99 protein-coding genes, 1 pseudogene and 3 riboswitches (1 of these 103 cut by a window edge) are annotated in these 114,412 nt (G+C 64.1%); of the genes and pseudogenes, 63 read left to right on the forward strand and 37 right to left on the reverse strand.

Annotation, left to right across the window (positions count from 1 at the left end; genetic code table 11):
* Positions 1-33 precede the first annotated feature (33 nt).
* The gene (locus AC3WOS_RS11245; protein ID WP_492716028.1) at positions 34-2,055 is read right to left on the reverse strand and encodes a TonB-dependent receptor plug domain-containing protein; all 2,022 of its coding nucleotides are present in this window, start codon (positions 2,053-2,055) and stop codon (positions 34-36) included.
* A 187-nt stretch (positions 2,056-2,242) separates the two neighbouring features.
* Positions 2,243-2,581 carry a hypothetical protein gene (locus AC3WOS_RS11250; RefSeq protein WP_492716029.1) on the reverse strand — a complete coding sequence of 113 codons (339 nt, stop codon included), beginning with the start codon at positions 2,579-2,581 and terminating at the stop codon, positions 2,243-2,245.
* Between the two features lie 196 nt (positions 2,582-2,777).
* On the opposite strand from AC3WOS_RS11250, the gene AC3WOS_RS11255 reads away from it, so the two are divergent.
* Positions 2,778-3,215: a cache domain-containing protein gene (locus AC3WOS_RS11255; protein ID WP_492716030.1), complete on the forward strand. Its 438-nt coding sequence runs from the start codon at positions 2,778-2,780 to the stop codon at positions 3,213-3,215.
* 108 nt (positions 3,216-3,323) lie between these two features.
* Positions 3,324-4,979: a methyl-accepting chemotaxis protein gene (locus AC3WOS_RS11260; protein WP_492716031.1), complete on the forward strand. Its 1,656-nt coding sequence runs from the start codon at positions 3,324-3,326 to the stop codon at positions 4,977-4,979.
* A gap of 39 nt (positions 4,980-5,018) precedes the next feature.
* Here AC3WOS_RS11260 and gcvP read toward each other — a convergent pair whose 3' ends face one another.
* The 3 genes from gcvP to gcvT all read right to left on the reverse strand — a co-directional run bounded on the left by gcvP (position 5,019) and on the right by gcvT (position 9,549).
* Positions 5,019-7,907 carry an aminomethyl-transferring glycine dehydrogenase gene (gene gcvP / locus AC3WOS_RS11265; RefSeq protein WP_492716032.1) on the reverse strand — a complete coding sequence of 963 codons (2,889 nt, stop codon included), beginning with the start codon at positions 7,905-7,907 and terminating at the stop codon, positions 5,019-5,021.
* A gap of 95 nt (positions 7,908-8,002) precedes the next feature.
* Positions 8,003-8,380, reverse strand: coding sequence for a glycine cleavage system protein GcvH (gcvH, locus tag AC3WOS_RS11270; RefSeq protein ID WP_492716033.1), 378 nt, complete (start codon positions 8,378-8,380; stop codon positions 8,003-8,005).
* Positions 8,381-8,427: 47 nt separating this feature from the next.
* Positions 8,428-9,549: a glycine cleavage system aminomethyltransferase GcvT gene (gcvT, locus tag AC3WOS_RS11275; RefSeq protein ID WP_492716034.1), complete on the reverse strand. Its 1,122-nt coding sequence runs from the start codon at positions 9,547-9,549 to the stop codon at positions 8,428-8,430.
* Positions 9,550-9,626: 77 nt separating this feature from the next.
* A riboswitch (glycine riboswitch) is annotated at positions 9,627-9,731 on the reverse strand.
* Between the two features lie 17 nt (positions 9,732-9,748).
* Positions 9,749-9,835: riboswitch (glycine riboswitch) on the reverse strand.
* Positions 9,836-9,974: 139 nt separating this feature from the next.
* Here gcvT and AC3WOS_RS11280 point away from each other — a divergent pair.
* On the forward strand, positions 9,975-10,535 hold the full coding sequence (locus AC3WOS_RS11280; protein ID WP_492716035.1) for an ATP-dependent Clp protease proteolytic subunit: 561 nt from the start codon (positions 9,975-9,977) through the stop codon (positions 10,533-10,535).
* On the opposite strand, the gene AC3WOS_RS11285 is transcribed toward AC3WOS_RS11280, so the two are convergent.
* Positions 10,430-12,118 carry a methyl-accepting chemotaxis protein gene (locus AC3WOS_RS11285; protein ID WP_492716036.1) on the reverse strand — a complete coding sequence of 563 codons (1,689 nt, stop codon included), beginning with the start codon at positions 12,116-12,118 and terminating at the stop codon, positions 10,430-10,432. The two genes, AC3WOS_RS11280 and AC3WOS_RS11285, sit on opposite strands and share 106 nt — an antisense overlap.
* 373 nt (positions 12,119-12,491) lie before the next feature.
* Between AC3WOS_RS11285 and AC3WOS_RS11290 the strand changes: the two genes are divergently transcribed.
* Positions 12,492-14,705, forward strand: a complete 2,214-nt coding sequence (locus AC3WOS_RS11290; protein ID WP_492716037.1) for a DUF1631 family protein — start codon at positions 12,492-12,494, stop codon at positions 14,703-14,705.
* 33 nt (positions 14,706-14,738) lie between these two features.
* Here the strand turns inward: AC3WOS_RS11290 and AC3WOS_RS11295 are convergent, their stop codons facing one another.
* From AC3WOS_RS11295 to hmpA, 4 genes are all read right to left on the reverse strand, one after another.
* Complete coding sequence (locus AC3WOS_RS11295) at positions 14,739-16,244, reverse strand: M48 family metallopeptidase (protein ID WP_492716038.1); 1,506 nt, start codon at positions 16,242-16,244, stop codon at positions 14,739-14,741.
* Positions 16,245-16,424: 180 nt separating this feature from the next.
* Entirely contained in the window at positions 16,425-16,667 is a 243-nt protein-coding gene (locus tag AC3WOS_RS11300; protein ID WP_492716039.1) for a type II toxin-antitoxin system RelE/ParE family toxin, read from the reverse strand.
* Between the two features lie 35 nt (positions 16,668-16,702).
* On the reverse strand, positions 16,703-16,993 hold the full coding sequence (locus AC3WOS_RS11305) for a CopG family ribbon-helix-helix protein (RefSeq protein WP_492716040.1): 291 nt from the start codon (positions 16,991-16,993) through the stop codon (positions 16,703-16,705).
* Positions 16,994-17,140: 147 nt separating this feature from the next.
* Positions 17,141-18,322: an NO-inducible flavohemoprotein gene (gene hmpA, locus AC3WOS_RS11310; protein ID WP_492716041.1), complete on the reverse strand. Its 1,182-nt coding sequence runs from the start codon at positions 18,320-18,322 to the stop codon at positions 17,141-17,143.
* 159 nt (positions 18,323-18,481) lie between these two features.
* Between hmpA and AC3WOS_RS11315 the strand changes: the two genes are divergently transcribed.
* The 9 genes from AC3WOS_RS11315 to AC3WOS_RS11355 all read left to right on the forward strand — a co-directional run bounded on the left by AC3WOS_RS11315 (position 18,482) and on the right by AC3WOS_RS11355 (position 29,475).
* The gene (locus AC3WOS_RS11315; protein WP_492716042.1) at positions 18,482-19,147 is read left to right on the forward strand and encodes a phosphatase PAP2 family protein; all 666 of its coding nucleotides are present in this window, start codon (positions 18,482-18,484) and stop codon (positions 19,145-19,147) included.
* A 178-nt stretch (positions 19,148-19,325) separates the two neighbouring features.
* Entirely contained in the window at positions 19,326-22,853 is a 3,528-nt protein-coding gene (gene smc, locus AC3WOS_RS11320; protein ID WP_492716043.1) for a chromosome segregation protein SMC, read from the forward strand.
* Positions 22,850-23,980, forward strand: coding sequence for a cell division protein ZipA C-terminal FtsZ-binding domain-containing protein (locus AC3WOS_RS11325; RefSeq protein WP_492716044.1), 1,131 nt, complete (start codon positions 22,850-22,852; stop codon positions 23,978-23,980). The genes smc and AC3WOS_RS11325 overlap by 4 nt, the downstream gene beginning before the upstream one ends.
* Positions 23,981-23,990: 10 nt before the next feature.
* Positions 23,991-26,432, forward strand: a complete 2,442-nt coding sequence (ligA, locus tag AC3WOS_RS11330; protein WP_492716045.1) for an NAD-dependent DNA ligase LigA — start codon at positions 23,991-23,993, stop codon at positions 26,430-26,432.
* On the forward strand, positions 26,429-27,343 hold the full coding sequence (gene galU, locus AC3WOS_RS11335) for a UTP--glucose-1-phosphate uridylyltransferase GalU (protein ID WP_492716046.1): 915 nt from the start codon (positions 26,429-26,431) through the stop codon (positions 27,341-27,343). The genes ligA and galU overlap by 4 nt, the downstream gene beginning before the upstream one ends.
* Positions 27,340-27,876 (forward strand): peptide deformylase, encoded by a 537-nt coding sequence (def, locus tag AC3WOS_RS11340; RefSeq protein WP_492716047.1) that lies wholly within the window; start codon positions 27,340-27,342, stop codon positions 27,874-27,876. The genes galU and def overlap by 4 nt, the downstream gene beginning before the upstream one ends.
* A 10-nt stretch (positions 27,877-27,886) precedes the next feature.
* A complete protein-coding gene (locus tag AC3WOS_RS11345) occupies positions 27,887-28,840 on the forward strand; it encodes an ion channel (RefSeq protein ID WP_492716048.1) in 954 nt (317 codons plus the stop codon).
* Positions 28,841-28,924: 84 nt separating this feature from the next.
* A complete protein-coding gene (locus AC3WOS_RS11350; protein ID WP_492716049.1) occupies positions 28,925-29,200 on the forward strand; it encodes a CopG family ribbon-helix-helix protein in 276 nt (91 codons plus the stop codon).
* Positions 29,200-29,475 (forward strand): type II toxin-antitoxin system RelE/ParE family toxin, encoded by a 276-nt coding sequence (locus tag AC3WOS_RS11355; protein WP_492716050.1) that lies wholly within the window; start codon positions 29,200-29,202, stop codon positions 29,473-29,475. Before AC3WOS_RS11350 ends, AC3WOS_RS11355 begins: the two co-directional genes overlap by 1 nt.
* Before the next feature lie 6 nt (positions 29,476-29,481).
* Here AC3WOS_RS11355 and AC3WOS_RS11360 read toward each other — a convergent pair whose 3' ends face one another.
* The 9 genes from AC3WOS_RS11360 to AC3WOS_RS11400 form a co-directional block, all read right to left on the reverse strand.
* Positions 29,482-31,695 carry a DUF3141 domain-containing protein gene (locus AC3WOS_RS11360; protein WP_492716051.1) on the reverse strand — a complete coding sequence of 738 codons (2,214 nt, stop codon included), beginning with the start codon at positions 31,693-31,695 and terminating at the stop codon, positions 29,482-29,484.
* Between the two features lie 51 nt (positions 31,696-31,746).
* Positions 31,747-32,088, reverse strand: a complete 342-nt coding sequence (locus tag AC3WOS_RS11365; RefSeq protein WP_492716052.1) for a phasin family protein — start codon at positions 32,086-32,088, stop codon at positions 31,747-31,749.
* Positions 32,089-32,187: 99 nt separating this feature from the next.
* On the reverse strand, positions 32,188-32,607 hold the full coding sequence (locus tag AC3WOS_RS11370) for a hypothetical protein (protein WP_492716053.1): 420 nt from the start codon (positions 32,605-32,607) through the stop codon (positions 32,188-32,190).
* A 103-nt stretch (positions 32,608-32,710) separates the two neighbouring features.
* The gene (locus tag AC3WOS_RS11375) at positions 32,711-33,280 is read right to left on the reverse strand and encodes a PEP-CTERM sorting domain-containing protein (protein ID WP_492716054.1); all 570 of its coding nucleotides are present in this window, start codon (positions 33,278-33,280) and stop codon (positions 32,711-32,713) included.
* A 245-nt stretch (positions 33,281-33,525) separates the two neighbouring features.
* Positions 33,526-34,197 (reverse strand): flagellar brake protein, encoded by a 672-nt coding sequence (locus AC3WOS_RS11380; protein WP_492716150.1) that lies wholly within the window; start codon positions 34,195-34,197, stop codon positions 33,526-33,528.
* Positions 34,198-34,446: 249 nt separating this feature from the next.
* Positions 34,447-35,196: a pseudouridine synthase gene (locus AC3WOS_RS11385; RefSeq protein ID WP_492716056.1), complete on the reverse strand. Its 750-nt coding sequence runs from the start codon at positions 35,194-35,196 to the stop codon at positions 34,447-34,449.
* A gap of 31 nt (positions 35,197-35,227) precedes the next feature.
* Entirely contained in the window at positions 35,228-37,795 is a 2,568-nt protein-coding gene (locus AC3WOS_RS11390; RefSeq protein ID WP_492716057.1) for a [protein-PII] uridylyltransferase, read from the reverse strand.
* Positions 37,796-37,815: 20 nt separating this feature from the next.
* Positions 37,816-38,634, reverse strand: coding sequence for a type I methionyl aminopeptidase (gene map / locus AC3WOS_RS11395; RefSeq protein ID WP_492716058.1), 819 nt, complete (start codon positions 38,632-38,634; stop codon positions 37,816-37,818).
* A gap of 177 nt (positions 38,635-38,811) precedes the next feature.
* Positions 38,812-39,543, reverse strand: a complete 732-nt coding sequence (locus tag AC3WOS_RS11400; RefSeq protein WP_492716059.1) for an MHFG family PEP-CTERM protein — start codon at positions 39,541-39,543, stop codon at positions 38,812-38,814.
* Positions 39,544-39,930: 387 nt separating this feature from the next.
* On the opposite strand from AC3WOS_RS11400, the gene rpsB reads away from it, so the two are divergent.
* From rpsB to AC3WOS_RS11485, 17 genes are all read left to right on the forward strand, one after another.
* Entirely contained in the window at positions 39,931-40,683 is a 753-nt protein-coding gene (rpsB, locus tag AC3WOS_RS11405) for a 30S ribosomal protein S2 (protein ID WP_492716151.1), read from the forward strand.
* Between the two features lie 134 nt (positions 40,684-40,817).
* On the forward strand, positions 40,818-41,732 hold the full coding sequence (gene tsf, locus AC3WOS_RS11410) for a translation elongation factor Ts (protein WP_492716060.1): 915 nt from the start codon (positions 40,818-40,820) through the stop codon (positions 41,730-41,732).
* A gap of 162 nt (positions 41,733-41,894) precedes the next feature.
* The gene (gene pyrH / locus AC3WOS_RS11415) at positions 41,895-42,611 is read left to right on the forward strand and encodes a UMP kinase (RefSeq protein ID WP_492716061.1); all 717 of its coding nucleotides are present in this window, start codon (positions 41,895-41,897) and stop codon (positions 42,609-42,611) included.
* A 45-nt stretch (positions 42,612-42,656) separates the two neighbouring features.
* Positions 42,657-43,217: a ribosome recycling factor gene (gene frr, locus AC3WOS_RS11420; protein ID WP_492716062.1), complete on the forward strand. Its 561-nt coding sequence runs from the start codon at positions 42,657-42,659 to the stop codon at positions 43,215-43,217.
* Between the two features lie 138 nt (positions 43,218-43,355).
* Positions 43,356-44,108: a polyprenyl diphosphate synthase gene (gene uppS / locus AC3WOS_RS11425; protein WP_492716063.1), complete on the forward strand. Its 753-nt coding sequence runs from the start codon at positions 43,356-43,358 to the stop codon at positions 44,106-44,108.
* Complete coding sequence (locus tag AC3WOS_RS11430) at positions 44,108-44,938, forward strand: phosphatidate cytidylyltransferase (protein ID WP_492716064.1); 831 nt, start codon at positions 44,108-44,110, stop codon at positions 44,936-44,938. The genes uppS and AC3WOS_RS11430 overlap by 1 nt, the downstream gene beginning before the upstream one ends.
* An 11-nt stretch (positions 44,939-44,949) precedes the next feature.
* Positions 44,950-46,131: a 1-deoxy-D-xylulose-5-phosphate reductoisomerase gene (gene ispC, locus AC3WOS_RS11435; protein ID WP_492716065.1), complete on the forward strand. Its 1,182-nt coding sequence runs from the start codon at positions 44,950-44,952 to the stop codon at positions 46,129-46,131.
* Positions 46,128-47,480: an RIP metalloprotease RseP gene (gene rseP, locus AC3WOS_RS11440; protein WP_492716066.1), complete on the forward strand. Its 1,353-nt coding sequence runs from the start codon at positions 46,128-46,130 to the stop codon at positions 47,478-47,480. The genes ispC and rseP overlap by 4 nt, the downstream gene beginning before the upstream one ends.
* Positions 47,481-47,600: 120 nt before the next feature.
* Positions 47,601-49,937, forward strand: coding sequence for an outer membrane protein assembly factor BamA (gene bamA, locus AC3WOS_RS11445; RefSeq protein ID WP_492716067.1), 2,337 nt, complete (start codon positions 47,601-47,603; stop codon positions 49,935-49,937).
* A 37-nt stretch (positions 49,938-49,974) separates the two neighbouring features.
* Positions 49,975-50,514, forward strand: a complete 540-nt coding sequence (locus tag AC3WOS_RS11450) for an OmpH/Skp family outer membrane protein (RefSeq protein WP_492716068.1) — start codon at positions 49,975-49,977, stop codon at positions 50,512-50,514.
* A gap of 28 nt (positions 50,515-50,542) precedes the next feature.
* The gene (gene lpxD / locus AC3WOS_RS11455) at positions 50,543-51,598 is read left to right on the forward strand and encodes a UDP-3-O-(3-hydroxymyristoyl)glucosamine N-acyltransferase (protein ID WP_492716069.1); all 1,056 of its coding nucleotides are present in this window, start codon (positions 50,543-50,545) and stop codon (positions 51,596-51,598) included.
* Positions 51,595-52,107 carry a 3-hydroxyacyl-ACP dehydratase FabZ gene (gene fabZ / locus AC3WOS_RS11460; RefSeq protein WP_492716070.1) on the forward strand — a complete coding sequence of 171 codons (513 nt, stop codon included), beginning with the start codon at positions 51,595-51,597 and terminating at the stop codon, positions 52,105-52,107. The genes lpxD and fabZ overlap by 4 nt, the downstream gene beginning before the upstream one ends.
* 2 nt (positions 52,108-52,109) lie before the next feature.
* Positions 52,110-52,898 (forward strand): acyl-ACP--UDP-N-acetylglucosamine O-acyltransferase, encoded by a 789-nt coding sequence (lpxA, locus tag AC3WOS_RS11465; RefSeq protein WP_492716071.1) that lies wholly within the window; start codon positions 52,110-52,112, stop codon positions 52,896-52,898.
* Positions 52,882-54,039, forward strand: a complete 1,158-nt coding sequence (gene lpxB, locus AC3WOS_RS11470; protein WP_492716072.1) for a lipid-A-disaccharide synthase — start codon at positions 52,882-52,884, stop codon at positions 54,037-54,039. The genes lpxA and lpxB overlap by 17 nt, the downstream gene beginning before the upstream one ends.
* 9 nt (positions 54,040-54,048) lie before the next feature.
* Positions 54,049-54,687, forward strand: coding sequence for a ribonuclease HII (gene rnhB, locus AC3WOS_RS11475; protein WP_492716073.1), 639 nt, complete (start codon positions 54,049-54,051; stop codon positions 54,685-54,687).
* A gap of 10 nt (positions 54,688-54,697) precedes the next feature.
* Positions 54,698-55,492, forward strand: a complete 795-nt coding sequence (locus AC3WOS_RS11480) for a TrmH family RNA methyltransferase (RefSeq protein WP_492716074.1) — start codon at positions 54,698-54,700, stop codon at positions 55,490-55,492.
* Positions 55,493-55,515: 23 nt separating this feature from the next.
* Positions 55,516-56,715: an EAL domain-containing protein gene (locus AC3WOS_RS11485; protein ID WP_492716075.1), complete on the forward strand. Its 1,200-nt coding sequence runs from the start codon at positions 55,516-55,518 to the stop codon at positions 56,713-56,715.
* Between the two features lie 25 nt (positions 56,716-56,740).
* Here the strand turns inward: AC3WOS_RS11485 and ppsR are convergent, their stop codons facing one another.
* Positions 56,741-57,592 (reverse strand): posphoenolpyruvate synthetase regulatory kinase/phosphorylase PpsR, encoded by an 852-nt coding sequence (gene ppsR / locus AC3WOS_RS11490; protein ID WP_492716076.1) that lies wholly within the window; start codon positions 57,590-57,592, stop codon positions 56,741-56,743.
* A 165-nt stretch (positions 57,593-57,757) separates the two neighbouring features.
* On the opposite strand from ppsR, the gene ppsA reads away from it, so the two are divergent.
* The 6 genes from ppsA (at position 57,758) to AC3WOS_RS11520 (ending at position 64,124) form a co-directional block, all read left to right on the forward strand.
* Positions 57,758-60,205: a phosphoenolpyruvate synthase gene (ppsA, locus tag AC3WOS_RS11495; RefSeq protein WP_492716077.1), complete on the forward strand. Its 2,448-nt coding sequence runs from the start codon at positions 57,758-57,760 to the stop codon at positions 60,203-60,205.
* A 184-nt stretch (positions 60,206-60,389) separates the two neighbouring features.
* Positions 60,390-60,809, forward strand: a complete 420-nt coding sequence (locus AC3WOS_RS11500) for an NfeD family protein (RefSeq protein WP_492716078.1) — start codon at positions 60,390-60,392, stop codon at positions 60,807-60,809.
* Between the two features lie 76 nt (positions 60,810-60,885).
* Complete coding sequence (locus AC3WOS_RS11505) at positions 60,886-61,812, forward strand: SPFH domain-containing protein (RefSeq protein WP_492716079.1); 927 nt, start codon at positions 60,886-60,888, stop codon at positions 61,810-61,812.
* A gap of 27 nt (positions 61,813-61,839) precedes the next feature.
* On the forward strand, positions 61,840-62,250 hold the full coding sequence (locus AC3WOS_RS11510) for a DUF4259 domain-containing protein (protein WP_492716080.1): 411 nt from the start codon (positions 61,840-61,842) through the stop codon (positions 62,248-62,250).
* Between the two features lie 101 nt (positions 62,251-62,351).
* On the forward strand, positions 62,352-63,230 hold the full coding sequence (locus AC3WOS_RS11515; protein WP_492716081.1) for an EamA family transporter: 879 nt from the start codon (positions 62,352-62,354) through the stop codon (positions 63,228-63,230).
* Between the two features lie 42 nt (positions 63,231-63,272).
* The gene (locus AC3WOS_RS11520; RefSeq protein WP_492716082.1) at positions 63,273-64,124 is read left to right on the forward strand and encodes an NAD-dependent protein deacetylase; all 852 of its coding nucleotides are present in this window, start codon (positions 63,273-63,275) and stop codon (positions 64,122-64,124) included.
* Here AC3WOS_RS11520 and AC3WOS_RS11525 read toward each other — a convergent pair.
* Positions 64,121-64,672, reverse strand: coding sequence for a FlgO family outer membrane protein (locus tag AC3WOS_RS11525; RefSeq protein WP_492716083.1), 552 nt, complete (start codon positions 64,670-64,672; stop codon positions 64,121-64,123). The two genes, AC3WOS_RS11520 and AC3WOS_RS11525, sit on opposite strands and share 4 nt — an antisense overlap.
* Positions 64,673-65,365: a hypothetical protein gene (locus tag AC3WOS_RS11530; RefSeq protein ID WP_492716084.1), complete on the reverse strand. Its 693-nt coding sequence runs from the start codon at positions 65,363-65,365 to the stop codon at positions 64,673-64,675.
* 355 nt (positions 65,366-65,720) lie between these two features.
* On the opposite strand from AC3WOS_RS11530, the gene AC3WOS_RS11535 reads away from it, so the two are divergent.
* The gene (locus tag AC3WOS_RS11535) at positions 65,721-66,899 is read left to right on the forward strand and encodes an acyltransferase family protein (RefSeq protein WP_492716086.1); all 1,179 of its coding nucleotides are present in this window, start codon (positions 65,721-65,723) and stop codon (positions 66,897-66,899) included.
* Positions 66,900-66,978: 79 nt separating this feature from the next.
* On the opposite strand, the gene AC3WOS_RS11540 is transcribed toward AC3WOS_RS11535, so the two are convergent.
* Positions 66,979-69,348, reverse strand: a complete 2,370-nt coding sequence (locus tag AC3WOS_RS11540) for a peptidase S53 (RefSeq protein ID WP_492716087.1) — start codon at positions 69,346-69,348, stop codon at positions 66,979-66,981.
* Positions 69,349-69,424: 76 nt separating this feature from the next.
* Positions 69,425-69,511, reverse strand: a riboswitch (cyclic di-GMP riboswitch).
* A 90-nt stretch (positions 69,512-69,601) separates the two neighbouring features.
* Positions 69,602-71,140 carry a cytochrome P450 gene (locus AC3WOS_RS11545; RefSeq protein WP_492716088.1) on the reverse strand — a complete coding sequence of 513 codons (1,539 nt, stop codon included), beginning with the start codon at positions 71,138-71,140 and terminating at the stop codon, positions 69,602-69,604.
* 136 nt (positions 71,141-71,276) lie between these two features.
* Between AC3WOS_RS11545 and AC3WOS_RS11550 the strand changes: the two genes are divergently transcribed.
* Complete coding sequence (locus AC3WOS_RS11550) at positions 71,277-72,152, forward strand: helix-turn-helix domain-containing protein (RefSeq protein WP_492716089.1); 876 nt, start codon at positions 71,277-71,279, stop codon at positions 72,150-72,152.
* A 56-nt stretch (positions 72,153-72,208) separates the two neighbouring features.
* Here the strand turns inward: AC3WOS_RS11550 and smpB are convergent, their stop codons facing one another.
* Positions 72,209-72,658: an SsrA-binding protein SmpB gene (smpB, locus tag AC3WOS_RS11555; RefSeq protein WP_492716090.1), complete on the reverse strand. Its 450-nt coding sequence runs from the start codon at positions 72,656-72,658 to the stop codon at positions 72,209-72,211.
* A 96-nt stretch (positions 72,659-72,754) separates the two neighbouring features.
* On the opposite strand from smpB, the gene AC3WOS_RS11560 reads away from it, so the two are divergent.
* Complete coding sequence (locus AC3WOS_RS11560) at positions 72,755-73,186, forward strand: type II toxin-antitoxin system RatA family toxin (protein ID WP_492716091.1); 432 nt, start codon at positions 72,755-72,757, stop codon at positions 73,184-73,186.
* Positions 73,179-73,466, forward strand: coding sequence for an RnfH family protein (locus tag AC3WOS_RS11565; protein WP_492716092.1), 288 nt, complete (start codon positions 73,179-73,181; stop codon positions 73,464-73,466). The genes AC3WOS_RS11560 and AC3WOS_RS11565 overlap by 8 nt, the downstream gene beginning before the upstream one ends.
* Before the next feature lie 40 nt (positions 73,467-73,506).
* Here AC3WOS_RS11565 and AC3WOS_RS11570 read toward each other — a convergent pair whose 3' ends face one another.
* From AC3WOS_RS11570 to AC3WOS_RS11595, 6 genes are all read right to left on the reverse strand, one after another.
* Positions 73,507-75,744, reverse strand: a complete 2,238-nt coding sequence (locus AC3WOS_RS11570) for a beta-glucosidase family protein (protein ID WP_492716093.1) — start codon at positions 75,742-75,744, stop codon at positions 73,507-73,509.
* Positions 75,745-76,074: 330 nt separating this feature from the next.
* The gene (locus AC3WOS_RS11575; protein ID WP_492716094.1) at positions 76,075-77,136 is read right to left on the reverse strand and encodes a porin; all 1,062 of its coding nucleotides are present in this window, start codon (positions 77,134-77,136) and stop codon (positions 76,075-76,077) included.
* A gap of 124 nt (positions 77,137-77,260) precedes the next feature.
* Positions 77,261-78,592, reverse strand: a complete 1,332-nt coding sequence (locus AC3WOS_RS11580) for an MFS transporter (protein WP_492716095.1) — start codon at positions 78,590-78,592, stop codon at positions 77,261-77,263.
* 39 nt (positions 78,593-78,631) lie between these two features.
* Positions 78,632-79,153, reverse strand: a complete 522-nt coding sequence (locus AC3WOS_RS11585) for a gluconokinase (RefSeq protein ID WP_492716096.1) — start codon at positions 79,151-79,153, stop codon at positions 78,632-78,634.
* 279 nt (positions 79,154-79,432) lie between these two features.
* Positions 79,433-80,461: an HTH-type transcriptional regulator GntR gene (gene gntR, locus AC3WOS_RS11590; protein WP_492716097.1), complete on the reverse strand. Its 1,029-nt coding sequence runs from the start codon at positions 80,459-80,461 to the stop codon at positions 79,433-79,435.
* Between the two features lie 179 nt (positions 80,462-80,640).
* Positions 80,641-81,180: a DUF4124 domain-containing protein gene (locus AC3WOS_RS11595; protein WP_492716098.1), complete on the reverse strand. Its 540-nt coding sequence runs from the start codon at positions 81,178-81,180 to the stop codon at positions 80,641-80,643.
* A 165-nt stretch (positions 81,181-81,345) separates the two neighbouring features.
* On the opposite strand from AC3WOS_RS11595, the gene guaB reads away from it, so the two are divergent.
* The 11 genes and pseudogenes from guaB to AC3WOS_RS11650 all read left to right on the forward strand — a co-directional run bounded on the left by guaB (position 81,346) and on the right by AC3WOS_RS11650 (position 97,476).
* Positions 81,346-82,809 (forward strand): IMP dehydrogenase, encoded by a 1,464-nt coding sequence (gene guaB, locus AC3WOS_RS11600; RefSeq protein ID WP_492716099.1) that lies wholly within the window; start codon positions 81,346-81,348, stop codon positions 82,807-82,809.
* A gap of 269 nt (positions 82,810-83,078) precedes the next feature.
* Entirely contained in the window at positions 83,079-84,689 is a 1,611-nt protein-coding gene (guaA, locus tag AC3WOS_RS11605) for a glutamine-hydrolyzing GMP synthase (RefSeq protein WP_492716100.1), read from the forward strand.
* 302 nt (positions 84,690-84,991) lie between these two features.
* Positions 84,992-85,355 (forward strand): annotated as a pseudogene (locus AC3WOS_RS11610) (transposase); the annotation flags it as partial.
* A 498-nt stretch (positions 85,356-85,853) separates the two neighbouring features.
* Complete coding sequence (locus AC3WOS_RS11615) at positions 85,854-86,735, forward strand: helix-turn-helix domain-containing protein (RefSeq protein ID WP_492716101.1); 882 nt, start codon at positions 85,854-85,856, stop codon at positions 86,733-86,735.
* A 334-nt stretch (positions 86,736-87,069) separates the two neighbouring features.
* The gene (locus AC3WOS_RS11620) at positions 87,070-88,212 is read left to right on the forward strand and encodes a 3-ketosteroid-9-alpha-monooxygenase, oxygenase component (RefSeq protein ID WP_492716102.1); all 1,143 of its coding nucleotides are present in this window, start codon (positions 87,070-87,072) and stop codon (positions 88,210-88,212) included.
* Positions 88,209-90,287 (forward strand): 3-hydroxyacyl-CoA dehydrogenase NAD-binding domain-containing protein, encoded by a 2,079-nt coding sequence (locus AC3WOS_RS11625; RefSeq protein WP_492716103.1) that lies wholly within the window; start codon positions 88,209-88,211, stop codon positions 90,285-90,287. The genes AC3WOS_RS11620 and AC3WOS_RS11625 overlap by 4 nt, the downstream gene beginning before the upstream one ends.
* A 3-nt stretch (positions 90,288-90,290) precedes the next feature.
* On the forward strand, positions 90,291-91,070 hold the full coding sequence (locus AC3WOS_RS11630; RefSeq protein ID WP_492716104.1) for an SDR family oxidoreductase: 780 nt from the start codon (positions 90,291-90,293) through the stop codon (positions 91,068-91,070).
* Between the two features lie 10 nt (positions 91,071-91,080).
* On the forward strand, positions 91,081-92,850 hold the full coding sequence (locus AC3WOS_RS11635; protein ID WP_492716105.1) for an acyl-CoA dehydrogenase: 1,770 nt from the start codon (positions 91,081-91,083) through the stop codon (positions 92,848-92,850).
* 19 nt (positions 92,851-92,869) lie between these two features.
* Positions 92,870-94,054 (forward strand): beta-ketothiolase BktB, encoded by a 1,185-nt coding sequence (gene bktB, locus AC3WOS_RS11640; RefSeq protein ID WP_492716106.1) that lies wholly within the window; start codon positions 92,870-92,872, stop codon positions 94,052-94,054.
* A 28-nt stretch (positions 94,055-94,082) separates the two neighbouring features.
* A complete protein-coding gene (locus tag AC3WOS_RS11645) occupies positions 94,083-95,714 on the forward strand; it encodes a long-chain-fatty-acid--CoA ligase (RefSeq protein ID WP_492716107.1) in 1,632 nt (543 codons plus the stop codon).
* Positions 95,715-95,721: 7 nt separating this feature from the next.
* Positions 95,722-97,476, forward strand: coding sequence for an FAD-binding protein (locus tag AC3WOS_RS11650; RefSeq protein ID WP_492716108.1), 1,755 nt, complete (start codon positions 95,722-95,724; stop codon positions 97,474-97,476).
* A gap of 86 nt (positions 97,477-97,562) precedes the next feature.
* On the opposite strand, the gene AC3WOS_RS11655 is transcribed toward AC3WOS_RS11650, so the two are convergent.
* On the reverse strand, positions 97,563-98,408 hold the full coding sequence (locus AC3WOS_RS11655; protein ID WP_492716109.1) for an alpha/beta fold hydrolase: 846 nt from the start codon (positions 98,406-98,408) through the stop codon (positions 97,563-97,565).
* A 171-nt stretch (positions 98,409-98,579) separates the two neighbouring features.
* Between AC3WOS_RS11655 and AC3WOS_RS11660 the strand changes: the two genes are divergently transcribed.
* The 10 genes from AC3WOS_RS11660 (at position 98,580) to AC3WOS_RS11705 (ending at position 107,941) form a co-directional block, all read left to right on the forward strand.
* Complete coding sequence (locus tag AC3WOS_RS11660) at positions 98,580-99,215, forward strand: NADPH-dependent FMN reductase (RefSeq protein WP_492716110.1); 636 nt, start codon at positions 98,580-98,582, stop codon at positions 99,213-99,215.
* A gap of 282 nt (positions 99,216-99,497) precedes the next feature.
* On the forward strand, positions 99,498-100,385 hold the full coding sequence (locus tag AC3WOS_RS11665) for a VOC family protein (RefSeq protein ID WP_492716111.1): 888 nt from the start codon (positions 99,498-99,500) through the stop codon (positions 100,383-100,385).
* Between the two features lie 95 nt (positions 100,386-100,480).
* Positions 100,481-101,686, forward strand: coding sequence for an acyl-CoA dehydrogenase family protein (locus AC3WOS_RS11670; RefSeq protein WP_492716112.1), 1,206 nt, complete (start codon positions 100,481-100,483; stop codon positions 101,684-101,686).
* Positions 101,687-101,729: 43 nt separating this feature from the next.
* The gene (locus AC3WOS_RS11675) at positions 101,730-102,560 is read left to right on the forward strand and encodes a fumarylacetoacetate hydrolase family protein (RefSeq protein ID WP_492716113.1); all 831 of its coding nucleotides are present in this window, start codon (positions 101,730-101,732) and stop codon (positions 102,558-102,560) included.
* 58 nt (positions 102,561-102,618) lie between these two features.
* The gene (locus AC3WOS_RS11680) at positions 102,619-103,533 is read left to right on the forward strand and encodes an acetaldehyde dehydrogenase (acetylating) (protein WP_492716114.1); all 915 of its coding nucleotides are present in this window, start codon (positions 102,619-102,621) and stop codon (positions 103,531-103,533) included.
* Positions 103,534-103,542: 9 nt separating this feature from the next.
* Positions 103,543-104,592 carry a 4-hydroxy-2-oxovalerate aldolase gene (gene dmpG, locus AC3WOS_RS11685; protein ID WP_492716115.1) on the forward strand — a complete coding sequence of 350 codons (1,050 nt, stop codon included), beginning with the start codon at positions 103,543-103,545 and terminating at the stop codon, positions 104,590-104,592.
* Positions 104,585-105,613: a 2Fe-2S iron-sulfur cluster-binding protein gene (locus AC3WOS_RS11690; RefSeq protein WP_492716117.1), complete on the forward strand. Its 1,029-nt coding sequence runs from the start codon at positions 104,585-104,587 to the stop codon at positions 105,611-105,613. Before dmpG ends, AC3WOS_RS11690 begins: the two co-directional genes overlap by 8 nt.
* Before the next feature lie 233 nt (positions 105,614-105,846).
* Entirely contained in the window at positions 105,847-106,587 is a 741-nt protein-coding gene (locus tag AC3WOS_RS11695) for a beta-ketoacyl-ACP reductase (protein ID WP_492716119.1), read from the forward strand.
* A 49-nt stretch (positions 106,588-106,636) separates the two neighbouring features.
* On the forward strand, positions 106,637-106,867 hold the full coding sequence (locus tag AC3WOS_RS11700; RefSeq protein ID WP_492716120.1) for a hypothetical protein: 231 nt from the start codon (positions 106,637-106,639) through the stop codon (positions 106,865-106,867).
* 24 nt (positions 106,868-106,891) lie between these two features.
* The gene (locus AC3WOS_RS11705) at positions 106,892-107,941 is read left to right on the forward strand and encodes a helix-turn-helix transcriptional regulator (protein WP_492716121.1); all 1,050 of its coding nucleotides are present in this window, start codon (positions 106,892-106,894) and stop codon (positions 107,939-107,941) included.
* Positions 107,942-107,990: 49 nt separating this feature from the next.
* Here AC3WOS_RS11705 and AC3WOS_RS11710 read toward each other — a convergent pair whose 3' ends face one another.
* Together AC3WOS_RS11710 and AC3WOS_RS11715 are read right to left on the reverse strand one after the other, a co-directional pair.
* A complete protein-coding gene (locus AC3WOS_RS11710; RefSeq protein ID WP_492716122.1) occupies positions 107,991-108,503 on the reverse strand; it encodes a cupin domain-containing protein in 513 nt (170 codons plus the stop codon).
* 65 nt (positions 108,504-108,568) lie between these two features.
* Entirely contained in the window at positions 108,569-109,966 is a 1,398-nt protein-coding gene (locus AC3WOS_RS11715; RefSeq protein WP_492716123.1) for an LLM class flavin-dependent oxidoreductase, read from the reverse strand.
* Between the two features lie 313 nt (positions 109,967-110,279).
* Between AC3WOS_RS11715 and AC3WOS_RS11720 the strand changes: the two genes are divergently transcribed.
* On the forward strand, positions 110,280-110,897 hold the full coding sequence (locus AC3WOS_RS11720; RefSeq protein WP_492716124.1) for a nitroreductase family protein: 618 nt from the start codon (positions 110,280-110,282) through the stop codon (positions 110,895-110,897).
* Positions 110,898-110,961: 64 nt separating this feature from the next.
* Positions 110,962-112,065, forward strand: a complete 1,104-nt coding sequence (gene ribBA, locus AC3WOS_RS11725; protein ID WP_492716152.1) for a bifunctional 3,4-dihydroxy-2-butanone-4-phosphate synthase/GTP cyclohydrolase II — start codon at positions 110,962-110,964, stop codon at positions 112,063-112,065.
* 681 nt (positions 112,066-112,746) lie between these two features.
* Here the strand turns inward: ribBA and AC3WOS_RS11730 are convergent.
* The 3 genes from AC3WOS_RS11730 to AC3WOS_RS11740 all read right to left on the reverse strand — a co-directional run.
* Complete coding sequence (locus tag AC3WOS_RS11730; RefSeq protein ID WP_492716126.1) at positions 112,747-112,953, reverse strand: hypothetical protein; 207 nt, start codon at positions 112,951-112,953, stop codon at positions 112,747-112,749.
* Between the two features lie 382 nt (positions 112,954-113,335).
* A complete protein-coding gene (locus AC3WOS_RS11735) occupies positions 113,336-113,857 on the reverse strand; it encodes a LeuD/DmdB family oxidoreductase small subunit (protein ID WP_492716127.1) in 522 nt (173 codons plus the stop codon).
* A protein-coding gene (locus tag AC3WOS_RS11740) for a 3-isopropylmalate dehydratase large subunit (protein ID WP_492716128.1) crosses the window boundary here: on the reverse strand, positions 113,854-114,412 show its 3' portion. The gene runs 731 nt beyond the window's last position; the window shows 559 of its 1,290 coding nt (coding positions 732-1,290); the start codon falls outside the window, past its right edge; it ends in the stop codon at positions 113,854-113,856. The genes AC3WOS_RS11735 and AC3WOS_RS11740 overlap by 4 nt, the downstream gene beginning before the upstream one ends.

Raw genomic sequence — 114,412 nt, forward strand, 5'->3', positions numbered from 1 at the left:
GTGGGGAGCGGGGCGGCGCGCATGGTCATGGGATCAGTAGTCGACGGTGAGGCGGCCGGCCAGGCGGCGTCCGTCCTGGATCACCGTGTCCATCGCCAGTGTATCGGCGACCGGATCGGCGTAGCGCCGGTCGCCCAGGTTGTGGACGCTGAGGGCCAGGTCCGCGTGACGCGTCAGGCGCACGCTGAACAGGTTCAGGTTGGCCAGCAGGAAGCCGCCCGCATGGTTGCCGCGCACGGCGTCGCGCGGACCGACGTACTGCGCTTCCAGGCCGGCGCGCCAGGGGCCGCGCAAGGGCAGCGTGAGATTCAGCTTGGCCAGGTGGGCCGGTGAATTGACGGTGTCCGTGCCGTCCTGATGGACCCGTTGCCAGCTGTAGCTGGCGCGCAGCCGCGCGTCCGGACTCCAGCTGTGTTCGTATTCCGCCTCCAGCCCGCGGGCCGACGGCGAGCCGGTGTTGAGGAAGATGGGCAGGCCGCTGGCGCCGTCCGTCACCTGCGAGATCAGGCCCGACACGTCGTTGTGGAACAGGCTGACGGTCAGGCGGCGGTTGTCCTGCCACTGGTGGGCCAGCACCAGTTCCGTGCTGCGGATGCGTTCCCGTTGCAGGGCCGGATTGGCCAGCTGGCCGCCGTCGCCGATGAAGGCGTAATAGCGTTCGTAGATGTTGGGCGTGCGGTAGGCGCTGCCGTAGATAGCCTTGAGCGTGGTGTCCGCCGTGAGCTGGCCGATCAGGGCCACGCGCGGGTTGAACACGCCGCCCGTGCTGGTATGGTGGTCGTAGCGCAGGCCGGCGTTGAGCAGCAGCGGCGCGGCCAGGCGCAACTCGTCGGCCAGGAACAGGCCATAGCGCTGGCCGGCGTGGTTTTCATCCAGGTACAGCTGGTAGGGCGCCAGGTCGTAGTTGAGCAGGCGCAGGCGGTAGTCGTGCTGGTATTCGGCCCCCATCATCAGCTTGTGGCCGGCCAGGGCGGTCGACAGCAGGCGCGCCTCGCCGCCCCACCAGCGGCCGTTGCTCAGGTCGCGGTTGAGGGTGTGGGCGGCGTTGTCGGTGGCGTAGTCGCCCAGCGAATCGTAACTGCCCCAGTACAGCCGCGCGCTCAGTTCCGTGGCCGGCGTCAGCGGCGCACGGTAATCGAGGCTGGCGTAGTTCTGGGTGTCGATGGTGCGCGATTGCGGATCGTTGAACGACTGGCTGAACGAGGCCGTGGGCACGCCCTTGGGCCGGTCGCCGTGCAGCAGCGACAGCGTGAACGGGCCGCTGATGGCCTTGGCGTACAGGCGCTGCGAGGTTTCGTAATCGAGGCCGTGGGCCACGCCGTTGTTCTGTTGCGGGGTGTCGTAGACGGCGTAGTACTGGTCGCGGCCGTCGCTCTTGTAGCGGCTGGCCGCCAGCAGCAGTTCGTTGCCGTGGCCGTCGCGCCAGGCGTAGCTGGCGCCGCCGCGCCGGGTGCCTGCCTGGCCCCCGTCCAGCGCTCCCCGCACGCCTTCGAGCTCCTGGGGGCGGCGCGTGATGACGTTGATCACGCCGAAGAAGGCGTTGGCGCCGTACACGGAGGAGCCGGGGCCGGACGCGTATTCGATGCGTTCCACCAGGTCCAGGTCGAGCGGGAATTCCTCGCCCAGCGGGGCCTGGTCGTAGACGGCATCGTTGATGCGGTTGCCGTCGATCTGGAGCAGGAAGCGGCTGTTGTAGTCGCCCGGGCGCAGGAAGCCGCGCGCGCCCAGGTAGCTGTAGTTGCGGTCGTAGCTCACGTACAGGCCGCGCAGGCTGCGCAGCACGTCGGCCAGGGTACGCCAGCCGTAGGCGCGGATGTCGCCGGCGCTGATGACGGTCACGTTGGCCGGCGCTTCGCTGGTCTGCTGGCTGTAGCGCGAGGCGCTGTAGACGTCCATCGCCAGCAATTGCTCGAGCGGCAGCGTGGTCAGGTCCTGGCCGCCACCGGACGTGATGGCGCCGGCGGCCGGCACGCGCGCGCCCAGCAGCAGGAGCAGGGCGGCCGTCTGGCCGGCCCGGATCGAGGCGGCCCGTGCGGGCCGGATTGCTTTAGTCATGCAATGGTTCCAGGGAAGGAAACAGGCGAGCCGGAACCTTCAATGTGATGCGACTGATGGTTATGTTACTTTTCTCCAATATGGTGACAGTTCCCGGAGAGAAAGTACAGCCTGGCTTAGGAAGCAGCGCAACATAACGATTGCTCTTACAACGCTGGCGTGCGCGCCGTGCGCATGCCGGACCGCGCTATGGCGGCGGCGCCACGCCGGCCAGCACGGCGTCCGCCACGCTGCCCACCCAGCACAGGGTGCACACCAGCAGGGCCGCGCTGGCGCCGGGCCCGGCCAGGCCCGCCTCGGCCACGCGCTGGGCGATCAGTTCGGGATCGGGCGCCAGCGCGCCGTTGGCCAGCTGTTCGCTCAGGGTGTTCACCAGCGGCAACAGCTTGCCCAGCAGGTAGGCCAGGGCCAGGGCGGCCGGCACCAGGAAGGCGCAGCCGCGCAGCGGACGGCGCAGCACCAACAGGTGGCCCAGGCCGGGAAACACGAGCGCCGACCACAGCGCCGCTTTAATCGATGGTTTCATATAGCCTATTTAGCGCTGCGCGCGGCAGCGGACAGATTGAGCCAGCGCAAGATTGCGGCAGGCAGTACGGCGTAGATTACGACATGCGCCCAGGCAAGTACGCGCCCGGGCCTGTCGTGGCGGCGCCATGCCGCCTATCATACCTGCCCGGAGCCGCGGCGGCGACCCGGGCCATCCACATGCAAGGGGAGTGATCATGAAGAAGCTGCTGTGCGTGGCATCGCTGTTGTGCTGTCAGCTGGCGCTGGCGGCGCCGGGCGAGAAGGATGCGATGGCGCTGGCCGAGAAGGGCGCGCAGTTCGTCAAGCAGCACGGCAAGGCCGAGATGATCGCCAGGATCAACAACAAGGACCCGGAATTCAACCAGGGCGCGCTGTACCTGGCCATGCGCGACCTGGACGGCATCACCGTCGCCCATCCCACCAAGGCGCTGATCGGCAAGAACCTGCTCGACGTGCCCGACGCCGACGGCAAGCCGTTCCGCCAGGAGCTGCTGGCGCTGGCCAAGGGCAAGGGCCACGGCTGGGTCGACTACAAGTTCCGCAATCCGGAGACGGGCAAGGTGGAGGCCAAGTCCACCTACGTGCTGCGGGTGGGCGACGTGGCGCTGGAGGCGGGCATCTACAAGCATTGAGGTGGCGCGGGTACGGCGCTGATACAGCACGGACACGGGCGCCGACGGCCAGCGGCAGCGGGCGCCCCTGATCGCGGCTTCACGCCGCTTTTTCGGGTCGGGAACGATATGCTGAGCAAATTACGGATAGGTCCCAAACTGCTGCTGGCGCCGGCCGTGGTGCTGTTGCTGCTGGTGGTGCTGTCGGCCGGCGCCTATTATGGCCTGGTGCGCCAGAACGGCCTGCTGGAAAACCTGGTGCAGCAGCGGGCCGCGCGCACCAAGGCGGCGGCCGACCTGGTGGCGGGCGCCAACCGGGCCCACACGGAAGCTTACCAGCTGCTGACGTGGATTAACGCCAGCTTTTCCGCCCCCCGCGTGGACGCGCTGGTGCAGGACATCCGCAGCCGCCACGGGGCGCTCGAGCGCCAGTACGCGCAGCTGGAACTGGCCACCGGCGCCAGCGCCGACGCCGACGAGCATGCGCTGGTGGCCCAGTCGCACGCGGCGCACGCACTGTATGTGAAGGCCGTCAACGACGTGGTGGAAATGAGCATGGCCGATCCGTCCATGGCCACCAACGCCATGTCCAAGGCCGAACGGGCATTCGACGCGCTGGCCCAGCGCCTGCAGCAGCTGTCGGCGCTCGAGCAGACCCTGGGCGAGCGGGCCTACCAGGCGGCCGAGGCCGAGTTCCATACCCTGTCGACCCTGCTGCCGGTGGTGGTGGCGCTGTCGATCGCGCTGTCGCTGCTGGTGACCATGGCCGTGCGCAACGCGCTGCTGAAGGAAGTGCGCGAGATCGGGGCGGCGGCCATCGACCTGGCCGAGGGCAACCTGACCGTCAAGCACCGCATCTACGGCAAGGATGAAATCGCGGAAACGTCGCGCGCGCTCGACACCAGCATCCGCAATTTGAACGGCACACTGAAGACCATCCTGGCCTCGGCCCAGTCGATCGACAGCGCCTCGCGCGAGATCGCGGCCGGCAACGCCGACCTGTCGGTGCGCACGGAAGCCCAGGCCAGCTCGCTGGAGGAGACGGCCAGTTCGATGCAGGAACTGACGGCCACCGTCAGCGAGACGGCCAACAACGCCCAGCTGGCCAACCAGCTGGCCCGCAGCGCCACCGGCTTTGCCGTGCGCGGCGGCAGCGTGGTGCAGCGGCTGGAAGTGACGATGGCGTCGATCCGGGGCAGCTCGCGCAAGGTGGTGGAAATTGTCAGCGTGATCGACGGCATCGCGTTCCAGACCAACCTGCTGGCGCTGAACGCGGCCGTGGAGGCGGCCCGCGCCGGCGAACATGGCCGCGGTTTCGCCGTGGTGGCGAGCGAGGTGCGCACGCTGGCCCAGCGCTCGGCCACGGCCGCGCGCGAGATCAAGACGCTGATCGCGGCATCGGTGGCCGAGATCGAGGGCGGCAGCCGTTCGGTGGAGGAGGCCGGCACCAGCATGGCCGACATCGTCACCTCGGTGCAGCAGGTGGGTGACATCATCAGCCAGATCAGCCAGGCCAGCGCGGAACAGGCGGCCGGGCTGCAGGACGTCAACCATGCCATCGTCCAGATGGACCAGGTCACGCAGCAGAACCTGGCGCTGGTGGAGCAGGCGGCGGCCGCCGCCAGCAGCCTGCAGGAGCAGGCCCTGAGCCTGTCGCAGGCCGTCACCCTGTTCAAGCTGGACGACGTGGCCGCCCGGCCCGAGCTGGCGCTGGCGGCGGGGGCGAAAAAAAACGCAGGACCAGGCCGCGAAGCCCGCCTGCGTCTGGCGTCAAACCGGTGCTGACTTCGCACCGCTGACGCCGGTCCTCATGCAACGTCGTGCTTACTCGTAGTCGCTCATCGGCGCGCAGCCGCAGAACAGGTTACGGTCGCCGTACACGTTGTCGGCACGGCCCACCGGTGGCCAGTACTTCTGCTGGCGCAGCGACGGCACCGGATAGGCCGCCACTTCGCGGCTGTACTTGTGCTCCCAGCTGTCGGCCGTCAGCATTTCGGCCGTGTGCGGCGCGCCCTTGAGCGGGTTGTCGTTGCGGTCGAAGTCGCCCGACTCCACTTTCGCGATCTCCATGCGGATGGCGATCATGGCGTCGATGAAGCGGTCCATCTCGGCCTTCGATTCGCTTTCGGTGGGCTCGATCATCAGCGTGCCCGGCACCGGGAAGCTCATGGTCGGAGCGTGGAAGCCGAAGTCCATCAGGCGCTTGGCCACGTCTTCGTTGCTGATGCCGGTGGCGTCCGTCAGCGGACGCAGGTCCAGGATGCACTCGTGCGCCACCAGGCCGTCGTGGCCCGAGTACAGCACCGGGTAGTGCGGCGCCAGGCGGCGCGCGATGTAGTTGGCGGCCAGGATGGCCGTCTCGGTGGCGGCGGTCAGGCCTTCGGCGCCCATCATGGCGATGTACATCCACGAGATCGGCAGGATGCTGGCCGAGCCGAACGGCGCGGCGCTGACGGCGCCGATGCCGGCCGCGTCGCGCTGGTAGCCGGACGAACGCTGGTTAGGCAGGAACTTGGCCAGGTGCGCGCCCACGCCGATCGGGCCCACGCCGGGGCCGCCGCCGCCGTGCGGGATGCAGAAGGTCTTGTGCAGGTTCAGGTGCGACACGTCGCCGCCGAAGCTGCCCGGCGCGGCCACGCCCACCAGCGCGTTCATGTTGGCGCCGTCGATGTAGACCTGGCCGCCGTGGCTGTGGATGATCTGGCACAGTTCCTGGATGCCTTCCTCGAACACGCCGTGGGTGGACGGGTAGGTCACCATCACGCAGGCCAGGTTCCTGGAATGCAGTTCGGCCTTGGCCTTGAGGTCGGCCAGGTCGACGTTGCCGCTGGCGTCGCAGGCCGTCACCACCACCTGCATGCCGACCATGTTGGCCGATGCCGGGTTGGTGCCGTGCGCCGAGGACGGGATCAGGCAAATGTTGCGGTGGCCTTCGCCGCGCGACTCGTGGTAGGCCTTGATCACCAGCAGGCCGGCGTATTCGCCCTGCGAGCCGGCGTTGGGCTGCAGCGACACGGCGGCGTAGCCGGTCAGCGCGCACAGCATCTCTTCCAGCTGGGCGATCATTTCGCGGTAGCCCACGGTCTGCGCGTCGGGCGCGAACGGGTGGATGTTGGAGAACTCGGGCCAGGTCACGGGCACCATCTCGCTGGTGGCGTTGAGCTTCATGGTGCACGAGCCCAGCGGGATCATGGTGCGGTCCAGCGCCAGGTCCTTGTCGGCCAGCGAACGCAGGTAGCGCAGCATCTCGTGCTCGGAGTGGTAGCGGTTGAACACCGGGTGCGCCAGGTAGGCACTGGTGCGGCCCAGGGCGGCCGGGAAGGCGTCCTGCACCGCCGCTTCGATGGCGTCGAACGAGGGTTTGCCGCCGGTGGCGCCGTCGGCGAAGATGGTCCACAGCAGTTCGATGTCTTCGCGCGTGGTGGTCTCGTCCAGCGACAGGCCGACGTGGCTGGCGTCGACCTTGCGCAGGTTGACGCCGTTGGCCACGGCTACCGCGTGCAGCTGTTCGGCGCGCGCCGTCTGCACGGTCAGCGTGTCGAAGAAGGTGTCGTTGGCCAGGCTGTAGCCCTGTGCCTTCAGGCCGGCGGCCAGCACGCCGGTGTAGCGGTGCACGCGCTGGGCGATCTGGCGCAGGCCGGCGGGGCCGTGGTAGACGGCGTACATGGAGGCGATCACGGCCAGCAGCACCTGCGCGGTGCAGATGTTGGAGGTGGCTTTTTCGCGGCGGATGTGCTGTTCGCGCGTCTGCAGCGCCAGGCGGTAGGCCTTGTTGCCCTGCGAGTCGATGGTCACGCCCACCAGGCGGCCCGACATGCTGCGCTTGAATTCGTCGCGGGTCGACAGGTAGCCGGCGTGCGGGCCGCCGAAACCGAGCGGCACGCCAAAGCGCTGGCTGTTACCGACGACGACGTCGGCGCCCCATTCGCCCGGCGGGGTCAGCATGGTCAGGGCCAGCAGGTCGGCCGCCACCACTACCATCGCGCCGCGGGCCTTGACGTCGGCCACGGCTTGCTTGTAGTCGCGCACCACGCCGTTTACGCCAGGGTACTGCAGCAGCACGCCGAAGCAGTCCGGCAGGCCGGCCAGTTCGGCCGGCGCGAAGCTGCGCACTTCGATGCCCAGCGGCTGGGCGCGCGTTTCCACCACTTCGCGCGTTTGCGGCAGCACGTCGTCGGCCACGTAGAACACTTGCGACTTCGATTTGCCCACGCGCTGGATCAGCGTCATGGCTTCGGCGGCGGCCGTGCCTTCGTCAAGCATGGAGGCGTTGGCGATGCCCATGCCGGTCAGGTCGGTGATGACCTGCTGGAAGTTCAGGATCGCTTCCAGGCGGCCCTGCGAGATCTCGGGCTGGTACGGCGTGTAGGCCGTGTACCAGGCCGGGTTTTCGAAGATGTTGCGCAGGATGACGCCTGGCGTGTGGGTGTTGTAGTAGCCCTGGCCGATCAGCGACTTGAGCACCTGGTTCTTGGCCGCGATGGCCTTGAGCTTGCCCAGCGCTTCCTGCTCGGGCATGGGAGCGCTGTACTGGCCCAGCGGCAGCGCGCCCTGGTTGCGGATGTTGGCAGGGACGAGGGCGTCGATCAGGGCGGCGCGCGAGGCGTAGCCGAGCACGGACAGCATGGCTTGCTGTTCGGCGGCGTCGGGGCCGATGTGGCGGGCCAGGAAGGCGTCGCGGGCTTCAAGTTGGGTCAGGCTGGTGCGGGTCATGATGTGTCAGGGCCAAAAAAGAGAGGATATGCGGTGCCGGGGGAGGGCGGCCGGGAAGGAAAAAGGCCAGCGCGAAGGCTGGCCCGGTTCCGTTCTTAGGCGGTGGTCTTGCCGTAGGCGGCTGCGTCGAGCAGGCCGTTGATGGCGTTGGCGTCGGCCGGCTTGATCTTGAACATCCAGGCAGCGTAGGCGTCGGCGTTGATCGACTCGGGCGCGTTGACCACGTCTTCGTTGATGGCCACCACTTCGCCCGCGACCGGCGCGTAGATGTCGCTGGCGGCCTTGACCGATTCCACCACGGCCGCGTCGTCGCCGGCGCCGTAGGTGGCGCCTACTTTCGGCAGTTCGACGAAGACGATGTCGCCCAGCGCGTCCTGCGCGTACTCGGTGATGCCGACGGTGACGGTGCCGTCAGCTTCCAGGCGTACCCACTCGTGGGACTCGGTGTACTTCAGGTCTGCAGGGATGTTCATGTGTGGCTCCAGAGGTAAATGTTCAAAAATTATTTGTATCGGTTTGGTCAGGCAACGAGAATTTTACCGTTGCGCACGAACGGCAGCTTGACGACCGAGGCGGCCAGCTTCTTGTCGCGGATTTCCACCTGCACGGTATCGCCCACGGCCACGCCCATCGGCACGCGCGCCAGCGCGATGGCCTGCTGCATGGTGGGGCTGAAGGTGCCGCTGGTGATCTCGCCGGTGGCGTCGCTGCCGGCCACGATGACTTTCTGGTGGGCGCGCAGCACGCCGCCTTTTTCGCGCAGCACCAGGCCCACGAACTGGGCGTTCTGGCCCATCTTCTCCAGGGCGGCCTTACCGATGAAGTCGCGCGGCGACACCAGGTCGATGGTCCAGGCCAGGCCGGCGTCGAGCGGGTTGACGGTTTCGTCCATGTCCTGGCCGTACAGGTTCATGCCCGCTTCCAGGCGCAGCGTGTCGCGCGCACCGAGGCCGGCCGGCTTGACGCCGGCGGCGGCCAGCGCGTTCCACAGGGCCACGGCCTGGTCGGCGGCGACGCCAATCTCGAAGCCGTCTTCGCCCGTGTAGCCGGTGCGGGCCACCATCGCTTCGCCGAACACGGCGCTCTGGGCGAAGGCCACGTTGAACGGTTTCATCTCGGCCGTGGCGGCCTGCGCTTCAGGGATCACCTGCCACACCTTGGCGCGGGCGTTGGGGCCCTGCACGGCGATCAGGGCCATGGCGTTGGCGCCGTCGCGGCGCTGGGTGATGGTCAGGCCGCTGTTGGTGGCCGCGTTCTGGGCCTGCATCCAGGCCACGTCCTTCTCGGCCGTGCCGGCGTTGACCACCAGGCGGAACCAGCTCTCGTTGATGAAGTAGACGATCAGGTCGTCGATCACGAAGCCTTGCGGATTGAGCATGCACGAGTACAGGGCCTTGCCCGATACCTGCAGCTTGTCGACGTTGTTGGCCAGCAGGCCGCGCAGGAAGGCGCGCACATTGTCGCCCTTGATGTCGACCACGCACATGTGGGCCACGTCGAACATGCCGACGTCGGTGCGCACGGCGTGGTGCTCTTCGATCTGGGAACCGTAGTTGACCGGCATGTCCCAGCCGCCGAAATCGACCATGCGGGCGCCCGCGTCGCGGTGGGCTTGATTGAGCGGGGTGGCTTTGAGCGTCATGAATTCCTCGGTCCAAATGTAAAAGGGGTTAACGGAACATACAAGGATGAGCTAAAGCAGCCTCTCCACGTTTGATCGCAGACCCCTCTGTCCTTGGTACCTGAGAGATTACGGGAATGATCCCGTGCGCCCCTTCGGTGGGCCGCCGGCATGTGCCGCGGCCGCTCTCCAGAGTTGAGCCGGGCGCTTGCGCGCGCCGGTCCCTTGATCGGTCCTTTTGCCTGAGAGTTTTTGGGTAGTGCCCCTTCGGCGGCTGCGCAGGTCAGCCCTCTCCCGATCAAGACTGGGGAATATATGCCAGAAGGGCGTTGCTGTCAATAAAACCAGCTGCGGGCCGCTCTTGCCGGGCGCGCACGAATGGGGACGCCGGCGGGCCGGTTGGCCGCCATTTTGCTAGAATTGCCCAAACAACCTGCGGGGCGGCCATGAACGAACAGAGCGACCAATTTGAAGGACATGCCTGGTTCACCTTGTCCGGCGACGTCAACAGCGACATGGTGCGGCGCGTGTTCGACGCCGTGGCCGACATGACGGAAGACCGGGTCGGCACGGCCCATATCCTGCTCCAGTCCAACGGCGGCTACGTCAGCGACGGCATCTGCCTGTACAACTACCTGAGCAAGCTGCCGATCCGCTTCGTCACCTACAACGCCGGCGCCGTGGCCTCGATCGCCGTCATCGTGTTCCTGGCCGGGGAGCGGCGCTACGCCAGCGACACGGCACGCTTCATGGTGCATAAGTCGCACGCCAGCGCGCCGCACGGGGCGCGCCCGGATGCGCTGCGCATCATCGTGGAGGGCTTGCAGGCCGACGACGCGCGCACCGAGCAGATCATCCGCGAACACGTGCGGCTGACGGACGAACACTGGCAGATCCATGCCTATTCCGACCTGCACCTGACGGCCAGCGAGGCGCTGTCGGTGGGCCTGATCGACCAGGTGCTCGACTTTGCCCCGCCCAAGGGGCAGCGCGTGACCAATATCTGAGCGGGCGGGGCGGACTCGGGCTCGGGTGGCGCCGCCGCCGCGCCGGCGATGTGGAAGGCGCCCACCACCTCGCCCAGCCGTGCCGTCTCCGCCTTCATGGCCGCCGCCGCGCTGGCCGCCTGCTCGACCAGGGCCGCGTTCTGCTGCGTGGCCTGGTCCATGGCCGAGATGGCGTGGTGCACCTGGCCCAGTCCCGCCGTCTGTTCCGCGCTGGCGTTGGCGATCTCGCCGATGATGTCGTTCACGTGTTTGACGCTGGCCACCACTTGCTCCATGGTGCCGCGCGCCTTGTCGGCCAGCTGGGCGCCCAGGGCCACCTTGTCGACCGAATCGTCGATCAGCAGCTTGATTTCCTTGGCGGCGGCCGCGCTGCGCTGGGCCAGGCTGCGCACCTCGGCGGCGACGACGGCAAAGCCGCGGCCCTGTTCGCCGGCCCGGGCCGCCTCCACGGCCGCGTTCAGGGCCAGGATGTTGGTCTGGAAGGCGATGCCGTCGATCACGCCGATGATTTCCGCGATCTTGCCGGACGACGCGTTGATCGAGGCCATGGTCCCGGCCACCTGCTGCACGTCGGCGCCGCCGCGGCGCGCCACTTCCGAGGCCGAGACGGCCAGCCGGTTGGCCTGCACGGCGTGCTCGGCGTTCTGGCGCACGGTGGCCGTCAGCTGTTCCATCGACGAGGCGGTCTGTTCCAGGGCGGCCGCCTGCTGCTCGGTGCGGGCCGACAGGTCCTGGTTGCCGGCCGCGATGTCGGCGGCCGCGCCGTCGATGGCGTCGGCGCCGTCCTGCACCTGGACGATGATGGTCTGCAGGCTGTCGTTCATGTCCTGCATGGCTTGCAGCAGGCGGCCCGTGTCGTTGCGCGCGCCCGTTTCGATCGGGTGGCCCAGGGCGCCGTCGGCGATGCGGCGGGCCGCCTCGGTGGCGTGCCGCAGGGGGCGCGAGATGGCGCGCGACAGCCACAGGGCCAGCAGCACGCCGGCGGCCACGGCGCCGGCCAGCACGGCCAGGGTCAGCTGGCGGGCCGACCGGTAGGCGGCGTCGGCGTTGCGGGCCGCCTGCTGGCTGCCATCGATGTGCTGGGCCACCAACTTGTCGAGCTCGCCGTTGATGGCCTTGAATTGTTGCCCGGTGGCCCCGGTCAGCAGGGCGCGCGCGGCGTCGGCCTGGTCGTTGGCGGCCAGTTCGGCCAGCCGGGCCTGGTCCAGGGCGAAATTGCCCGTCAGGCGGCGCAGTTCGGCCGTCTGGGCCTGGGTGCCGTTATCGTCGAGCATGCGGGCCAGCTGATCGACGTTGTCGCGAAAATCGTGCATGGCGACCGTCAACTTTTTGTCGTCCTGGTCGATATCTTTCTTGTCGTCCAGTACTGCGCGTTGTAGTTTGCGTAATTCCTGCAAGTCCGCCTTGAGGGTCAGCATGGCGCTGGTCTGGGGCAGCCAGCGTCCGGACAGGGCGCCCGAGGCCTGGTCCAGCGTGCGCATGTGGGATAGCGAGGCCAGCCCTTGCAGCAGGTTCAGGCACAGCACGAGGGCGAAGGCTGCCAGCAGTTTGCTGGACGTTTCCAGGTTGTGCAGGAAGTTCATGGTCATCCTTGATGAGTGGAATGATTTCCGCGGGGTTACCGTGCTATGGTAGGGACTGCCGCTGGCCGACGTTTGACGGGTGTCAAGCGCCGGGTCCGTGGCGGGCCGTGGCCGGTTTGATACGATTGAGAAATAATTACGGCCGGTTGGGGCCGGGGTGGGCAGCAGGCATGAAAATGTGGGAAATATCTCCGATTATTTCAATTTGGCCATTGCCATGTGGCAATACTGTGCAAGAATATGGTAATGCGGCAAAATGTTCAGCCCGGCTGATGTCGCCGCACCAGTCAACCCGTCAGCAGGCGAGCAAATGATGGCTACTTCAACAACTTCTGTGGCGCCGAAAAAGACGGTATCGCCGCGGCATGCCTTGTTGGAAGAGTTGATCGGCATCGCCGTCAAGCATGTGGGCGACCAGTTGCCCGATTTCGCCAACCGCCTGGCTGCCGCCCTGATCGACGCCACCCAGGGCGACGCCAGCCAGATGCAGCAGCGCATCAAGGCCGGCAATCTGCTCCATAACGGCAATGCCGCGTTCCAGCACCTGGCCACGGCCACGCTGGAAAAATCGCTGCGCAAGGAAATTGCGCTGCTGTCGCCGGCCGTCAAGCCCAAGGCCCGCAAGGAAACGGAAGCGCTCAGCCTGGTGCCCTACGAGGAAATGGACACCAAGGTGGCGCTGGGCAGCGTCAGCAAGCCGTTCGAAGTGCTGTACGCCGATGCGCTGCAGACGCTCAATGTGCGGCTGGCCTTCCTGCTCGATCGCGACATTTTGCGCGGCAACCAGAATCCGTTCCGGCCCGAAGTGTTCCTGCTGGCCTTGCAGGACGCCTGGCTGGACTTCGACCCCACGCCCGAATCGGCCGGTCTGTTGCAGCCGCTGCTCAAGCCCGGCATGTTCATCGAGCTCGGTCCCATGCTGGAAGCGCTGAGCCTGACCTTGCAGCGCAAGGGTGTGCTGCCCGGCGCCGTGGACGGCTACAAGAGCCGCAAGGCCGACCGCGCCGCGCCGGTGACGCCGCCCCGGGTGCGGGCCAACCAGGCCGTGCTGGCCCAGCAGTTGCGCCAGTTTTTCGGCGCCGTCGATCCGCAGGAAGAAATCGACCTGTCCATCCCCGACCTGCCCAATGTGCCGCTGGCGCCCGACAGCGCCTGGGTGCAGGGTGCGGCCCAGGGTTTTCGCGGCCCCATGCACAATGAAAGCGCCCAGCGCCTGTCGCGGGTGGCGGCCAAGCGGCCATTGCTGAGCTACCTGGCCCAGCTGCAAAAGTCGGTGCCGGCCGGCCTGTCCGGTACGGAGATGGGCGGCATGTTGCACGGTTATGGCGAACCCGGCCCCGGCAATGTGTTCTACCTGCCCGCCATCAAGCAGACGCTGCCGCAGGGCAGCCTGTCGCGCACCGACGAGAGCACGATAGACCTGCTGTCGGCCATCTTCGACACGGTGTTCCGCGACCAGAATATTTCGCAGGAAATCCGCGACCTGATCCGCTTCCTCCAGATTCCCGTGCTGAAGGCGGCGCTGGTGGACAAGAACTTCTTCTTCCAGGAAGCGCACCCGGCGCGGCGCCTGATTGACCTGCTGTCGCGCATGGGCTGGGAACAGCGCAAGGGACCGGACGATCCCCTGTTCCAGGCCATGCAGCGCAGCGTGGACCGGGTCGGGCGCGATTACGACCATGAACTGTCCGTCTTCACGGAAGCGGTCAACGAACTGGAAGCGTCGATCAAGGCCGAGGAGGCCGCCGCCGCCACGGCCATCGCCGAACCGATCGCGGCCGCCCTCAGGCAGGAGCGCATGGCCGAAGCGAGCAAGTCGGCCAAGGACGCGGTGGCGCTGCGCATCGGCACGGGCGAAGTGATCGCCGTGGTGGAAGCGTTCCTGGAAAACAAATGGGTGTCCGTGCTGACCATCGCCTACAGCGTGGAGCAGGACAAGCCCGGTGCGGTGGACAACGCCACCCGCACCATGGACGACCTGATCTGGAGCGTCAAGCCCAAGCTCAACGCGGACGAGCGCAAGCAACTGATCGCCAGGCTGCCGAGCCTGCTGTCGACGTTGAACAAATGGCTCGATGTGATCAAGTGGCAGGATGCGGACCGCTTGCAGTTCTTCGCTGAACTGGCCGAGTGCCACGCCTCCATCGTGCGGGCGCCGCTGGAAATCAGCCCGGAGCGGCAAGTGGAAATCGCCATGGAGGCGGCCCAGCGGGCGGCCGAACGGCGGCTGGCGCTGCAGGCCAAGGCGGCCACCGCCCCGCCGGCGCCGGTGCCGGACGACGACGCCGTGATCGAAGTGGACAGCCTGGCGCGCGGCATGTGGCTGGGCTTCGCGCAGGCGGACGGCAGCCAGCGCAAGGTCAAGCTGGCCTGGATCAGTCCCTTGCGCACGCTGTACATCTTCTCCACGGCGGCGCGCCAGGAAGCGTTTTCCATGTCCGGCGAACAGCTGGCCCAGCATTTCCGCGACCAGACCGTGCAGCTGATCCGGGCCGACGGCGTGGTGTCGGTGGCGCTGTCGCAGGTGCTGGAGCAGGGCGCCGTCAACGACGAGGCGATGGCGGCGCAGGAGACGGCCGTCGCTTGACACCCGGCCGACGCCGATGCGGCCGCAGCATCTTCATTTCCCCGAGTGATCGAGCAAGCGCTGGTGCCAGGATTGCGCCTGGTCCGGCCGTTCCCGCCGCAGCGCATAGTCGCGCAAGGTCTGGCAGCAGGCGGCGGTGGCCTCGGCGTCCAATTCCATGCTGCGTTCCAGCAGCGCACAACCCGCGTCATCGTCGCGCGCCAGCAGGCGCAGCCCTGTGTGGAAGCAGATAACCGCGTTGTCTGGTTCCACTGCCAATAGCCGGCGGAATTGTTCCAGCGAATCGTCAGCATCCTTGCCCACCGATCCGGTCAGACGAGCCCGTTCACAGGCGTCGTCGATGGACAATTCCGTGCCGGCTGCGTGACGTTCGTTGAGCTCGTCCAGGCGCTGGCGCTCCAGCTGCACGGTGCGGTAGCGCTCCTCCCATGAAGGCTGGATGGTTTGCTGCCATTGCTGGTCGAAGGTACGGGCGATGTCGTCAAGGGCGCTGCCCAGCAAGGCGTCGGCCGCGTGGCCCGCCTGTGGTGGGGCAAGATGGGCGGTGGTGCCAAGCGCCCGCAGGCGATCCGCGAGGGCCGGGTGCGTGTCGTCGGAGGTGGTTTGCTCTGCCAGAGCGCGAGTCAGCCAGGCCTGAGATGACGTTTCATCCAGTTCGGTGGCAATGCCATGCGCCATCGTCGTGTAGGGCGTGAAGCCGGGCTGGGGCAAGTCATCGGCCTGGCGGTGAATTTGCGGCCAGTAGCGCTCGTTCAGGTATTGGCTAACGATGCTCACGCTGGTCAGCGCTTCGGCCGCATCGCGCGACGAGGTGAGCCGGGCCGATGTCGCGTCCGCTTCATATTCGTTGGCGCGGGCCAGTGGAAACGAATAGGCGCTGAAGTAGGGCGCATACCATTTGAGAAATGGCTTGAACAGGAAGCTGCCGGTGCTGTTGTTGGCGTCGAGCGCCCGCGCCAGGCGCATCCAGCGCAAGCGCTGGCGGTAGATGCCGTTCGATGCCCGGCCATGTCCCTTGGTCAGATGGCCGAATTCGTGGGCCAGCACGGCCTTGAATTGCGGTACCGTCAGCGCTTTCATCAACGGCAGTCCCAGCAGAAGGTAGTTGCGGTGCCAGCCGAATATGCCCAGACGGGGCACTTGGACCACGCCGGCATTAAATTCGTCAGTCATCAACACGTGGTTGAACGGCGGAGAATCCAGTTCGGTGCACAGTTGGTCGATCATGGCAAAAAGTGCGGGCGATTGTGCCCGGCGCACTTCAATGCCGTCCGGGGCGGCGATCTTGACCCACAGCGCTTTCAGTATCATCCACAGGAAGACGCAGATAGCCAGCGTGAGTTTTACGGCAATCACTTTCAACGTGGTGATCAGGGCGACCGATATGCCCAGCAGCACCAGGATCAGCAACAAGATCGTGGCAAGATAGGTGTTGCCCAACATGGACAGCAGGGTCAGACGCAGCCGGTAGCGGGCGGGCTGATCCCGGGCCTGCGTCTCCAGCTTTAAAACCAGTGCGTCGAATTCGTCGTTCGTCATCATGCCTTCCAGGTCGCACACCTGTTGCGCGCGTAATTGTAAAGCCGGCAATCATAGCGCTTTATTACTGAAGCAATAGTCACATAAAGTCACCACGTTCGCGATCCCCGATTCCAAGCCGCGGGCAAAGGAAACGCTGGAGACGGCTATCGCCAGGCAGTGGATGATGGGAGCGCGGGCTTAGCAGCCGGCTTCTCGTTGGTGGCGAATGGCGAGTATCGTGACAGAGTCACCGGCATAGTGGTAGCAGGCGATGCAGCCGCTGTCGCCAAAGGTTATCGGGAGTTCCCGAAGCGTCGGATCCGAGTCGTCGATGGGTCTTCCGATTTGCGGTTGCGTACCAAGCAACTGGATGGACTTGATGATGGTCGCTCCCGCACGCTTTGCCGCAAGCTGATTTTTCGTCCGCAGGAATTCGCGCAAACATTCCAAGTCACGCAATGCCGCAGGGGCAAATCTTACTTGTGGCATGCGGGGGCGGGAAGTTCATTGTCGTCGCCCCAGCTATCGAGCCAGGCGGTGACTTCCGCAGCGTCGGCATGCATGCCGGTGGTCTGATATTCCTTCCACGTGTTGAGCGCCTCTTGCCGGAATGCTTCGCGTTTTTCTTCCCGGTCGAGGTGCTGATGTATGGCTTCCTTCAGCACCCAGTGCGATGTGCGTTGACGGGCGTTCGCGAGACGCTTGACGCGATCCTGCGTCTCCTGGTCGATTTTGACCGCGACAGCACGGCTATTCGAGCTGGACATGGTGCGCTCCAAAACAGGTATAAACGAGTATTGCCAAATCATACTTGTTTCGCCAGCACGGCATTGCCCGGGCAGCCGCGGCAGTGCGCAGCCGTGCTTCCCTGGCCCACGCATGGGCCAGGGAAAAGGGGCGGGACTGGCCGGCGCTTAGTTCAGCGCCGCGGCCGGGCCGAAGAACTCATAGTGGGTTTGCGCTTCCGGCACGCCCAGCTCGCGCAGGGCTTGCTTGACCGTCTTCATGAACGGCGTGGGGCCGAGGAAGTAGGCGTCCACGTCGCGCGTTTCGGGCAGCCACTTGGCCAGCTGGGCACTGTCGATCAGGCCCACGGCGTCCGGCGCCGGATGGGCGTCGTGCGGCTCGGCGTACATGTAGTAGCGGCGCAGGTTGGCGTGCTGCTCCGCCAGCTGGTCCACCTGGTCGCGGAAGGCATGCACGGCGCTGTTGCGGGCGGCGTGGATGAAGTGGATGGGACGGCCCGACTTGACGGCCTTGCCCAGCATGGCCAGGGTGGGGGTGATGCCCACGCCACCGCTGATCAGCACGATGGGGCGCTCGCTGTCGGCCAGCGTGAAGGCGCCCGCCGGCGGGAACAGTTCCACCGTATCGCCTTCCTGCACTTGCTCATGCAGGTAGCCCGACACCTTGCCGCCCGGCTCGCGCTTGACGCTGATCTGGTAGTCGCGGCCATTGCTTTCGGCCGACAGCGAGTACTGGCGGCGCTGTTCGCTGCCATCGACCATGGCGCGGATGCCGATGTACTGGCCCGGCTGGAATTCCATCACGGGCTGGCCGTCGGCCGGCCGCAGCACGAAGGTGGTGATTTCCTTGCTTTCCACCCGCTTGTGCGCCACCACGAAGGCGCGCGCGCCTTCCCAGCCGCCCGGCGCGGCCGCCTGGGCCTGGTAGGCCTGGCCTTCGATGCCGATCAGGATCTCGGCCAGCTGGCCGTAGGCGGCGCCCCACGCTGCCAGCACGGCGTCGGTGGCCGTTTCGGCACCCAGCACTTCGCGGATCGCCTTCAGCAGGCTGGCGCCCACCATGGGGTAGTGTTCGGGCAGGATGCGCAGCGCCACGTGCTTGCTGACGATGGTGTTGACCAGCGGTCCCAGCGCTTCGAGCCGTTCGATGTTCTTGGCATACATGAGGATGCTCGTCGCCAGGGCCCGCTGCTGCTGGCCGCTGTGCTGGTGGGCCTGGTTGAAGTAGGGCAGCACTTCAGGATAGTCCTGGAACAGGGTGCGGTAGAAATGACGGGTCAGCGCTTCGCCCCCTTGTTCGAGGATGGGAACGGTGGCGGTGACGATGGCGCGGTGGGCTGGTGACAGCATGGTGACTCCTTGCAGTTAAACATGCATGTAGTATGCTTGTTTGCCTTGATCCCTGTCAAGAGAATCTGTATTTCATTTACTGCTATTTTTATGCAATATTGACGCACGGAAATGCTCCGCGCGATGGCGGCGATGTGGTTAAATGCATGTTGCGCTGCAATGCGCACGGAACAATTTTCTTGGGTGGTGTGGATGATCTGGTGGCAAAGCTTGAGCGTGTTGGGCAGTCTGGCCGTGACCGGTCCGATCGGCGTTGCCATCGCCGTCTGGCTGCTGGCCGGCAAGTCGTGGCGGCTGACGCTGTCCTGGTGTGTGCTGTTTGGCATCGGCATGGCCCTGGTGGTGCTGACCAAGGTCGCTTTCATCGGCTGGGGCCTGGGGGTGCCGTCGCTGGAGTTCGCCGGTTTCAGCGGCCATGCCATGCGGGCCGCGGCCGTGTTTCCCGTCGCGTTCTACCTGGCGTTCCGGCGCTGGGACGGGCCGCACCGGCAGCTGGCGCTGGCGGCCGGCATCCTGGTGGCGGTGCTGATCGCTGTCGCGCGCGTGTACGTGATGGCCCATTCCGTAGCCGAGGCCGTCACCGGTTGCCTGTTGGGCCTGGCCGTGGCGGCCGTCTTCATCTGGCATGCCAGCACGGAAAACCATATGGCCCTGAGCCGGGTGCTGATGGCCCTGTGCATCCCCGTGCTGCTGGTGGCGCCGCGCGTCGAACCCATGCCGACCGAGCAGTGGATGACGCAGCTGGCCTTGTTTCTGTCGGGCCACGACCGTCCCTACACCCGCAGTCTGTGGCACCGGCCCGGTCCGCGCAGCGTGCTGCGCTGAAGCGGGCCTCGCCCAAGGGCGCGGGGCGCGTGTTTTTGGCCAGTAAGGGTGGCTGAAATGGTATGATAGGCCACTTTTCATTGGGGTAATTCACACGGGCGGCACCTGCCGCCAGGACCCCGAACGGAACCATCGATTGCTTACTTAATGCCGCTGCCGGCGAAGAACAGTTCACAACGTGCGTTTATCTTCCATTAAATTGTCGGGATTTAAGTCTTTCGTCGATCCCACCAATTTCCAGGTCCCGGGTCAGCTGGTCGGTGTGGTCGGTCCCAACGGCTGCGGCAAGTCGAACATCATCGACGCCGTGCGCTGGGTGCTGGGCGAATCGAAGGCGTCGGAACTGCGCGGCGAGTCCATGCAGGACGTGATTTTCAACGGTTCCACCCACCGCAAGCCGGCCGGGCGGGCCTCGGTCGAGTTGGTATTCGACAACAACGACGGCAAGGCCTCGGGCCAGTGGGGCCAGTACGCGGAAATTGCCGTCAAGCGCACGCTCACGCGCGACGGCACCTCGACCTACTACATCAATGGCCAGCCCGTGCGGCGGCGCGACATCCAGGACATCTTCCTCGGTACGGGCCTGGGTCCGCGCGCCTACGCCATCATCGGCCAGGGCATGATTTCGCGCATCATCGAGTCGCGCCCGGAAGAGCTGCGGGTGTTCCTGGAGGAGGCGGCCGGCGTGTCCAAGTACAAGGAACGCCGGCGCGAAACGGAAAACCGGCTGCACGATACGCGCGAAAACCTGCTGCGGGTGGAAGACATCCTGCGCGAGCTGAACGCCAACCTGGAAAAGCTGGAAGCGCAGGCGGCCGTGGCCACCAAGTTCCACGCGCTGCAGGCGGACCAGGAAGAAAAGCAGAAATTGCTGTGGCTGCTGCGCAAGACGGAAGCGGAAAACGAGCAGAAGAAATATTTCCGTGACATGGAGCAGGCCCAGACCGACCTCGAAGAGCAGACGGCCAAGCTGCGCCATGTGGAACTGTCGCTGGAGCAGATGCGCCAGGCCCACTTCGCCGTGGGCGACCGGCTGCACACGGCCCAGGGCCACCTGTACCAGACCAACGCCGAGATCGGCAGCCTGGAAGCGCAGATCAAGTTCGTGCTCGAATCGCGCACCCGCCTGCAATCGCAGCTGGCCACCCTGACGGCCCAGCGCGACCAGTGGCAGAGCCAGGCCCAGGAATACATGGAGCAGATCGAGGAAGCGGAATTTAACCTGGAAGAGTTGTCGGCCAAGGTCGAACAGTCGCAGATGATGGCCGAGCAGAAGGCCGAAGCCTTGCCGGCGCTGGACCAGGCCTGGCGCGCAGCCCAGGTCAAGAGCACGGAATCGCGGGCCCGCATCATGCAGGCCCAGCAGCAGCTCGAATTGGAATCGGCCCACCAGCGCAATGCGTCCAACATCCTGTCCGGCCTGGCCACGCGGCGCGAGCGCTTGCAGCAGGAAAAGAACGGCCTGAGCCTGCCCGACGGCAGCCACCTGGCCAATTTGAAACTGCAGCTGGAGGAAAAGCAGCAGGCGCTGGAAGAGCTGGGCTACCAGCTGGAAGAGGCGCTGGAACAGCAGCCGAAACTGGAACAGGAACGCCAGGCCGCGCAAACCCAGGTCAATACGGAAACGGCCGCCAACGCCCAGCTCGAAGCGCGCCTGAACGCGCTGCGCCAGATGCAGGAGCGGGTGCAAACCCAGGGCAAGGTCCAGCCCTGGCTGCAAAAGCACGAGCTCGACACGCTGCCCCGCCTGTGGCAAAAACTCAACATCGAAGCGGGCTGGGAGACGGCGCTCGAGTCCGTGCTGCGCGAGCGCACCTCGGCCCTGCAGATGTCCAATATCGACTGGGCCAAGGCTTTCTTCAGCGATGCGCCGCCGGCCAAGCTGGCCCTGTACGCGCCGTCCACGGCGGTGCCGCCGGCCGCGCTGGAGATTGCCGGCCTGACCCCGTTCCTGAGCCTGCTCAAGCTCAACGATCCGGGCCTGCGCGCCGTGCTGCAGGACTGGCTGCACAACGTCTACCTGGCCGAGGACACGGCCAGCGCCTTCGCCGAGCGCAGCAAGCTGCCGGCCGGCGGCAGCTTCGTCACGCGCCAGGGCCATGTGATCACCCAGGGCAGCGTGCGCTTTTACGCGGCCGACGCCGAGCAGGACGGCATGCTGGGCCGCCAGCAGGAAATCGACAACATCAGCAAGCAATTGCGGGCCCAGCAGATGCTGGCCGACGAGGCGCGCGCGCGCGCCGTGCGGGCCGACGCGGCCGTGGCCAACCAGGGCCGCCAGCTGACCGAGTACCGGGCCCGCAACCAGAGCCTGACCCAGTCCGTGCATACGCTGCAGCTGGAAGTGGTCAAGCTGTCCGAGGTCGAGGCGCGCTTCAACCAGCGCAGCGGCCAGATCGAGACCGACCTGGCCGAGATCGCGGCCCAGGAAGCGGAGCAGATGCAGGTCAAGCTGGAGTCGGAAGAGAAATTCGAGCAGCTCGACATGGAACTGGGCAATCTGCAAGGCGAGCACGAGGACGGCCAGACGGCCTTCCTGCAGCAGGAACAGCGCCTGGCCGACGCCCGCGAGCAGTTGCGCGAGCTGGAACGGGCGGCGCAGGAAGCGCAGTTCGCCGAGAAATCGCAGCGCAGCAAGATCGAGGAATTGCGCCGCAATATCGCCACCGCCACCACCCAGGCGGCCCAGGTGGCGGCCAGCCTGTTGGCCGGCCAGCAGGAACTGGCCAGCCTGGAAGCGGGCGCGGCCAACGACGGCCTGCAGGACTTGCTGCAGCGGCGCACGGAACAGGAAAAAGCCCTGTCCGACGCCCGTCACGAACTGGACCAGATCACCCAGCAGCTGCGTTCGTCCGAAGAGCAGCGCATGCAGGCCGAACGCAGCCTGCAGCCGCAGCGCGACAAGATCATGGAAATGCAGCTCAAGGAACAGGCCGCGCGCCTGAACCAGGAGCAGTACGCGGCCCAGCTGGCCGAAGTGAACGCGGACGAGGCGGCCCTGTCGGAGAAGCTGCATCCGGACATGAAGCCGTCCTACCTGCAGGGCGAGGTGACGCGGCTGAGCAATGCCATCGCCGGCCTGGGCGCCGTCAACCTGGCCGCCCTCGACGAGCTGGCCCAGGCGTCCGAACGCAAGCAGTTCCTGGACGCCCAGAACGCGGACCTGACCGAGGCCATCAACACGCTGGAAGATGCGATCCAAAAGATCGACAAGGAAACGCGCGACCTGCTGCAAGACACTTTCGACCGCGTCAACGGCCACTTCTCCGAGCTGTTCCCCATCCTGTTCGGCGGCGGCCAGGCCAGGCTGATCATGACGGGCGATGAAATCCTCGACGCCGGCGTGCAGGTGATGGCGCAGCCGCCGGGCAAGAAGAACGCCACCATCCACCTGTTGTCGGGCGGCGAAAAAGCGCTGACGGCGACGGCCCTGGTGTTTTCCATGTTCCGCCTCAACCCGGCGCCGTTCTGCCTGCTCGACGAGGTCGACGCACCGCTGGACGACGCCAACACAGAACGTTTTTGCAGGATGGTCAAGCGCATGTCGGACCAGACCCAATTCCTCTTCATCTCGCACAACAAGATTGCGATGGAGATGGCCAATCAACTGATCGGTGTGACGATGCAAGAGCAGGGCGTATCGCGCATCGTGGCGGTGGACATGGAAGCTGCCGCCAATTTTGCTTCCGAGGCACAAGCAGCATGACAGATCTTCAATTGAGTTTAATCGGTGCCGGCGGCGTGTTCATCGTCGGCGTGTTCAGCTACAACAAGTGGCAGGAATACAAGGCCAAGAAAAGCGTGGAACGGGCCTTCGCCTCCGACCATGACGACGTGCTGATGCGGGCCGGCGACAGCCCCGTGGTGCGTCACGAACCGAGCTTCTCGCTCGACGGCGAAGCGCCCGGCGTGGCCGGCGGCGAGGCGACGGCCGCGGCCGCCGCCCTGGCCGCCGTGGCGGGCGCCATGCACGGCGACGGCGAGCCGGCCCAGGCGCGCGCGGGCACGCCCGAAGCGGCGGCCAGCGCGGCCGAGCAGGCCACCAGCCTGGTCGATCCGCTGATCGACTGCCTGCTGCCGCTGGCGCTGGAAGGCCCGGTGCGGGGCGAGAAAATCCTGCCCGCGCTGCAGACGCTGCGCCTGGTGGGCAACAAGCCGGTGCACTACATCGGCCTGGCCGTCAGCGGCGAATGGGAACCTATCGTGCACGGCGGGGTCTATACCAAGCTGCAGGGCGGCGTACAGCTGGCCAGCCGCACCACGGCCCTGAACGAACTGGAATACTCGGAACTGGTGACGCGCCTGCGCGCCATGGCCGACGAGATCGGCGCCGAGCCGGAAATCCCGGACATGATCGAGGTGATGGCCGAAGCCCGCAACCTGCACCGTTTCGTGGCCGGCCACGACGCACAGCTGGGCGTGAATTTGCAAAGCAACGGCGCCCCATGGGCCATCGCCACGCTGCTGGGGGCGCTGGAAAAGAAGGGCTTCGATGTGCGTCCCGACGGCCGCTACGTGATGCCGGACGGCGAGGGCGGTCACCTGTTCTCGCTGTCGACCAACGTCACGCTGGCCGAGGAAACCACCTCGCGCCTGACGCTGCTGCTGGACGTGCCTTGCGTGGCACCGGCCCGCGACGGCTTCGGCGCCATGGTGGCCTGCGCCAAGTCGCTGGTGGCGCGGCTGGACGCGACCATCGTGGACGACTACAACACGCCGCTCAGCGATGCGGCACTGGAAGAAATCAAAGGTCAGGTGCAGGAATTCTATGCCGAGATGGAGGCGTCCGACATTGCGGCCGGTTCCACCCGCGCGCTGCGCCTGTTCAGCTGAAAGTAGGGTAATGAGCAACACGGAACACAAGACTAACGATACGGCGGCGATCGCGGCGCGGATGGCCGCCCTCAGCGCTGAGCTGAACCGGCACCTGCACGCCTATCACGTGCTGGACGCGCCCACCATCCCGGACGCGGAATACGACAAGCTGTTCCTGGAGCTGCAGCAGCTGGAAGCGGCCCATCCCGCGCTGGCCCAGCCCGATTCGCCCACCCTGCGCGTGGGCGCGCCGCCGCTGCCCCAGTTCGAGCAGGTCACGCACGCCGTGCCCATGCTGTCGCTCAACAACGGTTTCAATGACGAGGACATCGTCAACTTCGACCGCCGCGTGCGCGAGGGGCTGGACGCGGTGCAGGTGGAATACGCGGCCGAGGTCAAGTACGACGGCCTGGCCATCAACCTGCGCTACGTGGACGGCGTGCTGGTGCAGGCGGCCACGCGCGGCGACGGCTACACGGGCGAGGACGTGACGGCCAACGTCAAGACCATCCGCAGCATCCCGCTGCGCCTGGCCACGGCCCAGCCCCCGGCCGTGCTGGACGTGCGCGGCGAAGTGCTGATGTTCAAGGCCGATTTCGAACGCATGAACGAGCGCCAGCGGGCGGCCGGCCACAAGGAATTCGTCAACCCCCGCAACGCGGCGGCCGGCACCCTGCGCCAGCTCGATTCGCGCATCACCAGCCAGCGCAAGCTGAGCTTTTTCGCCTACGGCATCGGCGCGCTGGAAGGGGCGGCCATGCCCGAATCCCATTCGGCCCTGCTGGACTGGTATCGCACGCTGGGCCTGCCCGTGGCGCGCGAGGCGTCCGTGGTGCGCGGCGTGGACGGCCTGCTCGGCTACTACCGCACCATCGGCGCGAGCCGCCCCACCATGCCGTACGAGATCGATGGCGTGGTGTACAAGGCCAACCGGCTGGCCGACCAGCGCCTGCTCGGCTTCGTGTCGCGCGCGCCGCGGTTCGCGCTGGCCCACAAGTTCCCCGCCGAGGAGGCGCTGACGACGGTGCAGGCGATCGAGGTGCAGGTGGGCCGCACGGGCGCCATCACGCCTGTGGCCCGGCTCGCGTCCGTGTTCGTGGGCGGCGTCAACGTCACCAACGCCACGCTGCACAACGAGGACGAAGTGCGGCGCAAGGACGTGCGGGTGGGCGACACGGTGATCGTGCGCCGCGCCGGCGACGTGATCCCCGAAGTGCTGGCCGTGGTGCTCGACAAGCGCCCGGAGCCGGCCCCGCCGCCCTATGAACTGCCGAAACACTGCCCCGTGTGCGGCTCGCACGTGGTGCGCGAGGAAGATGAAGCCATCGCCCGCTGCTCCGGCGGCCTGTTCTGCTCGGCCCAGCGCAAGGAGGCCATCCGCCACTTCGCGGGCCGGCGCATGATGGACATCGAAGGCCTGGGCGACCGCTACATCGACAACCTGGTGGAAGCGGGCCTGGTGCACGGCGTGTCGGACTTGTACCGCCTGACGCTGGACGATTTGCTCAAGATGAAGCGCCTGGCCGACGAACGGGACGGCACCACACCGGAGACGGTACAGCAGGGCAAGGTGGCCACCAAGTGGGCCGAGAACCTGCTGGAAGCGATCGCCGCCACCAAGCGCCCGCCGCTGGAGCGCCTGCTGTTCGGGCTGGGCATACGCCACGTGGGCGAATCGACGGCCAAGACCCTGGCCGAATGGCTGGGCCGCTTCGAGCTGGTGCGGCGCGCCCCGGTGGCGCTGCTGCGCGTGCTGCCCGACATCGGCGGCACGGTGGCGGTATCCATCGCCGACTTCTTCGCCGAAGCCAAGAACCAGCAAGCCATCGACGCCTTGCTGGCCGAGGGTGTGCAGCCGCAGGGCGAGCATGCGCCCAGCGCCAAGCTGCGCGAACGGCTCGATCCGGTCAAGCTGCTGGCCGCGCTGGCCATTCCCAAGCTGACGGAGCCGCGCAGCAAGCAGCTGGTGGAGCAGGGCGTCACGCTGGAAGCGCTGGCCTACCTGAAGATATTCGACGTGTTCGGCCTGCCGGCCGCCGTGGCCGAGGCGCTGCGCGACTGGATGGAACAGCCGGGCCACCGCGCGCAGCTGCTGGCGCTGGACGCCTTGCGCACGGACTTGCTGGCCCAGTTGCCGGAGGCGGCCGTCGTGACCGAGAGTGCGCTCAGCGGCAAGACCTTCGTGCTGACGGGCACCTTGCCCAACCTGAGCCGCGACGAGGCGGCGGCCCTGATCGAGGCGGCCGGCGGCCGCGTGGCCGGTTCCGTGTCGAAGAAGACCGGCTATGTGGTGGCCGGCGCCGACGCCGGCAGCAAACTGGCCAAGGCGCAGGAACTTGATCTGGCGATTCTCGACGAAGCCGGCTTGCTGGCATTATTGGCATCCTCGGCACCATCGGCACCATTGACACCATTAGCAACACCAGGGCAGCCCGCCGCGGCTGCCGCAACACACGGAAGCACGCAATGACGAAGAAAATTACCAAGGCAGTATTCCCGGTGGCAGGATTGGGCAGCCGTTTCCTGCCCGCGACCAAGGCCCAGCCCAAGGAGATGCTGCCCATCGTGGACAAGCCCCTGATCCAGTACGCGGTGGAAGAGGCGGTGGCGGCCGGCATCACGGAACTGATCTTCATCACGGGCCGCAACAAGCGCGCCATCGAGGACCACTTCGACAAGGCGTACGAACTGGAGTCGGAACTGGAGGCGGCCGGCAAGACCCAGCTGCTCGAATTCGTCCAGAACGTCATCCCCAAGCACGTCAACTGCATCTACATCCGCCAGAGCGCGCCGTTGGGGCTGGGCCATGCCGTGCTGTGCGCCCGCCCCGTGGTGGGCAGCGATCCGTTCGCCGTGCTGCTGGCCGACGACTTCATGGACACGCCCGACGGCGTCAAGCCGGTGCTGGCCCAGATGACGGACCTGTACGCCTACGAGCGCTGCAGCGTGCTGGCCGTGCAGAACGTGGCCCGCAACGAGACGCGGCAGTACGGCATCGTCAGCGCCTCGGCCTACCAGCCCAACCTGGAGCTGGTGCACGGCATCGTGGAAAAGCCGCAGCCGGAAGACGCGCCATCCACGCTGGCCGTGGTGGGGCGCTATGTGCTGTCGGCCCGCATCTTCGACTACCTGGAGCACCTCGGCACGGGCACGGGCGGCGAAATCCAGCTGACAGACGGCATCGCCGCCCTGATGAAGGATGAACGCGTGCTGGCCTACCGCTACCAGGGCCAGCGCTACGACTGTGGCTCCAAGCTGGGCTACCTCAAGGCCACCACCGCCATGGGCCTGAAGCACCCGGAGACGGGCGACGCCTATTGCGCCTTCCTGCGCCAGGTCCAGTGTGAACTCAAGAGTGAAAATCCGGGTGGCCAGCCATGACCGTGCGCGAGATCCTCAAGATGGGCGACCCGCGCCTGCTGCGGGTGGCCGAACCGGTGCGCGAGTTCGGCACGCCGGAGATGGAGCGGCTGATCGCCGACATGTTCGACACCATGCACGCGGCCAACGGCGCCGGCCTGGCCGCGCCCCAGATCGGCGTCAACCTGCAGCTGGTGATCTACGGTTTCAAGCAGAACACCCGCTATCCGGACGCGCCCCAGGTGCCCGAGACGGTGCTGATCAACCCCGTGCTCACGCCGCTGTCGGACGAGCAGGAAGAAGGCTTTGAAGGCTGTTTGTCCGTGCCCGGCCTGCGCGGCAGCGTGCCGCGCTGGACCCGGCTGCGCTACGTGGGCGTGGACCAGTGCAACCAGCCCATCGTGCGCGAGGTGGACGGCTTCCACGCGCGCGTGGTGCAGCACGAGGTGGACCACTTGCACGGCATCCTGTACCCGATGCGCATCAAGGACTTTTCCCGGTTCGGCTTTACCGAGGTGATGTTCCCCGACCTCGATCCGAATGACGACGAATGAGCGGGCCACGATGAGCGTCGCGCCAGTCAAGGGGCCGTTGCGGCCCAAGGTGGGGGCGGAACGGGGCACCTTCCGCATGGGGAACTCGCGCATCAAGCGCATCGGCCTGCCGCGCTGGTACTGGGCCGACATCTACCACTGGATGCTGACGCTCACGTGGGGCCGCTTCTTCCTGCTGTTCTCGACGCTGTACGTGCTGACCAACCTGCTGTTCGCCGGCGCCTTCTACCTGGTGCCGGGATCGGTGGCCAACGCGCGCCCCGGCTCCTTCCTCGACATGGTGTTCTTTTCGATCGAGACCCTGGCCACGGTAGGCTATGGCTACATGAATCCGGGGAACACCTACGGCCACGTGGTGGCGTCGGTCGAGATCATGCTGGGCATGGTGGAGGTGGCGACCGTGACGGGCCTGCTGTTCGCCCGCTTCTCCCGTCCCACCTCGCGCATCATGTTCTCCGACGCGGCCGTCATCACGCCCTTCAACGGCGTGCCCACGCTGATGCTGCGGGCCGGTAACGAGCGCTCCAACCTGATCCTGGAAGCGTCCGTGCGGGCCTCGCTGGTGCGCCGCGAGACCACCCAGGAGGGCCAGCTGTTTACCCGCTTCTACGACCTCAAGCTGGAACGCGAGCAGACCACCGTGTTCGCACTCACGTGGACCATCATGCACCGCATCGACGAGAGCAGCCCCCTGTGGGGCAAGACCCAGCGCGACCTGATCAACGAAGGCACGACGCTGACGGTGGGCGTGTCCGGCACCGACGACACGCTCAACGACTTCGTCCACGCACGCCAGAGCTATTCGGCCGAGCACATCTTCTTCAACCACCATTTCGCCGACATCCTGTCCGACAAGCTCGACGGCGACGTGCGCATCCTCGACTTCAGCAAGTTCCACGACATCCACCCGGACGGCAGCCTGGGCGGCACCATGCCCGGCGCCGCCGTGGCCCATCCGGGCTGATAGCGCTTGATGGGGTGCGGTTGACAGCCCTGGGGGACGATGCAAGAATGGTCCGGCGAAGTCACCGATTTGAAGGAATCAGCCATGGCACATACCGAGACTAAAGCGATTACCGCACATGTACCTGTGCCGTTGGCCGATAGGGTCGATCAACTGGCGGCGCGTCTTGAACGCTCGCGTGGCTGGATAGTCAAACAAGCCCTTAGCGCCTGGGTCGACCTCGAGGAGGAGCGGAGCCGCCTGACGCGCGAAGCGTTGGCTGACGTGGACGCGGGGCATGTCATCGATCACCAGTCGGTACAGGCGTGGGCTGACAGCCTTGGGACCGAACAGCCATTGCCTGCACCATTGGTGCCCTGATGGATTTGCGCTGGACTGGTAAGGCGCTCTCCGATTTGACGCGGTTGCACGAGTTTCTGGCGATGGTGAACCGGCCGGCAGCCGCCCGCACGGTGCAATCGTTGACGGCCGCCGCAGGCAGTCTGGCGGCGAATCCACGCATCGGGGAGCGGCTGGAGGAATTCGAACCGCGCGAAGTCCGCCGTATATTTGTTGGTCGCTACGAGCTGCGCTATGAAATCGCAGCGTCAACAATATTTATTTTGCGGCTGTGGCATACGCGCGAGGATCGTTAGCTGCCGCTACATCTCCGGCCCCGGCTCGCTGACGACGGGCGGGGCCGTCTCGTCCACCTGCAGGATGGCTGCCACGTGCTGCAGGCGCAGCCGCTTTTCTTCCTTGATCGGGCCGCTGCGCGCCAGCAGGCCGCGGGCCAGGTGCAAGGCCTCGCGCCGCTGGGCCAGCGTGGGCAGCAGCACGCGCAAGCCTTGCAGGGCGCGCTCCTCGTCGAGGCGCACCAGGTAGGCCTGCAGGTTGACGGCGTGCTTGAGCTGGTTGAGCGTGATGGTCTTGTCCAGGCCACGTTCGCGCATCAGCTGGCGGATGCCGTCATAGGGCCGCTTGTCGACCACGCCCACGCCGCTGGCCACGTAGATCACCAGCCGCAGGAAGCCCGATTCCTGGCTGCCCCGCTCGAACCACGTCTCGCGCTCGGCCCGCCGCAAGCGCAGCAGCTCGTCCTGCTCGCGGTTGCGCCCGCGCGGGCGGCGCAGATGGGGCGCGGACGGCGCCAGCCCCACCAGGGCCGCCGTCAGCGGCGATTCGTACACGGCCTTGAACAGGTTTTCGCAGGCGCTGTCGCGCAGGTCGCGGTAGCTGTCCCACATCTGGCCGATCGCCGCGCTGGCCTGCTGTTCGGCCAGCAGCAGGGGATTGTCGGGCGCCACCGGGCGGCGCTGGGCCCGCACGGCTTCGGCCAGCGGCGCCACGGCCTTGACGAAGGGATTGCTGTCCGAGATCAGGTGGCGCTCCAGGCGGGCCGAGTTGAGGTTGCGGTGCAGGGCGGCCGTGGTTTCGTTGGACAGGGCGCGCACGGCCGGCGACACGAAGCGGTCGTACATGGCCTGGTTGACCTGGGCCACGCGCCGCACCACCTCGAACGCGCGCTCGTCGTCGCGCCCTTCGCCCAGGGCCAGGATGTCGCTCACTTCGCGCGGCTCGAAGCGGATCACATAGCGGCCGCTGGCGAACTCCAGGCCCGGCATGTCGGGGTGGGTGTCGGTGATGATGGCTTCGTACAGGCCGGGCGGCAGCACGTCGATCAGGTCGAGCGCGTTGGCCAGTTCCGTGTGCTCGCGGTTGGCCACGCCGGCCGACACGAAGATGCCCAGGTGGCCCACGTGCTCGTGCAGGAAGTAGACGATGGTCTGCTCGTTGTCGCGGATCTCGCCCGCGTTGGCGTACAGGTCGGGGATCCAGTTCAGCGCCTGCTGGGGCGGCGTGATGTTGTCGCCCCAGGAGGCGAACACGATGATGGGCGAGCGGATGTGGCGCAGGTTGATCTGGCTGTGGCCGTCGTCATGGAAGATTTCGCCCGCGCTCAGGCGGTTACCGACGAACAGGTTCTGGGTGATCCACTCCATCTCTTCCTTGTTGAGCAGGAAGTGGCCGCCCCACCACCGCTCGAACTCGAGGAAGCGCTGGCGCTCCGTGTCGACCTTGGCGTACAGGCCGTAGGGCTTGTTCCAGTAGGTGTTGGCCGGGTCCAGCTGTTCGAAGTTGTTGACCAGGTGGGCGCCGTCGAACTTGCCGTTGCCCAGGTCGCCCGCCAGCGAGGCGGCCCAGGTACCGCCCAGCAGGCCGCCCGTGTAGCGCATCGGGTATTTGCCGTGCACCCCGGACCAGTAGGAAATGGGCGAGCCGGCCAGCAGGATGGGCCCCACCAGTTCCGGCTCCAGCGCGGCCAGCATCATGAGGGCCCAGCCGCCCTGGCAGTTGCCGATCACGAAGGGCTTGCCGGCGTCGCCCGGATGCAGTTCGTTGACCTTGGCCAGGAACACCCGTTCGGCCGCCGTCACGCATTCGATGGTCTGGTTCGGCACCGGCTGGGGGAAGAACATCACGAAGTAGCACGGGTGGCCCTGGCGCAGGGCGATGCCGATTTCGCTGTCGATCTTGGAGCCGCCGATGCCGGGGCCGTGGCCGGCGCGCGGGTCGATCACGACGAACGGGCGCTTGTGGGGATCGGTGGGCGGGCAACCGGGCGGCGGCTTGATGGCGGCCAGCGCGTAATTGGCCGGCCGCTCCAGCTTGCGGCCGTCGACGATGATGTCGTAGTCGAACACCAGCACGGGCGGCTTGCCCGACTGCTCATGTTCGGCGTAGATGTTGCCGCGCTCGCGCAGCACATCGAAGGTGAGGATGGCCCGCTGCCACGCATCGACCCAGTAGTCGAGGACGGACGAGGCGAGCGGGGGCAGGGCCGGCAAGCCGGCTGGCGGGTCGGACAGGGACATGGAACACTCCCGGGGGGATGAAATCGGTGGCCGGCTGCCCGGCCGCTCAGTCTACTGCTGGTGGCCACCGGCCTGCTGGGCCGCGCGGCCGATCGCCGTTTGCGTCTCCAGCGTCAGTTCGGCCAGCTGGCGGCTGTAGTCCATGGCCCGTTCCAGCGTGGGTGTGACCTGGGCGCTGGCCGCGGCCAGCCATTCCTGCGGGGTGGTCGCCGTCAGGCGCTGCTGTATCGCTTTGGGGTATTCATCCAGCACGGCGCGGATGGCCTGCATGTTGAGGGCCGCCAGTTTGGCCATGCTGTCGACCCCGGTCTGGGCCATGGACGTGACGAAATTGAGTTGCGCTTCCACCTGCGCCTGACCGGCGGCAGGTAACTGTTCGAGTGCTGAAACCATGGATGCCTCCTGGGCGGTTTGCTGACAGTGTGTCGGAATGGAGCGAGGTCATTGTGGCATGGCGCGCCGGTGGGGGCAAGCGCCACGCGCTATGCGCCGTCAAGCGCCGCCCAGCAGGTCGCGCGCGTTCAGCAGCGCGTACACGATGTCGGGATGGCGGTCCAGGCAGCGCCGGATGGCGGCCGGGATGGCCAGTCGCGTCTTGCGGCACAGGCCGGGACGGTCGGCCAGTTCGATGGCCAGGCCGCGCACCGTGCGCACGCCGCGCACGCTGGGCGTGATCTGCACGGTCATGCCCAGCAGCTGGTCCATGCGCGCCGTCATGTGCTGCAGTTCGTCGTAGCTGGCGATGGCTTCGATGCGGGCGATCAGGCGCTTTTCCTCTTCCCGCGTCAGGCGCAGGATGCGCACATCCGTTGCCGGCACGGCCGCCAGCGTCTCCAGCAGCGCGTCGCGCCCGCACACGCAGGCGCCGGGCGGGCATTCCTGGCGTATCGAAAAGGACAAGGCTGGCGGCATGGCGGCGCGGGCGAGGGCGGGACGGAATTCGATTCTACCGCGATCGCGGGCCAAAAAAACGCCCCTTGCGGGGCGTGAGATGCACTCTTGCGGCGGTTGCCGGTCAGGCAGCTTTGCGGCGGCGGGCCAGGAAGCCGACCAGGCCCAGGCCAGCCAGCAGCATGCCGTAGGTTTCTGGCTCAGGTACTGGCGAGGTGAAGGCGCGATAGTTGCTCAGCTTGTCGCTGTTGATGACGAATGGCACAGGCGCGCCGTCAGCCCAGTGGAACAGCAGTTCGCCGCTGGAGAAGTGCACGGCCAGGTAATCGTAGTGCTGGCCCAGCGAGATCGAGGCGCTGTTGAAGACGCTGTCGGCGCCGCCGACGTAGCTGATGTTCGCGCCTGGCAGGCCGAACAGGTTGCTGGCGTTGATCTTGCTCAGGATGTTGGCTGCGCCCTGGCCGCCGGGCAGGTTGCCGGCGTACCAGCCCACTTGCACTGGCGAAGCCGCGAAGTCGGTGAAGGTGGCCGTGTGGCCAGGCTCCAGCGTGAAGGAAGCCATGTCGCCGACGATGCTGCTGGTCACGAGGCTGGTGACGTCCACCCAGGCGGCGGAAGCGTGGGCCGAGGCGGCGAGAACCAGGCCAGCGGCGGCCAGGGACAGGCGAACGGCTTTGGTCTTGATGTTGTTCATGTTATATCCCGTGTTTATAGTGTGATAAATGACTGGCTAGGCTCGTCGTCTGGCTGCGTTTCTTTATGGCCAGTGGTATGAAATGGAAGCAGCGAAGTCAGGTTATCATAAGACTCACGGAATTTGCTATCTGCAAACAAAAATATTTGCAGTTTTTGTTGTGTTCGTGCCTGTTTAATGGATCTCGGAGCAATAAAGATGCCGCGCTAGAAATGTTGTGTACCCATGGGCGGGACGTCGGGCGTTCAGCGGTGCTTTTCGGCACTCAACTTTTGCAGCAGACGGGCCAGCTCTTCCTGCATCATCGGCGACAGGTTGATAAACTGGCAGCCGATCTGTACCTGTTCGCCCAGCAGGAAGGAGCGGAAGGTACGCGACAGGCGGATTTCCAGGTCGGCGATCATGACGGCGTCCGGCCCCAGCTCGAGCCGCACCCGTTGCAGGCGGCGTCCCACGTGCAGGCCGACGGCGTCGCGCGGGGCGGCGCGCATGCCCACGCCGCCGGCGGAAAAATCGTACAGCTGCAATTCATAGGGCTTGCCGTTGAGCACGAACGAGGCGAGGAAATACACGCCCAGCGGCGTCTCCAGGCGCTGCGTGGCGCGCCGGTTCAGCACCTGGCATTTTTCCGGGAAGTCGGCCGGTATCAGGGTGGGCTGGTTGGGCAGGCACGCCCAGTCGGGCGAAGTGAGCTTGAATTGCAACTTGGCGCTGCGCAGCCAGGCCACGAACACGGCTTCGCCGGGCGGCAGGTATTCCCCTTCGTTCAGTTCCAGCACGAAATGGGGATGGTCGGGGTCCACCGAGCGGATGCGCGCCATGACGACGTTGGTGCTGCTGTGAGGGTAGATGGAGACGGGATCGCCCGTCTCGGCCAGCATGGCCAGGGCGTCACCGATATCGTGCTCGCCCGTCATGTCGTGCGGCTTGCTGCCGGCGGCGATCGGTTCCTGTGCGTCTTTCAGGCTGGGCGGGCCGCGACGAAAGTCTTTGGGTAGCGGATTGTTCACGACGGCGTATCTCTTTGCAATTGGCTGGGGAAAAAGATGGACTGCAACGCTAGTTTATCCACTATTGTTCGCATTGGCTTGCAAAAGAGCAAGAATTTTTCATCTAATCGGCCGCCATGGGCATTTGTCTTGGACGCGCTGTGCGGGGCGCTGCGCTCAGAAGCGCTCGTCCGGGCGCAGGTAACGCCACTGGCCCACGGGCAGGTCGCCCAGCTTGACCTTGCCGATACGCACCCGCTTCAACCCCACCACCTTCAAGCCCACCATGTCGCACATGCGGCGGATCTGGCGCTTCTTGCCTTCGCGCAAGGTGAAGCTGAGCTGGTCGTCGTTCTGCCAGCGCACTTTGGCCGGCAGCAGCGGCTTGCCATCCATCCACAGGCCATGGTTGAGCTTTTTCAAGTCCGCCTCAGGCAGCTTGCCGGGGCGCGTGTATTCCACCCGCACCAGGTATTCCTTGTCGATGTCCGTGTCGTGGCCGATCAGCTGCTTGGCCACGCGCCCGTCCTGGGTCAGCACCAGCAGGCCGACGGAATCGATGTCGAGCCGGCCGGCCGGCACCAGGCTGCGCAACTGGGTCGGGTGGAACTGTTCCGTGGCCGGATCGTCGGCCCAGCGGTTCTCCGGCTTGATCAGGGTCACGGCCGGCTGGTAGCCGTCCTCGGCCTGGCCGCTCACATAGCCCATGGGCTTGTTGATCAGCACCGTCACCCGCTTGGATTGCTCGGCCGCCGCCTGGCGCTCGACGGTGACGCGCTGGCTGGGGTAGACCTTGCTGCCCAGTTCGGACACCACCTTGCCGTCCACCCGCACCCAGCCGCGGGCGATCCATTCGTCCGCTTCGCGCCGCGAGCACAGGCCCAGTTCGGACATGCGTTTGGACAGGCGTAATAATTCTTCACTCATGTTGCGTTATTTCTCAGGTAGGAAGGACGGCTCATACCTTGAGCGCGTCCAGTAAATCGGTTTCCAGCTGCAGCTGCAGGCGGGCGTTGCTGAGGGCGGCGCCGTCGACCAGGAACACATCCTCGACCCGCTCGCCCAGCGTCATCACCTTGGCCGTGTGCAGGTTGATCTTGTACTTGGTGAGCACGTTGGCGATCGCGTACAGCAGGCCGGTGCGGTCGTTGGCCGCGATCGACAGCAGGTAGTACTGGCCCCGCTCGTCGGGCCGCAAATCGACCGTGGGCTGGATCGGGAAGCTGCGCGACAGGCGCGACAGGCGGCCCTTGCCGGGCGCCGGCAGCGCCGTCTGGGTGGTCAGCAGCTCGCCCAGTTCGTGCTCGATCAGGCTGATGATGTCGCGGTAGCTCTTGGCGAAGCTCTGCTCCGTGACTAGGAAGGTGTCGAGCGCGTAGCCATGGCGCGTGGTGTGGATCTTGGCGTCCAGGATGCTGAAGTTCTTGCGGTCGAAATAGCCGCAGATGCGGGCGAACAGGTCGGCCTGGTCGCGCACATAGACGGCCACCTGCAAGCCTTCGCCGATGGGCGCCAGGCGGCACTTGACGACCGGCTGGGCGCTGTCCATGCGGTTGTACAGGGCGCGCGTCTGCCAGGCGATGTCGGAGGCGTCGTGGCGCAGGAAGTAGGCCACGTCGAGCTGCTGCCACAGCGCCTCGTGGGCGTCCGGCGGCAGGCCGTACAGGCGCAGCGTGGCCAGCGCTTCCTGCTGGCGGTTCTTCAGTTCGCGGTCGGCCGAGTGGGGCTCGCCGCCCAGCACGCGCAGCGTGATGCGGTACAGGTCTTCGAGCAGCTTGGCCTTCCACGCGTTCCACACCTTGGGGCTGGTGCCGCGGATGTCGGCCACCGTCAGCAGGTAGAGCGCCGTCAGGTGCCGCTCGTCGCGCACCAGGGCGGCGAAGGCGGCGATCACGTCCGGGTCCGACAGGTCCTGCTTCTGCGCCACCTGCGACATGGTCAGGTGGTTCTCGACCAGGAATACCACCAGTTGCGTGTCTTCCTCGCTCATGCCGTGGTCGTGGCAGAACTGGGCCGCGTCCACCGTGCCGAGCTTGGAATGGTCGCCGCCGCGGCCCTTGGCGATGTCGTGGAACAGGGCGCCCACGTACAGCAGCCACGGTTGCGCGAAGTTGGCCATCAGCTGGCTGCAGAACGGGTATTCGTGCGCGTGCTCGGTCATGGTGAAGCGGCGCATGTTGCGCACCACCATCAGGATGTGCTGGTCGACCGTGTAGACGTGGAACAGGTCGTGCTGCATCTGGCCCACGATCTTGCGGAAGTTGGGCAGGTAGCGCCCCAGCACCGACAGGTCGTTCATGCGCCGCAGCGTGTGGATGATGCCCACCGGCGCCTGCAGGATGCGCAGGAACAGCGCGCGGTTGACGGGGTCCTGGCGGAAGCCGGCGTCGATCTTGAAGCGCTCGTGCCACAGCGCGCGCATGGTGCGCGAGGTCATGCCCTTGAGCGCGGGGCGCTCCGTCATCAGCAGGAAGATCTCCAGCATGGCCGACGGGGTGCGCTCGAACGTGTCGTCGTCGTTCATGTCGATGAAGCCGTTCAACTCGTTAAAGCGCGCGTTGATGGGCACGGCCACGCCCGACTGCGGGAACAGCCGTTCCTCGATGTTCTGCAGCAGGATGGTGTTGAGCTGGGTGACGGTCTTGGCGGCCCAGTAGTAGCGCTGCATCAGGTACTCGCTGGCGCGGCGCATGTTGATGCCGCTGCCGGTGGCCTGGAAGCCCAGCGTCTCGGCGATGGCCGTCTGCACGTCGAACACCAGGCGGTCCTCGCGCCGGCCCGCGTGCAGGTGCAATCGCACCCGGATGTCCTTGAAGGCGCGCTCCTTCTCCATCAGCTGCTTGGCCTCGGTCTGGGTGATCAGGCCCGAGGTGGCCAGCGTGCGCCACGAGTTGGCCAGCCCGGCCGCCTTGACCATCCACAGGATCACCTGCAGGTCGCGCAGGCCGCCCGGGCTTTCCTTGCAGTTCGGCTCCAGGCTGTAGGCCGTGTCCTCGTACTTGGCGTGGCGCTGGCGCATCTCGAGCATCTTGGCGTGGAAGAACGCTTGCGGGTCCATGGCCGCGTCGTAGCGCCGCTGCAGCTGTTCGAACAGGGGCAGGTCGCCGCAGATCAGGCGCGCCTCGAGCAGGCTGGTTTGCACCGTGATGTCGGCCTGCGACTCGGTCATGCACTCGTCCACGGTGCGGATGCTGTGGCCAATCTCGAGCCCCAGGTCCCACAGCAGCTGCACCAGTTCCTCGAGCTTGCCGCGGGTGTCGTCGTCGGGCGCCTGCGCCAGCAGGATCAGCAGGTCGACGTCGGAGTGGGGGAACAGTTCGCCGCGCCCGTAGCCGCCCACGCCCACCAGGGCGGTGTCGGGCGGCAGCGCGGCCGCGTGCCAGGCCTGGGTCAGCACGGCGTCCACGCTCTGGCGCAGGTTGCGCAGCAGCTTTTCGGGCATGCCGTCGGCCTGGAAGCCGGCGATGACGAGCTGGCGGTCGGCCTTGAGCTGGCGCTTGAGCTGCTCCCTGAGGTCCTTCTTCATCGCGGCGGCCGGCATCTGGCTTACGCTGCCACGGCGGCGCCGGTGATGAAGGCTGGCGGCGGCGGGCTGCCGGCCGACAGGGTCAGCACCTCGTAGCCGGTGTCGGTCACCAGGATGGTGTGCTCCCACTGGGCCGACAGGCTGCGGTCCTTGGTCTTGATGGTCCAGCCGTCGCCCATCTCGCGAATTTCGCGCTTGCCGGCGTTGATCATCGGTTCGATGGTGAAGATCATGCCGGCCTTGAGTTCCTCCAGCGTGCCGGGACGGCCATAGTGCAGCACCTGCGGCTCGGTATGGAACACCTTGCCGATGCCGTGGCCGCAGAATTCGCGCACCACGCTGTAGCCGGCCTTTTCCGCGTGCTGCTGGATGGCGTGGCCGATGTCGCCCAGGTGGGCTCCCGGCTTGACCTTGGCGATGCCCAGCCACATGCATTCATAGGTGATGTCCGACAGCCGCTTGGCCAGGATGGACGGCTCGCCGATGAAGAACATGCGGCTGTTGTCGCCATGGTAGCCGTCCTTGATGACGGTGATGTCGAGGTTGACCACGTCGCCGTTCTTGAGCACCTTGTCGCCGGGGATGCCGTGGCAGATCACGTCGTTGACGGAGGTGCAGATCGCTTTCGGGAACGGCGTGTAGCCGGGCGGGCAGTAGTTGAGCGGGGCCGGGATGGTGCCCTGCACGTTGACCATGTATTCATGGCACAGGCGATCCAGCTCGCCGGTGGTGACGCCGGCCTTGATGAAGGGGGTGATATAGTCCAGCACCTCGGAGCCCAGGCGGCCGGCCACGCGCATGCCGGCGATGTCTTCGGCGGTGTTGATGGTAATAGACATAGTGGATCGCAATCTGCAAAGTAAACGGAAAAAACGCAGGCGGCGAGCATGCCGAACGTCAGGTTCGTGCTCGCGGCGTGCAATACTGCGTGATTATAAACGAGGCGGCGCGCCCCGTGCGGACCGGGGCAGCGCCTGTGCGGCGCGCCGGCGGCGCGCCCGTAGGGAGGGGCGGGATCAGGCGGCGCGGCGCTTGGCCAGCCAGCCCAGCACGCCCAGGCCGGCCAGCAGCATGGCCCAGCTGTCCGCTTCCGGCACCGGCGGTGGTGACGGCGGCAACGGTGGTGGCGGTGGCAGGCCGACATGCACTTCGAACGGCGGGGCGGAATTGACAAATGCCGGCGGTGCGGCCACCGGCACCGGCGGCGCCAGTGGCACTTCGCGCGGCGCGAACACCGCCAATGGCGCCTCGGCCGGCGCCAGCACTACCGGCGCCGCGGCGGCCACCAGGATGGGGGCGCGGCCGCCGGCGCCGTCTTCCGCGGCATGGGCCACGGGCGCGGACGGACGTGTGATGCGGCTGATGTTGCCGCAGATCTTGGGTACCAGGATGCAGTGGTTCTCGGCGCAATAGACGGCCGCGCTTTCGCTGCGGCTCCTGGCCCACTTGTTGCGGGTCACGCTGTGGCACACGGAGGCGGCGCCGAAGTGCATGTCGCGGATGGCCGGGTCGTAGGCGCCGGTGCTGTCGCTGGTGATGGCGTCACGGGTGATGTTGACCATGTCGTCAGGCTGCTTGCTGGCGACGCGTTTTTTCAGTTCCGCCCGCACCGCCGGCGGCAGGTCGGTGTAACGGTCAATGGCGGCGTTCGCATTGCCCGTGTAGGGATTCACGCCTGGCCGGTCCCAGGAGCAGCTGGGCTGCACGGTGGACAGGGCGGCAAGCGTTACAGCGAGAGCGATGGACATGATGAGGTCTTCCCATTGTTATGCTGGTTTATAGTGTTCTGCAACTCGGTATTGCCATTACAGAACTATAGTTTTCCTAATGATAATACGTTCCGGCATTCAATTGCTGCTTTTTAAACCACACTCGCTAGAAATATTTCATCAAAATGACAGGAATTTTTCTTGACATGGGTAACATTAAAAAAAAGGCAAGCGTCGCCATGCGGGCGCCTGACGTCGCGCTTGATTAAGGAGGGGGTTTTGCGGTAGAATCTCGGGTTGCTTGAATTCGGTTTTGAGCAATGTTGTAAAAAAGGTGAGAATTTTTTAACTACACACGCGAATCCGGTCGACAAGGGTGCCTTCATGGTGACTGATCGGATTCCAGACCCAACCCTGGAGTTTATTATGTCCGTAACTATGCGCGAAATGCTGGAAGCCGGTGTCCACTTCGGTCACCAAACCCGTTTCTGGAACCCAAAGATGGCACCGTTCATCTTCGGTCACCGCAATAAGATCCATATCATCAACTTGGAAAAGACGATGGCTATGTATCAGGAAGCGATGAAGCACGTGAAACAGGTCGCTTCGAACCGTGGCACCATCCTGATGGTCGGCACCAAGCGTCAAGCCCGCGACATCATCGCCGCTGAAGCTCAGCGCGCAGGCGTTCCTTTCGTCGACCAGCGTTGGCTGGGCGGCATGCTGACCAACTTCAAAACGATCAAGACCTCGATCAAGCGCCTGAAAGACATGGAAGCGTCGATCGAAGATGGTTCCGTCGAGAAGCTGTCGAAGAAAGAAGCGCTGATGTTCCAACGCGAAATGGTCAAGCTGCAGAAGTCGATCGGCGGCATCAAGGAGATGGGTGGCGTTCCTGACGCGATCTTCGTCGTTGACGTCGGCTACCACAAAGGTGCGATCACCGAAGCGGCAAAACTGGGCATCCCTGTCATCGGCGTGGTCGATACCAACCACTCGCCAGAAGGCGTGAGCTATGTGATCCCAGGTAACGATGACTCCTCGAAAGCCATCATGCTGTACGCCCGCGGTGTGGCTGATGCCATCCTCGAAGGCCGTGCCGCTGCCGGCAACGAAGTCGTTGAAATGATCAAGGCTGCTGCTGGCGACGAGTTCGTCGAAGTGAACGAACAGGCATAATTGTCGGTTCGTCAGTAGCAAGGAAAAAGGGGTGGCAGCAGCTCCCCCTTTTTTTTAATGTCGTGGTCCGGGCGCTGGGCGCCGTACTGTGCGCCGCCCCATACCACAACCCCCACAGAATACAGGAGAAACACATGGCAGCGATTACTGCAGCGATGGTAGGCGAACTGCGCGGCAAGACCGACGCACCAATGATGGAATGCAAAAAAGCCCTGACGGAGGCCGATGGCGACATGGCCCGCGCGGAAGAGATCCTGCGCGTCAAGCTGGGCGGCAAAGCGTCCAAGGCATCGGCCCGCATCACGGCTGAAGGCGTGGTGGTGACCCATATCGCCAACGGCGTGGGCGCCCTGGTCGAAGTGAACTCGGAAACGGACTTCGTGGCCAAGAACGATGACTTCATGAACCTGGCCAACACGGCCGCCAAGCTGGTCGCCGAGCACAACCCGGCCGACGTGGCTGCCCTGCTGGCCCTGCCGGCCGGCGACGGCAAGACCCTGGACGAAGTGCGCTCGGCCCTGATCGGCAAGATCGGCGAGAACATGTCGATCCGCCGCTTCCAGCGTTTCGAGACGACGGCCAAGCTGGCTTCCTACCTGCACGGCAGCCGCATCGGCGTGATGGTGGAATTCGACGGCGCCGACGAGCAAGTGGGCAAGGACGTGGCGATGCACATCGCCGCCATGAAGCCGGTGTCGCTGTCGGCTGACCAGGTGCCTGCCGAACTGATCGAAAAAGAGCGCTCGGTGGCCAAGCTGAAGGCCGAAGAAGACGCGGCCAAGGCCGTGGCCGAAGGCAAGCCGGTGCAGTCGCCGGAAATCCTGGCCAAGCGCCTGGAAGGCTCCGTGCAGAAGTTCCTGAAAGAAGTGTCGCTGCTGAACCAGGCCTTCGTCAAGAACGACAAGCAGTCGATCGAGCAGATGCTGAAAGAGAAGGCGACCACCGTGAAAGCGTTCACCATGTTTGTGGTGGGCGAGGGGATCGAGAAGAAGCAAGACGACTTCGCCGCTGAAGTGGCCGCGCAAATGGCCGCTTCCAAAGGAGCGTAATGTGAAAACGGGCCGCGAGGCCCGTTTTTTTAGCCCGCCGTCCCGGCCACCCCGGCCTGCGGGCTTGTAACACCCCGGCACGGCGCAACGCGGTATCATCGCGTGCGTACACCGTCCGCCGGCAGTCAGACCCGAATAACCCCAATTAAGGAGCCCCAGCTCATGTCAAAACCAGCCTACAAGCGCGTCCTCCTCAAATTGTCCGGCGAGGCCCTGATGGGTGACGACCCGTACGGCATCAACCGCGGCACGATCGAGCGGATGGTGGCCGACGTGGCCGAGGTGGCGAAGATGGGTGTGGAACTGGCGATCGTCATCGGTGGCGGCAACATCTTCCGTGGCGTCGCGCCCGGCGCCCAGGGCATGGACCGCGCCACGGCCGACTACATGGGCATGCTGGCCACCGTCATGAACGCGCTGGCCCTGGCCGACGCCATGCGCCACGTGGGCATCACGGCGCGCGTCATGTCGGCCATCGGCATCGAGCAGGTGGTCGAGCCCTACGTGCGCCCGAAGGCGCTGCAGTACCTGGAAGAGGGCAAGGTGGTCGTGTTCGCCGCCGGCACCGGCAATCCCTTCTTCACCACCGACACGGCCGCCGCGCTGCGCGGCTCGGAAGTGAGCGCCGAGATCGTGCTCAAGGCCACCAAGGTCGACGGCGTCTACACGGCCGATCCCAAGAAGGATCCGCACGCCACCCTGTTCCACTCGATCACCTTCGATGAAGCCATCGCCAAGCACCTGCAGGTGATGGACGCCACCGCCTTCGCGCTGTGCCGCGACCAGAAACTGCCGATCAAGGTGTTCTCCATCACCAAACCCGGCGCGCTGATGCGCGTGATCATGGGCGAGGATGAAGGTACACTGGTGCACGTTTAAGTTTCCATCTACAGATAGTCCTACCCAAGATACAGGAGAGCAGCAATGTCCTTAGCTGACGTTAAAAAGAATGCCCAAGACCGCATGGTCAAGTCCCTGGAAACCCTGCGCGCGGACCTGGCCAAGGTCCGCACCGGCCGGGCCCACACCGGCATCCTGGACCACGTGATGGTCGAGTACTACGGCAGCCCCACGGCCCTGAGCCAGGTCGCCAACGTCAACCTGATCGACGCCCGTACCATCGGCGTGCAGCCGTACGAAAAGAAGATGGCCGCCACCATCGAGAAAGCCATCCGTGACGCCGACCTGGGCCTGAACCCGTCGTCGCAGGGCGACGTGATCCGCGTGCCGACCCCGCCGCTGACCGAAGAGCGCCGCAAGGAAATGGTCAAGCTGTGCAAGGGCGAGGGCGAGGACGCCAAGATCGCCGTGCGCAACATCCGCCGCGACGCCAACGAATCGCTGAAAAAGCTGGTCAAGGACAAGGCCTGCTCGGAAGACGACGAGCGCCGTGCGTCGGAAGAAGTGCAGAAGCTGACCGACAAGTTCATCGCCGACATCGACAAGATGGTGGCGGAGAAGGAAAAGGAAGTGCTGACGGTGTAAGCGGCCGCTGGCCTCAGTGCCGGGGTCAGACCCTGTATGGCCGCGCCGGCGACACCGGGCGCGGCCAGCGCGGGTCTGGCCCCTGTTGTGTTTTAGCGGTACAGCTGTAATACTTTATACTTTGGCATTAGTATTTTCATGAAATATACGAGTTCGACCACTGCTGTACCGGATGCGCCCGCCGTACCGCGCCATGTGGCCATCATCATGGACGGCAATGGCCGCTGGGCCACCAAGCGCTTCTTGCCGCGCGTGGCTGGCCACGTCAAGGGCGTGGAAGCGGTGCGTACCGTGGTGGAAGCATGCGCCCGCCGCGGCGTGGAATACCTGACCGTGTTCGCCTTCAGTTCCGAGAACTGGCGCCGGCCGGAAGAGGAAGTGTCGCTGCTGATGCGCCTGTTCGTCACGGCCCTCGAGCGCGAGGTGTCCAAGCTGCACGCCAATAACATCCGCCTCAAGGTGGTGGGCGATCTGCGCCGCTTCGACGACAAGCTGCGCGCCATGATCGCCTCGGCCGAACGCAAGACGGCCGCCAACACCCGCATGACGCTGACCGTGTGCGCCAACTACGGCGGGCGCTGGGACATCATGCAAGCGGTGGGCAAGATGGTGGCCACCCACCCGGGCGCCACCGACTTCACGGAAGAGCAGCTGGCGCCGCACCTGGCCATGGCCTACGCGCCCGAGCCGGACCTGTTCATCCGCACCGGCGGCGAGCAGCGCATCTCCAATTTCCTGCTGTGGCAGCTGGCCTACACGGAACTGTTCTTCACCGACACCTACTGGCCCGATTTTTCCATCGACAGCCTGGACGCGGCCATCGCGTCTTACCAGAACCGGGAGCGGCGCTTCGGCCGCACCGGCGACCAATTGGCAGAAAAGACAAGCTGATGCTCAAAACCCGGATCCTGACCGCTCTGGTCCTGCTGGCGGTACTGCTGCCGGTGCTGTTCTTCCAGTATTTCCCCGCCTTCGTGGTGGTGGCCACGCTGTTCTTCGGCGCCGCCATGTGGGAGGCGGGACGCTTGTTCGGCCTCAAGCTGGCGCCCCTGTTTGCCGCCGTGTGCGCGGCCGCCTTCGTGTACGGCATGTATCACGCCAAGCCGGGCGCCGTCGGCTCCCTGTTCGGCGTGTGCGCGCTGCTGTGGGCGATCCGCTTCGCGCCGTCGCTGGGCCTGGGCCTGCCGCCGCTGCAGGGCGCGGGCAACTGGACGCTGGGCGTGACCTTCGCCTTTGCCCTGTTCGGCTGCTTCTACGCCATCGTGGCCCTGTTCCAGCATTCGCCGGCCTTCCTGCTGTCGGCCATGGCGCTGGTGTGGGTGGCCGACATCGGCGCCTACTTCTGCGGCAAGGCCTTCGGCCGCCGCAAGCTGGCGCCCACCATCTCGCCCGGCAAGTCGTGGGAGGGCGCCCTGGGCGGCGCCGCCATCGTGCTGGTGATGGCCGCCGTCACCATCGTGGCCGCGCCGGCCGCGCCGTGGCTGCAGGACACCTTCGCCGTGCGCCTGCAGGCCAGGATGGGCTGGCTGGCCACGCTGGCCATCCTGCTGCTGCTGGTCGCCGCCAGCATCGCCGGCGACCTGTTCGAATCCCAGCTCAAGCGCCGCGCCGGCATGAAGGACAGCAGCCAGCTGCTGCCCGGCCACGGCGGTGTGCTGGACCGTATTGACGCCCTGATCCCGGTGCTGCCCATGGCGGCGCTGATCGGTTCCTGGCTGTGAAGGAAGTCGCTATGCAACGCATCACCATACTCGGCGCCACCGGTTCGATCGGCGTCTCCACGCTGGACGTGCTGGCCCGCCATCCCGAGCGCTATTCCGTCTACGCGCTGTCGGCCCACAGCCGGGTCGACGAACTGGCCGCCCAGTGCGAACAGTTCCGTCCCGCGCGCGCCGTGGTCGGCAGCGCCGCCGCCGCCGACCGCCTGGGCGCGCTGCTGCGGGCCAAGGGCTTGCGCACGGAAGTGGCGTGGGGCGAGCAAGCCCTGTGCGCCATCGCCAGCGCGCCCGAAGTGGACGCCGTGATGGCGGCCATCGTCGGCGCGGCCGGCCTGGCGCCCACGCTGGCCGCCGCCCGCGCCGGCAAGAAGGTGCTGCTGGCCAACAAGGAAGCGCTGGTCATGTCCGGCCAGCTGTTCATGGACGCCGTGCAGGACAGCGGCGCCGTGCTGCTGCCGATCGACAGCGAACACAATGCCATCTTCCAGTGCCTGCCGCATGGCTACGGCCGCGTCCCGGCCGCGGCCGGCGTGGCCAAGGTGCTGCTGACGGCCTCCGGCGGCCCGTTCCTGGCGCGCGCCGTCGACACGCTCGACGCCGTCACGCCGGAGCAAGCCTGCAAGCACCCGAACTGGGTCATGGGCCGCAAGATCTCGGTCGACTCGGCCACCATGATGAACAAGGGCCTGGAAGTGATCGAGGCCCACTGGCTGTTCGGCGCCCCGGCCGACCAGATCGAGGTGGTGATCCATCCGCAAAGCGTGATCCACTCGATGGTGTCGTACGTGGACGGTTCCGTGCTGGCCCAGCTGGGCAACCCCGACATGCGCACCCCGATCGCGCACGCGCTGGCCTGGCCCGAGCGCATCGCCTCCGGCGTGGCGCAGCTGGACCTGACGCAGATGGGCGCGCTGCAGTTCGAGCGGCCCGACCTGGTGCGCTTCCCCTGCCTGGCGCTGGCGTTCGAGGCGCTGCGCGCGGGCGGCACGGCGCCGGCCCTGCTCAACGCGGCCAACGAGATCGCCGTGCAAGCGTTCCTCGAGCTGCGCATCGGCTTCCGCCAGATCGACCGCGTGATCGCGCACGTGATGCAAACCGTGCCCCATGAAGCGGCCAGCAGCATCGCCGCCGTGATGGAGCAGGACGCGCTGGCCCGCGCCGCGGCCCACGCCTACATCGGCAGCCACGCAAAATGAACGCGCTCACGACGCTGCTGGCTTTTGTCGTCGCGCTGGGTTCACTGATCCTGTTCCATGAGCTGGGCCACTACCTGGTGGCGCGCTGGTGCGGGGTCAAGGTGCTGCGCTTCTCGATCGGCATGGGCAAGGTGGTGTGGTCGCGCCGCTTCGGCGCCGACCAGACGGAATGGGCCATCTCGGCGCTGCCGCTGGGCGGCTACGTCAAGATGCTCGACAGCCGCGAGCAGGACCTGAGTGCCCTGGCGCCGCAGGACCTGCGGCGCGAATTCACCCGCCAGAACGTGTGGCGCCGGATCGCCATCGTGGCCGCCGGCCCGCTGGCCAACTTCCTGATCGCCATCGTGTTGTTTACCGGCCTGTATATGGCCGGCGTGGCCGAGCCGTCGAGCAAGCTGGGCGCGCCGGTGGCCGGCAGCGCGGCCGAACAGGCGGGCCTGCGCCGGGGCGACCTGGTGGCCGGCGTCAACGGCCACGCCGTGAGCGGCTGGTCCGAGTTGCGCTGGCAGGTGATCCAGGCCGCCATCGACAAGCGCCCGGCGCGGCTGGACGTGGAGCGCCCGGGCATGGGCCGCTATGCGCCGGAACTGCCGGCGTCGGCGCTGGTCGCGCTGGACCTGGAGGGTGACGTGCTGGGCCACCTGGGCCTGACGCTGGCCCGTCCCGCGCCCGTGATCGACCAGGTGCTGCCCGGCGGCGCGGCCGCGCAGGCCGGCCTGCAGGCGGGCGACCTGATACTGAGCGTGGACGGCGCGGCGGTGGCCGACGGTCCCGCCTTCATCGAACGCATCCGTCCGGCCGGCGGCAGGACGGTGCGCATCGGCCTGCGCCGCGCCGGCCAGACGCTGGAACTGGCCGTCACGCCGGTGGCCGAAAAGGAAGGTAAGGGAACTGTAACAGTCGGTAAGATCGGCGCGATGGTGGCGCAGATGCCGGATATGATCGTCGTGCGGGCCGGGCCCGTGGCGGCGCTGGGCAAGGCGCTCGACAAGGTGTGGGACACCAGCGCCATGACGCTCAAGATGATCGGCAAGATGATCATCGGCGAGGTGTCGTGGAAGAACGTGACCGGCCCGATCACGATCGCCGATTATGCCGGCCAGACCGCACGGATAGGCGCGGCCAGCTACCTGAGCTTCGTCGCCTTCATCAGCATCAGTCTGGGCGTGATGAATTTGCTCCCCATACCCGTTCTAGATGGGGGGCTTTTGCTGTATTATTCGCTGGAAGTTTTGACCGGGCGCCCCGTGCCGGAGCGTTTTGGCGAGATAGCGCAACGCCTTGGTATCGGCCTGCTGGTCGGCCTGATGATGCTGGCGGTATTCAACGACGTGGCGCGCCTGCTGTAGCAGTACCTATGCCGCCGATGGCGCGGCCGGCGCAGCGTTGTGCAGAAGTGGTCCGATAATAAAAATGGTCCAACGAGTAGTCCAATGAGTAGTTCAATGAATTAGCCATCGATTTAGCCAATGAAATTACATTCTGACCGTATCGCCTCGCCTTCCTTTCGCCGCAGTCTGATCGGCGCCGCCGTCCTGGCCATGTGTGCCGGCAGCGCGCTTGCCATCGAACCCTTCACCGTCAAAGATATCCGCGTCGAAGGGATCCAGCGCACGGAAGCCGGTACGGTGTTCAGCTACCTGCCGGTGCGGGTCGGCGAGACCTTCAACGACGAGAAGAGCGTGGCCGCCATCAAGGCGCTGTATGCCACCGGTTTCTTCAAGGACGTGCGGCTGGAAGCGGACGGCAACGTGCTGGTGGTGCTGGTCGAGGAACGGCCCGCCATCGCCAAGGTGGAATTCACCGGCACCAAGGAATTCGAGAAGGACACGCTGGTCAAGGCCCTGAAGGACATCGGCGTGGGCGAGGCCAAGATCTTCGACAAGGCCTCGGTCGACCGCGCCGAGCAGGAGCTCAAGCGCCAGTACCTGTCGCACGGCCTGTACGGCGTCAAGATCACCACCACCGTCACCCCGATCGAGCGTAACCGCGTCAACGTGACCTTCGCCGTGGACGAGGGCGAGGTGGCCAAGATCAAGCAGATCAACATCGTCGGCAACAAGGTGTTCTCCGACAGCGAGATCAAGGAACAGCTGGCCCTGAACACGGGCGGCTGGTTCAGCTGGTACACCAAGGCCAACCAGTATTCCAAGACCAAGCTGACCGGCGACATCGAGTCGCTCAAGTCGTTCTACCTGAACCGCGGCTACATCGAGATGCAGGTCGAGTCGACCCAGGTCTCGATCACGCCCGACAAGAAGGACATCTACATCACCATCAACATCACCGAGGGTGAGCAGTACAAGGTGTCGGACCTCAAGTTCGACGGCGAGACCTTCGGCCGCGAAGCCGAGCTGCGCTCGCTGGTGCTGCTCAAGAAGGGCGAGATCTACTCGGGCGAGCGCCTGACGGCCACCAACAAGCTGATCTCGGACCGGCTGGGCACCTTCGGCTACGCCTTCGCCAACGTCAACGCCAATCCCGAGATCGACCGCGCCAAGCGCGAGGTGGCGTTCACCTTCTTCATCGATCCGGGCAAGCGCGCCTACGTGCGCCACATGAACATCGCCGGCAACACCACCACCCGCGACGAGGTGATACGGCGCGAGTTCCGCCAGTTCGAGTCGTCCTGGTACGACGCCAACAAGATCAAGCTGTCGCGCGACCGGGTCGACCGCCTGGGCTACTTCAAGGACGTCACCATCGATACGCCCGAAGCGCAGGGCACCTCCGACCAGGTGGACGTGAACCTGACGGTGACGGAAAAGCCGACCGGTAACTTCCAGATCGGCGGCGCGTTCTCGCAGGCCGAAAAGTTCACCTTCCAGGCCGCCATCCAGCAAGCCAACTTCGCCGGCAGCGGCACCACCGTGGGCCTGGAACTGAACACGAGCAAGTACAGCCGCACCATCTCGTTCTCCGACACCGATCCGTACTACACGGACGACGGCGTGTCGCGCTCGTTCTCGGTCTACCTGCGCACGCAGCAGCCGCCGGCGCTCAACGTGGGCAGCTATACCATCCGCCAGCAGGGCGGCACCATCAACTACGGCGTGCCGTTCTCGGAAACGGATACCGTGTTCTTCGGCATCGGCGCCGAGCGCTCGCGCATCGACACCGACAGCACCAGCCCGGCCCGGTTCAAGAATTACGTCACCAGCCTGACCGGCGCCGCCGACGGCGTGGGCAGCGCCGTCACCAACGCGCTGCCGCTGACGGCGGCCTGGGCCCGCGACAGCCGCGACAGCGCCATCACCCCGACCATTGGCCGCTACCAGCGCGCCAACCTGGAACTGGACGTGGCCGGCCAGCAGAAATACTACCGCGCCGTCTACGAGCAGCAGTGGTACAAGCCGCTGCACCCCAAGGTCACGCTGGCGCTCAAGGGCGAGATCGACTTCGGCCACGGCATCGGCCACAATCCCTACCCGGTGTTCAAGACCTTCTACGCGGGCGGCATCGGTTCCGTGCGCGGCTACCTGAGCTCCTCGCTGGGCGCGGTGGACCCGGTCAACTTCGACGCGCTGGGCGGCGCCGAGCGCCTGATCGGCAACGCCGAGCTGCAGATGCCGTTCCCCGGTTCGGGCACCGACCGCAGCCTGCGCTGGTTCGGCTTCCTCGACACGGGCCAGGTCTACCAGGAAGGCCAGAAGATGCGCGCTTCGGAACTGCGCTATTCTACCGGTCTGGGTATCAGCTGGATTTCGCCGGTCGGTCCGCTCAAGTTGAGTTATGCTAAGCCCCTGAATGCCAAGCCGGGCGACCGCCTGGAACGCTTCCAGTTCCAGATGGGTACCGGCTTCTGACGCCGAACCAGACACATAATTGCCACGGAGAATTAAGTTGAAGACTGCATCCGCTACCTTGACCAAGTATCTTGCCGTGCTGGCGTTGGGCTGGTGCGCCGCCGGGGCGCAAGCCCAGGCGCAGGCACCGTCGGCGGTCCAGATGTCGCGCATCGCCTGGCTCAGCCCGGAACGCATCTATAACGAGTCCAAGCTGGCCAAGCTGGCCGGCGAGAAGCTGGCCGAGGAATTCAAGTCGCGCGACAAGGCCGTGCAGGAAATGGCGGCGCGCCTGAAGACGGCGTCCGAAAAGCTGGACAAGGACCTGCCCACGCTGGTCGAGCCGGAACGGGCCAAGCGCCAGCGCGAACTGTTTGAGCTGGACAAGGAATACCAGCGCCGCAACCGCGAGTTCCGCGAAGACCTGAACCAGCGCACCAACGAGGAACGGGCCGCCATCTCGGAGAAGGCGACCAGGATCATCAAGCAGCTGGCCCAGGTGGAAGGTTTCGACATCGTGCTGCAGGACGCCGTGTGGGCCAGCCCGCGCATCGACATCACCGACAAGGTGCTGGCCGCGCTGGACAAAGACAAATAAGCCTAACCATTAAGATTGGAACACCCCGATGGGCACTCGACTAGGAGCATTGGTCGAACGCTTGGGCGGCCAGCTGGTCGGCGATCCCAACCTGGAAGTGACGGGGATCGCACCGCTGACGGACGCCGGCGTTTCGCACATCAGCTTTCTGAGCAATAGCAAGCTGCGCGCGCAGGCCGCGCACAGCCAGGCGGCGGCCCTGATCGTCTCGGCCGCCGACGACGCCTACATCGCCGCCGGTTACGCCGGCGCGCGTATCGTCACCGCCAACCCCTATGTGTATTTCGCCCGCGCCGCCCAGTATTTCGCGTCGCTCGACGAAATCGTGCCGGCCGCCGGCATCCATCCCTCGGCCAGCGTGGACGGCTCCGCGCAGGTGGCCGCCAGCGCCCACATCGGCGCCCAGGTGACGGTGGAGGCGGGCGCCGTGATCGGCGAGGGCGCCGTGATCGACGCCGGCTGCTACATCGGGCGCGAGGCCGTGATCGGCGCCGCCACCCACCTGTTTGCCAACGTGACCTTCCACGCCCGCTGCCAGATCGGCGCGCGCGGCATCATCCATTCGGGCGCCGTGATCGGCACCGACGGCTTCGGCTTTGCCAACGAGGGCGGGGTCTACATCAAGATTCCGCAGACGGGCCGGGTGATGATAGGGGACGACGTCGACATCGGCGCCAACACCACCATCGACCGCGGCGCGCTGGCCGACACCGTGATCGAGGATGGCGTCAAGCTCGACAACCAGATCCAGATCGGCCATAACTGCCGCATCGGCGCCCACACGGCCATGGCCGGCTGCGTCGGCGTGGCCGGCAGCGCCATCATCGGCAAGTACTGCACCTTCGGCGGCGCGGCCATGGTGCTGGGGCATTTGACGATTGCCGACCGGGTCCACATTTCCTCGGGCAGCATGGTATCGCGCTCCATCCTCGAACCGGGCCAGTACACGGGTTTCTACCCGCTGGCCAAGAACGCCGAATGGGAAAAATCGGCCGCCATCGTGCGCAACCTGGCCACCATGCGCGACAAGATCCGCGCACTGGAAAAAACAATTAAAACACTGACGAACCAAGACGAATCATGACTACTACCGCTACCGTAACTTCCGAGTCCACCTGCACCAAGAAGTGCCTGGACATCCACGCCATCAAGCAATACCTGCCGCACCGCTATCCGATGCTGCTGGTGGACCGCGTGCTGGACTGGGAATCGGGCAAGACCATCACCGCCATCAAGAACGTGACGGCCAACGAGGAATTCTTCAACGGCCACTTCCCCCACAAGCCGGTCATGCCGGGCGTGCTGATGATCGAGGCGATGGCGCAGACCGCCGCCATCCTGTCGTTCCTGACCATGGACGTGAAGCCGGACGAGAACTCGGTGGTCTACTTCGTGGGCATCGACAACGCGCGCTTCAAGCGGCCGGTGGAGCCGGGCGACCAGCTGGTGATGAACGTCGAGATCGTGCGCGTCTCGCGCGGCATCTGGAAATACAAGGCCGTGGCCAGCGTGGACGGCCAGACCGCCGTCGAAGCTGAACTGATGTGCACCATCCGCAGCGCGGCCGACGCCAGCCAGCCAGCAGGGAAGTAACCATGTCGAAGATACACGCGACGGCCATCGTCGATCCGCGCGCGCAGCTCGACAGTTCGGTGCAGGTGGGACCGTATTCCATCGTCGGCCCCCACGTCGCTATCGGCGCCGGCACCGTGGTCGGTCCGCACGTGGTGATCGAGGGCCACACCACCATCGGGCGCGACAACAAGCTGTTCCAGTTCTCCTCCATCGGCGCCGCGCCGCAGGACAAGAAGTGGAACGGCGAACCGACCCGCCTGACCATCGGCGACCGCAACACGATCCGCGAGTTCTGCACCTTCAACACGGGCACCGTGCAGGACAAGGGCGTGACCAGCCTCGGTAACGACAACTGGATCTCGGCCTATGTGCACCTGGCGCACGACTGCCAGGTGGGCAGCAACACCATCTTCTCCAACAACGCCCAGATCGCGGGCCACGTGGAGATCGGCGACTGGGTCATCATGAGCGGCTTCGCCAACGTGCACCAGTTCTGCAAGATCGGCGCCCACGCCTTTGTCGGCATGAGCACCAGCCTGACCCAGGACGTGCCGCCGTTCGTGCTGTTGAACGGTAATCCGGCCCAGGCCCACGGCGTCAACATCGAAGGGCTGAAACGGCGCGGCTTTACGCGCGAGCAGATCAACGGCATCCGCACCGCCTACAAGCTGATCTATCGTTCCGGCCTGACGCTGGAAGAGGCCAAGGCGGCGCTGGAGGCCGAAGAACTGGCCACGCCGGCGGCGGCAGACCAGATCCGCGCCATGCGCGAATTCCTCGGCATGGCGACCCGTGGCATCGTCCGCTGACCTGAGCATCGCCATGGTCGCCGGCGAGCCGTCCGGCGACGTGCTGGCGGCGCGCCTGCTGTCGGGGCTGCGCCCGCAGCTGCCGCACGCCCGTTTCCACGGCATCGGCGGCGAGCAGATGATGGCCCAGGGCTTCGAGTCGCACTGGCCGATGGACAAGCTGACCGTGCGCGGCCTGCTGGCCGTGATCCCGCGCTACCGCGAGATCAAGGGCATCCAGAACGCGCTGCGCGACCAGTTGCTGGCCGAACGGCCGGCCGCCTTCATCGGCGCCGACTATCCCGGCTTTAACCTGGGACTGGAAATGCAGCTCAAGGCGGCCGGCATCCCCACCGTGCATTACATCGGACCGCAGATCTGGGCCTGGCGCGGCGGACGGATCAGGAAAATCATCAAGGCCGTCTCGCACATGCTGGTGATCTTCCCGTTCGAGGAGGAGATCTACCGCCAGGCCGGCGTGCCGGTGACCTATGTCGGCCACCCGCTGGCCGAGACGATCCCCGTGCAGCCGGACGAGGCGGCCGCACGGCGCGCGCTGGGGCTGGCGGAGGACGCCAACGTCGTCACCATCATGCCGGGCAGCCGCATGTCCGAGATCAAGTACAACACGGCCGCCTTCATGGGCGCGGCGCGCCTGCTGCTGCAGCGCGACCGCTCGCTGCGCTTCGTGGCGCCCATGGCGGGCGAACGCCAGCGCCAGTATTTCCTGGAACTGGTGGCCCAGGCCGGCCTGCAGGACGTGGAAATCCAGCTGCTCGACGGCCAGTCGCACACGGCCATCGCCGCCGCCGACGCGGTGCTGGTGGCCTCCGGTACGGCCTCGCTGGAGGTGGCGCTGTTCAAGAAGCCGATGGTGATCGCCTACAAGATGATGGCGGCCGAATGGCAGATCCTGCGCCACTTCGGCTACCAGCCCTGGATCGGCCTGCCCAACATCCTGGCGCGCGAGTTCCTGGTGCCCGAGCTGCTGCAGGACGCGGCCAGCCCGCAGGCGCTGGCCGACGCCATGTGGCAGCAGCTGAGCGACGCGCCGCACCGCCTGCGGCTGGCCCAGCGTTTCACCGACATGCATCACAGCCTGCTGCGCAACAGCGCGCAGGAGAGCGCGGCCGCCGTGCTCAAAGTCCTCAACGCCCAGTAAAGCCCCACCGTGAACCCCAACCAGCCCGGCCTGTTCGACGATTTGCCCGCGTCGCCCGATGAAATCATTTGCGGCGTCGATGAAGCCGGACGCGGGCCGCTGGCCGGTCCCGTGTTCGCGGCGGCCGTGATCCTCGATCCCGCGCGTCCGATCGGCGGCCTGCGCGACTCCAAGAAGCTGACCGAAGCCAAACGCGACCTGCTGGCGCCGTTGATCAAGGCGCAGGCGCTGGCGTGGGCCATCGCCGAGGCGTCGGAAGCGGAAATCGACAAGCTCAACATCCTGCACGCCTCCATGCTGGCCATGCAGCGCGCCGTGGAGGCGCTCGGCGTGCGGCCCACGCTGGCCCTGATCGACGGCAACCGCTGCCCCGTGATGAAGATCCAGGCCATCGCCGTGATCGGCGGCGACGACAAGGTGGACGCCATCTCGGCTGCCTCCATCCTGGCCAAGACGGCGCGCGACGCGGCGCTGGTGACGCTGCACGCGGCCTATCCGCAATACTGCTTCGACCAGCACAAGGGCTACGGTACGGCGCTGCACCTGGCGCGCCTGCGCGAATTCGGCGCCTCGCCCGTGCACCGGCGCTCGTTCGCGCCCGTGCGCGCGGCGCTGGCGGCCGGTCCGCTCACTCCAACCGAAGAATAAAAATACGAGTATGAAAACCATCACCTCGCGCGACAACGCGCAATACAAGGAACTCAAGCACCTGGCGGGCAGCTCGCAGGCGCGCCGCAAGGCCGGCCGCACGCTGCTCGACGGCGTGCACCTGTGCCAGACCTATCTGCAGCTGCGCGGCCAGCCGGTGCAGTGCATCGTCAGCGAGACGGCGCTGCAGAACCCGGAAGTGGCCGACATCGTGGGCCAGCTGGAGGCGCAGCACGCGCACGTGATGGGCTTGCCGGACGCGCTCTACAACGCCGTCAGCCAGGTCGAACACGGCGTGGGCGTGATGTTCCTGATCGATACGCCCGAGCGCCTGGTGACGGCGCCGCTGTCCGTGTCGGCCGTGCTGCTCGATAACGTGCAGGACCCCGGCAACGTCGGTTCCATCCTGCGCAGCGCAGCGGCGGCCGGCATCAGGGAAGTCTATTGCAGCGCCGGCACGGCGTTCTGCTGGTCGCCCAAGGTGCTGCGCGCGGCCATGGGCGCGCACTTCGTGCTCGACATCTACGAGAACGTGGACCTGGCGCCGCTGGTGTCCGGCTCCCCGATCGCCACGCTGGCCACCAGCGGCTACGCCACCCAGCGCCTGTACGACGTGGACCTGCGCCAGCCCGTGGCCTGGCTGTTCGGCCACGAGGGGCAGGGCGTGGCGGACGACCTGCTGTCCATGGCGCGCCACCAGGTGGTGATCCCGCACCTGGGCCAGGTCGAGTCGCTGAACGTGGCAGCCTGCGCGGCGGTATGCTTTTTCGAGCAAGTCAGGCAGAATCAAGTGGCTACTTTGTAAAAACAGAACGGAACGGAGCAGGCATGGAGAACCGGCAGTTGCACTTCCTGGTAGCCGAAGGCGAAATGGCGCAACGCCAGGCGCTGGCCGACATCCTGGTCCACCTGGGCGCGGGCCACATCACGCAGGCGCCGGACGGCCACACGGCGCTGCGCCACTTCGACGACGGCATCAATCCGCCGGTCGACGTGGGCGTCATCGACCTGGCGCTGCCGGGCATGGACGGACTGGAACTGATACGGCGCCTGTCCGAGGCGCGCTGCCGGGCCGGCATCGTCATCATCGGCGCGCAGAGCAATGCCGTGCTGTTCTCGGTCGAGACCATGGCGCTGGCCTACGGCATCAACCTGCTGGGCACGATACCCAAGCCCGTCACGGCCGGCCGCCTGGCCGAGCTGGTCGCCAACTACAGCGCCGTGCCCCTGGCGCCGCCCGAGGGCGTGGCGGGGCGCACTTTCACGTTTGCGGAAGTGGGGCGCGGCCTGCAGGCGCGCCAGTTCGACCCGTATTTCCAGCCCAAGATCGAACTGGAGACGGGCCAGGTCAAGGGCCTGGAGATGTTCGCCCGCTGGCGCCATCCCGAATATGGCGTACTGGGGCCGGAAGCGTTCATCAAGGCGCTGGAAGACAACCACCGGGTCGATTTCCTCGACTGGAGCATGATCGAGAAATCGGTGGCGGCCTGCCGCACGCTGCACGACCAGGGCATTCCGATCTCGTTTTCCGTCAACGTGGACCAGAGCACGCTGGCCCATCCCCAGTTCATGGCGCAGATCGGCGCCTGCCTGGAGCGGCACCGCATCCTGCCCGACTACATCACGTTCGAGATGACCGAATCGGCCGTGCTGACCACCGAACCCCATTTCCTGGAGCGGCTGCTGCGCCTGCGCATGCTGGGCTTTGGCCTGGCCATCGACGATTACGGCACCGGGCGCTCCAACCTGCAGCTGCTGGCGCGCATTCCGTTCTCGGAGCTGAAGATAGACCGCAGCTTCGTGGATGGCGCTTCCAGGCGGGCCGCCATCGGCGTGGTGCTGCGCTCCTGCCTGGGACTGGCGCGCAACCTGGACCGCCGCTCGGTGGCGGTGGGCGTGGAGACCAAGCAGGACTGGGACTTCCTGCAGGGGCTGGGCTGCACTTACGCCCAGGGCTATTACATCGCCAAGCCGATGCCGGTGGAGGACTTCCCGGCATGGCTTGACGACTGGCGCCACTTCTTCTGACCAAGAAGTGGCCTTCTAAGCCAGGTCAGTATTGACCGCGGTGATTAGGCTTGATCTCCTGCAGGATGGTGGTGGAGATCTCCTCGATCGACTTGGTGGTCGATGACAGCCACCGTATGCCTTCGCGCTTCATCATGTTTTCCGCCTCGTTGACTTCATAGCGGCAATTCTCGATGGAGGCGTACTTGCTGCCGGCGCGGCGCTCGTTGCGGATCTCGGCCAGCCGTTCCGGCGTGATGCTGAGGCCAAAGATCTTGCTCTTGTAGGCGTACAGCGAAGTTGGCAGCTTGCCGCGCTCGAAATCGTCCGGGATCAGCGGGTAGTTGGCGGCCTTGATCCCGTACTGCATGGCCAGATACAGGCTGGTGGGCGTCTTGCCCGAGCGCGACACGCCCACCAGGATCACGTCGGCCGAGGCCAGGTTCTTGTGCGACTGGCCGTCGTCGTGCGCCAGCGAGAAGTTGATGGCCTCGATGCGGTTCTTGTATTCTTCCGAATCGACGATGTTGTGCGAGCGGCCGATGGTGTGGGTCGATTTCACGCCCAGTTCCTGCTCCAGCGGCGCCACGAAGGTCTGGATCAGGTCCATGTGCATGCCCTTGCACTGCCGGATCACGTGCGACAGATCCGTCTTGACCAGTGTCGAAAAGATAATGGGGCGCTGGCCGTCCGTGACGAAGGCTTCGTTGATCTTGCGCGCCGCGTCGTGGGCCTTGTCCACCGTGTCGATGAAGGGCAGGCGCACCTGGCGGAAGCGCAGGTCGAACTGGGTCAGCACGGAGTGACCGAAAGTTTCGGCCGTGATGCCGGTGCCATCCGATACAAAAAATACCGTACGGGCCGCATTTGGCAGTGGCGGGCGTTGTTCTTGAGTCATTGAAGTGAGCTTGAAGTGAGCTTTAAGGGAATGTGAATCGTCAATTTGCGCCGCAGGCTGTAAAATGTCCGGCAACGGTAAGATTGTGCTGCACGACGCTAAGAATAACAAGATTGAATGTCGGCGCCTCGCGTGAAGATTTCTATCTCAAGTAAGGGTGTCATTATGACCAGTTTGTCCAACGTAGCATTGAAGGAGCAACAACAGGGTAATCCCGGCGAAGCGGTGTACGTCGCTTCATTCGAGCACTTGCGCATGACGGACGTGGAATCGGTCGGCGGCAAGAACGCCTCTTTGGGCGAGATGATCAGCCAGCTGGCCGAAGCCGGCGTGCGCGTGCCGGGCGGCTTTGCCACCACGGCCCAGGCATTCCGTGACTTCCTGTCGTACAGCGTGGACGGCGGCCAGCCCCTGGCCGACCGTATCGCCGATCGTCTCGAGCATCTGAACATCGACGACGTGCGCGCGCTGGCCCAGGCCGGCGCCGAGATCCGCCAATGGATCATCGACACGCCGTTCCAGCCCCGCCTGGCCAAGGAAATCGAGGAGTTCTACCACCGCCTGGTGGCCGACTCGTCGACCGAAATGTCGTTCGCCGTGCGTTCCTCCGCCACCGCGGAAGACTTGCCGGACGCCTCGTTCGCGGGCCAGCAGGAGACCTTCCTGAACGTGGTCGGCATCGAAAACGTGCTGGACGCGATGAAGCACGTGTTCGCGTCGCTGTACAACGACCGCGCCATCTCGTATCGCGTGCACAAGGGCTTCACCCACGCCGAAGTGGCATTGTCGGCCGGCGTGCAGCGCATGGTGCGTTCCGACCTGGGCGCGGCCGGCGTGATGTTTACCATCGATACCGAGTCCGGCTTCAAGGACGTGGTGTTCGTCACCTCCAGCTATGGCCTGGGCGAGACGGTGGTGCAGGGCGCCGTCAATCCGGACGAGTTCTACGTCCACAAGCCGATGCTGGAAAAGGGCAAGTCGCCCGTCATCCGCCGCAACATCGGCTCCAAGCTGATCAAGATGGAGTTCACGGAAGAAGCCAAGGCTGGCCGCTCCGTGCGCACCGTGGACGTGCCGGTCGAGCAGCGCAACCGCTATTCGCTGAACGACAGCGAAGTGGTGGAACTGGCCAAGTACGCCGTCATCATCGAGAACCACTATGGCCGCGCGATGGACATCGAGTGGGGCAAGGACGGCCGCGACGGCAAGCTGTACATCCTGCAGGCCCGTCCCGAGACGGTCAAGTCGCAGCACAAGGCGACCGACGCGCAGCAGCGCTTCAAGCTCAAATCGAGCGGCACCGTGCTGACCTCGGGCCGTGCCATCGGCCAGAAGATCGGCGCCGGTCCCGTGCGCGTCATTACCGATCCGTCGGAAATGGAACGCGTGCAGCCGGGCGACGTGCTGGTGGCCGACATGACCGACCCGAACTGGGAGCCGGTGATGAAGCGCGCTTCGGCCATCGTCACCAACCGTGGCGGCCGTACCTGCCACGCGGCCATCATCGCCCGTGAACTGGGCGTGCCGGCAGTCGTTGGTTGCGGCAACGCGACCGAAGTGCTGAAGGACGGCACCTTCGTCACCGTGTCCTGCGCCGAAGGCGACGAGGGCAAGATCTACGACGGCCTGCTGGAAACGGAAGTGACGGAAGTGCAGCGCGGCGAACTGCCCAAGCTGCCGACCAAGATCATGCTCAACGTGGGCAATCCGCAGCTGGCCTTCGACTTCCAGTCGGTGCCGAACGCCGGTGTGGGCCTGGCCCGCCTGGAGTTCATCATCAACAACAACATCGGCGTGCACCCGAAGGCGATCCTGGAATACCCGAACATCGACGCCGACCTGAAGAAAGCCGTGGAATCGGTGGCCCGTGGCCACGCGTCGCCCAAGGCCTTCTACATCGACAAGCTGGCCGAAGGTATCGCCACCATCGCCGCCGCGTTCTGGCCGAAACCGGTCATCGTGCGCCTGTCCGACTTCAAGTCGAACGAGTACAAGAAGCTGATCGGCGGTTCGCGCTACGAGCCGGACGAGGAAAACCCGATGCTGGGCTTCCGCGGCGCCGCGCGCTACCTGTCGCCGGACTTCGCCGAGTCGTTCGAGATGGAATGCCTGGCCATGAAGCGCGTGCGTAACGACATGGGCCTGACCAACGTCGAGATCATGGTGCCGTTCGTGCGTACCCTGGGCCAGGCCGAGAAGGTGGTGGACCTGCTGGGCAAGAATGGCCTCAAGCGCGGCGAAAACGGCCTGCGCCTGATCATGATGTGCGAAGTGCCATCGAACGCCATCCTGGCCGACCAGTTCCTGCAGCACTTCGACGGCTTCTCGATCGGTTCCAACGACCTGACCCAGCTGACGCTGGGCCTGGACCGCGATTCCGGCATGGCCCTGCTGGCGGCCGACTTCGACGAGCGCGATCCGGCCGTCAAGGCGCTGCTGTCGATGGCGATCAAGGCTTGCCGCGCACAAGGCAAGTACATCGGCATCTGCGGCCAGGGCCCTTCGGACCATCCGGACTTCGCCGTCTGGCTGATGAGCGAAGGCATCGAGTCGATGTCGCTCAATCCGGACTCGGTGGTCGAAACGTGGCAGCAGCTGGCCAGCCGGCTGTAAGCTTTGTCAGGGAATTAATGGTGAAAATCGAACAATAAAAAGTTGACGCTGGCCTGATTTGCGTTAGACTGGATATATCGAAACGTATGACCAACCACCATTAATACCGACCGCATCGCAGCAAAAACCCTCGTGGCCCAACCGGGCGGCGGGGGTTTTTGCATTTTTGAACGGAGAGCACATCATGGCTGACTGGAGTTTCTGGCTGGTGGCGGCCGGCGCCACGGCGATACTGGAACTGTTTACCGGCACCTTCTACCTGCTGATGATCGCCATCGGCCTGATGGCGGGCACGCTGGCCGCGCTGGCCGGGGCCGGCACGCCGGTGCAGACACTGGTGGCGGCCGCCGTCGGGCTGGTGGCCACGGGCGTGCTCCGGCGCAGCAAGTTCGGGCGGCCCACCCGTACCGACACGGCGCGCGACCCCAACGTCAACCTCGACATCGGCCAGACCATCAACGTGCCGCAGTGGCAGGACGGCACGGCGCGCGTGATGTACCGCGGCGCGCTGTGGGACGTGGAGCTGGCGCCGGGCGCCCCGGCGGCGCCGGGGCAGTACACGATACGCGAAGTGCGGGGCAGCCGCCTCATCGTCGCGGCCTGAGCGGCCTGAGCGGCTGAGCGCCGCCTGTTTCACCATCGTTCACCATCACTCAATCAATAATAACCGGAGAAATTATATGGAATTCGGCATCGGCAACGTCAGCCTTATCCTGTTCATCCTGGCGCTGGTCTTCGTGTTCAAGACCATCAACGTCGTCCCGCAGCAGCACGCCTGGGTCGTCGAGCGGCTGGGCAAGTTCCACGCCACGCTGGGGCCGGGCCTGAACATCGTGATCCCGTTTGTCGACCGCATCGCCTACAAGCATTCGCTCAAGGAGATCCCGCTCGACGTGCCGCCACAGGTTTGCATCACCAAGGACAATACGCAGCTGCAGGTGGACGGCATCCTGTACTTCCAGATTACCGACGCCATGCGCGCCTCCTACGGTTCGTCCAACTACATCGCCGCCATCACCCAGCTGGCGCAGACCACGCTGCGCTCCGTGATCGGCCGCATGGAACTGGACAAGACGTTCGAGGAGCGTGACCACATCAACACCGCCATCGTCAACGCGATCGACGAATCGGCCGCCAACTGGGGCGTCAAGGTGCTGCGCTACGAGATCAAGGACCTCACGCCACCGAAGGAAATCCTGCATTCGATGCAGGCCCAGATCACGGCCGAACGCGAGAAGCGGGCCCTGATCGCCGCCTCGGAAGGGCGCAAGCAGGAGCAGATCAACATCGCTACCGGCGAACGGGAGGCAGCCATCGCCCGCTCGGAAGGCGAGAAGCAGGCTGCCATCAACCGCGCACAGGGCCAGGCGGCCGCCATCGTGGCGCTGGCCGACGCCACCGCCAGCGCACTGCGCGAAGTGGGCGCCGCGATCCAGGCGCCGGGCGGCGCCGACGCCGTCAACCTCAAGGTGGCCGAGCAGTACGTGAACGCCTTCGCGCAGCTGGCCAAGACCAACAATTCCGTCATCATCCCCGCCAACATGGGCGATATGAGCGGCTTGATCGCCACCGCCATGCAGGTGGTGAAATCGCAGAAACCAAGCTGACAACAGCGCCGGCAACAGGAGAACACGATGGGAACATGGGCAACGCATGCTTTCGGCAACGACTACGCGCAGGACTGGGCGGAAGACTTGCAGGAGACGCGCAATATGGAGGCCGTCGAGAACACGCTCGACACGGCGCTCGACAACGGTGGCGATGTGCTGGAGGCACCGTTCGCGGCCGAGGCGCTGGTGGCCATCGAAGTTATCGCGCGCATGCAGGGCCACTGGGGCAAGCGCGACGAGGACAGCGAGCCGGTCGATCTGTGGATCGCCGAGCATCCGCAACGGGCGCGGCCCGACCTGGCCGAGAAGGCGCACCGCGTCATCGCGCGCATCCTGTCGGAGCAGTCGGAACTGCGCGAACTGTGGGCCGACAGCGAACACTACGACGAGTGGCGTGCCGCCGTCGAAGAACTGAAGGGCCGTGTCAGCCTGTAGCAAGCTGGCTGTGACAGGCTGCGCGGGCTGGTGACGCCGCCGCCGCGCGTGCGGGCACGGTTGAACGCCGGCGCCACCGATGAACTTCCAGAGAACCGCCCATGCCCGCTGCCCGCATCGTCCTCCTGACCGCCATTGCCATGCTCGCCTTCGCCGGCAATTCCCTGCTGTGCCGGGTGGCGCTCAAGCACACGGCCATCGACCCGGCCAGCTTTACCACCGTCCGTCTCGTGTCCGGCGCGCTGGCCCTGTGGCTGATCGCGCGCCTGCGCGCGCCGGCGGCGACAGGGCAGGGCAACTGGCTGTCGGCGCTGGCCCTGTATGCCTACGCGGCCGGTTTCTCGTTCGCCTACGTGAACCTGGCGGCTGCCAGCGGCGCGCTGCTGCTGTTCGGCGCCGTGCAGGCCACCATGATAGGGCGCGGCATCGCGGGCGGCGAACGGCTGGCGCCGCGCCAGCTGGCCGGGTTGCTGCTGGCCCTGGCCGGGCTGGTGGGCATGCTGCTGCCGGGCCTGACGGCGCCGCCGCTCGGTGGCGCGCTGCTGATGATGGGGGCCGGTGTGGCATGGGGCGTCTACTCATTGCGCGGCAAGGGCGCGGGCGACGCCACCCGTGTCACGGCCGGCAATTTCCTGCGCGCGGCGCCGATCGCCATCGCCGTGAGCGCGGCCCTGGCCGGTGGCGGCGTTGGCGGCACTGGCGGCACGGCCATTGATGGTCCCGGCCTGCTGTATGCGGTGGCGTCCGGCGCGCTCACCTCCGGCATCGGTTACGCCATCTGGTATGCGGCCCTGCCGGCGCTGCAAGCCACCAGCGCGGCCACCGTGCAGCTGAGCGTGCCCGTGATCGCCGCGCTGGGCGGCGTGGTCTTCCTGGGCGAGGCGCTCACGCTGCGGCTGGTGGCGGCGTCGGTTGCCATCCTGGGCGGCATCGCACTCGTCATTGTGCAAAAACGGACAGGCACGGCGCCGAAAAGATAACTACAATAAGCTCGTGTACCGACCAATACAGGAGCTGACGTCATGAGCCAGGGACGCGCACAGGCCGATGAGCAGGACCAGCTGGAGCGGCTGGCCGCGTTCCTGCGCGCGCATGCCAACGTGCTGGCGCTCACGGGCGCGGGCATGAGCACGGCCTCGGGCATCCCCGGCTACCGTGACGAGGAGGGCGTGCGGCGCGGGCGCCAGCCCGTGCAGGGGCCGGAGTTCCGGCGCTCCGATGCCGTGCGCCGCCGCTACTGGGCGCGCAGCCTGGTGGGCTGGCCCACGCTGGCGCAAGCCGCGCCCAACGCCGGGCACACGGCGCTGGCGGAGCTGGAGCAGGGCGGTTATCTCGGCGCACTGGTCACGCAGAACGTGGACGGCCTGCACCAGCGGGCCGGCAGCCGCAGGCTGATCGAACTGCATGGGAATATCCATGGCGTGGTGTGCCTGGACTGCGGCGCGCGCCACGGCCGGGCGCAGATCCAGCGCCGGCTGGTGCAGGACAACCCTGGCCTGGCTGGCGCCAGCGCCCGTCCGCTGCCCGACGGCGACGCGGAACTGGAACCGGCGGCGCTCGAGCACTTCCGCGTGCCGGACTGTCTGCAGTGCGGCGGCGTGCTGCAGCCGGATGTGGTCTTCTTCGGCGATAACATCCCGCCCCAGCGCAGCGCCGACGCGCTGCAGCTGATGCACGAAGCCGATGCCTTGCTGGTGGTGGGGTCGTCGCTGATGGTGTTTTCCGGCTACCGCTTCTGCCGGCTGGCGGCGGAATCGGGCAAGCCGGTGGTGGCGCTCAACATCGGCAAGACGCGGGCCGACGATCTGCTGCACTTCAAGGTGGAGGCAGGCGCGCAGTACCTGCTGCCGCGCCTGGCCGAACTGCTGTCCTAGTTCCGCAGCAGCATGGAGCGCACGATGCCTTCCTTGGCCAGCACGTAGTCCTGGCCGGCCAGCACGAAGTTGGTGTTGGGCTGGATGACCTTGAGGTTGATGAACACCATGTCGCTCGTCTCGGCATAGGAGCCGACTACGATCGCTTGCGCGTTGTGGGTCTGCGCCACTTCGCCGATCTCGCGCGTGAGCATCAATTCGCCCTGGTTGCGCTTGAGGTAGACGGAATTTCGCAGCTTCATTTCCACCATCGACAGGCCGCCCTGCGCCAGGCGGGTGGAAATCTGCTCCGACACCAGCCGGCCCAGCGTGGTGGTCTGTTCCAGCGCGTCGATGTTGACGATGGTGGCCATGATGAGCGGCTTGTCGGCGGCCAGCTTGCCGCTCAGCTGGTGCATCAGGGCGTCGGCCGCCTTGTAGTTCGATTCGATGAACTGGTTGGACGAGATGGTGGCGTAGTTGGCCTCGTCCTTGGGGGGCGTGGACGAGCAGCCCGCCAGCAGCAGCGGCATGGCGAGCAGGGTGGCGGTGGCCAGTTGTTTGAGCATTTACATATCCCCCCGCACCTTGAACATGCGGGTCAGTTTGGGCGCTTCCGGTTCCACGTCGACGATGCCGTACAGGTGGCGGTCGCTGTCGGCCACGTAATAGGCCGCGCTGTTGCGCGCCACGTAGCGGTACTGGTCGGTGACGGACACGGTGACGATGATTTCCGTGCGCGGCGTGGCGCCCGGTGCGAACTGGTCGTTGAACCAGTTATAGGAATCGTAGGCGCCCATGCCGGCGGCGACGATGGCCAGCGGCGGCAGGTCGATCTCGCTCAGCACCCACACGCCCGAGGCCAGCGCGGCCCGTTCGCCGTGGTAGCGATATTGCGGCCGGTTGGCGCTGAAGGTTACGGCCTGCATGTCCAGCTCCACCTTGAGCGCGCCGGGGGCCGTGCGCGACACGGTGTAGCCGTCGTTGACGAGCGAGGTAATGAGTTGGGCCGTCAGGGCGCGCTGGAACGGCGTGGCCTGCGGAGTGTCGGCGATGTAGAGCGGACGGCTGGGCTGCTTGGCCAGCGCCGTCTTCAGGTGCTGCTCGATATGGCCGGCGATGACGGCCCAGTGCTCGGCCGCCTGCAGCTTTTGCTGTTTCGATACCGGGAAATTGGTGGCCAGGGGCGTGGGCGAGTAGCGCGCCGCACATCCCGCCAGAATCAGGCCGGCTCCTATCGCCGCTGCGGTTTTCAGCACCATGTTGGCCTCGTCATCGTCTAGATTTGCTCAGTAGTGTATGCATTCCGGCGCGGCGCGTACGCCGGGCGGAACTATCCTGCCGCAGTGTAGCATGGATGTTGCTGCTTAGAAACTCGCGCTGTTACAAAAAGCGCGCCGTCGCCACGGCACGCGGCCGGACGCGCGCCCCGGCAAGCGCTAGCTTACGCGGGTTTGCGCCGTTTGTGTTGACGTGGGCAGAAGTTGCGTCGCTGTGGGGTGGGCGCCACAGGAACGTGCGGCCGGCGCTGGCCGCAGCAGCAATTCGTACTTGAGTATTTGGCAAGTTTGTGACAGCATGCGCGATCCGCAACCCACACCGTAGAAGCCTGACCCGATGAAACAGCACCCAGCAGCACGCCGTATCGACGGACTGGACACCTTGCGCGCCTGCGCCATCGTGCTGGTCCTGATGTCCCACTATGCGGTGGTGGTGAGCCATAAGTCCACCTTCGGCTTCCTGACGGACATGGGCTGGATGGGGGTGGACCTGTTCTTTGTGCTGAGCGGCTACCTGATCGGCAACCAGATCCTGGCGCCGCTGGCGCGCGGCGAGGCGTTCTCGCTCAAGACCTTCTTCGCCCGCCGCCTGCTGCGCACCGTGCCCAATTATTACGTGGTGCTGGCGCTCTACCTGCTGCTGCCGTCCCAGCTGGGCGGAGCGCAGACGGCGCCGCTGTGGCGCTTCCTGACCTTCACCCAGAACATCGGCCTGCATTTCGGCGAGACGTTTTCCCACTCCTGGTCGCTGTGTGTGGAAGAGCAGTTCTATGTGATCCTGCCGCTGGCGGTCCTGTTTATCGCGGCCCGCCGCAAGGCCCTGCTGTGGGGCTGGCTGGCCATTGCGGCGGCCATCGCCGGCGGCATGGCGGTGCGGGGCTGGGCCTGGATGGCGCATGGGCAGAACGCGATCGGCAACACCGATTTCGCCGTTCATGTCTACTACTCGAGCTTCGCCCGCTTCGACGAACTGCTGCCCGGCGTGGCCATCGCCATGCTCAAGAACTTCCACGGCGCGCTGTACGACGCCATCCTGCGGCGCGGCCAGGCGCTGCTGCTGGGCGGCCTGGCGGCGCTGGCCACGGTGGTGTACCTGTTCCTGAACTATTACCAGATCGACGACTACGGCTTCACCTTCTCCATGATGACGTTCGGCTATCCGCTGCTGGCGGCCAGCTTCGCCATCCTCACGCTGGCCGCGCTCAGTCCGCGCAGCCTGCTGCACCGGGTGCGGATACCGGGCGCGCAGCAGCTGGCCCTGTGGTCGTATGCGCTGTACCTGGCCCACAAACCCATCTTCAAGCTGGTGCTCGCGCCGCTGGCCGGCTGGCAGGTCGATACCGATGCGCCGGCCGGCATCGCGCTGGTGATGGCGGCCGCCTTGCTGGGCGGCTGGCTGCTGTACCGCTTGGTGGAGACACCGTTCATGCATCTGCGGGCGCGCTGGTTCCCCGTTGGCGCGGGCGCCGGCACGGCCGCTGCGTGGCAAGGACCGGACAGGCAACGGGCTGCCTGAGGCCGCAATTAAAGTGGAAAAGTGGAGGGCGGGGCCCGGACGCAGCGACAGCGGCCGGGCCCCGTTTGCTTAGCTGGCCTTAGCTGGCCTTGATGGTGACCGGCATGTTGGCTTGCACGGTATGGCCGGCGGAATCGGTGACGACGATTTTCAGGGTATAGCTGCCCGTCACGGGATAGGTCCAGTTGATGCCGATATTGAGTCCGCTCGGCGCGAACATCATGCCCAGCGGGGCGCCGGAAATGGAGATCGACACGTAGCTGCTGCCCGGCGCGCTGATGCCGATGGTGCCCGTCAGCGGCTTGCCGGCCACACCCGACAGGGCCGGTGCGCTGACCGTCAGGCTGCTGCTGACGGTGCTGGTGGCGATGCCGATCTTGTACACGCCCTGGCCGCTCAAGCCGGTCTTGCTGTCCCTGGCCGTCACGGTCACGCTGTAGCTGCCGGCCACGGGGGCGGCCCAGCTCACCACGCCGCTGCTGCTGATGGCCATGCCGGCCGGCGCGCCGCTGAGCGCATAGGTGACGGGATTGGCATTGCTGACGGCCACCGCGAACGACAGCGCCGTGCCGACCTTGCCGCTGATGCTGCCGCCGGTGACAACGGGTGCGCTCAGGGCCGCGATGGAGACGGTGTAGGTGCCCTGGCCCTTGAGACCGGTCTTGCTGTCGGTGGCCGTGACGACGACGGCGTAGGTGCCGGCAACGGGCGTGGTCCAGTTGACGATGCCGGTGCTGCTGATCGTCATGCCGGACGGCGCGCCGCTCAGCGCATAGATGAGGGGATTGCTGCCGGCGGCCGAGACGGTGAACGACAACGGCGTACCGACCTTGCCGCTGATGGCGGCCGACACCACCGTCGGCGCGGTGGCCACGGCGCTGGCGCCGGACAGAGCGCTCAGCAGGCTGGCCGCGTTGGGCGTGCCCAACCCGCTCAGCTGGTCGTAGCCGCTCTTGGCGCTGCAGGTGGTGCAGCTGCCGTCGCTGCCGGCGATGACGTCGGCGAAGGCGCTGGCGTAGTTGCCCGGCACGGCAGCGATCTGGCCGTACAGGACGGCATGCGGCGCACCCAGCGCCGGCTTGGCGTTCAGGGCCCGGCTGGCGTTGGCCAGGGCGATCAGGCCGGCCCACTGCGGCGTGGACAGGCTGGTGCCGCCGGCGCTGATCCAGCTCGGCGTGCTGCTGCCCGAGGCGATCACGGCCACGTACTGGCCCGTTTTCGGATCGGCGTTGAAGGAGACGTCGGCCACACCGCGGTGGGCCAGCGTGCCCAGGCCGGGCACGGCGCTGGTCTGGTAGCTGGGGGTGGCCGTGTAGGCGCTGATGCCGCCGCCGGTCAGGCTCCAACCGGTTTCGCTGCGGCTGCCGCTGCCGCTGTAGGTCAGCGACGTGCCGCCCACCGCCACCACGTTGGGCGACACGGCCGGCCATTGCACCGAGGCGCCCGAGTCGCCGGTGGCGGCCAGGTAGGTCATGTTGGCGGCCGTGAAGACAGCGTTGGCCGAGCCGGTCCAGCTGCCTTCCGGCGCGCCGAAGCTCATCGACACCACGCCCGGCCCCATGGCATTGGCCAGCTTGACGGCCCCTTGCAGGCTGTCCAGCGAGGCGCTGGCCGCTTCGATCAGGACGATGCGCGCCAGCGGCGCCGTGGCGTGCGCCCACTGCACGTCGAGCGCGATCTCCGTGGCCCAGCCGGCATCGTAGGCCGGCTGGGTGGCCGTCATGGTACCGCTGGCGGTATTGAAGACGACGGCCAGTTCGCAGCTGTTGGCCGACGTGGCCGCCAGCGGCAGGGCGGCGCCGGTGGCGATGGCTTTCTGGGTACAGGCCGGCAGGCCGAATTTCTGGTTGAAGGCGGCCAGTTCGGCGGCCGTGTTCGGGTTGTGCATGGCGTCGACGATGTAGATCGTCTGGCCCGCGCCCAGCTGGGCCGCCAGCGCCGCCGTCAGCGTAGTGCCCGAGGGCGGCAGGGCCGGCAGGCCGTAGGCGGCGCGGATCTGGGCCGGGGTGTAGGTCGACACCGTGCTGCCGGTGGCCATGGGCGCGAGCGTCGTGTCCTGCGCCTGGGCCGGTGCGTAGTCCAGCTGGCCCAGCGACAGGCGGCGCGTGGCCAGCCGGCGCGCGGATGGTGGCAGCAGCATGGTGCGCGGGTTGCGGCGGGCGGAGGCGGCATAGCCGTCCGCGTCGCTGTCGTCGGGCGCTTCGAGCAGCACGGGCGCCACGTGGTAGGCCGGCTGCGCGATCAGGTTGGCGGCCGCCGGCGGCAGGGAGGGGTTGTCCAGTTCCAGGGTGGTGGTGGCCGTCGCCATCATGGCCGCCACCTGCGGCGCGCTGGACGGGCTGTCCTGGCTGGCGCCGCCACCGCATGCGCTCAGCAGGGCCAGCAAGGATACGGGCAGCAGCTGGCCGAGGCGGGCGGTATGGGTGAACAATGGCTGGCGGTTCTTCATGGCGGCGGCGCTTCCCGGTGTGCGAAGGCCACGCTAGGACAACGTTGGCGCACATGCATGGCATGTGCTGCCAAACGTCGGCAACCCCGCTACCTTGGCGCCTGCGCGCTGTAGGCCGGTGGTTTTGCGTCCCCACCTTTCAGTGGGTTTGCCTTCGGCGATAAGACGGATGTGTATGCGTCTCGATTGTACCAGCAAGAAAGATTCAAATACTTGCAGTCCACAATAAAATTTCTCTATAGCATGAGCCCGGTCAGGGCTGGTCCGCGCCATGCCGGAGCGGGCGCAGGCGCATGCGCAGCCGTTCGGGCGCCATGACGAAACCCATCCGTTCGCGCGCCGCAGCGCCGCCGTCGGCCGTGTCGACGGCGGCCACGTCGAAGGTGGACAGCAGCATGGCCATGGCGAGCTTGATTTCCAGCAGGGCCAGGTAGCGCCCCGGGCAGGTGCGCGCGCCGGCGCCGAACGGCAGCGTGACGCGCTTGTCCGCGCCCTGGCCGTCCGCCTGCAGCCAGCGCGCGGGCAGGAAGGCCTGCGGCTGGGGGAAGTGATCCGGGCTGACGCTGTCGTGCCGCAGCACGCACCATACCAGCCCGCCCTTGGGCACGAGGACGTCTTCCACCACCGTGTCGCGCAGCGCCTCAAACGGCATGAAGGGTACCACGGGCCTGAGCCGCATGGCTTCCTGGGCGCAGGCGTCCAGGTAGTCCAGCGCGTCCATCTGTCCGATGGTGTAGCCGGCCGGGTCGGGCGCCAGCCGGCGCACCTCGTCCCGCGCCTGGCGCAGGGCCTCGGGATGGCGTTGCAGCAGGTACAGCAGCCAGGCCAGGCTGTTGGCCGTGGTGTCCTCGCCGGCCAGCAGCATGGTGGAGACGTTGCCGGCCACGGCGTCGTGGTCCACGCCGCTGTCGCCTTGCGCGGCGGCGGCCAGCATCGCCTCCAGCAGGTTGGGCGGACGCTCGCTGCGCCGGGGATCGGCGGCCATGCGCTGGCGGGCGGCCGCGATCAGGCCATCGACGGCGCCGCGCACGGCCGCCAGGCTGCGCTCCAGGCGACGGTCGGCCGGCAGCTTGAACCAGCGCCAGTAGGGGATCAACGCCACGCTGCGCCGCGCCACGGCGGGCATGATGAAGTCCAGGTGGCGCTGGATCACGTCCTCGCCGCCATCGATGGTGTTGACTTCGCTGCCGAAGGCCAGGCCGGCGATGATATCGACCGTGTAGCGTTTCAGGTCGTCCGCCAGTTCGATGGCCTGGCCGGCATCGGCCGCCCGCAGCCAGCGCTCCCTCAGCCGCAGGGCCACCGTCACCAGGGCAGGAAAATACGCCTTGACGGCATGGGGCGCGAAGCCGGCCATGACCATGCGGCGCTGGTCGCGCCAGGCCTGGCCTTCGGACAGGAACACGCCGGGCAGGCCGCCCATCTCCTCGGACACCTGGGCCGTGACGGCAGGGCGGCGGAAGCCGTCGGGCCGGTCGCGCAGGATGGCGTGGACGGTCTCGTGGCGGGCCACCACCAGCACCGGGCGGCGCCCGAACTGGATGCGGAACAGCGGCCCATGGCGGCGGCACCAGCCTTCCACGTCGGCGTGCATGCGCTCCGGACGCATCTGGGGCAGGTTGCCGAGCAGGGGCCAGGCGCGCGGGCCGGGCAGGGAGCCTACGGTGCGCAGGACGCGGGGCGCTGCTGCTGCTGTTGCTGCTGTTGCTGCTGCTGCTGCTGCTGCTGCGGCCGGGTCGGCATAGGGGCAAGTTGTGGCAGGTGAGGGTGGGGCGGTTGCGGACGATTCCATCGAATTTCCTCCTTGGCTGTGCCCACACTATGATCTCCGGGCATGGTGCCTGTCTTGAACGTTTGCGACAAAAACAAGGGAATGCCGCCGCGCTGGCGCCAGTATAATTTGTGCATCCTTTTTCGTGACCTCAGCCATGTCCGAGCCGATCTCCGCGCCCGCTCCCAATCCCGTTACTCGCCTGCTGGCGCCGCGCCTGTCGCTCGCTTCCTGCGTGCGCGCCTATATCGTGCGCAGCACGGTGCAGGCGCCGCTGGCCGATCCGGCCCAGCGCCTGAACCGTTTTCCCGCCACGCCGTTCTGCGCCATCGCCTGGTATGTGGCCGGCGAGGCGGAACTGGTGGCGCCGCCGCGCGGGCCGGATACCCCGCCATGGCAACCGGTGCTGCTGCTAGGCCCGCAGACGCAGCCCACCGTCACCTACAATCCGGGTCCGGTGCATCTGTTCATGGCGGTGCTGTTCCCGCAGGCGCTGCATGCGCTGTGCGGCCTTGAGCTGCCGGACTGGGTGGACCACTGGGCCGGACTGCCCGATGTGCTGGGGCCGCGCTGGGCCGCCATGTCCGATGCCGTGCTGGCCGCGCCGGACGACGAGGCCAGGGTGGCCGTGCTGGAATCGTTCCTGGAGCCGCTGTGGCAGCAGGCCCGCCTGAGCCATCCCGGTTCGACCGGGTCGGTGGCGGGCGACTGGGTGCGGCGGCTGGCCGTGCAGGCCGCGGCCGCCGGTTGGGGACGGGGCGTGCGCAATATCGAGCGCCGCATCAAGGCTTGGGCCGGCCAGCCCATGCGGCGGCTGCGGCGTTTGCGGCGGGCGGAGCAATCGTTCCTCGACGCGCGCGAGGCGGTATTTGCCGGCAAACTGTCGTGGACGGAGGTGGCGGACCGGGCCGGCTATGCCGACCAGGCCCATTTTTCACGCGAGACGCGCGAGGTGACGGGGGCCACGCCATCCGAGATCGCGCGCCTGGGGATGAGCGACGAAAGCTACTGGCTGTACCGGATCTGGGCTTGAACCGGGCTTGAACCGCGGTTGAGCCGGGCCTGGGCCCGGCGGGCGCGGACGTGGGGTCAGCGGCGGTGCTGCTTCATGACCGACGCCACTTCGCGCTTGCCGTCGCGATCCTTCTCGGCGGCGCGCTTGTCGTGCATCTTCTTACCCTTGGCCAGGCCGATTTCGCATTTCACGCGGCCGCCTTTGTAGTGCAGGTTGAGCGGCACCAGCGTGTAGCCGGCCCGTTCCACCTTGCCGATCAGCTTATCCATCTCCTGGCGGTGCAGCAGCAGCTTGCGGGTGCGCACCGCTTCCGGGTGGATGTGGGTGGAGGCGGTGGGCAGGGCGCTGATGTGGGCGCCGAACAGGAACAACTCGTCGCCCTTGATGGTGACGTAGGCTTCCTTGATCTGCACCCGCGCGTCGCGGATCGCTTTCACTTCCCAGCCTTCGAGCACGATGCCCGCTTCGTAGCGGTCCTCGATGAAGTAGTCGTGAAAGGCTTTTTTGTTATCGGCTATGGTCATGGAGTGGTAAATACAAAAAACGGGCGCGGGTCGGTTAAACTACGGGTACGCGCCAAAAGTCGCGAATAATTCAACATCATAGCAAACGGTTACGCAATGGCAGTAGTTCACAAAACAGTTTTCCTCGGCTACAGCGCCCAACAGATGTTCGAACTGGTGGCGGCGATCGAGGATTATCCCAAGTTTCTGCCATGGTGCGGCGGTGTTGAAGTCCGGGAGCGCAGCGAGGAAACGGTGGTGGCCAGCCTGGCCATCCATTACCACGGCGTGCGCCAGAGCTTTACCACCTCCAACGTCAACGTACCGCACAGTACCATCAAGATGCGGCTGGTGGACGGACCTTTCAAGGCCCTGGACGGCGTGTGGAACATCAAACCGCTGCGCGAGGACGCCTGCAAGGTGGAGCTGGACCTGCATTACGAGTTTTCCAGCGTGATCCTGGAACAGTTGATCGGCCCCGTGTTCGGCATGATCGCCAACAGCATGGTCGATTGCTTCTGCAAGCGGGCGGAGACGGTCTATGGCTGAACAGATCCACATCCAGGTGTGCTACGCCACGCCTGAACGGCAGTTCCTGCGCGCGCTGGACATGGACGCAGGCAGCACCGTGCAGCAGGCCATCGCGCTCAGCGGCTTGCAGCAGGCCATGCCCGGCATCGACCTGGCCGCGATGACGGTCGGGATCTATGGCAAGAAGAAGACGCTGGACACGGTGCTGCGCGAGCACGACCGGGTGGAAGTCTACCGCCCCCTGATCGCCGATCCCAAGCACGCGCGACGCCGCCGCAAGGCCAAGCCCCAGGCCTGAGAGGCCTCGCTCATCACCCGAACCAGTCCGGCGGCCTGGCTCAGTGCCCGCGTACGTCCAGCGTACATGCTTCCAGATGGATGCTCACGCTGGCCGCCGGCGCGGCCGACGAGTCTCCCACGGTAATCTCATAGTCGCCTGCCGCGATGCGCCACGTCTTGCTGGCGCTGTCGAACATGGCCAGCAGGCGCGGATCGACGCGGATGCGGGCCCGGCCGGCGGCGCCCGGCTCCAGCGCCAGCTTGTCCCAGCCGCCCAGCCGGCGCGGCGCTTCCCAGCCACCGGCCGTGGGCGATACATACACCTGCGGCACGGCCTTGCCGGCGCGCTGGCCCACGTTGCGCACGTTGACGGTGACGGCGAGGGCGCCGTCGGCCGCTTCCACTGCCAGCCCGTTGTAGTCGAAGCTGGTGTAGGACAGGCCGTGGCCGAAGGCGAACAAGGGCGCGATCCGTTTGCGTTCGAACCACTTGTAGCCGACGGCGGCGCCCTCGATGTTGTAGTCGGTGTCCACCGGCGCGCCCGTGCGCGTGGGATCGGCGTCGATCACGGGGCGCGGCAGTTGCGCCTCGGCGGCGGGGAAGGTGGCCGGCAGGTGGCCGGACGGATTGACGGCGCCGCTCAGCACGCGCGCGATGGCGGCCCCGCCCCGCGTGCCGGGATACCACGCCTCCAGTACCGCATCGACCGCGTCCAGCCAGGGCATGAGCACCGGCCCGCCCGTTTCCAGCACAACGACGGTACGCGGATTGGCGCCGGCCAGGGCGGCGATCAGCGCGTCCTGGTCGCCGGGCAGGCGTAACGAGGGCAGGTCCACGCTTTCCGCCGTCCACTGGGTGGCGAACACGATCACGGCGTCGCTGCGGGCGGCCAGCCGGACGGCGGCGTCCGGATCGCGGCCGTCCAGGTAGCGCAGCCGGGCCCCGGTCAGCCTGGCCAGCTCACGCAACGGCGAGGAGGGATGGTAGACCATCGGGCCGGGAAAGCCGGCCGGCCCCTCGTTGGGCACCGCCATGCCGCCGGCCGGGTACACCTGCGACGAGCCGCCGCCCGACAATACGCCCGCATCCGCATGGCCGCCCACGACGGCGATGGTGCGCAGCTGCGGCGACAGGGGCAGCAGACCGTTGCGGTTTTTCAGCAGAACGATGGCTTCCTCGGCATCGGCCTGGCTGGTGGCGGCGTTGGCGCGCAAGTCAAAGGCGCTGTCGTGCTCCACCCGCACCGGATGGTCCACCACGCCGTGGGCGAACATGGCGCCCACGATGCGGCCGGCCATCTCGTCCAGCCGGGCGGCCGGGACTTGGCCGTCGAGCACGGCCTGCTTCAGGGGGGCGTTGAAAAAGGGGGCTGCGTCGAAAGGGTGGCCCGATTGCTGATCGAGCCCGTTGCGGGCGGCGCTGACGGTGGAGTGGGTGGCGCCCCAGTCCGACATTACGTAACCGGTAAAGGCCCAGTCGCCCTTGAGCACCTGGTTCAGCAGGTAGTCGCTCTCGCATGCATAGTCACCGTTGACGCGGTTGTAGGAACACATGACGGCGCCCGGATTGCCCCGTTCCACCGCCAGTTGCGCGGCCAGCAGGTCCGACATGCGGGCCGCCGCATCGTCGATGCGCACATTGAGTGTGGCGCGGTCCGTTTCCTGGTCGTTGAAGGCGAAATGCTTGACGGTCGAGATGACATGGTTGGACTGCACGCCCCGTATCTGCTCGCCCACCATGACGCCGGCCAGCAGCGGGTCTTCGCCGGCATATTCGAAGTTGCGGCCATTGCGCGGTTCGCGCAGCAGGTTCACGGCGCCAGCCAGCAGCACGTTGTAGCCGGACTGGCGCGCCTCGCGCCCTATCATGGCGCCGGCCGCGTAGGCCAGTTGCGGGTTCCAGGTAGCCGCCGTGGCGAGGCCAGAAGGCAGGGCCGTCCGCGGATACGGTCGCCTGGCGCCGGCCTGGGAGGCGACGCCGATGCCGGCGTCCGTCTGCCACTGCGGCGGCAGGCCGAGGCGGGCGATGCCGGGCACGAAGCCGGCCGAATCGGGACGGCCCTCCGGCGGACGGCGATAGTGCTTGGGCGGGAAGTCCGCGGAAAAATAGCCGAATACGGTCTGGATCTTTTCGTCCAGCGTCATGGCGCCCACCAGCAGGGCGGCCCGCTGGTCGGGTGGCAGGGCAGGATCAAGCCAGGGCTGGGGCGGCCCGCCGGCACCGTTCGCGGCCGGGACAGCCAGAGCATACTGGAACGCCAGCGGCAGCGCGCACGACCAAAGCCGATATTGCTTCAAGGCTGACTCCTTTCCCTGGCTGGCCCCGTGGCCCCGCATCGTCTCCGACAAAAGCACCGGAAAACCGCGTGGCGCGCAAGCGGGGCGAAAAACGGGGACGTAATACAGTTTTCAAAAAACCGGGACGTAACACAATTATCACAAAATTGGCGCCGTCTCGGAGCCCGATCTGTTGCGAAAAAATGGGGACGTACCCCAATTTGTTGGAAATTGGTGTTACGTCCCCAATTTTTCAGCCCTTGTTTTGCTATTGTTTTGATAGCGCTACCTTTTGTGGCGGAGTTTATCCGGAAGGGCTAGCAGACCAATACATACCGGCTTCGCAACATCTCAGAAACGGTGGCGCAGGCCGACCGTGAATTGCCTGTTGCCCGTGCCCGGTTCCTCGCTGTTGCCTTCGGTGTAGGCTGCGCCGTTGCGGTTGCTGATCAGCGCGTACGAGGTGTACAGGTCAGTGCGCTTGGACAGCGCGTACATATAGGCCAGCGCATACTGCTGGGCGTCCTGGTTGCGGATGGTACGGTCGTCCTTGCGGATGTAGGTGGCCACCACGGTGCTCACGCCGAACGGCAGCGATACGCCCAGCAGCAGGTCGCGGCTGTCGGTGGACGCGGTAGGCGCCGCGCCGCCGAAAGTGGCTGCCGTGTTGTTGAGCGACGCGCTGTTGAGGCCCCGGTCCACGCCGTAGCCGAAATACAGCTTGGCCGGGCCGAAGTCGTAATTGGCGCCCAGCAGGGTGTTGCGGGCCGCGTCCTGGTTCTTCAGCAGCGCCGTATCGTTGTTGCGGTGATGGTAGGCCAGCCGCACAGTGAGCGGGCCGTTGCTGTAGCCGAAGGAGCCGCCCAGCGCGCGCCCGGCCGCGTTGTCGCCGGCCACTTCGCCGGCCGCATACATGGCGTCGCCGCTGAAGCCGTGCAGCTCCGGGCTGCGATACAGCACCGAGTTATTGGCGCGGAAGCCGGTCGAGGCCATCAGGTTGTTGGAGCGGGCGATGCCGTTGCGCAGCGGGTCGACGATGGTGTTGAGGGTGGTGAACAGGGGCGTGTCCTGCAGGCCGGCAGACACGGCGCCGAAATTGCCGCGCAAGCCGACGGCCGTGTTGCGGCCGAACAGGGTGTTGTTCTGGGTCGAGCTGCCCGTGTCGCCGTGGATGCCGCCTTCGATCACGAAGAAGGCGGACAGGCCGCCGCCCAGGTCTTCATTGCCGCGAAAGCCCCAGCGGCTTTGGGTGGCCATGCCGCTGGTGACGCGGGTCGAGGTGCCGGCGATGCCGCCCCGGTCTTGCGATACGCCCAGGTCCATCACGCCGTAGAAGGTGACGTTGCTGTCGGCCAGCGCGGCGCCGGACAGGCTAAGGGCGAGCGCGGTCAGCGCAGGAATGCGGATGTTCATATGGTGTCTCCAGAGTTGTTATGAATGCCGCGGACGCATCTGGTGCGAACGCGGACTGGTGGCTTGCTTCCCCCGGGGCGGGGGAAGCAGATCTGTTAGCAGCGGAAGCGTTTCCGTGCCGGTGTCAGTGGGCCGGGGCGGGCGCTGGCGTGGCCCCGGCAGGTTCAGGGTCGGGGATCGCTTCGATCTTGCCGAGCACGAAGACGAAGGACACGATCCCCACCAGCAGGATCACGCCGGCCACCATGAAGGCATTGGCGAACGAATTGGTGGCGCCGACGATGATGCCGGTGACGATGGGCGCGGCGGCGCCCATCAGGTTATTGGCGAAGTTCATGATGCCGCCGATGGTGCCGGCGCCGCCTTTGGGCGCGATCAGCGACGGCAGCGACCAGCCCACCGGCGCGGCCGAGGCCAGGCCGCCCAGCGCGATCGAGATCCACACGATGGCCCACACGGGATCGGTGGTCTGGGTGGCGCCGAACACGGCCAGGCCCAGCAGCATGCCGACGATCAGCACGCCCTTGCGCACCAGCGATTCATCCTTGCCGCGCGAGATCAGGTGGTCGATCAGCCAGCCGCCCACGAACAGGTCGGTCGCCGTGGCCACGGCCCAGGGGATGGCGGCAAAGCCGGCCGACTTCAGTATGCTCATGTGCATGGTCTGCACCAGGTAGCCGGGCAGCCAGGTGAGGAACAGGTAGAACGAGTAGCCGTAGGCGGCAAAGCCGATGGTCAGGCCCCACACCTTCGATTTGCCCAGCAGGTAGCCCAGCATATTGAGCGCGCCGGCGTTGGACGGACCTTCCGGCGCGGCGCCGCCTTGCTGGATGTAGTGCAGCTCTTCCCGGCTCAGCTTCTCGTCGGCGCTGGGGTCGCGGTACAGCAGGAAGAAGGCGATGAAGTAGGTGAAGCTGAGCAGGGCCGTCAAGCCGAAGCCCCAGCGCCAGCCGAAGGTGACGACGGTGACGGCGATCAGCGGCACGCCGATCACGTTGGAGAACTTGGCGGCGGCGTCGAAGATGGCGGTGGCCATGCCCCGCTCATGGCGCGGGAACCAGTAGCCGGTGGCCTTGGAGCTGACCGGGAAGGCCGGCGCTTCCGCGATGCCCAGCAGGATGCGGGCCACGAAGATGCCGGCAAAGCCGCTGGAGAAGGCCGTGATGGTGGACGCCACGCCCCACAGGAAAGCGCCCCAGCGGCCCACGCGGGTGGGGCCGAAGCGGTCCAGCACCATGCCGACGGGGATCTGCAGCAGCGAGTACGACCAGGCGAAGGCGCTGAACAGCAGGCCCAGTTCCACGGCCGACAGGTTGAACATGTCCTTGATCTGGGGCGCGGCCACGGACAGGCCGATGCGGTCGATGTAGTTGATCAGCACCCCCATGCCGAGCAGGGCGCCTATGCCCCAGCGGCGCTTGGGTATTTTCTGGTGCGGTTGGTGTGTGGCGTTCATTGTTTGTCTCCGGTGGTGTGGTAGTGATCGGCCCGGGCGCTATCTGCGCAGGCCCTGGGTGTGCAAAATGGTGTCGACCAGCTGCTGTGGCGACTGGCTCAGGTCCAGTAGCACGCCCGCTTCGTCCGGCTGCAGCGGTTCCAGGTCGCGCAGCTGGCTGTCGAGCAGGGAAGGGGGCATGTAGTGGCCGACCCGGGCCGCCATGCGTGCGGCGATCACGCTGCGCGGCCCGGACAGGTGGGCAAAGCGCAGCGCCGGATTGCCGGCGCGGAGCAGGTCGCGGTAGCGCCGCTTGAGCGAGGAGCACGACAGCACCAGGCCGTGGCCTTGTGCCGTGGCGTGGCGGATCTGCTCTTGCAGCGTGAGCAGCCAGCCGGCGCGGTCGTCGTCCGTCAGCGGAGTGCCGGCGGCCATCTTGGCGACGTTGGCGGCGGAGTGGAAGCTGTCGCCTTCGAGGAAGGGCAGGTCCAGCGCGTTGGCCAGCCGCTGCCCGATCTCGCTCTTGCCGCAGCCGCTGACGCCCATGACGACCCAGCATGCTTGTTGATTGGTATGGCTCATAAAAGTCGGTAGGTGCCTGGTTGGTCTCGTGTTGCTGTTCGGTTTGTTCAATTAAATGTTAGCGCTAACATTGGAATGGAAGTCTAATCCATGGGGCTGATTTGTAAAGCTGAATCGATGCTGCGGTGCAGCAAAACGGCGTTGGCGTGGTCCGCGCCGGCGAGGAGATGGACCGCTTCGCCAGAGGAGAATGCAGGGCGGGATGGGGTGGCGCGGTTTGTGGTACCTGAACAACGACAGCGCCTGCGAATCGGGGGGCGGCGCTGTCCCCGTCGTTCGTCAAGCGCTTTCGCGCGCCATCAGCGTGAAGCCCAGGTCGAGGTGGGGCGTGGGCGGGGTTTCGCCCCGGATCACGTTGCGCAGCAGGGTGGCCGCTTCGTAGCCGATGCGGTAGCGCGGCGTGCCGATGGTGGTCACGGACGGATTCATCCAGGCCGACGCGGGCAGGTCGTTGAAGCCGCAGATGGCCAACTGGCGTGGCACCGCGATGCCGCGCCGCTGGCATTGGTAGATGGCGCCGTGCGCCAGGTCGTCGTTGCAGCAGAAGATGGCGTCGCAGTCCGGCGCCTGCGCCAGCATGCGTCCCAGCAGCTCGGCGCCGAGCGCGATGGTGGACGGATCGGGCACCATCAGCTCCAGCCGCGGGTCGGCCAGGCCCGCCTCGCGCATGGCGTGGCGGTAGCCGTCGGCCCGCTTCAGCGTGCGCTCGTCGAGCTGGGCGCCGATGAAGCCGATGCGCCGGTGGCCCTTGTCGATCAGGTAGCGCGTCATCGCCTGGCCGGCCTGGAACTGGGAAAAGCCCACCGTCAGCTGGGCCGGGTCGGGCGACAGGTCCATCATCGAGACGATGGGTACGCGCGAGGCGGCCAGCATGCGTTGCACGCGCGGGCTGTGGGTGAGGCCGGACAGCAGGATGCCGTCCGGATTCGACTGCAGGTAGATGCCGAGCAGCTTTTCCTCCTCGGCGTCGGAGTAGCGCGTGTTGCCGATCAGGATCTGGTAATCGTCCGCGTCCAGCGCATCCTGGATGCCGGCCAGCACGGCCGTGAACACGGCGTTCGACAGCGACGGCACCAGCACCACGATCACCCGCGATTGCGACGAGGCCAGTGCCCGCGCGGCGCGGTTGGGCACGTAGCCCAGTTCTTCCACGGCCTGCTGGACCCGGTCGCGCAGCGCCTGCGACACCATGTCCGGCTGGCTGATGGCGCGCGAGGCTGTCATGGTGGCCACGCCGGCCCGCTCCGCCACGGCCGCGAGCGTGATGCGCCCGCTGGCGCGGCTCTTGTTGCTGACTGTCTTGCTCATCCTTGCCCGCTGATTAATGTTGTTAGCGTTATCTTACGGCAGGCGGGGCGCGACCGGGGAAATTTGCGGGATGCCGGCCCTCGCGCTGGCCATTCAAGGGCATCCAGTGGCGCGCTGGCATTCCTGGCATCCCTGACACGGCATGGCATGCCAGGTCATTCAAAGGGGCCGGATAACGTTCAATGGCAGTTGGCCAGCACCTGCTGATTCTTTTTCGACGCCTCGGCCCGTTCCGCATCGCCCATGATGACGCGCTGGCCATCCTTGTCGTAAGTGGACATGCGGATGCCTTCGTCGAGGGCGCGCTGGTGGTTGCGTGCCGCCGCGCAGTTGGCCGCTTCGGCCGCCTTGCGGCGCACCTCGTCGGCGCTCTTTTGCTCGGCCTGGGCCGCCTCCGTCTTGCGTTTGTTGAAGTCGGCGTTGCGTTCGCTCAGCGTGGGCGCGGCCTTGGCCTTGGATTCGGGTGCTTCAGCCGCATCGGCCGCGGCCGCCGGCGCCGGCGCGTTGGGATCGAACAGCGGCTTGCCGGGCGCCTTCAGGATGTGCTTTTCCGGGATGTTGGGCGGCGGCGGGCGGTCCGACAGCTGCTTGACGCCTTTTTCGTCTATCCACAGGTATTGCGCCAGCGCTTGGGCCGACACGGCCAGCAGGGCGGCGGCCAGCGCCAGGCGCAGCGCGCCGGCGGCGCGGCGGGAGGAGGGGAGCGTGTCGTGTTTCATGGTGATGCTTTCCGGGGCAGGGCGAAGGCGCCGCTGGGCAGATTTCGCCATGATTTGCGGCAACTGTCAATCGCGCGGCACGGGGCGTGACAGATTTTTTCCGAGGCGCAAGGACAGCGGCGCGGGAATTCTGTATAATCTGCTTTTGCGCCAATAGGAAATGCTATGCGTCTACTTCAAAAAGCACTCACGTTCGATGACGTGCTCCTCGTCCCAGCGTACTCGAATGTGCTGCCTGCGGATACGTCCCTCAAAACCCGTCTGACCCGTAACATCAGCCTGAATATCCCGCTGCTGTCCGCCGCGATGGATACCGTGACCGAAGCCCGTCTGGCCATCGCCATGGCACAAGAGGGCGGCATCGGCATCATCCACAAGAACCTGAAGCCGAAGGACCAGGCCCGTGAAGTGGCGCGCGTCAAGCGTTTCGAGGCCGGCGTGCTGCGCGACCCGATCACCATCCCGCCCGAGATGAAGATTCGCGACGTCATCAAGCTGACCGAGCAGTATGGCATTTCCGGCTTCCCTGTCGTGTCCGGCAAGGAAGTGGTGGGCATCATCACCAACCGCGACCTGCGTTTTGAACAGGAACTGGACGCCGAAGCGCGCGCCAAGATGACCCCGCGCGAAAAGCTGGTCTACGTCAAGGAAGGCGCCGACACGGCCGAAGCCAAGCGCCTGATGAACAAGCACCGCCTGGAGCGCGTGCTGGTGGTGAACGATGCCTTCGAACTGAAGGGCCTGATCACCGTCAAGGACATCCAGAAGTCGACCGAACACCCGCTGGCATCGAAGGATTCCCAGGGCAAGCTGCTGGTCGGCGCCGCCGTCGGCGTGGGCGCCAAGGATGAAGAGCGCATCGAGCTGCTGGTCGCGGCCGGCGTGGACGTGCTGGTGGTCGACACCGCCCACGGCCACTCGCAAGGCATCCTGGACCGCGTGAAGTGGATCAAGACCAAGTTCCCGCACGTGGACGTCATTGGCGGCAACATCGCCACCGCCGCTGCCGCCAAGGCGCTGGTGGAATACGGCGCGGACGCCGTCAAGGTCGGCATCGGCCCTGGCTCCATCTGCACCACCCGTATCGTGGCTGGCGTGGGCGTGCCCCAGATTACCGCCATCTCCAACGTGGCTGAAGCGCTGGAAGGCACGGGCGTACCGTGCATCGCCGACGGCGGCATCCGCTTCTCGGGCGACATCTCCAAGGCCCTGGCCGCTGGCGCGTCGACCGTGATGATGGGTTCCATGTTCGCCGGCACGGAAGAAGCGCCGGGCGAAGTGATCCTGTACCAGGGCCGCAGCTACAAGTCCTACCGTGGCATGGGTTCGCTGGGTGCGATGTCGGACGGCTCGGCCGACCGCTACTTCCAGGACGCCACCATGAAGGCCGACAAGTTCGTGCCCGAAGGGATCGAAGGCCGTGTGGCCTACAAGGGCTCCGTGCTGGCCATCATCTTCCAGCTGGTGGGCGGTGTGCGCCAGTCGATGGGTTACTGCGGTTGCGCCACCATCGACGAACTGCGCAACAAGGCCGAATTCGTCGAGATCACCTCGGCCGGCATGCGCGAATCGCACGTGCACGACGTGCAAATCACCAAGGAAGCGCCGAACTACCGTTCCGGCGACTGAGAGTCTGAGAGTTTTTCGTTCATGCCCGCTCATCACGCCAGAAAGCGCCCGCTCGTCGTTGCAAATGCTCGCCATAGCCCGCTATGGCTGTGCTTTGCGCCTCGATCGGCCGCCTTCTGGCGCGCTGCTCGGTCACGCCCGAAAAGCGCTCAGCCTCTAAACCTTACGACGCCGGCGGCCCATGGTCGCCGGCGTTTTCGTCTCACGGCCCGCCGTCCGCCGGCGGCCGCCTTGCTGCACCGATTTCATCATTTAGAAGCCCCTATCCCATGCATTCAAAAATCCTCATCCTCGATTTCGGCTCCCAGGTTACCCAGCTGATCGCGCGCCGCGTGCGCGATTCCGGCGTGTTCTCGGAAGTGTATCCGTTCGACGTCAGCGACGAATTCGTGCGCAACTACGGCGCTTCCGGCGTGATCCTGTCGGGCAGCCACAGCTCCACGCTGGAAGGCGACGCCCCGCGCGCGCCGCAGGCCGTGTTCGAACTGGGCGTGCCAGTGCTGGGCATCTGCTACGGCATGCAGACCATGGCGGCCCAGCTGGGCGGCAAGGTCGAGAACGGCCTGGTGCGCGAATTCGGCTACGCCGAAGTGCGCGCCCGCAGCCACACCAAGCTGCTCGACGGCATCAACGACTTCGTCACCGACGAAGGCCACGGCATGCTCAAGGTGTGGATGAGCCACGGCGACAAGGTGCTGGAAATGCCACCGGGCTTTGTCCTGATGGGCAATACCCCGAGCTGCCCGATCGCCGCCATGGCCAATGAAGAGAAGCATTTCTACGGCGTGCAGTGGCACCCGGAAGTGACGCACACGGTGCAGGGCAAGGCCATGCTGGGCCGCTTCGTGCACGAGATCTGCGGCTGCAAGTCGGACTGGAACATGCCCGACTACATCAGCGAAGCGGTCGAGAAGATCCGCGCCCAGGTGGGTACGGATGAAGTGATCCTGGGCCTGTCGGGCGGCGTCGATTCGTCCGTGGCCGCCGCGCTGATCCACCGCGCCATCGGCGACCAGCTGACCTGCGTGTTCGTCGACCACGGCCTGCTGCGCCTGGACGAAGGCAAGATGGTGATGGACATGTTCGCCAAGAACCTGGGCGTGAAAGTGATCCGCATCGACGCCGAAGACCAGTTCATGGGTCACCTGGCCGGCGTGACCGATCCCGAGCAGAAGCGCAAGATCATCGGCCGCGAGTTCGTGGAAGTGTTCCAGGTCGAGTCGGGCAAGCTGGTCAACGCCAAGTGGCTGGCGCAGGGCACCATCTACCCGGACGTGATCGAATCGGCCGGCAAGGGCAAGAAGGGCCAGACCATCAAGAGCCACCACAACGTGGGCGGCCTGCCGGACACCATGAAGCTCAAGCTGCTCGAGCCGCTGCGCGAATTGTTCAAGGACGAAGTGCGCAAGCTGGGCGTGGCCCTGGGCCTGCCGCATGACATGGTGTACCGTCATCCGTTCCCAGGCCCTGGCCTGGGTGTGCGCATCCTGGGCGAAGTGAAGAAGGATTACGCCGACCTGCTGCGTCGCGCCGACGCCATCTTCATCGAAGAGCTGCGCAACACGCCGTACGAATTCGTCACCGGCCAGGCCGTGGACGAAGAGCAGTTGCCGAAGAACTGGTACGAAGCGACCAGCCAGGCGTTCGCCGTATTCCTGCCCGTGAAGTCGGTGGGCGTGATGGGCGACGGCCGCACCTACGAATACGTGGTGGCGCTGCGCGCCGTGCAGACCCAGGACTTCATGACGGCGCACTGGGCGCACCTGCCGCACGCGCTGCTGGGCAAGGTGTCCAACCGGATCATCAATGAAGTGCGGGGCATCAACCGCGTGGTGTACGATATTTCGGGAAAACCACCGGCGACCATTGAATGGGAGTGATGAGCTCGCTATAAGTGACTGATTTTTAATGGAAAAATGAGGGTCGTTGATGATTCGTTTTTTATCATCAACGGCCTTTGTTGTTTGCGGACATACTTTGCCACTGACCATTGCTTAGCGGTTGTATTGACGCACTTGCTGCAGATAGTGGTTTCGCGGTAGCCGGCAGAGCGGTTTAGGCCGGTTCGATTCCGATCCTCCAGCAGTCAAGGGCTTGCTGCCGTGTGCGGCAAATCGAATCTAGTAAATGCGCCGCGTTGCCGGCGATTTTGCGCTTCTATTCAGGATTTTTCTCCTGAACCATCTTCAGCCGCTACGTGGTCGGCTGGATGGTGGCCGAGCACGAAACCGCCGAACTGGCCGAGCAGGTCATCGTCGACACCGCCGCCTAGGAAGGTATCGCGCCGGGCACGCTGACCTTGCATGCGAACCGCGGCAGCAGCAGGCAATCCAAGCCGGTGGCCACACTGCTGTCCGACTTGGGCATCGCTAAATCGCGCAGCCGGCCCTACGTGTCCGACGAAAATCCATACGCGGAAGCACAGTTCAAGACCTTGAGGTATCAGGCTTGCTTCCCGGCACGCTTTTGGCTCGCTGGCTGACGCCCGCACCCAGCGCGCCCAGTTCCTGACCTGGTACAACCGGCAGCATTGCCATTCTGGCATCGGCAACCGCGGAAATTGCCGACAGCTGCATGGATCAACCCGCCGATCACGAGAAAAAATCTGTCTGAAAGACCGAGACTTAGCCTCTTACCAATTCAACAAGGTGCTTCAAATTCATTGACGCGCTCCGGCCGGTCGCCCAGCGTGTTGTTTGAGCGGATTTCGAAAGTGAAGCGCAGTTTTTGTAAGCGAGCGAGCCTGTCGTCTCAGGACAGTCATGCGATCATACCGAGTCGTGCCGGTGACATGCGTGGTCGAACAGTCGTGATACTTGGAAGAAGACACGACCATGACCGGTGGGGCAGTTGTGAGCGCGACTATGCATCGAATTTGCAGCATATGAGCAACCTTACAGTTGAAAATATACTTTGTAGTCGTATTGCTAGACGAGTGTTCGCCTTCTAAAATGAAATTGCTAATGACGAAGGTTCTTGAAGCAGTTTGCTGTTAAAAGATGTATAAAATATGATAAATATAATTATTGTTGGAGACAATCGTTATGAATCTCACAGCTGGTGCAACGGCTAAGGTATGCACTACGGCTGAGACCCAAGTAGGCATCATTCAGGTTGTCGACTATCAATGGGATGCGGGCGCGGAATTTGTTGGACTCTCGACCGAACCGATCCTCCGATTGAGGTTGTGGCCGTCGCGCCTCGATGCGCGGGGCTGGGTGGACGCCGATGAGACGGGTTCTTTTGGGCCATTAATGCTTATGCCGCCCAACGTTGAGGTACATGTGCGCGGGGCGGGCAATCTTGAGGTGGCGCGCACGGTCGATTGTCGATTTAATCTTGATTGGCTGAGCGAACAGGCGGAATGCGATGCTGCCCAAGTGATGGCCGATCCGGCTTCTTGCCTAAGCCTTAGGAATCCCAATATCGAATATGGCCTTCGACGGGTTTCGGAGGAGGTGTTGGATCCAAAACGCTCCAGCGTCGAAATGATCGGTGCACTCGTCACCCTTATCGGGGTCGACTTCGCTAGATTGCTATCTGAGCAAAATCGCGGTGGTTGCATGACTGATTCAAAGGGAACTCTCAGCAAAGCGCGATTGCAATTCATCCAGAATTACATCAAGTCGTTTGAAGATGGTTCACCGAATCTCAGCAATGTTGCCGATGCGTGTGGCTTCAGTGTCGCCCACCTGCGGCGTATTTTCAAAAGCACGACTGGAAAGACCGTTTACGACTATATCGAAGAGGTTCGGATGGTGCGCGCGCAGACGCTGCTGCGGGACTCTTCTATGCAGTTGAAGGCGATCGCGTATCAATTGGGTTACGCCCACCCCAGTGCCTTCTCGTCGGCGTTCAAAAAAGCTACTGGCGAGGCGCCCGGCGACTACCGCGCCCGATTAAGTACCACAGCCGAAAACCGCTGATGCCGCTTTCAATCGCTGTGGGCTGCTGGCGGTTCGTCCGTGCCGAACCCGCTGGCCCGATTGTTGCTGGTGTATGCCTCGTTCCCTCATTGGCCTTCGATCTCACCTGCCGTACGCCCCTCTGTTCTTGCCGATCACCTGTTGAATTACGCCGCTGATACAACGTGTCATGGTGGCTGCGATTCCAGTCCAAATTCCCCTTTAACCCAGCAGTACTCGTTTTGGATAAGCGTTGACCTTTATGCGGTCGTGCTTTCCATGGCATTCAGTGTGTGTCTCCATAGAATATCGCTAAGGCCGGATACATCTCGGCAATCAACGGAGACCATCGAAAATGAATCATACGAACTGCGAGAGCGCACCAGTTGCTGCACCGCTTCACAGGGTTGAATCAACTACCCCACCCGAGCGTTTTGCACGTGGCTGGCATGTACTTGGTGTCGCTGAGAAATTCCGGGACGGCAAACCCCACGCGCTGGAAATCTTCAACACCAAGCTGGTCGTCTTTGCCGGCGAAGACGGAACCATCCGTATTCTCGACGGCTATTGCCCCCACATGGGTGGATCGCTCGGTCACGGAAAAATACGCGGCAACAGCGTCGAATGCCCGTTTCACGGCTGGCAGTGGGGTGGTGACGGCCGTTGCGCCGCCATTCCCTTCGCGCCACGTATCCCGCCACGAGCGAAAATCAAGTCCTGGCCCGTTTCTGAAGTAAGCGGCCAACTTTTCGTCTACCACGACCCGGAAGACAATCCGCCACCACCGGAAGTCGCGATTCCTCCCATCCTGCCATTTGACGCTGGCGAGTGCACCACATGGAACTGGGAAAGTCAGGTTATCAATACAAACTGCAGGGAATTGGTCGACAACGTTGCCGACAACACGCATTTCTACTATGTACATGGCTGGCTGCCCCGCAAATTCAAGAATGTCTTTGAAGGCCATACCGCCAGCCAGATAGCAGTGTACGAAACGCGCAAGGACCGCTCACTTGGTCAGGCAAATGAGGGCGAGAATGACGACCAGTTCGGCATGGACAGCGAAGCCACTTATTACGGCCCGGCGTACATGATCAATTTCCAGCAAGCGAATTACAAGGGCCAAAAAATCGACTGCTGGCTGATCAATGCGCACTATCCGATCACGCCAAACAGCTTCATGCTCCATGCCGGCGTCGTCGTTCGGAGAATGCCAGGCGTGCCGGCCGAAGTAGCGCAGGCCATCGCGGACGAATATACCGTGGCATTCCGTAACGCTTTCTACCAGGACGTGGATATCTGGAAGAACAAGGCGCGTGTCGACAATCCTATTCTGTGTCAGGTTGACGGGCCGGTGTACCAATTGCGCCGCTGGTATGAGCAGTTCTATGTCGATGCGAAGGATGTGCAGCCCGATATGGTTGCCCGGTTCGAGCTGGAGATGGACATGTCCAAGGCGCTGGCGTATTGGGAAACTGAACAGGCCGCGTTGCCATGAAAGTGAATGAAGCAATGAATGGTGAAATTGCCGTCGTCTATATCGATGACGCTCCCTTGAACACGCTGTCGATTGGCCGCGGCGTGGTGAGCGCGATCCTGTCAAACCTGAAATCGCAACTCGTACGGGATGACATTGGCGCAGTCGTTGTGCGGGGGCGTGGGAAATGTTTTTCCGCCGGGGCCGATATCGCGGACTTCGACAAATCTCCGGAAAAGATCGGCGAACTGCGAGAGTTGATTGAATTCATCGCGCGGGCGGACAAACCAGTTGTGATGGCGATCCATGGTTATGCGATGGGGGGCGGCCTCGAACTGGCGCTGGCCGGTCATGCACGCATCGCGACGGCTGACGCGACCTTCGCCTTTCCAGAGGTGACGCTCGGCCTGCTGCCGGGAGGTGGCGGAACGCAACGTTTGCCGCGGCTGGTGGGGATATCCAAGGCGCTTGAACTTATCCTCGGGGGCAAAAGGATTAACGCCCAGGAAGCGCTTGCGTGCGGCCTGATCGACGCAATCGTGGACGATATTGACAAGGTGGATCTGGCGCACACGATTCGCACCGTGCCTCTGCGTGTCGTCCATGCGCTGCCCGTGGGCGAAGACGCGGAGGCCATCGAGAAGGCGCGTGCGGACGCACCCCGGCAGCGCACGTTGAGCACCGCGCGGGACGACATCATCAAATGTATTGCGGCGACCAATTCTGGAAGCGCATTTGAGGAAGGGCTGGCGCTGGAAGCACGTTTTTTCGACGCCTTACTCGCCAGCGACGCTTCAGCGGGTTTGCGTCATTCCTTCTTCGCGGCGCGCCAGGCTGCGGTGATACCCGGTATGGAGATCGGTCTGCCTGCTCCGACTATTGAGCATTGCGCGGTTATCGGCGCCGGTACGATGGGCACCGGGATTGCCCTGACATTGCTCAATGCCGGGCTGGCGGTGGTATTGGTCGAGCAGCGCGAACAGACACTGACGGCTGCCGTAGACGGGATTGCCAAAATGTTGTGGCGCGACGTCGAGAAGGGCCGCTGCAGCGAACGTGATGCGGTTGACCGTCTGGGGCGCTTAACGCCAACCCAGGAGTTCCAGGACATCGCGGAGTCTGACCTTGTCATTGAAGCCGTGTTCGAGGACTTGGACGTCAAGCGTGAGGTATTCACCGCAATCGACCGAGTCGCGAAGCCGAGCGCAATATTGGCGAGCAATACTTCAACGCTGGACATCGATGCGATGGCGGTATTTTCACGATGGCCAGAGCGCGTCGTTGGTATGCACTTCTTTAGTCCGGCCAATGTGATGCGCCTGGTGGAAGTCGTGCGGGGCGCTCGTACCGCACCGGTCGTCCTGGCTGCGTCCATGGCATTCGCGAAACGCATCGGAAAGATTGGCGTGGTTGCCGGCGTCTGCGATGGCTTTATCGGGAACCGGATTTTTGAGGAGTATTTGCGCCAGGCGTACTTCCTGATTGAGGAGGGGGCGCTGCCGCAGCAGGTCGACCGCGCACTGGAAGAGTGGGGCATGGCGATGGGGCCGTTCCGTACCATGGACCTGGCCGGCCAGGATATTGGTTGGAGCATACGTAAAAGGCGGGCACTTAGCCAGCCAGACCGCCCATATTCGAAGCTGCCCGATTTGATTTGCGAAATGGGGCGTTATGGTCAAAAGACAGGGGCGGGATTCTATCTCTATCCCGACGGCCGCACCCCGAAAGTCGATCCAAGAATCGATGAGTTAGTGGTGGCTCACTCCGCGGCGATCAATGTTGAGCGAAGAACCATATCCGATACGGAAATCGTTGACCGCTGCGTGCTTGCCATGGTGAATGAAGGAGCACGCATCCTGGATGAACGGATTGCGTATCGGCCACTCGATATCGACGTCGTTTATCTGAATGGATATGGATTCCCGGCGGAGCGGGGTGGTCCCATGTTTTATGCCGAACGGCGAGGTTTGCGCGAAGTCTACCAGCGCATTAGTGAATGGTCGGCATCGCGGCATGGATGGGCGTGGCAACCGGCGCCAATGCTGGCGCAACTGGTAGGCCAAGGCCGCAGTTTCAGTACCCTCAATCCAGGATAATACATGGCCAATCTAAAAAGACTATTCAACCTGCAGGGCCGTGTCGCCTTGATTACCGGAGGCTCGCGAGGGCTTGGCTTGCAGATAGCCGAGGCGCTTGGGGAGTTTGGTGCCACCGTGGTGCTCGTGGCGCGAAAACAGGAGGAGCTCGATGAGGCGGTTGCGCATCTTGGTGCCTTGGGTATAACCGCGCGTTCCGTGGCTGCCGATATCGGCGGCCACGAATCGGTGGTGAAGCTGGTCGACCGCGTCATCGCTGAAGAAACAACAGTGGATATCCTCGTCAATAACGCCGGGACCACCTGGGGCGCTCCGGCCGAAACTTATCCGCTCGACGGCTGGAATAAAGTCATGAACCTCAACGTCACCGGCATGTTCCTGTTGACGCAGGAAGTGGCCAAGCGCTGCTTTTTGCCGCGTGCGCGTGGCGCTGTCGTCAACGTCGCATCCATTGAAGGTTTGCAGGGCCATCACGCCCGGCGTGGTGGAACGATCGCTTACAACGCGGCCAAGGGCGCCGTCGTGAACATGACCCGGGCCCTGGCGGCCGAGTGGGGCGGGAGAGGGATCCGGGTCAATGCGCTGGCTCCCGGTTTTTTCCCTTCGAAGCTGACCGAGGCGACGCTGGCGCGCTTCGGGGTGGAGCTTGTCGATGGGACTCCACTGGGCAAACTTGGCGGCGGCGATGACATCAAGGGCGCGGCGCTGCTTCTGGCCTCAGATGCCGGTGGGCATATCACCGGCCATGTCCTCGTCGTCGACGGTGGATCAACCATTATTTAAGGATAGCGACGTGTCACATCCCCTTATTCCCCGCCGGGATCTCGATTTCCTGTTGTATGAATGGCTTAAAGCCGACCTCAGCTATGGCCGTCCGCCGTACGAAGATCACTCTCGCGAAACGGTCGACGCGGTGCTGGATCTATCTGAACGTCTGGCCGTCGATTTGTTCCTGCCGCATTACAAGCAGGCGGACCAGTGCGAGCCCTTCCAGGACACTTCCGGGGCTGTCCAGGTGCCCCAGGCGATAGGCGACGCGCTCTGGCAGTATGCGCGAGCCGGCCTGTTCTCTGCGGGATTTCCGCCTGAACTCGGTGGCATGAACTTGCCTTACCTGGTGCACGCGGCGTCGTTTTCCTTGTTTGCCGCAGCAAATCTGGCGACATCGGCGTACGCGATGCTGACCATTGCGAACGCCCGCTTGATTGTCACATATGGCACGCAGGCGCAGGCCCAGCAGTTCGCCGCGCCGCAGATTGAGGGACGCTGGTTCGGAACGATGTGCCTGTCCGAACCGCAGGCCGGTTCCAGTCTCGCCGATATCCGCACTCGGGCAGTGGTCGATGGCGATGACGAGTTTGGCGTGCGCTATCGCCTGACGGGCAACAAGATGTGGATTTCCGGGGGCGACCAAAGTCTGTCCGAGAACATCATTCATTTAGTGCTCGCCAAAGTTCCCGGGGATGATGGAATCCTGATCGAGGGTACCAGGGGGATTTCGCTGTTTATCGTGCCGAAAGTCTTGCCAGATGGCCGCCGTAATGACGTCACCGTCGCCGGACTGAATCACAAAATGGGATACCGGGGAACCGCGAACTGCCTGTTGAACTTTGGCGAAACCTCTGGCGCGATCGGCTGGATGATAGGCGAGCCAGGTCAGGGGCTGCGCCAGATGTTTAGCATGATGAACGAAGCCCGGATCGGGGTCGCCATTGGTGCGGCGGCAGTAGGGTACCGAGGCTATCGCCATGCGCTCGCCTATTCTCAGGAGCGCCTCCAGGGGCGCAGGCCCGAGACCAAGGGCGGCCCGCCAGTGGCGATTATCGAGCATGCCGATGTCAAGCGCATGCTGATGTCGCAGAAAGCGTATGCGGAAGGGGCGCTGGCTTTGTGCCTGTACTGCGCCAAGCTGGTTGACGAGCATGACGACGAATTTGCTGCCGATTTGCTCAGCTTGCTAACTCCGATCGCCAAGACGTGGGCCTCGGAATACGGACTGGCGGCCAATGACCTCGCGATCCAGATCCACGGGGGCTATGGCTATACCCGCGATTTCGATGTTGAGCAGCTGTACCGGGACAATCGCCTGAATCCGATTCACGAAGGCACTACCGGGGTGCAGGCGATGGATCTGCTGGCCCGCAAATTGTTGCCGGAACCCGCGTCAGGAATGGTAGTTTTACGCCAGCGTGTGGCGGCGACCAGCCATATGGCATCCGGGTATCCAGCACTCGCTCCACACGCCGAGTCATTGATGAAAACGTGGAAGGAAATTGAATCCGCCATCGAGGTGCTGCGAGATATGCCGCGTGCGCGCGCAACGGACAATGCCGTGCCGTTTCTCCAGGCGTTTGGCCATGGCGTGGCTGCATGGTTGTGGCTGGAGCAGGCGGTGGTGGCCAACCGGGCACAGGACAAGGCCGGGGCGACCTCCTTTTATACCGGCAAGCTGCGGGCGTGCCGTTTCTTTTTCGATTTCGAATTGCCGCGCGTGCCTGGCTGGCTGGCTGCGGTCGTCGCGCGGAGCGATGCCGCATCCGGTGCAACACCGGACATTTTTTGAGTACACATCAGGGAACAATATGTTGAAAGAGGTTTTCATAGTAGGCGCAGCCCGCACGGCGATCGGATCGTTTGGCGGCGCGCTGCGCGACACGGCACCAGGTGAGCTGGCGAGCGCCGTGATAAGGGAAGTGTTAAAACGCAGCGGCGTGGCGGCCGAGCGCGTCGATCACGTGGTCTTTGGCCAAGTGATACCCACTGAGCCCAAAGATGCCTACCTGGGACGCGTGGCGGGTATAGGTGCGGGCATCCCGCATGGTACACCAGCCATGACCGTTAACCGCCTGTGCGGCTCGGGCCTGCAAGCCATTCTCTCGGCGGCGCATTACATCAGCATGGGCGATGCGCAAATCGTCGTTGGCGGCGGGGCTGAAGTAATGAGCCGTGCCCCCTTTCTCGCCACCGCCATGCGATGGGGCCACAGGATGGGCGATGCGGCGCTGGTCGATGCGTTGAATGGTGCCCTCACTGATCCATTTGGCAACGGACTGATGGGCGTCACCGCCGAGAACGTCGCGGACAAATATGGCATTTCCAGGCAGGAGCAAGACGCGCAGGCGTTGCAGAGCCAGCAGCGCGCGGCGGCGGCCATCGCGGCAGGCCACTTTAAGGCCCAGATTGTTCCCATCGAGGTGCGGCAGCGCGGCCGTGCCTATCTGTTCGAAGTCGACGAATACGTTCGTGAGGGGGTGACGCTGGCAGACCTCGAAAAACTGCGGCCTATCTTCCGCAAGGAGAACGGTAGCGTGACCGCCGGTAATGCGTCGGGCATCAATGATGGCGCGGCTGCACTCGTGCTGGCGAGTGCGGCTGCGGTGAGAGAGCATGGTTTGACGCCGCTCGCACGCCTGGTTGCGTATGGTCATGCCGGCGTCGATCCTGCGCACATGGGAATCGGCCCGGTGCCGGCCACACGGATCGCGCTGGAACGCGCGGGCCTCAACATCGCCGATCTCGATGTGATTGAATCCAACGAGGCATTCGCTTCGCAGGCGTGTGCCGTCGTGCGCGAGTTGGGACTCGATCGCAGCAAAGTGAATCCGAACGGTAGCGGCATCGCATTGGGCCATCCGGTTGGCGCCACCGGCGCCATCATTACCACCAAGCTGGTGCACGAACTCCATCGCACGGGCGGACGCTATGGCCTTGCGACCATGTGTATCGGCGGCGGACAAGGTATCGCCGCAATATTCGAACGCGTCTGAAACCAATGCTTGAGTGCGAGGAAATAATATGACATTCAAACCGGGGCTCATGCAGGAATTTAGCCTGACCACAGACCGATTACTGGATCACGCGGCGCGTTGGCACGGCGCGCGAAACGTTGTCACGCGCCTGCCCGATGGGAGCATCGGGCGCAAGAATTACACCAGTGTTCACCGCGACGCCAAGCGGCTTTCCAGTGCTTTGCTCGCGGCCGGTATTCAAGCCGGGGACTGCGTGGCGACGTTGGCCATGAACGGCGTGGAGCATCTTGAAGCCTGGTACGCCATCAGTGGCATCGGAGCCATCTGCCATACGCTCAATCCCCGCCTGTCTGACGAGCAGCTGGTGTACATTGTTAATCACGCCCAGGACCGTATCATTCTGGCCGATGCCGCGTTTGCCCCTATCCTTGAGCGCATCCTGCCGGCTTGCCCGTGCGTCGAGCGAATTGTGTTCTTCACGCCGCCGGCGGATGTCCCCGATTTCAACACGCCTCAATGCCTGCTGTCCGATTTTGTCGGGGGCGGGAGAGGCGAAGCAGAGTGGGGTGCCTTTGACGAACGCAGTGCGGCTGGCCTGTGCTATACCTCGGGCACTACTGGTAATCCTAAAGGGGTGTTGTATTCCCATCGTTCAAACTTCCTGCATGCGCTGACGACGTTGCAGTCGGATGTATTCGGGTTCCGCGCATGTGACGTCGTCATGCCGGTGGTGCCGATGTATCACGCCAACGCCTGGGCGGTTGTATTCTCCGCGCCGGCGGCGGGTTGTAAGCTGGTCATGCCTGGCGCACGTCTCGATGGCGCCTCCCTGTTCGAGTTGATTGAAGAAGAAGGCGTGACGATAAGCCTGGGCGTGCCAACAGTCTGGCTGGGCTTGCTACAGCACCTGGCGGAAACCGGTCGGCGTCCGGCTACGCTGAAACGCGTGATCATTGGCGGCGGCGCTTGTCCGGAGCGGGTCATACGAGGTCTCCGCGAGATTGGCGTTGAACCGCTGCATGCCTGGGGCATGACCGAGATGTCGCCGGTTGGCGGCGTGGGTGCGCTAACCCCGGAAATCGCTGCCCTGCCATTCGACAGGCAGATGCCGTGGCGCCTGAAGCAGGGCCGCTCGCCGGTCGGTATTGACCTCAAGCTGCTCGATGATGCCAATGGCCGCGTGCCACACGACGGCGTGAGTCCCGGGCGGCTGTTCGCGCGCGGCCCCGCAATTGCCTCCGCCTATTACCGCGACGAGCGCTCCATTCTTGATGAAGAAGGTTATCTCGATACGGGCGATATTGCCACCATCGATGAGCACGGCTTCATGCGGATCACTGACCGTGCCAAGGATGTAATCAAGTCAGGTGGTGAGTGGATTAGTTCGATCGATATCGAGAATGCGGCCATGATGCATCCCAAGGTCGCGCTGGCGGCGGTGGTCGGAAGAAGTGACGAAAAATGGGGAGAGCGCCCTGTCCTGTTTCTTGAACTTGTTTCCGGTGCGGTGGCGAACCCGGGAGAAATCACAAAGTTTCTTGAAGGGCGGATTCCCAAGTGGTGGATGCCGGACGAAGTGGTCTTTATGGACGCCATGTATATCGGCGCCACCGGGAAAATTGACAAAAAACGCGTGCGTCAGCAACTGGCCAGCGCTGCTGCGAACTCAAAGGAGTAGGATAGACATGGACAATAACGCAACTGGAAATTTTGATGTCGTCGTCGTCGGCTCCGGTGCCGGCGGTATGCTGGCCGCCATCAGGGCGCACGACCTTGGGCTGCGCGCCCTGGTTGTGGAAAAGTCGGACCGCTATGGCGGGACGTCGGCGGTATCCGGCGGTGCTATATGGATCCCGAACAACGACGCTCTGCAAGGTAAGGATTCATCTGCCAAGGCATTGGAGTACCTCAAGGCGTGCACGGAAAATGCGGTACCAGAGGCAAAGTTGCGCTATTACGTGGACATGGCGCCACGGCTTGTCGACTACCTGGCGGAGCTCGGCGTCAAATATTATGTGCATCCCGAACTGACGTACCCGGACTACTACCCGAAACTCCCTGGCGCTTTGGCCGGCGGACGGACAATGTTTGTCGCGCCGTTGGAGGATGGGTATGTGCTCGGCGACGAGTTTTATCGCTTGCGTGAATCGTACCCGGAATTCAAGCTGATGAACCGGATCTCACTCGATCTCGAAGAGGGCAGTGCGCTGCTTTACCGTAAGCCTGGTTGGGTGGGTGTGCTGGGACGTGCCATGCTGCGTTATTGGGGCGATATCAGTTGCCGGCGCCGTACCCGTCGTGACCGGCGCTTGACCATCGGCAATGCCCTGATTGGCGGATTGCGCAAGGCGATGCTGGAGCGGGGCATCCCCTTACTGCTCAACACCTGCATGAAGGAACTCGTTGTGACTGACGGCCGCGTTACCGGCGTCATCGTCCTATGTGAAGGCCGCCAGCAGATGCTGAGTGCGGATAGAGGTGTGATCCTGGCGAGCGGGGGCTTCGAGCAATCCACGGAAATGCGCGAACGGCATCTGGGGCACAAATCCAACGGCGAATGGAGCGCGACGCCGCGCGATAACAACGTCGGTGATGGCCTGCGCGCGGCGCAAGCGATCGGTGCCGACACGGCGTTTCTCGAACAGGCGTGGTGGGCGCCGACGATACGCATGCCTTCGCTGCAGGCGCCAAATACGAACCGGCATATGGCGCTGTTTTTTGAGCGCGGCCTGCCTCACAGCCTGTGCGTCAACCGCAACGGTGTGCGCTTTACGAATGAAATCTGTTCATACCACCAGTTCGGTCAGGCTATGCTGCGCGATCAGGCACTTACTGGCGCGAATTTGCCATGCTGGCTTGTGTTTGACAGCGAATTCCGGCGCAAGTATCCACTAGGTGGTTTGTTGCCGGGCAGTGTGGCGTCTGATGCGACGCTGCCGCCTGACTGGTTCGATAACTTCCTCTATCGGGCGGACTCGCTTCATCAGCTTGCTGGAAAGATTGGAATCCCCAAGGACGCGCTGGCCGAAACGGTCGCGAAGTTTAACCGCTACGCGAGAACCGGCGTGGACAAGGATTTTGGCCGTGGAGACGACTTCTACAGCAAATATTTCGGCGATCCGTCACATGGTCCGAGTCGCACGCTGGGAGAACTTGCCAAGGGGCCGTACTACGCTGTGCGCCTCGATTTGGGGGACCTTGGTACCAAGGGTGGGGCTAAGACCGACGAGGCGGCCAGAGTGTTGAATGTCAGCGGCACCCCGATTCCGGGACTCTATGCGGTCGGGAATGTAGCGGGTTCGGTAATGGGGGGGAGCTACCCAGGGGCAGGGGCTACGCTGGGATCTTCCATGACCTTCGCCATGGCGGCAGTCAATCATTTGATGATGCAGCAAGATCAAACGGACGAGCACTTTAAAGAACGGGCCTCCACTCCTTAACAATCAATCGAGGCCCCAAACCCCGGCACTACCTGTTCACCATGGCGGCCGCACCGTGCCGCCGTGGTGATGACAAGATCGAGTGTTCACTGCTCCCGAAGAAAGTCGAGGCAGATCCGGTTGAACATGTCCGGCTCCTCGATCATGAACCAGTGACCGGCGCGATTGGAAATCACCATGCGACAGTCGGGGATTTTCTCTTGCATGATCAATGCGTGCCGCACCGGAATGAACTGGTCGTGATAGCCCCAGAAACCGAGCACCGGCATGTTCAGGTCTGCGAGCGAGTCCCAGATCGGCGCATGCACGGCTTTGCTGTACACCTCGCGTGGCTGCGATTGTGCGATCGGCAAGCGCTCTGCAATCACTTGTTCGGTGATCACCGATTCGCTCTTGACGAGCAGCTTGAGCAGTGCGCGGAATGAATCCGTATCGAAGCCGCCTTGCGCAACTGCGGCCGCCATGGCCTGCAGTCCGGATGAAGCGGGCATCCATTTGGCAAGTTCCTCTATCCCGCCAGGCGCCATGCAGATCAGCTTAGGGACCATGTCTGGATACGTAAGCGCGAACTGAATGCCGTAATAGCCGCCCAGGGAGTTCCCGATCGGGACCACCTTTTTTACCTGCCGCTGCTGCAGAAACTCGTGCAGGATGGCGACTTGGTTGACGCCGCTGTATTCGAAGTCAACGGGCTTGTCGGAATAGCCAAAGCCAATGTAATCGACAATCAAGACGTGGTAGCCGGCGTCATGTAAGACGGGGAAATTTTGTCTGAAATTGCTGTACCCGCTGGCGCCCGGGCCGCTCCCATGCAGAAACAGCAGGGATGGTTTTTCTTCGTTGGGTGCCCCGTGCTCATGGAAATGGAAGCGCAAGCTCGAATTGAATACTTGTGTGAATTGGCCGATCGGCGGTGCAGATGTAGCGGACATGATGTCTCCGGTTGTGTGTCTGTTTGAAATGTATACGTTCGAAGTGGCGGCGTGCCCGGCGTACGCCGCTGGCGATATAAGTGTTCGTTTATCGCAAGTGTTCGTGCATGGCCTGGCCGATTGATGCGATTAAGATGAGATCACTGTCTGATCAATCTCTGAGGAATAATCTTGAAACCATTTATCGTTGGGCTTGGTGGTACCGCCACGCCGGGGGGCTCCACCGAACAGGCACTTGCATTGACATTGCGTGCCGCCGAAGCGCACGGAGCGCGGACTAAGCTGTTTGGCGGGGCGTTGCTGGCCAGCTTTCCTCATTACCTGGCGGAAGGCACGTGGGACTGCGTGGAGGCCAAGGAATTTGTTGCCGCCATTCGCCAGGCGAACGGCATCATCATTGCCAGTCCGGGCTATCACGGCACCATTTCCGGCCTGGTCAAGAACGCTATCGACTATATCGAAGAGACTTCGAAAGACAGTCGTGTCTATCTGGATGGCCTGCCGGTCGGCCTGATCGCAACAGCTTACGGGTGGCAGGCAACCGGCAGCACGATGACGACGCTGCGCGCCATCGTGCATGCGCTGCGTGGCTGGCCGACACCGATGGGCGCCGGCGTGCGTACGGTGCAGGGTTTGTTCAAGGACGGCCAATGTACCGATCCTGCCGTCAGCGGCCAGCTGGAAATTGTCGGCCGTCAGGTCGCCGAATTCGCGTCGCTGCAGATGCGCGACAAGCTGGCCACAGCGACCCATCTCGAGACGTGGCTCGGCTTGACCGACTGCGATGAACTGTATCAGTCAACCTGAACTGTGCAGCGCAATTCACCGTGATCACGATTTTCACGCGAGTCATGACTATCGCGTCCACCGTTGTTCCAGAACGGGCCGGAGTGATTACGCTGCGGCGCCATCCTTGCCCGTACGTTCTGACGACAGTCGTTTTGCTCAAGCCTTGAACGTTTTTGGTAAGCGTTTCAAGTTTTCTGGTGCCCAACGCGAGCCTACAATAGTTTTGTCATTCAAGTGGACGCATTGCGGCAAAGCGGTAGTTTGGCGGAAATCATATAAATAATAATTGGAGACGTTTTTATGAGAGTGCAGGAACTCGGTTATGTTGTGATCGGCGCTCAGCGCGTCGCCGATTGGCGTCCGTTTGCGGAGGACATTCTGGGTATGTCGACCGCCCCCGGTCCGGATGACTCGTTATATCTCAAAATGGACGAGCGGGATTTCAGGCTCGCCATTGTTCCGTCCGAGACGGACCGCCTCATTGCGTCGGGGTGGGCCGTTCCCAGCCAGGAGGCCTACGAACACTTAAAGAAATCCTTGTGTGAACGTGGTGTGCAGTTGACGGATGGTGTGGCTGAAGAACAGCGCCTGCGGCGCGTGCAGGAGTTTTTCTGGTTGCACGACCCGGATGGCAATCGGATTGAAGTGTTCTGGGGACCGGTTTGTGACTTCAAGCAGTTCGTTTCGCCGATCGGGGTGCCAGGTTTTGTTACGGGCGAACTCGGCCTGGGGCACATAGTATTGCCTGCTACCGACGTCGACGCTTGCTATCGCTTCTGGCACGAGACGCTGGGGTTCGGCTTGTCCGATATCTTGACAATGAATTTCGGCGGACAGGCAGTCAAGCTGCGCTTTTTGCACTGCGAAAACAAGCGACAGCATAGCCTTGCGCTTGCCGGCATGCCATCGCCGGCTGGCTTGATCCATATGTGCGTCGAAATGCCAAGCCTGAAGGATGTGGGCCTGGCGCTGGATCGGGTCATGAACAGCGACATGAAACTGGTCATGACGTTAGGCCAGCACGTCAATGATGACGCCATTTCTTTCTACTTTATGACCCCGGGCGGCGCATTCTTCTTCGAAATTGGCTGGCACGGTGTATTGAAAGACTGGGACCGCCACATGGTATTCGAGACCACGTTGCCGAGCTATTGGGGCCACAAGTTCGTGCTAAATGCACTTCAGTAACCTGCGACGATCTGATCCGGTCCCAAGGCGTGCGACCGTGATCAGTAACGCTCGCTTCAAACAAATTAGCAATGTCTATACACAGGAGCAATGAAATGAAATCCGCAACCGCAACTGCCGTCGCCAGTTCCGTAATCCCCACCCCCGCAGAGCTGTACCAGCGCGCGCGCAGTCTTGTGCCTATGCTGGCGGAACGAGCGTCTTCCTTCTCCGCCGAGACGCGCATCCCTGCCGATGTTGTCGATGCGATGAAGGCGTTGGGATTGTTCCGTATTCTGCAGCCAAAAAAATGGGGCGGCTATGAGTTAAGCCCCTCTGTATTCTACGAAGTGCAGACCATTCTTGCCGAGGGCGATATGTCGGCGGCCTGGGTGTTTGGCATTCTTGGCGTTCACAATTGGCACCTGGCGCTGTTTGATGCGCGCCTGGCCGCTGAAGTATGGGCAGACGACGAAGACGTGCTGGTCGCTTCGACTTACATGCCGGTAGGTAAAGTCGAAGAAGTGGAGGGGGGATTCAAACTGAGCGGACGCTGGAAGTTTTCCAGCGGTTGCGACAATGCCGACTGGATCTTGCTTGGCGCGATGCTGCCTGACGGTAAAGGTGGTGTTGAACCGGGCACGCTCGCTGTGCCACTGGCCGATCTGCGCATTGTCGAAGACTCCTGGCAGGTCAATGGCTTGCGCGGCACCGGCAGCAAGGACATTGTGGTGGAGGGGGCGTTTGTCCCTGCTTACCGCACGCACCGTCATCGCCAGGGCTTCCTGTGCGACAGCCCAGGCATGAAGGTATTTAGTGCGCCACTCTACAAGCTGCCATTCGGCCAGGTGTTTATCCGTGCGGTTAACAGCTCCTGTATTGGTGCACTGCAGGGCTTTGCCAGCGCCGTTGCTGATTACGCTGCCAAGCGAGTCTCACCGTTCGGCGGCAAGGCCGCCGAAAACCAGAGCGTGCAAGTATCGATCGCGGAAGCGCTGTCGGCCGTATCGGAAATGAAGGCGGTTCTGCACCGAAACTTCGCTGCCATGGAAGGCTACATTGAGCGCGGTGAAACACCGCCAACCAGCGAACGTGTCCTGTATAAATATCAGGCGGCGCATGTTGCCAGCCGTGCCGCCGATGCCGCGAACAAGCTGTATCGGGTAGTCGGCGGCATGGGCTTGTTTAGCGACACCCCGTTCCCTCGCATGCTCAACGACATCCTCGCAGCGCGTCAGCACGCTTTCAACCAGGACTATAGTTTCGCCTGCAATCTTGGCTCCATCGCCATTGGCCGCGAGAACAGCGACTTTTTCATCTGAATCACCTGAAACGCTGGTTCCGGCGATTTGCAAAGGAGAGATTGTGACAAGTTACGGAGCATTAGAAGTACGCGGCAAGAGCGGAGAACGGGCCACGCTGCACGAGCGCATTGGCGCGGAGCTGCACGCCGCGTTGCGTGAACGCCGCACGGTATCGCCTCTCAGCGGCCGCAGCGAGTCATTAAACATTGACGACGCCTATGCGATCTCGCTGGCAGCACTAAAGTTGCGTCGCGCGGAAGGTGAGCGCGTTGTGGGGAAGAAGATCGGTGTGACGTCGAGAGCCGTGCAAGACATGCTGGGCGTGCATCAGCCTGACTTTGGATTTCTCACCGATCGCATGAAAGTGCGTAACGGTACGCCGATTGACTTTCATCGTTACTCTCTGATCCAACCACGGGCGGAAGCGGAGATCGCCTTCATTCTCAACCGTGATCTCAACGGCCCTGGCGTGACGGAGGCGGATGTACTGGCGGCGACCGCCGCCATCGCGCCATGCTTCGAAATCGTCGACAGTCGCATCACGGACTGGAAAATCGGCATCGTTGACACTATCGCCGATAACGCGTCGTGCGGTGTGTTTGTGCTGGGCGATAACCACGTCAGTCCTCATGGTCTCGACCTGCCGAATCTCAAGGTGACGGTAACCAAAAATGGCGAGTTTCTCAGCGAAGGTTTCGGCTCCGCCGTGCAAGGTTCACCGCTCACGGCAGTCGCGTGGTTGGCCAATACGCTGGGCCAGTACGGCGTTTCTTTGAATGCAGGCGACGTGATCCTTTCCGGCAGCCTGGTTCCACTGGCCCCGGCGGTACCCGGTGACCGCTTTGAAATGGAGCTGCACGGCATCGGCCGGACGACAGCGATTTTCGTATAAGGCGAGCTGGGCCCTGCCCGGCTGATTTTCAACAGTTCTACATTCTATAGGCAATCCCATGTCCAAGATTCGCTGTGCATTGATCGGTCCAGGTAACATCGGCACCGATCTTCTATATAAACTTCAACGTAGTCCGATACTCGAGCCGGTTTGGATGGTGGGTATTGACCCGACGTCGGAAGGCCTGAAGCGCGCCGCGGAGATGGGGCTGAAGGTCACGGCCGATGGTGTCGATGGCTTGCTGCCCCATGTCACCGCGGACCACATTCAAATTGCATTTGATGCGACCAGTGCCTACGTCCATGCGGAGAATAGCCGCAAGCTCAATGAGCTTGGGGTGCTGATGATCGACCTCACGCCTGCGGCAATTGGCCCTTATTGTGTGCCACCTGTCAATCTGATGGAAAACATTGGCAAACGCGCGATGAACGTCAACATGGTCACGTGCGGCGGCCAGGCGACCATTCCTATGGTGGCCGCGGTGTCGCGCGTTCAACCGGTGGCGTATGGGGAGATCGTCGCGACGGTGTCATCCAGATCGGTAGGCCCGGGCACCCGCAAGAACATCGATGAATTCACCCGCACCACGGCTAGTGCGGTCGAACGCGTCGGTGGGGCCAAGAAGGGCAAGGCCATCATCGTTATCAATCCCGCAGAACCGCCCCTGATCATGCGCGACACCATCCACTGTCTGACCGAGACGCCGCCGCGCCAGGAAGAAATTCGGGAATCGGTCAACGCGATGATCAAGGAAGTGCAGAAATACGTACCCGGCTACAAGCTGGTTAACGGGCCCGTATTCGATGGAAACCGTGTCTCCATCTATATGGAAGTCGAGGGCCTGGGCGACTTCCTGCCCAAGTACGCCGGCAATCTGGACATCATGACGGCAGCGGCGGCAAGAACTGCGGAAATGTTTGCACAGGAAATGCTCGCTGGAAAAATCACACTCGAGGCCGCAGCGGCTGCATAAGGACTGACTATGAATCTCAAAGGAAAGAAGATCACGGTGCATGACATGACCTTGCGGGACGGCATGCATCCGAAACGCCACTTGATGACGCTGGCGGAAATGACCAGCATCGCGCAAGGACTGGACTCGGCGGGCGTTCCGCTGATCGAAGTGACGCATGGCGATGGACTGGGCGGATCGTCGGTCAATTACGGCTTCCCTGCGCATACGGACGAAGAATATCTGAGTGCGGTGATTCCATTGATGCAACAGGCGAAGGTTTCCGCACTGCTGCTGCCAGGCATCGGCACGGTCGACCACCTGCGGATGGCTAAGGACCTGGGTGTCAACACGATCCGTGTTGCTACCCATTGCACAGAGGCGGACGTTTCAGAGCAGCATATCTCCATGGCGAGACAGCTGGGAATGGATACGGTTGGCTTCCTCATGATGAGCCACATGAACAGCGCTAACGGGTTGGTGAGCCAGGCCAAGCTGATGGAAAGCTATGGCGCCAACTGTATTTACATCACGGATTCCGCTGGCCATATGTTGCCTGAAGACATCAGGGAAAAGCTAGGGGCGGTCAGGCAAGCACTTGATACGAAAACGGAACTGGGCTTCCACGGGCACCATAACTTGGCGATGGGCGTGGCCAACTCGATCGCCGCCATCGAAGCCGGTGCCACGCGCATCGATGCCGCGGCAGCCGGTCTGGGCGCCGGTGCTGGTAATACGCCCATGGAGGTGTTCATTGCGGTCTGCTCATTGATGGGGATCGAGACCGGGGTTGACGTAATGAAGATCCAGGACGTGGCGGAAGACCTGGTGTTTCCCATCATGGATCACCCGATCAGAATCGATCGTGACGCGCTGACTCTTGGTTATGCCGGCGTCTACTCCTCGTTCCTGCTGTTTGCCAAGCGCGCGGAGAAGAAATATGGAATCCCAGCGCGCGAGTTGCTGATTGAGCTTGGCCGGCGCGGCATGGTTGGCGGCCAGGAAGACATGATCGAAGACGCGGCGCTGACGATGGCCCGCCAGCGTGAAACGGCAAGCCATGGGAGTGGTCATGCGTAGCCATGAGTTTGCGCCACTGCGCGTGCTGGAGGTCGTACATGAGACCGACGCCGCAGTGTCGATTGTGCTGGACGTTCCTCAATCCGTACGGGACTATTTTGGCTATCAACCCGGGCAGTTTCTTACGATCCGCCGGGCGATAGGGGGCAAACTTGTCCGTCGCTGCTACTCGCTGTCGAGCTCCCCGGATGTCGATGCAAGGCCAGTCATTACGGTGAAGAGGGTTGCTGAGGGCAGGGTATCAAATGATTTGTGTTCCAACCTGCGTGCTGGCGATACGCTTGATTCAATGCCGCCTGGCGGGCTGTTCGTGCCGAAGTCTTTCGAGGGTGACTTCTTGCTGTTTGCCGGTGGCAGCGGCATCACGCCCATACTCTCGATCGCCAAATCGGCGCTCCGGCGCGGCCAGGGAAAGGTACTGATCATTTACGCGAACCGTGACGAGCAATCTGTCATTTTCAAGGACGTACTGAAGCAATTGGTGCAGGACCACGAGGGGCGCTTGACGGTGATTCACTGGCTCGAATCGCTGCAGGGCATTCCCACTGGTGCCAGGCTTAAGCCGCTGATTCGCGACTGGACGTCGGCAGAAGCGTTTATGTGCGGTCCGCAGCCGTTTATGGATGGCGTAACGGTAATGCTCGAGAAGCTGAACGTGCCGCGGTCACAGATTCATGCCGAGCGCTTTGTGTCGCTTCCAGACGAGGACGAAGTAGCGGTGCAATTCGAATCAGCGAATGACGTCGCGGTGCCGCTCACCATCAGTATCGATGGGGCTGTCCATAATCTGGACTGGCCCGCCGACGCGAAGCTGCTTGACGTCATGCTCGCCGCAGGGCTTGATGCGCCGTTTTCCTGCCGGGTGGGCGGATGCAGTACGTGCATGTGCCGCGTCATTGGCGGGCGGGTCGAAATGTTAAAAAATCTTGTGCTAGATTCGAGGGAAACCGCGGATGGCTGGGTGCTCGCGTGCCAGGCAATTCAGCAGGGTGAGGCCGTGTCGATAGAAATACCGTCGTAGCCCGATCGGCCGCAGCGCGCTGTCAGCATCTTCCCCCGCCGTTTCCCGGACGTGGAAACGCTCGCCGGCAGTCACCTCACAAACCGCATCATTCCAAAGCAGGCGCCGCGTCGGCCCGGCACTCTCTTTCAATAAGTGTTGTGCTGTATTGATGGCGTCTACACAGTTATGAAACCTGGTACGGCGCTTAGAATGTAGGCAGAGTCGTTCAGTGTAAAGTTGAAGGAAATTTTATGAAGCTGCAAGACAAGGTGTCCATCATCACTGGCGCCGGTAACGGTATAGGTTTGGCGACGGCCGGCAAGTTTGCCCAGGAAGGGGCGGTTGTCATACTGTGCGATGTGGACAGGGAAGGGCTGCTGGCGGCGACGACTGAAATTAGCCGGTGCGGCGGCCGTGCGGAGTCTTATGTCGTCGACGTATCGTCGCGCGCGCAAATTGATGAAATGGTGCGCGCCGTAATACGGGACCATGGTCATATCGACTCGCTGATTAATAATGCCGGCATCACCAGGGATGCGCGCCTGTTGAAAATGACTGAGGCTCAATTTGACGCTGTTATCGATGTGAACTTGAAAGGCGTTTTTAACTGTACACAGGCGGTGGCCGAGAGCATGGTCGCGCGCGGCAGCGGCGCCATTGTCAACGCATCCAGTGTCGTGGGACTGTACGGAAATTTTGGACAGACCAATTACGCGGCAGCGAAGTTTGCGGTCATCGGGATGACCAAGAGCTGGGCGCGTGAGCTGGGGCCAAAAGGGATCAGGGTCAATTCGGTATGTCCCGGATTCATTGCGACGGATATTCTCGATTCCATGCCAGAGAAGGTGCTGGAGCAGATGACATCGGCGACATGGATGAGGCGGCTGGGACGACCCGATGAAATAGCCAGCCTTTATGCGTTCCTCGCCAGCGATGAAGCCAGCTACATCAACGGCGCCGCGATTGAAGCGTCCGGCGGCATTTCGCTCTAATGGCGTTGCGCGAGTTTCGGGGACCGAAGCACTTATAAGTTGACATGAAATGATTAGTGAAATCGATTTACTAGATTGGTGCGAGTACCGCGAACAATTCGCCGGCTTAGGATCCAACGACGATGTCTCGCATACAACCTGCGGCCAGTTTCCGGGCGCATTGGAAACCGCGCAATGGGCGGCATGCTGGCATGCGCTGCTGTGTGGCGGATGGCCATGGTTCCTGATGGTGAATCGTCGCCAGGACCGTGGCGGAGTCCGCATTGAAGAGCTCGCTTGAACAGCGCTGAAAAGTGAAGTCGCCATGCGAAAGAGCACTTTTCATCAGGTCATGTTGCCGAATTTGAGTATTCGAATACTGCGGGACGTGCTGATTGAAGCGGGACTGAATGTGCGCCCGGCTTTTTCCCGGGCGGGCTTGGAAGAAGCGGTTGCGAATCAGCACGGCGCCATGGTGACCGCCAGGCAGGAACTGGATTTTCAGCGAGGCTTTGCCGAACTCACGGCCGGACGGCATGACTTGTGGGTGAAGGCGGCTAACCGCTACAATTTCCCCGCCCTAGGCGTACGCGGTTTGGCCTTGATGACTGCGCCGACATTGGCGCACTGGCCGGAGATTCTGAAGTACGTCGACCTGTACTACTCCTTCGCCGAGATCCACTCATTGAGCAACGCTGAAGGTGAGTTCAACGGTCTGTCGGTCTGTTATCAAGGCTCCCCCGCCGAGCTGGCCGAGTTTGCGATCTATCGGGATGTGTTGGTCACCATCAACTCCCTGAACTACCTGTGGCAGGGGCCGTTCCCACTGACCGAAGTGAACCTGGCCCTCAACGACATCTCCGCCGAGTTGCGTAGCGCGATACAGGCGCCGATCCGTCTACGTCAGCCGGTGACACAAATCGTGTGGTCACCCGCGCTGTCGTGCAAACCACTTTCGATGGGCAACGAGCTGCTCTACAAGGAATATGCGCGCCAGGCTTCGGCACAGCTCAGGGAACTGCGCATTGACGGCGGCCTCATCGAACAAATCGTTTCGCTGCTGCGCAAGCCCGGACAATCGCATCTCGACCTGAACGGAGTGGCGGCCCTGCTCAATACATCGGTACGCACCTTGCAACGCCGCCTCGATAAGCTGGACCTGCGGTTCCGGGATTTGCGCGACCAGGCACGCTTCGATGAGGCCAAGGCACTGCTGACCTGCACCGCACTGCCGATCTCTGAGATCGCATGGCGCTTGGGTTACACGGAGGCGACCAGTTTCAGCTCGGCGTTCAAGCGCTGGAGCAACGCAGCGCCATCCGAATATCGCGTGGCGGCCGTCGCAGATCGGACCAGGGGCGCGGTCGCCGCCTGATCACAGCTGCCGTTTGGCATAGCGACACGCCAGACGGCTTCAGCTGCTTTCACTTTGCCGGGTGCGCGCCGAGCACGATGGCAGCATAGATGCACGGCTCGTCATAATGGTTTTTCCACGCGTGCGGGACGCCACACATGACCAGCAGCGAGCCGCGTTGTAGCGTGCGCACCTGGCCACCCGGAAGTTCGATGTCCACTTTGCCGGAAAGAATAATTTCGTAGTCAACCGAATTGGTCTGGTGCATCGCGGCGTCGCCGCCGATGCCTGCTTCAACGCCATCATCGGTGGAATGACCTATGTCAAATTTGCCCGCTGAATGGGCCGGGAAGCATATGATTCCAAACTTGGAGCCGCCGGGGAGCGGGATGGTCGCAACGGTTTCCGGCGTACCGCCGATGTCACCGAACAACTGAGCGACACCCTTGGTTTCCCAGAAGAACGCGGCTTCCAGGGCGCCTGGGACGTGAAGGGTTTTGGGTGCGCCGGCCTCGATAAATGCTGGTTTGTTATCCGGGCCGATAGCGGCAACAACTACTTCGAACTGATCAATAATACTCATGGTTCGTTTTCTGACCAAAAAAGATGTTTATATGTATTCCTCCGGCAGGGCCGGAGGTTATTTTTTTACTTCCGGCGATACTGGCGCGCCGGATGGTGTTCGGGCAGATGCGGGCCTCGGCCGGGATACAGCTTCTCGCGTAGCGTTCCGGGCGCATACTCGCGTTGCATCAGGCCGCGCTGTTGCAGTACCGGCGACACATGCTCGATGAAGTCTTTGTACGTGCCGGGCAGCATCTGGTACATGATGTTGATACCATCAACGCCGACGGCGGCGTATTCCTCGATACGGTCGGCGATCGACTCCGGCGTGCCGACCACGCTGAAGCGCCGGCTTGATGCTTTCAGAAAATCGGCCACGGTCGCCGTCGTTCCCCTGGGCGCGGCGTTGATCACCAATGTCAGCGCGCCCTGCAAGCCGGGCGCCTTGTCGATCAGATCCTTCAGCGGGGTGTCCACGGCGTACTGCGCGAGGTCGAGTCCGGTCGCTCCGCTGGTCATGATCATCTGCGCCTCCTGGATCATGTAGCTCTCGTAGTCGGCCTGCTTGCGCAGTGCCTCGTCCATCGTCGAGCCGACGACAAACGACATCCCTTCGAGAAAAAGGATATCGCCGTCGTGCCGCCCGGCGGCCTTCGCTTGGGCGAGGACGCTGTTGATCTTCGCTCCCGCGATTTGGGGCGACCCTGAGATCAGGAAGGCCCCCTCCGTGTGGCGTGCCGAGAAGGCTTCACCGGCGGGGGATGCCCCGGCCTGGAACAGCACCGGTGTCCGCTGTGGCGATGGCTCCACCAAGTGAGGGCCCTCGACGCTGTAGCGTTTGCCGACGTGATTGATCTTGTGCACCTTGCGCGGATCGGCGTAGAGACCGCTCTTGACGTCGCGAATCACCGCACCATCTTCCCAGGAGCCTTCCCAAAGCTTGTATGCCACCTCGGAATACTCTTCCGCCCAGCGGTAGCGCTCGTCATGATCGGTGATCGTCTCGAGCCCCATGCTGCGCGAGCCATTCTTCGAGATGCTGGTGACGACGTTCCAGCCGACGCGCCCTTTGGTCAAGTGATCCAGGGTGGAGATGGCGCGGGCGAAAGCGAAGGGATGTTGCTGGAGTACGGAATTGGTGTAAATGAATCCCAGATCCTTCGTCGCGTGGCTCATCGCAGAGATCAGCATGCTCGGATCACTGATTGGAAACTGTACGGCGTTCTTGATGATGCCGTCGGTCGTCCCGCCGAAGCCTTCGTACATGCCGAAGACGTCGGCGAAGAAGATCGCATCCATCTTGCCGCGTTCAGCGAGCTGCGCGATCTCGACCCATAGATCGAGATTATTGTAGTCGAGCGAGCGCGACGCGGGATGGCGCCATGTCCCATGGAAGATGTGCGATGGCGTGTCCATGGCGAAGAGATTGAACACCAGGCGCTTGCGCGTGCCGGCAGTGCTGGATAGGCGTTGATTGCTCATTGGATTTTTGCCCTTCTCGGTAAATTCTTGGTGGAGTTACCTGCTTGTGCAGGTTCTGATTGACAAGGCCTTGCCAGCCCGATTGCCTAAGGCTACCGGGCATGGGACACACTGTAAGGGCGCTTGTGCAAGCCGACCATGAGACTTCGCGTCAATCGCGTGTGAGTTAACGACATCATGGTTTTTACGAAAAATGATGTGCTAAGGTGCGCTCAAATGGCCAGACAAACCAAAGCACGCGAGCGAATTGGCCGCCTTGGCTGGCGATCCAACGCGGGTCCATTTCAACGAAAAATGAAATTTGAAACCATCCATGTATGACACCATCAAGACCCTGATCGAATCGCGCGTTTCGACCAATTATTACGACACGAGCCGTCACTTGTCGGACGACGAGATCGTCGATCTGGTTCGCATGGCGACCTGCGCGCCCTCTGCGTACAACTTCCAGAACTGGAAATTCATTGCCGTGCGCACGCCCGAGGCCAAGGCGCGATTGAAGACAGTCGCCTACGGGCAGCAAAAAGTAGTCGATGCGGCCGTCACGGTCATAGTCTGCGGCACACTGACCCCGTACGCGCAGCTATCAAACGCACTCCAACCGTCGGTCGACGCCGGCCTCATGAATCAAACGGTGCGAGAGGCCATGGTGCGTCGTGCCCGCCTGTCATACCTCAACAAGCCGCAGCTACAGCGTGACGAGGCGGTCCGTTCCGCATCGCTGGCGGCGATGACACTGATGTTTGCCGCTCAGGGCAAGGGTTTGTCCACCGGACCGATGAGCGGCTTTGATCCTTCTGGCGTGGCGCGGGAGTTTGGTCTGAGCGAGAACGAAGTGCCGGTGATCTTGGTCACCGTAGGTTATCCCGCGCAAGGCAACTGGCGGCAGAAGCCACGCCGGCCGCTTGATGACGTGATCGAGCTTGCGTGATCGGCATCGTTTGAAGTGTCCTGGCGTGTTCGATGTTTCTTTCAATCATTTCTCTTATTCTTCTATGTCAGTTAATTCTACAAACGAAATCATTGCCGACATCCGTGCCGGCCGCATGGTCATCCTGGTCGATGACGAAGACCGCGAAAACGAGGGCGACCTGGTGCTGGCGGCTGATTATGTGACACCGGAAGCGATCAACTTCATGGCCAGGTTTGGCCGCGGACTGATTTGCCTGACGATGACGCAGGAGCGCTGCCGCCGGCTCAACCTGTCGCCGATGGTGAGCGACAACCGTTCGCCACATCGCACCGCGTTCACTGTGTCGATTGAAGCTGCCAAGGGCGTGACGACCGGGATCTCCGCGCATGACCGCGCACGCACGGTCCAGGCAGCCGTAGCGCGCGATGCGATGCCCGGCGATTTGGTGCAGCCGGGGCATATCTTCCCGTTGCAAGCACAGAATGGCGGCGTACTGGTGCGGGCTGGCCATACCGAAGCCGGTTGCGATCTGGCGCATTTGGCGGGCCTGCAGCCGGCTGCCGTGATCTGCGAAGTCCTCAAGGACGACGGCACCATGGCGCGCCTGCCCGACCTGATCGAATTCGCGCGCGAACATGGACTCAAGGTCGGCACCATCCGCGACCTGATCTACTTTCGCGCCAATCACGATAAGCTGGTCGAATGCGTGACGCAGCGGGAGGTCAGCACCGCTCATGGGAAGTTTCAACTGCACGTTTATGTCGACAAGACCAACGGCCAGGTGCATGTTGCTCTGTCGCAGGGCAAAATCAGCCCGAGTATCGAGACCCCGGTGCGAGTGCAGGAGAATTTCTCTGCCTTCGACATCGTCGATTGCTTCGGCCAGCATCCGAGTTTCAGCATCGATCGTGCGCTCAAGGCTATCGCTCAACGTGGACTGGGTGTGCTGGTGTTGCTGCACGGCCCGCAAATTGGACAGGAAGTGCTGGTGAAGATGGCTGCTGCGGCTCCGGGGCGGTCTCCCGCCGCTTCGTGGGACCCGTGCCACCACGGTATCGGCGCGCAGATTCTGCGCGACCTCGGTGTCGGCAAGATGTTGCTGATGTCGTCGCATCTTAAGCAGCCGTGCGTGAGCGGCTTTGGGCTCGAAGTGAATGGTTACCTCTCGCTCGACATGGCAGCGTGAGCGAGAAGCCAATAGTCTGTCCCCACTCGCGGGAATTGAATTTTCCCCTTCCAATTTTCAGGAATCGCTGAAATGGAAGGGAATATTGCAGCAATATCAGGTATCCCAATTGTCGCCAGCGGCCTCAACCTATCCGCCTCTGCCACTGACGCGGATGTGATCAACAAGAACCGTTGGAACAGATGAGCCGGATGGCTACGGCGGGCCAGTCGATTTCTGCGATCATGTGCGCATTGGGGATCGCAAGACGGTACGACGCTGGTTGCGCGAGCACCGGTGGGCCACGTACCGGCGCCAGCGCTGCTGGGGCCTTACCAGGCCAGGCTCAAGGAACGCGCGCCGTAAGTCAATTCGTCGGGCACGGCGATAACGCGCTCGTGTCGGGGCGCCCGGCGGCGGTAAGAGCAGTGATCGCCACCGCCAGCCTCGACTGGCTACCGCGCCATGCGGTAACGTTGAATATTCGAGCAACGCTTATCGTTTAAGGAAGAACTTAAAGCTGGCCTTGTCCGGGCGGAAGAGGCCAACGCGTGAACCATGGTGGAAAATATTCGATTCCCAACTAGGAAAAATTGGGCCCCATCGACAGGCGCCAGGCCGAGCATGCAAAGCAGAATGTGCCAGGAGTGCGAGCCGCCTGGCAGGCCGGTGCCTGCCAGGTGATCCTGCGCGGACGGGGGGCTATCGTGTCGAGAACATGCGCGCGAGGTCTACCGATTGCGCCAATGCTTTGGCCATTGCTTCCTGCTCCGCTTCATGTGAACCGGGAGTCGTCGCTGCAGCCAATTGATTCACGGGATAGGCATTGTTGACGTAATAGCCGCAAGCGGCAGAGATGGTTACGATTGTTATTGATATTGCGATATTCAACTTCCGGATTTTAGCCATGATGTCTGTCTCCATTTTTAACGGAATCTGGAACTGCGCCGTCGCGCAGTTCCTCATCGGTGGTGCTCGTGTTCGAAAAGCAAACCCGGCACGCATCTCTTGAGGAATCATTATCTCGGGACGGACGGTCTTGGCTCAATACATTCCACTTTAGTCAAGCGGGCAGTGCTTATTCAAAGGGAGCATGGATCGTAAAGCAAGCTCAGGAGCGCAATATCGCGGAATGGCTGAGGCTGATGTCGTTAGCGTGGCCGGGGACGCTGAGGTAGGGCATGACCATGCGTCCGACCGCACTTTTGATGCGGTCGGATTCTCTGTCCTGTGTGAATTTGATTTGGCTGGTGCCAACTTGGCGCCGTGCACACGGCGCCTGTCATCGCCTCTAAATGGCGTGTTCAGCGCCGACACGGCGTAGTGCCCAGTTGCGACTGCCGCCAGCACCCAGGATGTCAAGCACGATGTCGGAAACCGGATTGAATTGTTTGGTCTTGCCAGTGGTTAGATTCCGGGCGACTCCCGTTTGCAAGTTCAGCTCCAGGTTTTCGCCGCTATTGACGAGCGATGACAGTCCCTTGAAAGACCAGGCCGGAACGCCAGCGTCGATCGCCGCCCGAAGGAAGAGTCCGTTGAAGCTTTCTGCAAGCAGCGCCGCCAGGCCGGCTGCCGAACATCCCATAATCGCTGTCATGTAGTAGTGTGCATGCCCCGTTCCGAAGTTCTCACCGGCCAGGAGAATGTCGCCCTTGCGCACGGATGTGGCGAACGCCGGGTCGATATCTTCAAGCACATGCTTGGCGCATTCGTCCCATTTTCGAGCCATGCCTTCCTTGTCATAGCGCGCGGAGACCAAATCGGTCGCGCCAATCTCGTCGCCAAATTTCCAGACTTTTCCGCGTAACATCATGATGCAAGCTCCGTTGGTTTTAACAGGTATTTGGCGGGATTGGCGACCTTCCCTTCAATGGCCGATGCCGCGACGACGGCGGCATTGCCAAGCAAGATTTCGGCATCGGCACTGCCCATTCTTCCCCGCAAGGTTTCGACCGATGTGGAAATACAGCGCTCGCCGTCACCGAGCTTAAGCGGCGATAAATTTCCGCTGTAGCATCCACCGCAGCCGGGCTGGGTAATGGTGCCACCGGCATCGACTAGAATCTGCAATATCCCGGCTGCCATCGCCTCGCGATATGTCTCGGCTGAGATGGGCGTGATTACCAGGCGGACACCAGGGTGTACCTTGCGCCCGCGCAGCACTTCCGCCGCCAGGGCCAGGTCTGAGAGCCTGCCGCTGGCGCAGGAGCCGATATTTGCGGCAGACACTTCCAATCCCTCCAACTCGGCAATGGGTCGGATGAGGCCGATCTCGTGTGGTCCCGCGATCAAGTAATTTATATCAGACAGGTCCAGGGCATAAGTCGCCACGTAGTCCGCGTCGGGGTCTGGCGCGACCGTCTCGAAT

The sequence above is a fragment of the Rugamonas sp. FW305-51 genome, from assembly GCF_058786935.1.

Coding starts and splice junctions, on each gene's coding strand:
- AC3WOS_RS11245 (WP_492716028.1), bottom strand. CDS start 2,055: ATGACTAAAGCAATCCGGCCCGCACGGGCCGCCTCGATCCGGGCCGGC.
- AC3WOS_RS11250 (WP_492716029.1), bottom strand. CDS start 2,581: ATGAAACCATCGATTAAAGCGGCGCTGTGGTCGGCGCTCGTGTTTCCC.
- AC3WOS_RS11255 (WP_492716030.1), top strand. CDS start 2,778: ATGAAGAAGCTGCTGTGCGTGGCATCGCTGTTGTGCTGTCAGCTGGCG.
- AC3WOS_RS11260 (WP_492716031.1), top strand. CDS start 3,324: ATGCTGAGCAAATTACGGATAGGTCCCAAACTGCTGCTGGCGCCGGCC.
- gcvP (WP_492716032.1), bottom strand. CDS start 7,907: ATGACCCGCACCAGCCTGACCCAACTTGAAGCCCGCGACGCCTTCCTG.
- gcvH (WP_492716033.1), bottom strand. CDS start 8,380: ATGAACATCCCTGCAGACCTGAAGTACACCGAGTCCCACGAGTGGGTA.
- gcvT (WP_492716034.1), bottom strand. CDS start 9,549: ATGACGCTCAAAGCCACCCCGCTCAATCAAGCCCACCGCGACGCGGGC.
- AC3WOS_RS11280 (WP_492716035.1), top strand. CDS start 9,975: ATGAACGAACAGAGCGACCAATTTGAAGGACATGCCTGGTTCACCTTG.
- AC3WOS_RS11285 (WP_492716036.1), bottom strand. CDS start 12,118: ATGAACTTCCTGCACAACCTGGAAACGTCCAGCAAACTGCTGGCAGCC.
- AC3WOS_RS11295 (WP_492716038.1), bottom strand. CDS start 16,244: ATGACGAACGACGAATTCGACGCACTGGTTTTAAAGCTGGAGACGCAG.
- AC3WOS_RS11305 (WP_492716040.1), bottom strand. CDS start 16,993: ATGTCCAGCTCGAATAGCCGTGCTGTCGCGGTCAAAATCGACCAGGAG.
- hmpA (WP_492716041.1), bottom strand. CDS start 18,322: ATGCTGTCACCAGCCCACCGCGCCATCGTCACCGCCACCGTTCCCATC.
- AC3WOS_RS11315 (WP_492716042.1), top strand. CDS start 18,482: ATGCGCACGGAACAATTTTCTTGGGTGGTGTGGATGATCTGGTGGCAA.
- AC3WOS_RS11325 (WP_492716044.1), top strand. CDS start 22,850: ATGACAGATCTTCAATTGAGTTTAATCGGTGCCGGCGGCGTGTTCATC.
- ligA (WP_492716045.1), top strand. CDS start 23,991: ATGAGCAACACGGAACACAAGACTAACGATACGGCGGCGATCGCGGCG.
- galU (WP_492716046.1), top strand. CDS start 26,429: ATGACGAAGAAAATTACCAAGGCAGTATTCCCGGTGGCAGGATTGGGC.
- def (WP_492716047.1), top strand. CDS start 27,340: ATGACCGTGCGCGAGATCCTCAAGATGGGCGACCCGCGCCTGCTGCGG.
- AC3WOS_RS11345 (WP_492716048.1), top strand. CDS start 27,887: ATGAGCGTCGCGCCAGTCAAGGGGCCGTTGCGGCCCAAGGTGGGGGCG.
- AC3WOS_RS11350 (WP_492716049.1), top strand. CDS start 28,925: ATGGCACATACCGAGACTAAAGCGATTACCGCACATGTACCTGTGCCG.
- AC3WOS_RS11355 (WP_492716050.1), top strand. CDS start 29,200: ATGGATTTGCGCTGGACTGGTAAGGCGCTCTCCGATTTGACGCGGTTG.
- AC3WOS_RS11360 (WP_492716051.1), bottom strand. CDS start 31,695: ATGTCCCTGTCCGACCCGCCAGCCGGCTTGCCGGCCCTGCCCCCGCTC.
- AC3WOS_RS11365 (WP_492716052.1), bottom strand. CDS start 32,088: ATGGTTTCAGCACTCGAACAGTTACCTGCCGCCGGTCAGGCGCAGGTG.
- AC3WOS_RS11370 (WP_492716053.1), bottom strand. CDS start 32,607: ATGCCGCCAGCCTTGTCCTTTTCGATACGCCAGGAATGCCCGCCCGGC.
- AC3WOS_RS11375 (WP_492716054.1), bottom strand. CDS start 33,280: ATGAACAACATCAAGACCAAAGCCGTTCGCCTGTCCCTGGCCGCCGCT.
- AC3WOS_RS11380 (WP_492716150.1), bottom strand. CDS start 34,197: ATGACGGGCGAGCACGATATCGGTGACGCCCTGGCCATGCTGGCCGAG.
- AC3WOS_RS11385 (WP_492716056.1), bottom strand. CDS start 35,196: ATGAGTGAAGAATTATTACGCCTGTCCAAACGCATGTCCGAACTGGGC.
- AC3WOS_RS11390 (WP_492716057.1), bottom strand. CDS start 37,795: ATGAAGAAGGACCTCAGGGAGCAGCTCAAGCGCCAGCTCAAGGCCGAC.
- map (WP_492716058.1), bottom strand. CDS start 38,634: ATGTCTATTACCATCAACACCGCCGAAGACATCGCCGGCATGCGCGTG.
- AC3WOS_RS11400 (WP_492716059.1), bottom strand. CDS start 39,543: ATGTCCATCGCTCTCGCTGTAACGCTTGCCGCCCTGTCCACCGTGCAG.
- rpsB (WP_492716151.1), top strand. CDS start 39,931: ATGTCCGTAACTATGCGCGAAATGCTGGAAGCCGGTGTCCACTTCGGT.
- tsf (WP_492716060.1), top strand. CDS start 40,818: ATGGCAGCGATTACTGCAGCGATGGTAGGCGAACTGCGCGGCAAGACC.
- pyrH (WP_492716061.1), top strand. CDS start 41,895: ATGTCAAAACCAGCCTACAAGCGCGTCCTCCTCAAATTGTCCGGCGAG.
- frr (WP_492716062.1), top strand. CDS start 42,657: ATGTCCTTAGCTGACGTTAAAAAGAATGCCCAAGACCGCATGGTCAAG.
- uppS (WP_492716063.1), top strand. CDS start 43,356: ATGAAATATACGAGTTCGACCACTGCTGTACCGGATGCGCCCGCCGTA.
- AC3WOS_RS11430 (WP_492716064.1), top strand. CDS start 44,108: ATGCTCAAAACCCGGATCCTGACCGCTCTGGTCCTGCTGGCGGTACTG.
- ispC (WP_492716065.1), top strand. CDS start 44,950: ATGCAACGCATCACCATACTCGGCGCCACCGGTTCGATCGGCGTCTCC.
- rseP (WP_492716066.1), top strand. CDS start 46,128: ATGAACGCGCTCACGACGCTGCTGGCTTTTGTCGTCGCGCTGGGTTCA.
- bamA (WP_492716067.1), top strand. CDS start 47,601: ATGAAATTACATTCTGACCGTATCGCCTCGCCTTCCTTTCGCCGCAGT.
- lpxD (WP_492716069.1), top strand. CDS start 50,543: ATGGGCACTCGACTAGGAGCATTGGTCGAACGCTTGGGCGGCCAGCTG.
- fabZ (WP_492716070.1), top strand. CDS start 51,595: ATGACTACTACCGCTACCGTAACTTCCGAGTCCACCTGCACCAAGAAG.
- lpxA (WP_492716071.1), top strand. CDS start 52,110: ATGTCGAAGATACACGCGACGGCCATCGTCGATCCGCGCGCGCAGCTC.
- AC3WOS_RS11480 (WP_492716074.1), top strand. CDS start 54,698: ATGAAAACCATCACCTCGCGCGACAACGCGCAATACAAGGAACTCAAG.
- AC3WOS_RS11485 (WP_492716075.1), top strand. CDS start 55,516: ATGGAGAACCGGCAGTTGCACTTCCTGGTAGCCGAAGGCGAAATGGCG.
- ppsR (WP_492716076.1), bottom strand. CDS start 57,592: ATGACTCAAGAACAACGCCCGCCACTGCCAAATGCGGCCCGTACGGTA.
- ppsA (WP_492716077.1), top strand. CDS start 57,758: ATGACCAGTTTGTCCAACGTAGCATTGAAGGAGCAACAACAGGGTAAT.
- AC3WOS_RS11500 (WP_492716078.1), top strand. CDS start 60,390: ATGGCTGACTGGAGTTTCTGGCTGGTGGCGGCCGGCGCCACGGCGATA.
- AC3WOS_RS11505 (WP_492716079.1), top strand. CDS start 60,886: ATGGAATTCGGCATCGGCAACGTCAGCCTTATCCTGTTCATCCTGGCG.
- AC3WOS_RS11510 (WP_492716080.1), top strand. CDS start 61,840: ATGGGAACATGGGCAACGCATGCTTTCGGCAACGACTACGCGCAGGAC.
- AC3WOS_RS11515 (WP_492716081.1), top strand. CDS start 62,352: ATGCCCGCTGCCCGCATCGTCCTCCTGACCGCCATTGCCATGCTCGCC.
- AC3WOS_RS11520 (WP_492716082.1), top strand. CDS start 63,273: ATGAGCCAGGGACGCGCACAGGCCGATGAGCAGGACCAGCTGGAGCGG.
- AC3WOS_RS11525 (WP_492716083.1), bottom strand. CDS start 64,672: ATGCTCAAACAACTGGCCACCGCCACCCTGCTCGCCATGCCGCTGCTG.
- AC3WOS_RS11530 (WP_492716084.1), bottom strand. CDS start 65,365: ATGGTGCTGAAAACCGCAGCGGCGATAGGAGCCGGCCTGATTCTGGCG.
- AC3WOS_RS11535 (WP_492716086.1), top strand. CDS start 65,721: ATGAAACAGCACCCAGCAGCACGCCGTATCGACGGACTGGACACCTTG.
- AC3WOS_RS11540 (WP_492716087.1), bottom strand. CDS start 69,348: ATGAAGAACCGCCAGCCATTGTTCACCCATACCGCCCGCCTCGGCCAG.
- AC3WOS_RS11545 (WP_492716088.1), bottom strand. CDS start 71,140: ATGGAATCGTCCGCAACCGCCCCACCCTCACCTGCCACAACTTGCCCC.
- AC3WOS_RS11550 (WP_492716089.1), top strand. CDS start 71,277: ATGTCCGAGCCGATCTCCGCGCCCGCTCCCAATCCCGTTACTCGCCTG.
- smpB (WP_492716090.1), bottom strand. CDS start 72,658: ATGACCATAGCCGATAACAAAAAAGCCTTTCACGACTACTTCATCGAG.
- AC3WOS_RS11560 (WP_492716091.1), top strand. CDS start 72,755: ATGGCAGTAGTTCACAAAACAGTTTTCCTCGGCTACAGCGCCCAACAG.
- AC3WOS_RS11565 (WP_492716092.1), top strand. CDS start 73,179: ATGGCTGAACAGATCCACATCCAGGTGTGCTACGCCACGCCTGAACGG.
- AC3WOS_RS11575 (WP_492716094.1), bottom strand. CDS start 77,136: ATGAACATCCGCATTCCTGCGCTGACCGCGCTCGCCCTTAGCCTGTCC.
- AC3WOS_RS11580 (WP_492716095.1), bottom strand. CDS start 78,592: ATGAACGCCACACACCAACCGCACCAGAAAATACCCAAGCGCCGCTGG.
- AC3WOS_RS11585 (WP_492716096.1), bottom strand. CDS start 79,153: ATGAGCCATACCAATCAACAAGCATGCTGGGTCGTCATGGGCGTCAGC.
- gntR (WP_492716097.1), bottom strand. CDS start 80,461: ATGAGCAAGACAGTCAGCAACAAGAGCCGCGCCAGCGGGCGCATCACG.
- AC3WOS_RS11595 (WP_492716098.1), bottom strand. CDS start 81,180: ATGAAACACGACACGCTCCCCTCCTCCCGCCGCGCCGCCGGCGCGCTG.
- guaB (WP_492716099.1), top strand. CDS start 81,346: ATGCGTCTACTTCAAAAAGCACTCACGTTCGATGACGTGCTCCTCGTC.
- guaA (WP_492716100.1), top strand. CDS start 83,079: ATGCATTCAAAAATCCTCATCCTCGATTTCGGCTCCCAGGTTACCCAG.
- AC3WOS_RS11615 (WP_492716101.1), top strand. CDS start 85,854: ATGAATCTCACAGCTGGTGCAACGGCTAAGGTATGCACTACGGCTGAG.
- AC3WOS_RS11620 (WP_492716102.1), top strand. CDS start 87,070: ATGAATCATACGAACTGCGAGAGCGCACCAGTTGCTGCACCGCTTCAC.
- AC3WOS_RS11625 (WP_492716103.1), top strand. CDS start 88,209: ATGAAAGTGAATGAAGCAATGAATGGTGAAATTGCCGTCGTCTATATC.
- AC3WOS_RS11630 (WP_492716104.1), top strand. CDS start 90,291: ATGGCCAATCTAAAAAGACTATTCAACCTGCAGGGCCGTGTCGCCTTG.
- bktB (WP_492716106.1), top strand. CDS start 92,870: ATGTTGAAAGAGGTTTTCATAGTAGGCGCAGCCCGCACGGCGATCGGA.
- AC3WOS_RS11645 (WP_492716107.1), top strand. CDS start 94,083: ATGACATTCAAACCGGGGCTCATGCAGGAATTTAGCCTGACCACAGAC.
- AC3WOS_RS11650 (WP_492716108.1), top strand. CDS start 95,722: ATGGACAATAACGCAACTGGAAATTTTGATGTCGTCGTCGTCGGCTCC.
- AC3WOS_RS11655 (WP_492716109.1), bottom strand. CDS start 98,408: ATGTCCGCTACATCTGCACCGCCGATCGGCCAATTCACACAAGTATTC.
- AC3WOS_RS11665 (WP_492716111.1), top strand. CDS start 99,498: ATGAGAGTGCAGGAACTCGGTTATGTTGTGATCGGCGCTCAGCGCGTC.
- AC3WOS_RS11670 (WP_492716112.1), top strand. CDS start 100,481: ATGAAATCCGCAACCGCAACTGCCGTCGCCAGTTCCGTAATCCCCACC.
- AC3WOS_RS11680 (WP_492716114.1), top strand. CDS start 102,619: ATGTCCAAGATTCGCTGTGCATTGATCGGTCCAGGTAACATCGGCACC.
- dmpG (WP_492716115.1), top strand. CDS start 103,543: ATGAATCTCAAAGGAAAGAAGATCACGGTGCATGACATGACCTTGCGG.
- AC3WOS_RS11690 (WP_492716117.1), top strand. CDS start 104,585: ATGCGTAGCCATGAGTTTGCGCCACTGCGCGTGCTGGAGGTCGTACAT.
- AC3WOS_RS11695 (WP_492716119.1), top strand. CDS start 105,847: ATGAAGCTGCAAGACAAGGTGTCCATCATCACTGGCGCCGGTAACGGT.
- AC3WOS_RS11700 (WP_492716120.1), top strand. CDS start 106,637: ATGATTAGTGAAATCGATTTACTAGATTGGTGCGAGTACCGCGAACAA.
- AC3WOS_RS11705 (WP_492716121.1), top strand. CDS start 106,892: ATGCGAAAGAGCACTTTTCATCAGGTCATGTTGCCGAATTTGAGTATT.
- AC3WOS_RS11710 (WP_492716122.1), bottom strand. CDS start 108,503: ATGAGTATTATTGATCAGTTCGAAGTAGTTGTTGCCGCTATCGGCCCG.
- AC3WOS_RS11715 (WP_492716123.1), bottom strand. CDS start 109,966: ATGAGCAATCAACGCCTATCCAGCACTGCCGGCACGCGCAAGCGCCTG.
- AC3WOS_RS11720 (WP_492716124.1), top strand. CDS start 110,280: ATGTATGACACCATCAAGACCCTGATCGAATCGCGCGTTTCGACCAAT.
- ribBA (WP_492716152.1), top strand. CDS start 110,962: ATGTCAGTTAATTCTACAAACGAAATCATTGCCGACATCCGTGCCGGC.
- AC3WOS_RS11730 (WP_492716126.1), bottom strand. CDS start 112,953: ATGGCTAAAATCCGGAAGTTGAATATCGCAATATCAATAACAATCGTA.
- AC3WOS_RS11735 (WP_492716127.1), bottom strand. CDS start 113,857: ATGATGTTACGCGGAAAAGTCTGGAAATTTGGCGACGAGATTGGCGCG.